Genomic DNA, 115,343 nt, shown 5'->3' on the forward strand with positions numbered 1-115,343 from the left:
TTGCAAAGCGTCCAAACTCGACTAGGCGCGTTTTGCTCGGTTCCAGAGTTAAAGCAAATTTCTCCAGCCTTTTCTTCAGTGTTTCATGAAAACGATTAGCATCTGAACGGTATTGAAAGCAGACTATAAAGTCATCAATATACCTAATCAGGTATGCTTCACCTTTTAGTCTTGGCTTCACTACCTTTTCAAACCACAGGTCAAGTACATAATGTAGGTAAACATTGCTCAGCAAGACGCTAATTGAGCCACCTTGAGGAGTTCCGACTTCGCTCGTCTGTATTTTTCCGTTTTCCATAACTCCGGCTTTCAGCCATCTGTTTATCATTGAAATAATTCTCGGGTCTCCCACCCTATGCTGGTCAAAATCCAACATCCATTGGTGGTCCAGACTACCGAAGAATCCTCGGAGGTCTGCTTCCAGTACCCAACTGACTTTTTCTCCGGCAATTATTTCATTTAGGGTTGCAAGGGCATTATGCGCACCTCGCCCTGGCCTTCCTCCGAATGAACAGTTAAGGAAATCTTGCTCATATATTGCGGATAATACTTCGGCAGTACTGCGTTGCAGGGCTCTATCCACAACTGTGGGGACGGTCACAACAGACTGCACATGGTCACAATAAGGATTTGGGATTACTAACTATTACTCATCCGTTTCATCCATTGAAGGGAGAAACTTTTAAGATTCTACAAATCCGTAAGGTTAACGGGATCCGCTTATATTCTCTAGCCACAGAAAGCGGATCGCTTAGTGTGCCCGAATCTTGGACCGATCATGACCCCCTTTCCGTAAACCCTTCAGATAAGAACTTTCCTTTGGATGCTTTTGTCCTTAGAGATTTACTCAATTTAATTTCTAAACTAAAAGATAAAACTCTTTCTCCGTCGAAATAGATAGACTATTGACATATTTAGGAGCAGGAGGTAAAATCTTATTAGCATGGATACTGTTAAGAAACCTTTAAAATCCATTTCTACCGTTCTACTAGCTGCACGGCGCCGAGAGTTAACCGATTCCTTACCACCCCTTGATCAAGTCATTCGTGGTTCTTTAATTACCCGTTATGTCAAGTGTGGTAAATCGAACTGCCGCTGTGCATCTGGTCAGGGCCATCCCAGTCTCTATTTATCCAGTTTGCACGAAGGAAAAACTCGACTGATCTATGTGCCGACTAGTTGGGAGCCCTGGGTTCAACAACGCCTAGATAATTTCCACCGTACCCAAGACATCTTAGTGGAACTAGCAGAAATTAATCTGGAACTCTTACAACGACGTGTTCAGGACTAGCTATGCGACATAGAGAGGAGTGAATAAGTATGTCTCAAGCCGCCATCTCTTCATCTTGGTCGGCTTAAGAATCAGTTCTGGCTAGCTTAGTAGGTGATCGTGTCGAAGAAATGGTTTGCGTTTTTTCATCAATTCTTCGCTCCTTTCTGGTGGCAATGCATGAGGAGGGAGATCTAGACAATGTCATCAGTGTCGATCGTGAAATCGATTCATCTGAACCGGACAGCCATTGTGTACATCCGTCAGTCGACGCTTGCTCAAGTCCGGTTTCACAAGGAGAGTACCGAGCGCCAGTATGCGCTACGGGAGAAAGCATTGAATCTGGGCTGGAGCGAGAATTTGGTTCAAGTCATCGACGAGGACTTAGGCATCTCTGGTGCCCACAAGTCCAACCGCCAGGGGTTTCAGCGTTTGGTTGGTCAGGTTTCTTTGGGACAGGTGGGAGCAATCTTCGGCTTGGAGGTCTCCCGCTTGGCCCGTTCTTCGGCAGATTTACTTCAACTGCTCGAGATCTGTGCGCTTTACGATACCATCGTCATCGACGAAGATGGCTTCTATGACTTGAATGAATTTAATGACCGCCTCATTTTAGGCTTTAAGGGAACCATGAGTGAAGCTGAACTGCACTTTTTGCGCGCCCGTCTGATGGGCGGTAAGAAGAATAAAGCGCATAAGGGGGAGTTGCATTTTCCTTTGCCGGTTGGCTATTGTTTCGATTTTGATGGTAGTACGTCTTTGGACCCTGATGAAGCTGTTCAAACTGCTGTTCGGCATGTTTTTACCTCGTTCCAAGCTTCCGGTTGTGCCTATGGTGTGGTTAAATTCTTTGCTACCAACGGGTTGCAGTTTCCCAAACGAGCCTATGGCGGTGTTTGGGCCGGCAAACTGATTTGGGGCACTTTAACTCATTCCCGGGTGCTCGGTGTTCTGTCTAACCCCGCGTATACCGGGGCTTATTGTTTTGGCCGCTATAAATACCGCAAGAGGCTGGATAACCAAGGTTCCTTTAAAACCCATATGGTGCGTCTACCAAGGGATCAATGGGAAGTGCTCATTCACGATCACCATCCGGGCTATATTTCCTGGACCCAGTATGAGGAGAATTTACTTCAACTACAACGAAACCGCACAAATTCAGAGGTAAGTGGCGCGGCTCGGGAAGGCAGCGCCCTATTACAAGGTCTACTTATTTGTGCTAAATGCGGAAGGCACATGACCGTTCGCTATACTGGCAATGGTGGTATTGAACCTCGTTACGAATGCAAACAGCGTTGGGAACTCGGTAAAGCCTGCACCTGTTCGTCGATTAGAGCTGAACCCCTTGATCAGGCTGTTGCCAAAAGGATCATGGAAATTCTTCAACCTGCGGAACTAGAACTAGCTCTGCTTTCTCTGGATAAGCTCATTAGCGAAGATAATACTGCCAACAAGAGTTGGCAACTGGCTTTGGAACAATCCCAATTTGAAGTAGAGCGAGCTTACCGCCAATATGATTTATCTGAGCCAGAAAACCGTCTAGTGGTACGCACGTTAGAAGCTAAATGGAACGAAAAGCTACTGGCTTTGGGCCAGTTAAAGGAGGAATACGAAAACTATAAAACAAAGCGAGCATGGTCCCCAACGAACGAAGATCGTCACATGATCCTGCGCTTAGCCGAGGATATTCCTTGCATTTGGAACGCTCCGACGACCACTATGAAGGATAGAAAACGGCTCGTCCGACTCTTAATTGAAGATGTTACAGTCACTTGCCAACCTCTTGACCCAGATGTACATTTAGGCATACGTTGGCGCAGCCGACACAGCGAACTAATTCACACAAAGAAATCCTTACCTCCATCAATCACCCGCAAGCACGTTCCCGATACGGTAAAACTTGTCAGAGAACTATCTAAAACGATGTCGAGTGTCGAAATTGCGGACCATTTCAACAAGAAAGGATACCGTACTCCGGAAGGACGCACATTTACAGAAAGTTCTATTGCCTGGCTAAGGTATCGTTACAAAATTCCTGGGTTTGTTAAACAGAGTAATGAACTTACTGTTAAAGATGTAGCCTCCAAATTCAACGTTAGCCCTGGAGTTGTCTACTACTGGCTTGAAACCGACAAAATTCAGGGTAAACGAAAAGGACCAGGGTGTCCATACCGGATAATAATTGACGAAACTACCGAAAAAGAATTAAGGACATACGCTGATACTTCGACCAAAATCATCAATATTAGAGGCCAAAAAGTCAGGAACTAGACTAGACGTTTGGCCTCTTTCCAAAACATTATTGAGGAGGGTGCATTATGAACTTACCGTCGGTATTCCTAAAGGCCTCTTCTCATTCGGCTTATTACGTTTGGGGATATAGACTCGCCGAACGGGCATAGGCTTGTAGGTATCGTTCTTTAATTCGTTATGTAGCTTTAGGAGTTCCTCATCAGCTACCTTATCAAAGTCGATTATTCCGACGTTGTCTATTCCGCCACTACCTTTATTCGCTTTAACCATGTCCCATGCCATTCTTAAGTTTGTCGGTTGATACACCTTATCAATCAGTGAATGAACCTTTTTGGCTGTACCATCTTCCTTCATGGCTTTCGTCTCCTCCGCCTGCAAGTTCGGGGTCTTTCACATAGGGAACTTTCCGTTCCTTGCCGCTTACTCACGAATTTCCGCTTCGGCTTCTGGTTCCATAAAGCGAGCCGCCTTCCCCTTCGTCTTAGCCTTTTGAGCTAAAACGAAGCCACCTGTACACGACAAGTGATCCTAACGTTTCTGTTGTTCGTTAGTTAAAGTACTACTCGGCTCTCCGACTCCTCGCACCACGTTGACTTTCACTTCGGGGTTGCCTTATAGAAAGCCTTACTGAGTTGCTGTGCTTGTCTGACTGAGGTGAACACGCACAACGATCTCCACCTTGGCTACTTTATACACCGGCCCATGACGGTGTTCACACTCAGATAATACGAGGTCTCCGTGGGTCGCTACGCCATCTTCCATACCATGCCGCCCGCACACACCTTGGTTCGATGGGTGGACTGAAATGCCTTCGCCTCCATAGTGCAGGCTCGACCTTGTGATGCTAGAATAGAAATAGGACAACTGAAATAGAGATTTTCCCTGGTTTATTATAAAATTAAAATAACTGAACTAGGGGGTACTGTTTAATGGGAAAACATAAAAAACAATATAGTGCTGAATTCAAGCAGGATGCTGTAGAGTATTATCATTCATCTGGCAAAAGCCTAGAACAAGTAGCAGGAGATCTTAAAGTTAGCAAGTCAGCCTTAAGTAAGTGGGTGTCAAGTGCTCAAACAAATCATGGTACTGTTAATCACAGAGGATCGGGCAATCATAGCTCAGACGCCGAAAAAGAGATTACTCGCTTAAAGAAGGAATTAAAAGATTCAAAGGATGCGCTGGACATCTTAAAAAAGGCTATAAGCATACTGAACAACTAACAGAATCAATTTATTTAGCAACAAGACTAGCATCGAAGGAGCGCAAGATTTCTGTTAACAGTGTGCTCAAATTATTGGGCGTTTCTTCATCGGGATATTATAGTTGGGTCAAACGAACTCCATCCGATCAGGAAATAAGGAAGCAAAAAATCAAAGCTGAAATTGTAGAGATTTATAATGAATCTCATCAAATATATGGAGCCCCAAAAATAACATCAATCCTTCAATCAAGGGGGCATGTAATCGCAGAGAAGACCGTCGGTAACTACATGAGAGAAGAAGGAATAAAAGCCATCTGGGTACGTCCCTACACTAGAACAACCATAGATCCCGAGTTCGATAACAAGCTTAAAAACATTCTTAATAGAGACTTTAATCCGAAGGCAGCCAACACTGTTTGGGTAACGGATATAACCTATGTTTACACCCTATCTGGATTTGCCTATCTGACGAGTGTGATGGATCTGTTTTCCAGGAAAATCATAGGCTGGCAGGTATCGGATAGTTTATCCACAGAACATGTATTAAAGGCCATTGAAAAAGCTAAAATGAATCGAAAGATTAGTCAGCCTATAGTAATCCATAGCGACAGAGGAGTTCAATTTGTATCTAAAAGCTATTTAGAGGCTACTCCAGCAGCCCATTTTATTCACAGTTACTCAAAGAAGGGAACCCCATGGGACAATGCATGTATAGAAGCCTTCCATGCTTTAATTAAGCGAGAATGGCTCAACCGTTATGTGATTAAAAACACTAAACACGCTCAGGAATTAGTCTTTGAGTATATTGAAGCTTTTTATAACACCGTTAGAATTCATGAACATTGTGGCATGATGTCACCCTATAATTTTGAAAATACTTTAGTGTGTTAAATTGATAAACTGGGATTATTTCTACTTTTAACCTGTCCGAAATCTTGACAGAAGACCACTTGCCCCATCTTTGGCCGACCGGTTCGCAATTCGGGTGGCCCCTTTTCACTACGGCCTGGTACTTCTCCTCAAGCCCTTCAGACTCCACTTTCCGGGTAGAAGGACTGCGCAATTCGCAGTCCAGACCCCCACAGAACTTATCCCGCAAAATGCGGCATCCCGACTAATTGTCATAAGCCCTCATATCAAGCCCTTCCTTCACAAAAATGGCGGGATAATATTTCTTTCATTATGCTGTATATTGAATTCACTAAATTCAATAGGAGGCTTACATGGAAGACAATACGATTTTTGGAATCATCCAACAGACATTGGCAATCTTAGAAAAGGAAGTAGGATTAGCAAAATCTACACTTGATGTAGTCGCATCTCGTAGTTTCAAACCGATCTCCGAATTCTTCAAGGAAAAGCAGGAGGTATATTACAGTGCAGATTTGCTGAACGAGCTAGATCAACGCTATCAGGAGAATCTGAAGACAGGGGCGATTTCACGGAATGTATATAACCTCCGCACTCGAGGTACCAGAATACTGCGAGAGGTGTATGAGACAGGCAATTTCGTCTGGAAAGGACCAGTTAGCAAAAGTATCCCCGTTTTACCGGAAAGCTTTGAGCATATTATCAACGGTCTCGCCGATGCAGTCCGCATGGAGATGCGAAGCCGCGATACGCTGTACATAGTTAGGCGTTTTCTGTTGCTGCTTGCCAGTTTTGACATCAACAACATTTCTCAAATTGAGTCAGAGCATGTACAGATGTTTCTGAGCGATGTTTCCCAGTCACGCGCAAAAAGCATGGATGATGTTGTCGGCGCTCTTCGCAAATTAAATCGATATCTTACTGGATCGGGACTATCCGGTCTTCCATACGCAGGCTTACTTATGGCACCGAGAGCAAGAGAAGGAAAAATATATCCGTGTATGCCCCAAGATGATTTGGGATTAGTCATAAAGTCAATTGACCTAAGCACGGCAATCGGCAAACGCGACTATGCCATTTTGCTGTTGGCTGCAAGCAGTGGTATGCGGGCTGGGGATATAGCGAAAATCAAACGTTCAGATATTGACTGGCGAAAAAGCGAGATTCATATAGTTCAGGGGAAAACCCAAGCGCCTGTCAACCTTCCGCTGCAAAGGGGCGTTGGAACCGCCTTGGCCGACTACATTCTTAATAGTCGTCCGGAATCGAAATCCCCGGAGATATTTTTAAGAAGCCTTGCGCCTTTTCAAGGATTTAAGGATGGCGTCTCGGTAGCATGTGTCTTGCGCCGACGGATGAAGGCAGCGGGAGTATCACATACGCTTGGTGATGGAAAAACGATGCATGGCATTCGGAGGATGCTTGGCACCCAAATGACAATGGAAGGCGTGCCCATAACAACGATTGCACAGATACTTGGTCATCAAAACACTCACGCGACTAAACCGTATATTTCTCTGGATATTGAGGGCTTGCGCGAATGCGCATTGGGGTTCGACTCTGTCGGGGAGGGCTCAAACGATGAAGACGTTCAACGAATATATTGAGGCTATGCTCCTCTACAAAGAATCCATAGGATATTCCAGAAAATCTTACGAGTACGACCTGATGCGTTTTTGTAATTATATAGTGACGAAGCAATTAGACGTGTCCGATCTCAAAGAAGAAATAGTCTTAAGTTGGTGTTCACGCTGGGAAAGCGAATCCCAGACCAGCGCGAGAAGAAGGATTCAATCAGTTCGGGAGTTGCTTAAATACCTATCTGCAATCGGTATTGATTGCTATGTGATCCCATCGAGTTTTCTCCCAAGGCCAGAGACACGGACGCCGTATATTTTTACTGACAAGGAATTACAGAGCATTTTCAAGGAGTGCGACGATCTATTGCCTAATAAATGCTCCCCTAACCGGCACCTGATTCTTCCTGTATTATTGCGATTGATTTTTTTTTGCGGCTTGCGTCCGAACGAGGGACGGGAACTGCAAAGCTGCGACATAGATTTCGACAAAGGCATCTTGCTTGTCCGAAAAAACAAATCTCACAAAGAGCGTTATGTCGCCATGTCCGATGATGTGTTGCAGATGTGCAAGGATTATCATACTTCCAATGCCGACATTTTCACTGGTAACACATACTTTTTCCCATCTCCGAACGGCTTGCCATACAATCGGCGCTGGCTTTCCGGACAGTTTCGAATGATTTGGCACAAAGCCCGCGCAACCAGTAATGAGGCTTCCGCCGTTGTTTATGATCTCAGGCATCGGTATGCAACGACGATGATGATGAAATGGTTGGACGAAGGTGCTGATCTTTTCGCAAAACTCCCTTATCTAAGCGCATTTATGGGCCATACTCATTTTTCGGATACGGCATACTACATCCACCTCTTACCGGAAAACCTCATTCGTTCATCGGCTATCGACTGGAGCCATTTCTCGGATTTGATCCCGGAGGTGTTCGAAGATGAATGAGAAAAGCACCCGCTTCTTCAAATTAGTACGGGACTTTCTGACGGTATATCTCCCAGATCAAAGGGCTGTGAGCGTCAATACTATTAAGTCGTACCGTGAATGTCTCAATCAATTGTTGAGCTATATTTGCGACAGAAACGGTTTCGCTCTGGGAAAACTCAGTTTCGAATATCTTTCCAGGGAGACAGTTGAGAGCTATCTGGAGTATCTTGAAAAGGAAAGGCATTGCAGTGTTTCCACACGCAACCATCGCCTTGCATGTATCCGGTCTTTCGTTAAATATGCCGGTGTCAGGGATGTTAGTGTTCAGGCATGCGTTAATGATTTATGCACTATCCCTCAGAAAAAGGTGGCAAAGACCGCCGTCATTAAGTTCTTCAGTGAATCTGCGTTGAAAACTATACTTGAGCAGCCAGATGCTAGAAAGAAGAAGGGGCTACGAAATCTGTTCTTTATGATACTGATGTATGATACCGGAGCCAGAAACCAAGAGTTGCTAGATATCAGGTTAAGTGACATCCACTTCGAAGGTAAATCGCCCTACGTTGTCATTACTGGGAAAGGTGGGAAAACGCGCTTGGTGCCAGTAATGCCCAAAACCGTTGATCATTTCAGAAAGTATGTTGATGTCTTCCACCCTGAAATTTCCTTTAGCAATCATCTTTTCTACATCGAACGAAAAGGGAACCGATCTGCTATGTCGCCAGACTGCTCAGAAAAGTTTGTCAAGAAATACGGTACCGCCGCGCATAACGTCAATCCAAAAGTCCCAGAGTCACTTCATTGCCACATGTTTCGTCACTCTCGTAGCATGCACCTGTATAAAAGTGGGATGCCAATGGTTTTGCTGGCTGAATGGCTCGGGCATGCACAAATTTCATCGACATTGATCTATGCGAATGCTGATACTGAAATGAAAAAAGAGGCTATCATGAAAGCTACTTCAAAATTGAACCCGTTGCTATCCGGCGAAACTGCATATCTTGAGTGGGAAGATGATGAGGCGTTAATCAGGCAGTTATATGGGTTAAGCCAGTAAATATTATCCCGCCATTTTTGTGAAGGAAGGGCTTGATATGAGGGCTTATGACAATTAGTCGGGATGCCGCATTTTGCGGGATAAGTGGTGTTATCCCGATATCGGGATAACAGAACCAGGCGTGCAGATTTCCCGCACCTGGCTCTTCAGAAATTGGTTTACAGCATTGCGTGTTGCTTCATTTTCACTAGTGGAATATGAATTCTTGGACGCAATATCGGAAAACTTTTTAGGATTTCAACATACACATTCCACCTAATATATCCTCTCCAGCTTCGTCCGCATAGCAATCTCCACCAGTACCTCTCAACTACGCGATGAACTCTTTGTAAGGATTTAAGGTTTCCACCCATTCCATAATAGTTGTAGTGTCCACGGAGCATTTCATTAATTTTGTATACTTGTTCCTTAATTGACCAGTGTTGCATCTCTTTCATTTTGTCAGTGATTCTAGCAAGACTTCGCTTTAATCTGCTTTTCTCCGTTTTCCTTCCAACCATGAACTTTCCACTTCTGGTTATCGTACAATAGTGAGTAAAACCGAGAAAGTATATTGTTTCTGGCTTTTCTCCTTTTATATCTCTAGGTGCAAACCTACCAAACCTTACAAGTCTGGTCTTGTTGGGCTCAAGCTGTAATGAAAATTTTGTTAGTCTTTCCTCTAGGACCTGACGAAATCTATCTGCATCTTCTTTATATTGAAAACACAGCATGAAATCATCAATGTAGCGGATTAGATAGCTTTCCCCTTTCATCTTGGGTCTTACTACTTTTTCATACCACAAATCAAGAACGTAATGTAGGTACAAGTTGCTAAGGAGAACACTAATCGAGCCTCCCTGAGGTGTTCCAACTTCGCTTACCTCAAGATTTCCATCTTCTATTACTCCTGCTTTCAGCCATCTTCTAATTAGGTTTATTATCCTCTGATCTCCGACTCTATGTTCCACAAATTTGAGTAACCATCCGTGGTTTAAACTCCCAAAGAAATTCTTCAGATCAGCTTCAAACACCCAGTTTACCTTTTTGCAGCCTATTGTTTCATTTAAGCTTGCAAGTGCGTTATGCGCACTTCTACCAGGCCTGCCTCCAAAAGAGCAGTTGAGAAAATCTTGTTCGTATATCGCATTTAATACTTTGGCTACACTTCTTTGCAAAGCTCTATCTGCAATACACGGTACACCTATCGGTCTTTTCTCGGCTTTTCCTGGTTTCGGTATCCATACTCTGCGTACCGCCGGCGGTTTGTAGCTCTTCCTGTGAATTGACGCTATCATTTCATCAACCCATACTTTGAAGGTTTTCTTTGCAGTTTTTGCGTCAATGCCATCAATACCTGGAGCTGTATCGTTTGAAATATGCCCCATACTTTCCCATATCAGTTCCTTAGTCACATGATGTGCTAATGACGTAAACACTAACTTGGGTTCACTTAGAGCTTTTGCTGCTATTCCTTCAAGTTTCGTTTCCATCATTGCCTTAGACTGTTCATTCAAAAGAAGTCCAATCGGGGTTTCTCTATATACTGGAAAAATATCTTCTTCAATTGATACCTGAATTAATTTATTCATTATCAATATTCCTTTCCAAACAAATCCATGTTCTATGAATTATTTACCATAACCCAATAAGTTTCCAATACCCCAAGCCGATCGTAAGATAGACGACAGCTGATAATGAGGTCACTACAAAACCTATCTTCCACCAAGTTGTTTTTTCCACATAACCTGTTCCCATCAGCAAAGGCCCTAATCCATTCCCATAATGCGTAAGAGTCGAAGAAATCACCATGAGAAAAGCAACCAGGAACACAGCCGGATACTTTGGAGCCCCTGTGACTGCCACGAAGCTGAAGATAACTGGTGCAAAGGTGGCGACATAACCGACGAGAGACGGGAAAACATAGTGTGGAATAATCGCCACCAAGGCAATGATCACAAACGTGGTACCCGTCCCGATACCCTGGGGTAAGGCATCTTGCATCACAATGGTCAACCATTTAAAGAACCCAAGTTTGGCAAGTGCTGACGATAAACCAATAATTCCTCCGAACCAGATCAGAATTCCCCAGGTCTCCTTCGAATCAGCAATATCCTTCCATTGGATCACATCGGTTAGAAGCATGATGGTGACTCCGAGGAACGCAACAATCGTCGTATCAATATTTGTCCTGCTACTGGTTGCCCATAAAACCAGAGACAGTAAAAAGGTTAACCCGACGATAATTTCCCTTATCGTTACTGAACCCAAGGTTTTAAGTTGTTCACGAGCCATTTCCCGAACCGATTCAACAGAAGTTAGTTCAGGGGGATACATTTTATAAACTATATAAGGAAGGAGCATAAATACGAGGAAACCAGGAAGGGCTGCAATTGTCCATAAACCCCAGCTCACTTCAACTCCTAAAATCTGCGCAGCGAGTTTCATGGAAAGGAGGTTCGGACCCATTCCCGTCAGAAACAAACTTCCTGCCACCATATCCATCATATAGAGGAGGACCGTTAGATAAGCGCCTAGCCGGCGGGGATTCTCGTTTAGCTTGGAACCGACGACCTCAAATATTCCTTGGGTCAAGGGATATACCAAACCGCCCCCACGAGCTGGGGCTGCCGGAATCACCGGTGCCAACATGAGATCGGTAACCCCAAGAACATAACCTAGTCCTAGACTGCTTTTACCAAAAGCTTTGATGAGAATGAGTCCAACACGTTTTGCTAAGCCACTTTTTTTGAACCCTAAGCTCATCATAACAGCCGCCACAATCAGCCAGACAGTGGAATCTGTATATCCCACTAAAATATCTTTAATTGGAACGACGATCAGACCAGCAGCCGACACACCGACAAAAATAGCACTCGCTTCTGGAAGTCCTTGCAAAATCAGCATCAAAATTGTACCAGCAAAAATCCCAAATAATTCCCAAGCTTGTACTTCTAATCCCTTTGGAGCAGGTATTAAAAAGAAGAGCGCAGCCAACAAAATTGGAATAAGAATTTTAATCGTCCGCCCACTCAATATGCCTTGAGTTTTCGAAATATTGACGGTCTGGCCCATATATTCCTCCTTCTAAATCATTATCTTTAACTATTCAAGAATTGAAAGGCCAAACTTCTCGCTGAGCTCGTTATGTTCTTGGAGTAGCCCTTCATTAACAGGAATTCCATCCCTCAACCACTCCTCACGCATTGTTCTCCCATTTCTTCGATGCAACATGTGGTATGTGGTATGACCATTAATAAATGCTAATCCTTTTTTTCACTTTTGTCAACAAGCTCTCAAGAAAAAGATTTACTTATTTCAATCCATCCAATAGAAATAAGTAAATCTTTTCCTTGAGTATTTTCTTAACCTAATCCCAGTCCTCAGGAGCATGGGCCACAGATTGAATAGCTTCTTTAACATTCGCTAAATGACTCAGCATTCTTTGATGTGCTAAGTCCGGATCTCTTTGATTAATCGCTTCAACAATTGATTCATGATCCAGAACGGATAAACGCTGCCGCCCTGGAACCATTAGCACTCTGGCTCTATTTTCTCCGAGTAGATCTAATAGGTTTACCATCAGTCTCATCAGGACCCGATTACCTGTAGCCTCCACGATCTTCAAGTGAAATTCCGCATCAAGTAAAGCGAGTTTCGACTCACCCGCATCCCCTAATTCTTTTCCTTTACGAACAATATGCTTTAGTTGCTGAATATCCTGCTCGTTCGCGTTCTGAGTACACCAAATCACTGCTTGACTTTCTACAACCTCCCGTACCTGATATAGCTCTTCAATGGTCCCACTAGAGATATGAAGTAGGGAAGCTAATCGCGAGACATCTTCCGCTCCATCCACTTCGTTAATATAAGCTCCCATACCATGCCGGATCGTTACTACACTTAACCCAACCAGCATTTTTAGAGCATCCCGAATCACTGTCCGACTCACAGCAAACATGGTGCACATTTCACGTTCGGGAGGCAACTTATCACCTGGCTTAAGTTGCCGTTATTAATTACTTGCATAATCTGATTTACAATGCCTTCGGATAGATTACCATAAAATTTAAGGGGTTCAAACATAAACATCCACCGACCTTACTATTAATCCAACGGTATAACAATGGTATTATATCATACCAAGTTAACATATTGTTTGGTACTTAGGTCAAAAATTCAACACTCAACGATTGGGTTACGCAATTATTCCTAGCTAGCAAAACCCCATAAAATACAACACAGTCTAGCAGACTACCCTAAAAAGGTAATCAACTAGACTGTCTTACCTCAAATTAGACGCCTATCGGAGTATTAAAGCAGCCTTTCAGGGCGTTTCCCATCATTCGACTTTATTATTTAGCTACATTCCAAATAAATTTGGCACAAACATGACTACTCCTGGTAGGTAAGTAAGAATCAAAGCAGTAATAACCATAACTATTAACATGGGCATTAATTTTGGGACTAGCTTTTCGATCGGAATATCAGCTATCTTACTGGCTACGAACAGGGATAGCGCAACCGGTGGTGTTACTTGTCCAAGACTTAAAACCATTGTCATAATCGCTCCGTAGAAGATTGGGTCTACGCCAAGTTTTGTGATAATCGGCAATACTATAGGCGCTAAAATCAGGATTGCTGGCCCTTGATTCATAAACATACCTGTCACTAAGAAAACAATGTTTAGCAGTAACAAAATCAAAAATGGATTACTGGAGATGTTAAGAATACCTTTAGTGAGGATGACTGGAATTCCCTCATTTGTCATTAACCAACCAAAAAGAGTGGCTGCGGCTACGACTAACATGATAGTTGCTGTACTTTCCGCGACTGAATATCCAATGGCAGGAAGGTCTTTCAACTTAATTTCCCGATATACCAATCCGCCAATGATAAAAGCGTAAACTGATGCTATTACAGCTGCTTCCGTAGGAGTGAAGAACCCTCCGTAGATACCTCCTAATATAATGACTGGCATTAACAAGGCTAATAGAGACTCTTTGAAGGCACTCCACAGCTCTTTAGCAGATACCCGTCCTTCTCCTTTATAGCCGTTCTTTACCGAAGTATAGTAAGAGTAGCCCATTAGGACAAGACCTAAAATTATTCCAGGCATTATTCCAGCAGCAAAAAGTTTGGCGATTGAAGTATTCGTTGCTACTCCGTAAAGAACCAATGGAATGCTCGGAGGAATAAGTACTCCAAGAATTCCTGCACTTGCCAAAAGGGAAGCAGAAAAACAGGGATCGTAACCTTTCTTATTCATTTCAGGGATTGTAATTCCCCCAACTGCCGCTGTGGTAGCGGGAGCGGAGCCTGTCAAGGCACCAAAGAACATACTCGCAACGACGGAAACCATTGCTAACCCGCCGGGCAAGGTTCCAACCAAAGCTGAAGCTAAACGAACGAGTCTTTGACCCATACCACCCGTTTGCATAAGCGCACCGGCCAATATAAAAAACGGAATTGCAAGCAAAGAGTATGCATCGACTGCAGAGAACATTTTCTGAGGTACTATCATTAGAGGTACTCCGGAAATAGCCAACCCACCCATAGCCCCTAGGATTAATGCCACAGCTACAGGAACGCCAATAGCAAGACCCAATACAAAAATTATTAGTAACGCAGTTAACATACTTGTAAGCCTCCTGTATTTAAGTTGACATCCTTAATTATGCTGTTTGGACACTCGACTCAGCATAATTTCAAAGATAAAAAATGCCATTATAAGCCCACCAATAGGAATTGCCAAATAAGGTAGAGTCATTGGAATTCCCATTGCATCAGATTTTTGTGTCCAGTTTTGGATTGATAGTTTAAGGCCATACACAGTTATGAATATACTTAAACCCAAGAAGGCTGCATCAGCAATTAGTTGAATAATCTTCTTACCAGTTGGAGGCAACTTATCTAACATTAATTCCATGTTAATATGAGCTTTTTTTTTGACAGCAGCGGCACTGCCAAAGAATGTTAACCACACGAATAAATAACGGGTTAATTCTTCCGACCATGGTAGAGGAGTAGATAAAAGATAACGGGTAGCAACCTGTAGAAAGCCAGCGATTGTCATAACCAAGATTATGGCGAAAAGAAGAACTTTTATAGCACTAAATAACTGATCAGAAAACCTGCTTAACACTGTCAAACTTATGCACCTCCAAGTTTTATAAAACGCGACGGGGTTTTTACCCCGTCGCAAGCATATCAAACATAGTTAGAAACTAGAAGTTTATTTCTTTTTGGGGTCAGCATTACGGACAGTATCAATTAAGTCTTTTCCGATTTTCGGCTCCCACTCGGTGTAGACAGAAGCAGTAGCTTTAATGAAGGGTTCGAGGTTAGCAACTTCATTGACTTTTACTCCCTTAGTCTCCATCTCTTCTTGATATTTAATGGACTCTTCACGAGCTAGCTTACGCTGAAATTTAGTTGCTTCGTCGGCTGCTTCTAATACTGCTTTTTGAACATCAGCTGGGAGTTTGTTGTATTTGTCGAGGTTCATAATAAGTGCCATTGGCACATACATGTGCTTAGTCAAAGAGAAATACTTTTGGTTCGCTTCGTAGAACTTGCCAGTCATGAAGTGAGCTTCTGCAGCTTCAGCTCCATCAACACTACCTTGTGAAAGAGCTGTATAGAGTTCACCCCAGTCAGTTGTCATGGGCATTGCTCCGAGTGCCTTAAAAGTACCTACATACACTTGGTTAGGAAATACTCTTAGTTTTAAACCCTTGAGGTCTTCAACAGTGTTAACAGGACGGTATTTATTGAAAACATCACGGAATCCGTTTTCGGCCCAACCAAGAACCTTAAAACCTTGCTTCTCAGCCAATATAGCCATATCTTTTCCAATTTTACCATCAAGCACTGCATCGACATGCTCATAGCTCTTAAACAAGAAGGGCATGTCCATAACGTAATATTGAGGAATAAAGGCTGCCAATTGAGTTGTACCACTTAGTTCCATATCTCCAGTACCAGCTTTAACAGCCTCAACCCTTTCGCGTGTACCGCCTAGAGCACCACTAGCGAAAATCTCAACCTTAACTTGGTTATTTGTTTTCTGAGCAGCAAGTTCAGCAAACTTTTCTAATCCTTTCTGGAAGTGGTGACTGTCAGGCATCACGTGTCCAACTTTTAAGACGATCTGCTTTTTTTCGGTTCCAGGAGAACTAGATTGTGATCCGCACCCTATAAGTCCAAATGACAATAATGAAACGGTTGTTAACAATACTGTAAATTTACGAAGGTGTTTTTTCATTAACTCTTCCCCCTATTTAATTTATTACAGAATCAATTTAGATGCTTAACCCAACTCTGTGTATAGCAAAGCCTGTCGCTTCCTTCAGAATCTCACTTTTTGTAAGTTTGCCTGAGAGCACCTCTACAAGTTCATCATAGATCATGTCCCCGGCCTCTTCCAACGATAGATCCCCTTCTAGAATCCCGGATAGATCGATATCAACGGTGTCCTCCATCAAACCATAAGACGTGGCGTTACCAGTCACTTTGATTGTAGGCATAATGGGATGAGCAATCGTATGCCCGCCACCGGTAGAGAAAACAAGAGCTTGTGCGCCCGCCGCAGCAATTGCAGTAATAGATTCACTGCCATGTCCAGGAGTATACATGAGATAGACTCCTGGAATTTTTCCTGGAGTTTCACCAAGACCAATAACATCTTGAATTAAAGCGAAACCGCTTTTCTTGGCACCTCCAAGCGACTTTTCCTCGATTGTGCTTAATCCACCCAGTATATTATCTGCAGTAGGCTGAGAGCCCCGTATATCTTCCCCTGTAGCTAAAATACGCTCCTCGTAACCACGAATTTGATGCCAAATTTTGTCCGCTACATCTGAATTAACAGCTTTTGAAGCCAACCACTCCTCAGCCCCCATAAGTTCTGGCAGTTCAGCAAGAATAGACCTACCCCCTGCTCGGATGATACGATCCGAGCAAAAACCTAAAGCCGGATTTGACGATAATCCCGATGTTGTATCCGAAGTTCCACAATTTAAGCCGAGGAGGAACTCTGCAATCGAAACTTCTTCTCTTTCGCATGTAGAAATCTGTCGAGTTATTTCCATAGCTTTAAGAGTGCCTTCGGCAACTGCCTTTACTGCTCCGCCGCTGTCCCTTATATTAACTGTGGCTACCAGTTTACCTGTTTTAGAAATTTCATGACCGAGGTCGTCAACATTACAAAGGTCTTCTCTGAAGTGGTCAACTATAACTACTCCGCCAACATTCGGATGTTTACCCATGGAGCACAAAATCTCAAAGGTCTGCTTACTATCTGATTTTGTTTGAGCTCGACCCAAATGGTGAGTAATCGGTACCGCACCTAAAATCGAGTTGGCTATTCTTTCGACGACACTATTGGCATAAATAGTCGCAGAGAGAATTAAAGTATAATTCCGAATACCTACAGAGCCGTCCGGTCGAATGTATCCTCTAAAGTTCGCCATTTTGGACAACTCCTCTCTCCGTAACTAAGTCTCCTCGTCCACGGAAACTATCAATATTGTGGACGTGAACGTGTTCGCCAATTTCGATATTTACCGTAGCTTTTCCAATTACTGTACCATATTTTATGACTGCCTCCCCTGTTTTTATGGGACTGATGGCAAGCTTATGACCGTATGGAATATCAGACCTGACAGCGATTTGAAACTCTTTCTTTCCTACAGAAAACACAATGGCCTCGCCAATTTCAACCCCTTTGCGGAGAATTGTGGCTACATTGTCCCTATCAGGATCAACTACCAAAGCCACTTTGAATGACAATTTACACTCCTCCTTTTTAATTGTTTTATTTATTCAAGGATGGAAGGCCGAATTTTCCAGCGAGTTCATTGAGTTCTTGAAGCAATCCATCATTGACAGGGATTCCATTCTTTTGGCGTTCCTCGGCAATGGACTGACGCCGTTCACCTGGAATCCGGATGGCGTCGACTTCCTCAGCCCTCGGGATTTTTTTAATTTCCCCGATCATGTCACTCATTCTTTGAGTATAGTCCACCACAGGCATGAGTCGAGAGATATCCAGCGCGAAAAAGCTATGTCCAATATTCACCGGATCAAGAGCATCATCATAAATCCATCCCACATGAGTTCCATAAGCCGAACCGCTAATGATCCCTGACATGATTTCGGCTGCCAATGCTAGAGCATAACCTTTCGCCCCACCAACCGGTAAAACTGCACCTTGCAGGGCTGCTTTGGCATCCGTTGTCGGTTTTCCTTCCTTATCAATAGCCCATCCCTCAGGTATAGAACGACCTTCTTTCGCCGCGATAATAATATTTCCACGGGCAACCGTTGAAGAAGACATATCGACGATAACTGGCTCTTCCCCATTAGGGAATCCGTAGGAAATTGGATTAGTTCCAAAATAGGGACTTATCCCTCCCCATGGGGGAATACCACAGGGTGAATTCGTATAGGCTTGTCCAATCATTTGCTGGTTGGCAGCCATTTTGCAATACGTCGAAGCCGCTCCAAAATGATTGCTATTTTTAACCGTGACGAAACCGATCCCGAACTCCTTAGCTAAGTCAATCGCCACTTCCATAGATCGATAAGCAACCAGTTGACCCAGGCCGTTATCTCCATCCACACTGGCGACTGCACCGTTCATTTTCCTTTGAATCAATGGCTTGGGATTAATGCGCCCATTCATCAAGCGAGATAGATAAATGGGCAACCGACTGATTCCATGCGTATCGATCCCATCCAAGCTCGTATCCACGAGAACAGAGGAAACGATCTTTGCTTCATCCTCCGGGACCCTGGTCGCGATCAAAAGAGCTTGACAAAAGTCTTCCAGCGTTTGAGGAGAGTAACGTTGACTCATCCCATCCCTTCCTTTCCCATATGTAGGTTTTATTTACTTGCTTTTCTAAGAATATGACTATCATTGAGAAAAGGGTTTAAGATTTAATAATTACTCCATTAAATCTTAAACCCCCAGAACTTAAACAGTGAGCATTTGATCCACAGCGAATGAAATAAACCTCAGTTTAGAAAAGCATCATTTACGCGCTTGGATAGAGACGAGTTAGAACGAATTCTTTATGGTTCAAGGCTTCTGCATCCGTCAAGCGACCGCGTGCAGTTTTTATGACACACTCCATTACTTTATCAGCTGCTTGTTCCATGTTTATTTCACGAGACAGTACACCACTAATGTTCACATCGATATGCTCAGACATATTGGTGCAAGTATTCGGATTAGCGGACATCTTGATCACGGGCTCGATGGGATTCCCAACGATATTACCTTGTCCTGTGATAAAGATGTGTAAGGTTGCGCCAGCAGCCATCATAACCGTGATGCACTCAGCAGCTGCTGAGGAACTATCCATGAAATAGCGTCCTGGTGCAGTCGGCTCTTCACAGGGAGCAAGTACTCCGATGATCGGAGTCTTTCCTGCTTTTGTGATATTGCCCAGCGCTTTTTCCTCGATAGTCGTTAAACCACCGGCAATATTACCTTGAGTCGGCTGAGTTCCCAAAAGGTCGGCACCTTTGGATTCGATGAGATCCATATAGTCTTTATGAATCTTAAGAAATTGCGCTCCGAGTTCAGGAGTTGCGAAGTGTTTGGCAAGAATGTGCTCAGCACCCGTTGTTTCCGGGGTCTCACCAAAGATTACGGTACCACCCATTTCAACTAAGCGATCTCCGACAACTCCCGCTGTTGGGTTACTAGCCAAGCCAGTAGTCGTATCAGACTCACCGCATTTGAAGCTGACTACGAGATCTTTGAGGTCACACTCTACTTTTTCTAAGGAAGTAGCATATTGAACGAACTCGTGAGCTTTACGGGAAGCTCTTTCGATCGTTTTCAGGTCGCCATAACCTTCGATACCGAAATACGCTACAGGTTTGCCCGTCTCAGCAATTCCATCGGCAATTAGCTTAGCCCAGTTCGGTTCGATTCCGATGATGACGACAGCTGCAACGTTCGGGTTGCGTCCAGCACCAATTAAGGTTTTGAAGTGCAACTCTAGATCAGCACCAAATTGAAGGCGTCCATAAGGATGGGGAATTGCCAAGGTTCCTGCTATATTATGTTCTACTGCCAAACAAGAAGAGTTGGATAAGTCATCCACTGGGATAATTAGCACGTGGTTGCGGATGCCGATACGACCATTATCTCTCTTATATCCTAAAATCTTAGTTTCCATAATCCCACCTCGCAGTTCTTAAGTTATGTGTGTGTACCCAATCGCCAATTTTAACATCTGCGGTTGCGACTCCTATGTTCTCACCATATTTAAGGATAGTTTCACCGCTCTTAATCGCTTGGAGTGCGATTTTGTGACCGAGCGGAATATCGTGGTTTGACTTCACGTGATATTCCTTACCACTATGGAGTTCAACCCCTAGTACTTCTTCGCCAGCTTGAATGTCTTGGATAGCAACGCCTACGTAGTCGCCATCATTGTGAACTAGAAATTTGTGACTGCTCATGATAATCCTCCTTGTTTAAGATTTAACCACTCCTCACGTATTATTCTCCCATTTCTTACTCCGATGCAACACGTGGTATGTGGTATGTGGTATGACCATGGGTAAATACTAACCCCTTATTTCACTTTTGTCAACAGATAATAAAGAAAAAGATTTACTATTTCCAATCCATCCAATAGAAATAAGTAAATCTTTTTCTTGAGTATTTTCTAAACCTAATCCCAGTCCTCATGAGCGTGAGCCACAGATTGAATGGCTTCTCTAACATTCGCTAAGTGACTCAGCATTCTTTGACGCGCTAATTCCGGATTTCTTTGATTAATCGCTTCAACAATTGTTTCATGATCCAGAACGGATAAACGTTGCCGCCCTGGAACCTTTAGCGTTCTGGATCTAATTTCTCCGAGTAGATCTAACAGGTTAATCATCAGTCTCATCTGGACCCGATTACCTGCAGCCTCCGCAATCTTCAGGTGAAATTCAGCATCAAGTAATGCGAGTTTTGACTCACCCGCATCCCCTAATTCTTTTCCTTTACGAACAATATGCTCGAGTTCCCGAAGATCCTGCTCGTTCGCGTTCTGAGTACACCAAATCACGGCTTGGCTTTCTAAAACCTCCCGGACCTGAAATAGCTCTTCAATGGTCCCCTGGGAAATATGAAGAAGAGAAGCTAATCGAGAAACATCTTCCGCTCCATCCACTTCGTTAATATAAGCCCCCATACCATGCCGGATCGTAACTACACCTAACCCAACCAACATTTTTAGAGCGTCCCGAATCACTGTCCTACTCACAGCAAACATGGTGCACATTTCACGTTCAGGAGGCAACTTATCACCTGGCTTTAGTTCGCCGTTGTTAATTCCATGCATAATCTGATGTACAATGCCTTCGGATAGGTTACCATAAAATTTAACGGGTTCAAACATAACGTCCACCGACCTTACTTTTTTTACAATGGTATTATATCATACCGAGTCAAGACGCATGCCACCCTCACTTCAATGCTATCCGTTAAAACCTTATACATAATACATTTCAGTATCTTTTTTCTACTACATTTGTACTGTCAGACATCAGGCAAAGAACTCCGTTGGCGCCAAGTTCTGAAAACTTAGGTAACTGCCATGGATGGCAAAAAAGCCGACTACCTTGAAAGGTAATCAGCTAGACTCTCTTGTCTTACATTAGGCTTCAATTCCCTTGTGGCCTAATTTATTCGGGTAAGTTAGTAGCTCATGAGTGAAAAGTTGTTCCGTAAAAACTTCCATTGCCTTAGACTGTTCGTGGTTCTTTGATTTTATTAACGAAAAAAAACGAGTTAACCGCTTCCCTTTATCCGGATCGCCGTCAGTTCTCCAGTCTTCAATTCTTTGCGGACGATCCAACTAGAGACAAGGGCAATCCCTAGCCCAGCTATGACAGCCTGCTTGACGGCTTGACCACTTCCAATTATATAGGATTTTTTGACCTGAATTCCTCGATCTTTGATCAGCTTGTCGCTGAAGGCTCGGGTTCCAGAGCCGCTTTCTCTCAAGATCCACACTTGATCCTGCAGATGATCTGCGGTAACGATTGGCAATCTAGCCAAGGCATGTTGATTAGGTACCACTAAAATAATCTCATCCTCCATCAAAGGACGGATAACAAAATCTGAATGACTGACTTCTCCTTCCACAAGGGCAAGGTCCAAATGGTTAGCTCGAACTGCTTGACTAATCTCCTCCGTATTAGAGATTGAGGTTTCAATGCCTACCTTCGGAAACTGAGCCGCAAATTCAGTCAATACAATGGGTAAAATATACTCTCCAATCGTATTGCTTGCCCCAACTTTCAATCCCCCTGTGACCACATTCGATAACTGGTCAATTTCCTCTTTGGCCTTATCATATAAAAGCAAGATGTTCTTAGCATATCCATAGAAAATCTCGCCTGATTGAGTAAGTTCCAAATGTTTTGGCGAACGATTTATGAGTTTTGTGCCAAGTTCATTTTCTAAATTCCGAATTTGCAAACTGACACTGGGTTGGGATAAATAAAGTTCTTCAGCAGCACGGGAGAAATTCTTTTGCTCGACTACGGTAATAAAGATTTTTAAGGGATCGGACATCATACTATCCTCCTGCATCACCATAATAAGGGAGCCTTTAACATGTAGTTATTTCATGCTTAATATTATAATTTGTTATTTCATTAACAATTATTACATTCAACAAATACCGTACAAATAATTGTTACGTTATGATCTGACTACTTCGCGATTGATTATGTATTGGCATTTAACTCTTTTTGCACGATCTAACGTGAGACAAGGACAATTCCTAAACCCGCGATAACAGCCTGTTTAAAGGCTTGACCACTACCAAAGATAATACTTCTTTTCCTACAATTCCGCAACGTTTAAATCCTGTGCCTGAATAAGGGACGCTCGGCACCAGTCCCTTCACAATAGCTTCCTCAAGCCCGATCGTGATATCGCTGTCCACAGTTGAAGGGATTTGTACCCGCGAGACTAGTTCCTCCCCGTCCAGGTCGAAGGCTACCACTTTAGTGAACGTGCTGCCAAAATCGATGAAAATCCTAATGTTACTCACTTCACTTCATCATCCTTAATCCTTCATTAAACGTTACTCTTGCATTTAAGCATTTTTGAAAGTAACATTTTTAATCCTCACTTTCTGATAGTACAAAAAAGCCGACTACCATCGAAAGGTAATCAGCTTGACTCTCTTGACTCAAATTAGGCGTCAATTCCTCTTTTGCCTATTTTTTTAAACGAAGAAATTGATTCATGGGTAAATAGTTGCTCCGTGAAAACTTCCAAAGCCTCGGAGGTTTCGTGACTTTTCGACACTATTACGTAAAATGAACGACTAAGACGCTTACCTTTAATTCTGATCGTCTTTAATTCCTTGGCATTTAACTCTTTTCTCACGATCCAACGTGAGACGAGAGCAATTCCTAAACCTGCTGTAACAGCCTGCTTGATGGCTTGACCACTACCAAAGATATAAGATTTTCGGACATTGATTCCCCATTCATGGAAAAGCTTATCACTGAACGCACGAGTTCCGGAACCGCTTTCTCTGAGAATCCAGACTTGGTCTTGGAGAAGCTCTGTCGTAACAATGGGGAGCGTTGCTAAGGGATGTTGGTTTGGTACTAATAAAATAATTTCATCATCCAAAAATGGGCGGACAAAAATGTTTGGATGATCGACTTCTCCTTCTACAAGAGCAATGTCTAAGTACTTAGCTTGAACCGCTTGAATTATCTCTCTCGTGTTGGCGATTGACGTTTCAATCTCTACTCTCGGATATTGAGCCGCAAATTCAGCCACTGCAAAGGGCAAAAGATATTCTCCGATTGTATAGCTTGCTCCCACCTTCAAAGTCCCTGTAACTACATTTGATATCTGCTTGATTTCCTGTTTAGCCTTATCCTGTAAATGCAAAATTTGTTTAGCATAACCATAGTATATCTCGCCCGATTGAGTAAGTTCCAAATGGTTTGACGAACTAATAACCAGCTTTGTATCAAGTTCTTCTTCTAAACTCTGGATTTGCATACTGACATCGGGATGGGATAGATAGAGTTCCTCAGCTGCACGAGAGAAGTTCTTGTGCTCGACTACGGTTACGAAGGTTTTTAAGGGATCGTTTTTCAAAACTTACACCTCTAGTTTCTAGATCTCTGAGTGATATATTTGTATAATGATACTTCTTTTCACACAATTTTACAACATCCTACTCCTTACAATTTTCCCTTTTCTGTTGATAAATATCCGTTCAGGTCAGGGGATTAAATAAGTAACCATTAGAACATGATGCTTGTTACCACTTAGCTCATGTAATATGATAGAAGTGCACTAAATCATTGAGATTTTCAGAAATGAGGTAGACTAATGCCTAACATTTTAGTCATTGCCGTAGGGGGCGCTCTCGGAGCATTGTCCCGCTATGCCCTTGGGATATGGATTTCGAATAAATGGGATCAGGGATTCCCGCTGCACACCTTTCTTATTAATATTACCGGCGCCTTTCTCTTGGGCTTCTTGCATATTTTATTTATTGAGCGCTTAAACGTTAATCCTCTTTGGCGACTAGGAATCGGTGTCGGTTTCTTAGGTGCTTTTACAACCTTCTCCACCTTTGGTTATGAGGTTATTGCTTTGCTTGAAGGCGGGAGCTTCATGACGGCAGGATTATATACCTTACTAAGCATTGTCGTAGGGTTTACAGGCGTGGCTTTAGGGGTAGGTTTGGCGCGCTTAATCTAAGCTCCGAAATCACGTTCATAGCCTTCCCCGCATCATTAAAGCAAAAATCCGCCCCTGTGTACTCTTTATCAAAACCATAATTCTAAGTGATTTTTTAATCCTAAGTAGCTTTTCAACCCCTTAAATTGTATAACACAAATTGGCAATCGCTATCTGTTGACACAGGCGCTGATTTGATTTATAGTATCATTATCCTCAACAACTAAATATTGAATTTCTCTTATCAAGAGTGGCGGAGGGACTGGCCCAATGATGCCCGGCAACCGATAGTGCAAGCTATGAGGTGCTAATTCCAACAGAACCATAGGTTCTGAGAGATGAGAGTAGCGTGTTAAATATCATAACGGCCGCTTCTCTTGAAGTGGGTCGTTTTTTATTTATCAAACACCTCAACAGCCCTCTCTCAATTCAAACGATCCCTATATGCTGCCACAAACCAAAAAATAACGGGAGGAATTATCATGACTGAAAATCGACAACTAGGTATTGAAACAATTTCCTTACACGGAGGGCAAAGCCCAGATTCGGCAACCAATTCGCGTGCCGTTCCTATCTACCAGACATCCTCTTTCGTCTTCAATGACAGTGACCATGCTGCTAATTTATTTGCCTTAAAAGAACCTGGCAATATTTACACTCGAATTATGAATCCTACTCAAGACGTCTTTGAACAACGCATCGCCCTTCTTGAAGGGGGAGTTGGAGCGCTTGCGACTGCGTCCGGCCAAGCAGCTATTACCTACGCACTTTTAAACATCGTACAAGCAGGGGATGAAATTGTCGCTTCCAGTTCCCTTTACGGAGGCACTTACACTTTATTCGCCTACACGTTTGCTAAACTTGGCATCAAAGTTCACTTCGTAGACGTCGACAAACCAGAAGAGTTCCGCGCAAAAATCACGGATAAAACAAAAGCCTTGTATACTGAAACTATCGGAAATCCGCTCATCAATGTTGCCGATCTAGAAACGATTGCTCAAATTGCTCATGAAAACGGCCTTCCCCTGATCGTTGACAATACCTTTGCCTCACCCTACTTGTGCCGTCCAATCGAGCACGGAGCGGACATTGTGGTGCATTCTGCCACCAAATTCATTGGTGGCCATGGTACTTCGATAGGAGGAGTCATTGTCGACTCTGGAAAATTCGACTGGAACAACGGTAAGTTCCTAGGTCTCAGTCAACCAGATCCGAGCTACCACGGCATAATTTTTACAGAAGCCTGTGGTAATGCTGCTTATATCATCAAAGCGAGAGTATCCCTCTTACGCGACACCGGTGCAGCCCTTTCCCCTTTTAACTCCTTTTTGTTCTTACAAGGACTAGAAACACTTCCCTTACGCATGGAACGGCATGTTGCCAATGCTCAAAAAATTGCAGAATTCCTTGACCAGCACGACTTAGTGACTTGGGTTAACTATCCAGGGCTTGCCAAGAGTCCTTATCACACCCTCGCTAAAAAATATTTACCCCTGGGATCTGGAGCAATCTTCACCTTTGGTCTTAAAGGTGGCCTGAACGAAGGCAAAAAATTCATTAACAGTCTCAAACTGTTTTCTCATTTGGCAAACGTGGGGGATGCCAAATCCTTAGTCATTCATCCGGCAAGTACCACCCATCAACAACTCGATGAGGCTTCACAACGTCTTGCAGGGGTATCCCCTGATATGATTCGTCTTTCCATTGGTATAGAAACCATTGATGATCTCCTATATGATCTGGATCAAGCTCTTCAGGCAAGTCAAGGAGCTTAAGAAGCTAAGAAACTTAAACTTAAGTAACCTTGCGCGATATCAGTTCATACAGTCTTCACAACTAAAAAAATGGGCGAATCGATGTGCGCTAGTTGGATCTCGAATATCGGACTTCGTGCATCGAACCTCAACCTCGAAAAGGGGAGTTTAGATACATGCCTATCAAAATACCTGAAAACTTACCTGCTTTAGAGATTTTAAATCAGGAAAACATCTTTGTGATGGGAGAAGAACGCGCCTTTCACCAAGATATCCGTCCCTTAAAAATTGTAATACTCAACCTTATGCCTCGCAAGGAAACAACCGAAATACAACTCTTGAGATTACTTGGAAATTCCCCTTTGCAAGTCGAAATTGTGCTTTTGCATATTGATTCTCACGTTTCTAAGAATACCGCGCAAGAACATTTAGATTCCTTTTACAAAAGCTTTAGTGAAATCAAAGGGCAAAAATTCGATGGTATGATCATCACTGGGGCACCAGTAGAGCATCTGGAATTTGAGGAAGTCTCCTACTGGGAAGAATTCAAAACCATTATGGAGTGGACGAAAACTCATGTAACCTCCACCTTCCACATCTGCTGGGGGGCTCAGGCAGGGCTGTATCACCATTATGGTATTCCAAAATACCCACTCACTGAAAAGATGTTTGGAATCTTTAAGCACAATGTGAACAAGCGTAGCTTAAACGGCATGCAACTGCTGCGCGGTTTTGACGATGAGTTCTTCGTCCCCCACTCTCGCCATACGGAAGTCAAGCGCAGCGACCTTGAAACACACTCCGAATTAGAGATTTTATCGGAGTCAGATGAAGCGGGGCTTTACATTGTGGTTTCTAAAGACGGGCGCCAAGTGTTTGTAACAGGGCACTCGGAGTATGATACGTTAACGCTAAAAGAGGAATACGACCGGGACATCGCTAAAGGGCTTTCCATTGCTCTTCCGATTGGATATTTTCCTAATGATGACCCTACTAAAACGCCAATCCATAATTGGCGCTCACATACAAGCTTGCTATTTCAAAACTGGTTAAATTACTTTGTCTATCAGCAGACTCCCTATGATTTAGGCGCCCGCTAACTTAATTGATTCAAGTAAGCCCTAAAGGAGGCTACCGATACAGCATAATATCGGTAGCCTTCTAATTTTCTATCAGCTTATTTCAATTCAAATTTCATCCCCATGATCCGAGAAACTCACTGTTGAACTCATTGAAAAAACCTGTTCCCCCACATGATTGAACGCTGTTGTCTCAAATATAACATAAGTCATTTTACCAACCTTGCCGGACCGTTCAAAAACATCTTTGATCCGACGAGTATAGACTATATTGTCACCGATTGAAACCGGTTGAAAATAAGTGAATTTTTGTTCACCGTGAATTGTTCCAGGTTGAAATAGATCAACCCCTTCTATACTACCTTTCATAAAGGTTGCAAAGAAAGTTGGAGGCACCCGATTTCCAAAGGGAATACCTACCGTTTCGGCGAACCTGCGGACTGCATCTGCCTCGATCCTTACTCTAACTGGTTCGCTTTCCCGACCAATTAAATCTTTGCCAATTATCTTTATCCCCACATTCCGCGCTCATTCTGAGAAAATAAATAGTTAATTTATTCCATTAAGTCCTTGGGTTCCATACCCATTATCTTTAATAGCGTCATGCCCCTTAGTGTATTTAAGCTATCATCAAGATAAAAAGTGTATTCTTCATGTCCAATCTTTATAAAATGCATCTCCTCTAAAGCATACTGTAAGAAAGCAAAGGTCGGGGCATCCTGAAGCTTTGCCCCGTTATAGCCAATTTTGGGGAGTTCACCTGTCCATTCTTTGCGTCCTTTTCTCAGTTTATATTGAATTAAAGCTCGTATCAGCAAGGATACGTTTAATAGCATCATCAGAGCCCTCACTCGATGAGGATGCTTTAAGAAAATAACCGATGCGAGGCAGGGTTCTTTGTAGTATCTGAAATCTATCTCAACCACCATCTGATCTTTGTAATAGGCAACAATATCCTTATCTGAAGCTTCTTCAACGGGTACATTGGAAACCAGCACGAAAGATTGTTCAGATTCTTTCAGTGTTTTAGCCTTTTCTTCGTCAAGTCCTGCCAGAGTGATATGGATTTTCCAAGTCGATTTGTATTCATTTGGAACCTCCACTTTCAACGAAGGTCTACCCGGTCTGCGTTTCAGGGTCTTTGTCTCTTCAAATACGACCTGACACACATAGGCAAGCTTACTGTGCTTTTTGCTAAACCGATCCCATTCCGCTACGGCATCTGCTTCACAGGCAAAGCTCTTTTTCGAACTATCTTCAATGGCCGTCTCCAGGATGTTGCGCTGTCTCTCCAATTTATTGTTATATCGGGATTCCCCTGCGGAAGTCTGGACCACGATGACACGCAAATCGGTTTCCTCAAATCGCTCGCTAAACCCTTGCACGCAATAGTTGCAAGCCTTTTTGCTTTTGCCCAGGACTCCAATATCCTGCCACTGGTTCTCTGTATAGGCTCGTTCTACCATTCTGCTTTCCAATTTATGATAGAAGTTCGCCGGACACCTTGAAATAAATTGGATTCCCTTGGGCTTTTGGAGCATTTTTCTGACCAGATCCGTTGTCATCAGCTTTGAATCCGCTATATAAATCCCTTGGTTCAAGCCGTTTTCCTGTAAATCATGGACAAGATCAATCGCCATTTTGTTCCATTCAATATCCGAAGTGTTCCCATCCATAACTTTTGCAGCGAGCGGTATGCCATGTTCGTTAACGATCTTGCCCACGACCACTTGGGGGCATTCATGCCGATGGTCCTTGTTATATCCCTGTGTAATGTTTAGAGTGGTGTTCTCTGCCATCTGGCTTTCTTCACGAGGCTCTTGTCCTGACTCAATGTCTAATGCGTTATCAAAAACTTGGGGTTCTTCGTCAGCGTATTCCCCATAAAAGGAGACGGTGGTGGTATCGGCATGTAGCCTCTTAAAGGCAATATCATACGTGGTATGGGCACTTAACACAACGGATTTAAAGAGCGTTTCATCTCCGGCAGCTGCAATTTTATCAAGGCAATCCCCCAACGCGTCATCATTGAGGGATCCGACTTTGGCATTTTTACCAAAGAAGTACTCGACATCCACCTCATTGTGATTAAATCGACGTTCAATTTTGTAAAGAGGGGCTCTCATGCTATAGAATGTCGATAAAATGATGGCTTTGGCTAAGTTTCCGGTGTCCATATTAGAACGACTCTTCGTCCCCTCGTCGGTTTGATTGTTGATAATCCCAGTAAAGCCGATATTCTCAAGAAATTTGTTCGCCATGGCCATTAAAAAACTAATCTTCAGGGTCGGTGTACTCTTCTTTGATTCATTTATTTTCATGATGCCATCCCTCTTTTTACAGACTTTTGATAACATCATAAATTACAGGGCTCAGTTTGTCCAGCTATTATTAAAAACCCCATAAAAACCTACAAACCTAATAAATGAACCATTAATTCACTTGCAAAAGAGGATAACGTACAATCGAATAATCAAGTGATAACGCTCAATGAGCATAATTCAAGCGAAAGATATTCTATTGCACATTCCTCATTATTACATCTATGACAATAAAAAACTATTCATCAACAGGTCACACCCGCGGAATGTGGGTTTATCACCTCCCCCTCCCCTATTTAAGTTAATGAATTGTTCAAGCTCAACGAGCCACTCGTTGAAAATACTGCCATTATCTAGTTTCCATTTGCGGCTCACTAAATCCAAAGCCTGAATGAAATTAGTACCTTCCCAAATAGAGTAAACCTTACTATCCCTGGCCTGACGTGCAACCGGAAGCCCTGGGGGATTATAGCATTACATAGACAATTTAGGCTTTTCCCGAAGAGATACTGTCCATACAGTATCTCTCCTAATACTTATAGAAACCTTCTCCGCTCTTCCGACCATGCTTACCTGCTCTGCACATTTGTTTGATTATCTGCGGTGCAGCGTACTGGTTATCGCTGAATTCATCCGCAAAATATTCCATAACAAAATAGGCAAGATCAATTCCGCCAAAATCAAACAGTTCCATCATTCCCATAGGATAGTTGAGTCCAAGCTTTACAGCCGTATCGATGTCTTCGACAGAAGCAACCCCTTCCTGCAGGAGCCGAGCTGCTTCTACCATCTGGGGCATCAAAATCCGGTTGACTATGAATCCTGGAGAATCCTTTTTAACCTCAACCGTTGTCTTGCCGAAAGCGCGAGCTAAATCAGTTGCATCAGCTATCGTTTCGTCTGAACTTTGCGCACCACGGATAATTTCCACTAAGCGCATAATCTGAGCTGGATTAAAGAAGTGCATGCCGCAGACTTTGTCTGGGCGACCGGAAGCAGTTGCAATTTCCGTGATCGACATGGAAGAAGTATTAGTTGCAAGGATAACCTCAGGTCTGCACACCTTATTAAGGGTCTGAAACACCTCTTTCTTCAGATCCATCTTCTCTAAAACAACCTCGATTATGAAATCAGCAGCAGACATATCCTCCAGCGCAGTAGTCTTTTTAAGCCTACCTAAAGTTGCCTGTCGTACCTCCTCGGTCATCTTCCCTTTTTCTACGGTACGCGCCATAAACTTATCCATATTAGCTACGGCACGATCAATAAACGTCATGTCAATATCCCGCATGATTACATCATATCCTGCCATAGCGGCTATATGAGCAATACCTGTTCCCATAGTTCCAGTGCCAACAATTCCAATTGTGCGGATTTTCATCGTAAATCCTCCTAAAAATGCTTCTTTTCTCCATCACACAATAAACCTCAATTTCTCAGTTTAAGATCCGATTTGGAAGCCACAAAATTATCTCAGGAAATATCACAAATAGTATTAAGCTAGCTATCATAATTAGGACGAAGGGAAAGACCGACCGGTATATATCTCCCATCGTTACACCTTCTGGGACAATTCGTTTCATATAGAATAGACTGAAACCAAAAGGAGGGGTCAAGTAACCAATCTGCATATTGACGATGAAAAGAACACCGAACCAAACCGGGTCAAACCCTAACGTTTTTATAATAGGGACAAAAATCGGAACAGTAAGCATTATGATAGCACCAGGATCCAGAAACATACCCAAGATAAATAAGAGAAACATTATTCCTGCCAAAATAATATACGGTGATAGTGGCAGTACTGCTAACGCCTCTTGTGCGAACTGTACTGCTCCTACAGCAGCATAAAGGGACGTAAAGGCTGCACTCCCAATGATAATCCATACGACCATTCCAGAGAGTTGTAACGTTTGGTAGCAACTATCTTTGAGAACTGACCAAGTGAGTCTATAACGAATCGCAGCGCATAGGAGACTGCCTAAACCACCAATGGCGGCAGCTTCCGTAGGAGTAGCAACACCCAAAAAAATTGAACCTAAAACCCCAAAAATAAGGAGCAAGGGGAGAATCAATCCTCGTAAGGCTAAGAACTTTTCCCTCCAAGTAACTTTCTCATCAGGTGGGATAGCTGGGGCTAGTTGAGGTTGCAAGTAGGCTCTTACAGCTATATAGACTATGAATAGAAAGGCCATCAAGAAACCAGAAAAGATACCTCCGGCGAACAGCCTTCCTATTGACTCCGACCCAAAAACCCCGTAAATAATCATTAATACACTAGGTGGGATAAGTACTCCCAAAGTTCCCCCTGCACAAATACAACCAATAGCCAAATGCTTGTCGTAACCGCGTTTAAGCATAGCTGGAAGGGCAATAATCCCCATTGATACGGTAGCAGCAGCACTTGTTCCAGTCAGAGCTGCAAATATGGTGCAGACTCCTACAGTCCCAATGGCTAAGCCTCCTCTAATGCCACCCAACCATTTATACATCAAATCATAGGCATCTTCGGCTATGCCTGAGCGCTGGAGAATTACTCCCATAAAGATGAACAAAGGGATAGCAATAATAACAAAATTATCCATTACGCCATAGGCGGTACTTGAAATAGTAGCTAAGGCTTTGGGTCCCAACAGTAAATACGAAAATATAGTAGCAAGCCCTCCCATGACGAAAGCTAGAGGCAATCCTGAAATCAGAAGTACAATAAGCAAAGCAAACAAAAGAAGTGAAACCGCACTAACGCTCATTAGCTCGCTCCCCCTTAACTAAAGTGATGACGTCCCGGGCGAATTTAGCAATCCCTTGAAGCAGTAGGAGAAAAGCCCCTATGGGCAGCACCAGTTTTATCGGATAGAGAGGCGGACCCCATATACTTGCAGATTTTTCCATAACTTTTATAGAGTACCAAGCCCTTTCCCATCCTGTCCAGATTAGCGTTACGCAAAAGGCAGCGAAAACCCAAAACGTAATAATGTCTAACAAGGCTTGTTGCCTTATGGAGAGCCGATTGTAAACTAAGTCCATATTAACATGTCCTCCGATAGATAAAACGTAAGCCCCACCAAGTACAATGTAAGTTCCAAACAACATTCCTGAAGCCTCATGGACCCAAATAGTAGGGGCATTCAATAAATACCTTGCTATTACTTCATAACCAATCACTAGGCTCAGCACAATTATCAGAAAAGAAATGAGTTTTCCTGTCCACTCACTAACAAAGTCAAGGTAATGCAAAATTATTCTCACAGTGCACCTCCCGTTATTGACTAATATTTCGAGGGGAGCAGTGGATACTCCCCCCGACTAATCAACTTCTTACCATGACAAATCGCCAAATTTAGGCGAGACGTTTTTCGCATCCAATCTTTCCTTGTGAAATTCCTTAAGCATAGATATTACCTTTGCGTTAATTGGGTCTTTTGCTGCTATTTTATCCCAGACCTTAATCGCAGCTTCCTTCCCTTTTGCTTGCTCTTCTTCTGATAATGTGTTCACTTTAACACCAAAGTCCTCAACCATACTATCAAGAGCTCTATTGTACATAGTCCGAGTTTGCTCTGAACCTGCCCTACTACCATTTAAAACAGCTGCTTCAATGGCCTTTCTTTGTCCAGGAGTGAACTTATTCCACACATCCATGTTAAAATACAAATTGTTCCATGCTCCCTGTACTGGATCAGGTAGCATGTAATTTTTTAAGACCTCCTGAAACTTCATCTCATACATTGGCCCTGCGTCACCCCAACTAGCTCCATCAATAACACCAGTAGCCAAGGCGGTGTATAGCTCAGCCCCTGGTATCATAACAACTGAGCTTCCAGCCTCCGACTCCCACATACTCATTCCGCCACCAGACCTTAACTTCAACCCTTTTAGATCACCAAACCGTTCAATCGGCTTTTTAGTCATCAAGCCAACGTTAAATGCTTCAAAGGGAATTACGTGCACATTTTGCTTAGCATATTCTTGCCGCAGTATATCCAAATATCCTCTTTGCCACATGAAAATCCAGGCTTCATGTAAATTTCTGTAGCCGTACGGTAAACCTTGGCCAATTTCGCTTACAGGTATTACACCAGAAAAATATCCTTCAGCAAACATTGCCATATCAAGAGATCCCGTTGTTAAGGCTCTAAGCATTTCCGGCACCGGCATCAGTACCCCTCCACCGTACGGCGTGATCTTGACTGTCCCATTAGTCTCTTTCTCAATTAGTTTAAGAGTAGGCCCTATCAAACGCTCTAACTGTGCCCCAGAGAGGTGAGCTTGTAATTTCAGGTTAAATACCGGAGCAGAAGCTTCAATTGTTGACGTCGGATTAGAGTTTTGGGATACTGTTGGTTTTTGTGCCATGCAGCCAACCATGCTCATAACTAACAATAATACTAAAGAAATTGAAAATATATTTTTTTTCATTTTAAAATTCTCCTTTTTTAATAGAATTTTAATGTTTCCATTACAGAATCTCTAAACCTGTTACCCCTAAATTTGTTTGGACTATTAAATCCAAAAAATAACCTTTCCTGCAAATTCAGGTATTCTCCATCCTTAGCAATCACCTCCTTAGTTATTCTTTTTATACCCCTTTCAATATTTATGACAGACGCTCCGCCGCCTCTGATTATAAGGAATGTCTAAAAACAGCATTTCAACCTGAGATACATAGTAACTGTCCCCCATCAACAACCAAAGTGTGCCCTGTCATAAAAGATGATGCAGACGATGCCAACAACAGAGCAGCGCCATCGATATCCTCCACCTCACCGACACGGGGTATAGGGTGTCTTTCAAACATCTGCGGCCCCTTCGGACTGTCCCAAATAACTTGGCTGAACTTTGTCTTGATGAGACCGGGAGCGAGGGCATTAACCCTGATACCATCTTGTCCCCATTCTCTTGCCAAACTACGGGTAAGATGTATCAGCCCTGCCTTAGAAACGTTATAAGCATTTATACCCGGGGTGGTTAGAAATCCTCCAACGGAAGCGACGTTAATAATCACGCCCCCATGGGTCTTCATCCAGGCATGGTAAACCAATTGCGAAAGAAAAAGTGACGCCTTTAAATTGACCTCGAAAACTTTATCCCACGCCAGTTCAGTTAAATCAGTTAAAGGTCCTTGACTGGGATTTGCACCAGCGTTGTTAACTAGTATATCTATCCGACCAGCCCAGTCCATGGTCGCCTCAACTAATTTTTTTCTATCTTCCGGTACTAAAACATTAGCCACTATCCCTAAAACATTCTGCTCATTATTAAGGCATGGGGACGCACCCTTTTCGGAGAGTGTCCCGAATAATCTGATCCTTTCCGCAGCCTCTTTTACCCCTTCAGGCTTACGGCTACATATAACCACCTTAGCCCCCGCCATTGAGTAAACACTGGCAATCTCCTCCCCAATCCCCCTGCTTGCGCCAGTAATCAGAGCAACCTTTCCATCTAAAGAAAACATAGAATGGATTGATTTAGCCACTTTCACGATCCCCCTCAGTCAAAATATTTCACATGTTTCCCATAGCTTTTCTGTACCAGGCCATATCCTTCTAGTCGAATGTTAGTAATTTAGAGGCGGTCCTACAGAATATGATTAAGGTTTAAGTACCACCTTTATGGCTCCGTCCAGCCTCTTTTCAAAGAGTTCATACCCTTTCGCGGCCTCCTTCAGGGGAAAACAGTGAGTAATTAAAGGAGTCAGATCAAGTTTGCCAGCCTGAATAAGGCTGATCAATCGTTTGGTATGAATGAAATTGCCAAGTCCAGTCTGCATCGTGATATTCTTTAACAAAAGCTTATGAAACGGCACTTCCACCGGTCGTGAAATAACTCCTATGACGGACACTGTCCCACCGATAGCTACTGTAGCTAAGCAGTTCACTAAGGATTCCGGACTACCGACAGCTTCAACAACCAAGTCTGCACCCCATCCATCAGTGAGGTCCATAATGGCCGCTTTCGTGTCCACCTGCGAAACATTAAACACCTTATCTGCTCCCAAACGAGTTGCCATTGCCAATCGATAGTCCTCTCTATCCAAGGCAATAACTTGAGATGCACCAAAAAGTCGCGCTACCGCTACTGCGCACAGTCCCACAGGTCCAGAGCCAAAAATAGCAACTACACTCCCAGGCTGAATTCCCCTTCCATCCGGGTTTACTCCCACCACACCCGTGTACGCGGTGGCAAGGATATCCCCGACAAAGAGCACCTGTTCATCAGTCAGACCTTCTGGTATCTTTTCCAAGGTTTCATCTGCATACAATACACGGGCATACTCCGCCTGAACCCCCTGGAGGTTACCCATCTTTGGACCACATCCATATGCGCCCCCGTTTTCGCAGGCGAATAGAAGTCTATTACGGCAGGCACGACACCGCCCACAATTAACCGCCGCCATGCTTAATACTCTATCCCCAGGCTTAAACTTGGTTACAGCTGAACCTACTTCTTCTACAATACCTACAAATTCATGACCGATAACCGTTCCAGGTTCCACTCTCAATAAACCGTGCAGGATGTGCAAATCACTACCACAAATACTCGTCGTGGTAACCCGCACAATAGCATCCTCCGGTCCCTGGATTTCTGGTTTTGGCACATTTTCCACACGAATATCACCTAAACCCCGGTAAACCAGAGCTTTCATAGTCTAACCTCCCTTCGTGAAGACTCCAAGCTTCTGCTTTAGCATTTTTCCTCAGCTCAGTCTTTAGAGTCTTACCGCTGACAGTTTTCGGTAACTGATCAAGGATTATAAAACTCTTTGGTATTTTATAGTGAATCATTTCTTGTTTGCAAAAGCCCCGAAGTGCTTCAAGATCAATGTCAGCACCAACCTTTAATGTAATATAAGCCTGTACTTCCTCTCCCATTACCTTGTCTGGGACCCCTATCACGGCCACTTCCAATATCCCTGGATATCGATAAATTATCTCTTCTATTTCTCTCGGGTAAATATTAATACCACCCCGTATGATCATGTCTTTTTTACGGTCAACAATAAATATGTAACCGTCATCATCCTTATAAGCTAAATCCTCGGTATGTAACCACTGGTTGCGTAATGCTTGCTCCGTTGCTTCAGGGTTATTCCAATACCCTTGCATAACATTAGGTCCTCGAACTACTATTTCCCCAACCTGGCCGGAGGGCAATTCACGTTCCTGTTCGTCAAAAATCTTTACCTCCATAGTTGGGTAGGCTACCCCTGCCGACCCAGGTTTTTTTATACCGAAGAGTAGGTTCCTGGTGCATCCCGATGACGTTTCTGATAAACCATAGCCTTCGACTATATCAGCCCCAGTTATTTCTTTCCACTTTTTAAGAATCTCTACGGGCAAGGAGGCCCCACCCGTAAAAGGTACTCTCAAAGATGAAAGGTTGCAGCCCTTTAATTTAGGCGAATCCAACATAAAGGCGTACATAGTGGGGACAGCAAAAAAGTAGGTGATTTTCAAACTCTGTATTGTTTCAAGTATGTCATCTGCGTTCGTCCAACGCTCTTTAAGGTAGCAGGTACCTCCATAAATCAAAGTACAATTCAGAAAAGAGCTTTGAGGAGCAATATGAAACAATGGAGTAACAATCAGGGTTCTCTCCGCTTGAGATAATCGCATGTCCTTGCCAATAATGCTGGCACTTGAGTAGAGGTTTTTATGACTTAACATGGCTCCCTTGGGTCGACCTGTAGTTCCAGAGGTGTAGATAATTTCCGCCAATTCGTTCTCCGTTAATTCTGGAAAGACTGTTTCCGTTGCTAAATACAAATCCTTTAATAGGATACTATCAGGTCCCTCTTCTCCATCCGTCACAATCAAATGGCGAAACTCCGCTAGATTAGCCCTAACTCCCTCGATCGCCGCTACAAAGGCAGGCGCAGTAATCAAAGCCTTAGCTCCTGAATCAGCTATGATATACTCCACCTCCCTTCCTTTATACAGGGGATTTAACGGCACAACGACTCCACCAAATCGCATAATTGCATAGTAGGCAATCACAAATTCCGGTCCATTAAGTAGTTGCAAGGCAACTCGATCCCCTTTAGTCAAGCCAAGATTCTGCAGGCCAGCTGCCAGATAATCCATGGTCTTTGCCAGTTCAGTGTAGGTTAATAACCCTTGTGTCCAAACCAACGCTTCTCTTTCTCCTTGTGATTTGGCTAGGGCCAACAACTTAACCGGTAAATTCATGTCTTATCCCTCCAACTATATTTTTTATCCACTTCCAAGACTCCCCTTTCTATGAGCGAAAGTGGGAATTTTTTAAATATTCTAATACTTTTTTATAAAAAAAATTATGTCCCCTACTCCAAAAGCCAAAATCTCCTCAGACTTGGCAAAAAATCTCCTGTGAAAAATATCTTGTAAGTCAATCTAATACAATCCAATTGATTCACCTTACCCTATCTGTATACAAAAGAGACAGGAGTCCACGTACTACTATTTCCTCAACTATTCCGTGATAGCCCCTGGGTAGGCAAAGTGACACCCAAGGGTTATCCCCTATGATATAGTACAATCTATTTTACTGAATTTTTAAATTTATCTAACATCTTTCTGGGGGTTACAGTCTCTCTCTCAAATATGGGCAGCTCTTTATTAATTCCGGCCAGATACTTGGCGATGTTTTTTAGACTTTCTAGATCGTACCTTGACATCATGGTGATAGTTTCCATTAATGGGGAGCCACCGCCGTGCATTCCGGCTACCATCTGAGCTCCGGAGAAATGCGAGCACAGCTGGTTCTCGACCATCCGGAAGCACCTATGTGTGTCTTCGGAGGAAATATTCGGGTTCCTCTTGATATACTTGTTGACGAGCTGACCAGTTTCCTCAGCAAAGAACTCCGCTTCCATAGGTAGGGTGGCACTCAGCCCACCTGCTAGGTCGGCTAGGATACTATACTCGTTGTAAATCTCTTGACCTGCTAATCGTCTTCCAGCATTGGTAAGAATTTCGTCTGGTACAAAGGAGCCAGACGGGAATTTTACTCCACGGTAGGCACTTGCCTGTCCCGCCGCAAATACAAGCTCTGCTGTACCGATGATGTGAGAAATCTTTTCCTTAACATGTCCAGCCTTTTCAATTCCGTTGTATTCAGCCACGAGTGCCGCTTGGCTAGCCAGAACTTCGGAAACAGCTGTTTTACAGCCTGTATAGGAGTGTCTATGAAAGTGGGCGAACATCAAGGCCAAGTAGCCCGCATATTGTACAACCTCAGGATTCTCTCTGCCGTTCATGAATACTCTTTCGTTAGGTACGAACACATCGTCAAAAATGGTCATCGATTCCACGTCACCCACTTCACCCATTGGCGCCGGCAAGTATTTTCGCTTGCTATGACCACCAGGTAGAGCTATTAGCTTAACACCCTCCCAGTCCGAGGGAATGGCGAAGGAAACGGCATAGTCAGCGTCCTTCACGCCCATCAAACGCGTCGGCAAAACGATGATTTCATCCGCATAAGGGGCTATCGAGTTACAGATCTTAGCCCCTCTGACAATGATGCCATCGGGCAATACCTCGACAATCTTTACATACTGATCGGAGTCGACCTGTTCATGCGGCCTCTTCATCCGGTCACCCTTTGTGTCGGTCTGGGCACAGTTGGCGACAAGGTCGTTGGCCTGGGAGTACTCTAAATATTTCAGGAATCTCTTATTGTATTCAGTGCCACAAGCCTGATCCATATCATAGGTAACAACGGCAAGGGCATTGAGGGCATCATTTCCCATACATCGTTGAATACACCCGCCCACTCTGTGACACAGCAGTCTGGTCATCCGTTGTTTCTTCAGCAAATCATCCATGCTTTGATGAATGTGGGTATAGCGGTTGATTTTTTTGCCGGTAAGGTGGGATGTTGCTGTACATACCTCCTCATAAGCCGGATCGTGGGCACAGTCAAAGGTTTGTTTTATGACATATAGCCCGCCGTTAATCCAATCACCAGTTCTATCGAGCTTCTGACCATTGATATACACGTTTGGTTTCATCTTTTCTAAACGATTGACATAATTCTCATAAGTTCCTACAGGCATTTATTATTCCTCCTCGTATTGTTTAGTTTCCCCCAACGATTTTGACAAGACTGAAATCTGCAGATTTTTCAGATAATTTTATTTAATTCAATCTATTTGCAAAAATCATACCAACCACCACCGAAGTTAAGAAAACTTGGCTGGTGCCGAGCCTTCGGAAGAAAACAAATGCCGTAGTTGCACTGATTCTGCCTGATTGTTATACTATGTAATCGTATAAAAGCCCCCCCGGATAGCCCAAAAAGCGCAGGGGATAAAGTTAATTGTCTATTTAGTAGATAGTTTAACTTAAATTTGTTAATTACACCTGTCTACTATAAAGACACCCTCAGTTTAACCTTGATTTGTTTTCAGCCAATACGTATCATAGTTGTAATCACAGAAGCTCCTAATACAGGCTGGCATTTTTTTAAGACGTCTAAGCAGCCATTTTTTACCTAGGTTGACAATATCTCCGTTTTTAAGCAGGTTCCTAACCTGTTACTCTCATTTTCCTCCTCTTTTCTTGTACATAAATTATTTTAAAAGAAATTTATTAGGCTAGCTGTCATTGCAAGTTGCCTTTGACGCTAGCCCTTATTACCAAGTATCTCTTGTATCACCTCAGATTTAATAATTTATTCTAACGCTGCAAATTATCCCTGAGAGACTGCCTCAGCTAATCGGTGAATTTGTTTTCCGCTTGGCTTGCTATATTATACTTGTACAGTTTTTCATAGAAGGCGCGGCGCGAAATACCTAATTCTCTTATAGCTTCACTCCGGTTGTTGTTACTCTTCGCCAAAACCGCAAGCATTAAGTCTCGTTCAACTTTAGCTACAGTTTCTTTTAAATCATAAGGCCTGTCTTGGATCTGTTCCCATTCAGTATTAATTGGGCGCAAATAACCCGGTAAATGCTTGATTTCAATTTGCGTACCACTTCGAACAATGCTGGCGTGCTCCAAGACATTTTGCAATTCTCTAATATTGCCTGGCCAGTCATGAGCCTGCAGAATCCTTATCACTTGTGGAGAAAGGGTTAACTCTTGATTAGCTTCCTCCGAGTATTGAGTAAGAAACTTTTGGGCAAGAGTGAAGAGGTCATCCATACGTTCGCGCAACGGCAATAAGTATAGCGGCACAATATTGAGTCGATAATACAAATCACGGCGGAAAGTCCCTTCCTTCATCATCTCTTCCAAATTACGATTTGTAGCCGTAATCACTCTTATATTCAAGCTTATGGTCTTAGTGCTTCCAACCCGTTCTAATTCTCTTTCCTGTAATACCCTCAACAGCTTAGCCTGCATATTAATGCTCATATCACCGATTTCATCCAAAAAAATGGTCCCACCGTGAGCCAGTTCAAATTTCCCTAGCTTGCCACCCTTTTTTGCCCCTGTAAAAGCCCCATCCTCAAACCCGAACAACTCGCTTTCCAGCAAAGCCTCCGGTATAGCCGCACAGTTAACTTTAATCAAAGGTTTATCCTTCCGCCGGCTGGAATTATGAATGGCCCTGGCTAAAACTTCCTTACCAACTCCGCTTTCACCCAAGATTAGTACTGTACTATCAGTTCGAGCCACTTTTGCCGCTAACCTCAAGGTTTCCCTCAAACGACTGTTCTGCCCTACATATTCTTTAAAGGACAAAGGCAACTGCGTCCGCTGATTTAACTGATCCTGCAAATAGTCAGCTACTCCCTTAGTCCGTTGTAATTCCCTGCTCAACTCAACAACTTTAGTTATGTTATTGAAAATTGAAACACAGCCTACGACCTGGTCCCCTTCAAAAAGCGGAAACGCACGTCCAATTACATCAATACCAACTGTAGAAAGATTGTCCCGCTCGTTACTAACTTTTCCTGAGCGCAAAACTTTGATAGCCAGACATTCGGGCTCGATCAAATCTAGCCTGCGCCCCAAGACCTTTTGAACCGGTACTCCCAAAATCTTGGCGTAAGACTCATTGGCATAAACAATCGTGGTATCTGAATCAAGAACCATTACAACGTCTTCAATGTTATCGAGGATCTTAAATAAAAGCCCTTGATCCCATTGCTTGATAACATCTGTAGTTATAGCGTAAGATCCAATGCTCATCCTTTTTCCCCCAATTAATATGATGTATATTTTGTATACATCATATCAGAATAAAGCAGCCAAACCTCCATATAATCTCCGAAAGGGATCAATTGATCACTGAAAGGTAGTAACAAAACCTTTAACAGAATACTGTGCAATTTCTTGGCCTTAATTAATAAGACAATGCAGATCCCTAATCCCAAAAAACATCTCGCAAAGGGATGTTTTCCATTGCAATAGCCCCGTTTAGCATGGCTTGGGAATAAAGCCCTACGGAAGCAGCGGCGAGTAACAGTAACATTCATATATATTCAAGCTTCATTATCTATTCTTCAATAAACTATTAATTTCATTTCAAGTTTTCTAGACTGAAGCCGTCGCTCAATTAGAGCCCACTGAAAAAGGGGTAGAATCCCACCTGGATTCTACCCCTTTTTTTCATAGACCCTTCACTACCCTCTTCACCAGCGTCTTGGCGACCTCAAGCTTATAGGCATTTTTGGCAAGGGGCTTGGCTCCGACCAGAGCGAGCCTCGCTGCTTCCGCTACAATCTCTTCGGACAATTCTTTCCCTCTTAAAAATTCCTCGGCCTCAATGACCCGAATAGGTTTGGGAGCTACCGCCCCTAGTATAATCCGGGCATCTATACAGATCCCCTTATCTATTGTGATGAGAGATGCAGCACTAACAATGGCGAAGTCAATGGGTTTCCTAAGGGTGAACTTAAGAAAATTTTGTCTGGCAACGGGGGAAGGCTTTGGAATATTAATCATCGTTATCATCTCATCAGGTGCAAGTACATTCCCCATGGGAGTAAAGAACTCCTCCAATGAGATATTTCGGGTTCCTCCTCCACCTACTATAGTAAGCGATGCATCAAGAACGGTTAGTGCCACAGCCGTATCGGAGGGACAGACCGCATAGCATTTCTTTGCCCCCATAATCGCATGGTAGCGGTTCTCACCTGCGACGGCTGGACAAGTCTTTCCCCCTTTCCTGAAGCACTTGATCATACCTCCAATCTCGTCGGGATAGCGATAGTACCAGCAACGGGTATCCTGACAAAGATTACCGCCGATCGTCGCCATATTCCGAATCTGAGGAGAGGCGACGGTTATGACTGCCTCTCTAAGAAGGGAATATGTCTTTTCGATAAAGGGAGAGCTAATTATGTCTATGAGAGGGGTTAAGGCACCTATACATATCCCCGCTTCGTCTTCCACGAGAAAATTGAGGTCAGGGATCGTTTTGAGGTTGATAATCACTTGAGGATAGTCAGGGAGAATACGGTCCTTTAAGACACCGAGGAGATCTGTTCCCCCAGCATTAAGCTTGGCCCTTCCTTGGTATTTGACAAGCAGTTGTATCGCTTCATTCACCGAAGTAGCATTCACATGAGTAAAAGTTTTCATCCTCTCCCCCCCTTTTTCAGAGTATCTATCTTCCCTAAAGCACTTAAGATCTTATCAGGGGTTAGTGGATAATCATGGATCCTCACACCTATGGCATTGGTTACGGCCATGAGAACGGCAGAGGGCCCAGGAGACGGGGCAATCTCACCTACGCCAATGGCATGGAAGCGATGGGTGGGAAAGGGTGTTTCGAGGATTGCATGTTCCATCTCGGGAAGTTCTGCAAAGGTACGCCACTTGTAGTCGATCATGTTGGGGTTCATGATACGTCCGAGCCGTGTATCTAAAACCGTCTCTTCGAAGAGAGCGCTATCGATACCAGCAGAACCCAGGCAGCCATTGAGCTGATTTGTAATGCCAAGAGGATCAATGATCTGTCCAACGTCGGTAGCAGCTACTACTCTAATCAGATCAACTTTGCCCGTTTCAGTATCAACTTCCACTTCGGTAAAGATCATCATGAAGTTGGGTTGAGTGAAATCAGGCTCGAAACGGCCGCGACCCAGACAGGTGCCATGATAGCGCAGCCCTTTGATCCACGGGAGCCTTACTTCGGGTTTCCCTTTCACGTAGACCATCCCGTCTTCCGTTTCCAAGTCTTCCGACGTCACATTATACTTAGGAGCCATTATTTCATTAAACTTTGGGGCCATTATTTCAAAAAGCTGTTTTTTAGCATCTTCTGCGGCAGCTATTACAGCACTGCCTATGGCGTAAGTTCCCCTCGAACCTACAGGTCCAAACTCAAAGGGGTTGATGCTTGAATCCGACGCTGTAACAGAAATCCGGTCAAGAGGAAGCTGTAGAATCTCAGCCACGTACTTACAGATGTTGCTGCGCTGACCTGTACCATGTTCCGCCAAGCCTGAGTAGATTGTAGCCTTACCATCGGGATCAAGACGCACAAAGGCCTCGGATACATCCTCCCCAACATCAGCATTCCCGTGTACTCCAACTCCCACGCCTCTCCGCTTTGTACCCATGACAGATGTAGGTTTTAACCAACCTTGCCATTTTTCTTGCCAACCGAAGGCTTTAGCGCCTTCTTCGATCGCCTTGGTGAAGTCGATTCCCTTAGAAACCCACCATTTTCCATCCCGCCAGTAATAGCCTTCCCCTGGTTTCACATAATTCCTCTTGAAGAAATCGACTGGATCAATGTTAGCCTTTTCCATTCCCAGAGTAAGGATGGGAACCAAGGCGCATTTCAGTTCTTGACCGCCGTACCCTCGCACCTGCCCTGAAGCTGTTCTGTTGGTGCATACCACTTGGGGTTTAAGATTCCAATTGGCACACTTCAGCATGAGTTGCACTTCACCGCACCCCACTGCTACCATACCCTGAGTCCCTTCTGAAAAGGCGCCGGTGTTAACTAACCAATCGCCCTCAAAGAACGTTACGGTGCCGTCCATCTTCATGCCTACCTTACCATGAATGCGGGATCCGATGCGGACTGAAAAGGCAGCCAAATGTTCTGCCTTCCCGTAACAAATCTTGACAGGCCTCCCTGTCGCTTTGGCGAGCGCAGCGGCCGGAAAAACATACTGCCAAGACATATACTTTGAACCATAACTTCCTCCAACGGGACTCCCGATCGACTTTACCTTAGTGGACCTCCCCATAAAATTCTGAAGAGCAACTTTGAGCATATGGGGACCCTGGGATGCCGACCAAACTGTTAAGGTATCCGTCCCTTCCCAAACCGCGATTGCTCCAGGAGATTCCGGAGGCAGCGGATTGGGTATATTCTCATAGGCATAGGTTCCCTCAACAATGAAATCGGCCTCTGCGATTCCCTGGTCGATATCCCCAATGACAAGCTCCTGAAGGGGGTTGGGTCCAAACACCCGGATTCCCCGCGGCAAGACATTACCCGGGAACTGCTCATACAACTGCGGTGCCTTGGGTTGTATAGCTTCATCTACATCATAGACTGCGGGAAGGGGTTCGTACTCGACCACAATCAGGCGGAGTGCCTCTTCTCCAATCTCCTCCGTCTCAGCCGCTACCAAGGCAACTGCGTCACCAACATAACGGACTTTACTGTCGAGGACTCGAACGTGTTGGGGTAATCCCCCCATCCAGTCGGGAATATCTTGGTAGGTGAGGACGACCTTCACACCAGGGAGATTCATCGCCTTGGTAGTATCGATACTCTTGATGAGGGCATGAGGAAGAGGACTTCTGAGGATCTTAGCGTAGAGCATATTGGGGACGCTAAAATCATTAATGAACTTGGTCTTGCCCGTAACGATGTCGAGTGCATCCTTGCGGGGAGTGGATTTGCCAATAAAGCGGTAGTCTTTCATTTCTTAACCGTCCTTTCGGGCAACTGCCATCACCGCATCCAGGACATGATAATGACTGTTACACCGACAGAAATTCCCGGAGAGGGCTTCTTGGACCTGCCCTCTTGTGGGAAAGGGGTTCTCGATAAGGAGGGCCTTGGTGCTCATGATAATTCCCGGGGTACAGAACCCGCACTGGAAGGCCGTATGGTCGATAAAGGATTGCTGGATAGGATCAATGGATCCTGTCATAGGATCTCCTAGACCTTCAATTGTAGAAATCACCGTTCCTTCACACTCTACAGTCAAGAGCATACAGGAGAGGACCGCTTTCCCGTCCATCATCACAGTACAGCAGCCACAAGCACCACGATCACAGGAAATTTTAGTACCCGTAAGCCCTAACCTCTCTCTGAGGGTAAAAGCTAAGGTGTGAGACGGAGAGACCTCGTGACAGCCCTCTCCCAAGGCGAATAAGTGGGTATCACCATTGATACTGAGAGTAAGAGTGGAATGGGATTTTTCTTTGGATGTTTGTTCCATTAATAACTTCCTCCCCCATAGTAATCACTTCGACCTTTCGGTTCTCCCTTAAAACTCCACTTATGATCGATCAGCGATACTGTGCACCGGACACTATCGTCATCGAAGTCTCGATGTTCAACCTTAGTTAACGACTTCACACGCAATATACCCTAAGCTCTTAGAAATTAGTTCACTTGCTTCCTTGGTTAGTGCTGCAATTTCCTCTATTTTCGTTCGCATTCGCCTACTAGGCCCTAATACAGCTATTGAAGCGCTTATCTTCTGGTCGTAAGAAAAAATTGGAGCTGCACAAGCCACAATATCTATGGCATATTCTTCAAAATCGAACGCCAGCTGCTTGTGCCTGACCTTAAGCACCGCTTCTCTGAGGGCTTCCTTGTCTATGATTGTGTTTGGAGTAAACGTCTTCAACTCATGTTCTGACAAGTACCTATCGAATTCCTTATCTGGTAGTTCAGATAAAAATATTTTACCGGTTGCTGTGCAATGAGCGGAAAATTTCTTGCCTAGAGGTACGGAAACCTTGATGTCCGAAGGACTTTCCCATTGATCAATAAGCATTGCTTTATCCTTATACCAAATTGTTAAGTGCACACTCTCCCCAGTTTTCTGGGTTAACCCTTGAAGCACAGGTCCAGCCAACGTGCGTATGTCCATACTATTAAAGAGCGCTAAGCTTAATCCAATTAGAGTGGAACCAAGTCTGAAACCACCGGATTTCAGGTTTGATTGCACAAATCCGCCTGATGCCAAAGTGGTCAGGATTCGGTAAACCGTCGTGCGGTTCATATTCAGCTTATTGCTTAGTTCATTGACCGTCCACTCAGACTGTTGAGGGGAAAAACACTTGAGCAGTTCCATCGTTTTTAAAATTACTTTTATCGAGTATTTCTCCTCAGTTTCCAACTCGGCTCACTCCTTGTACGAGGTCCACTTATGTTCGTAATGATAACACAGTGTTCACAATGCAATACTAACATGATATGGTTTTTTCTGTCAATTGTTTTGTGGATTAGGGATGTTGCCAGTTATAATGGGCATAAGCAAGCCTGCACAACAATAAAAATCCTCGACATCGTTTCACTACGAGTCGAGGATTTCTTATACTTTCAATTTCAAACTAAGTATCTGCAAAGAACACGGTGGATCTATTCAGCTTAAAGCTATTGGAGTTTATGAAGCAATTCTACGAAGGTTTAGCTCAATCCTAAGCCCTTCCGCTTGGCCATAATGTGAGCTTCGATGTTGTTGGCCACTTCGACAGGATCATCTCCGAGGGCGACCTTCCCTCCGGTTAGCCCTTCCACATCTTGGGTCAATAATTTGACGAGTTGGGGTGCGCCCGTCACAAAGGGGGTCGGGGATAGATGAGTGTACGCCCCATATGCAACAGCAAATACTCCATCAATCGTCGCCTTTTGCTCCATCCATTCGGGCGCAGACACTGCAATGGGTAATTGCGGTACATCAACATCCAAATGATCTGCCAGCGCTGTGACGAGCATCGAGATTCTTCCTGTATCCGTACAGGTTCCGAAACTCAAGACGGGTGGGATTTTTAAGGCACCGCATATTTCTCCTAGGCCATTACCCGCCATTTTAACGGCATCCATATTACATAGACCCGCCACTTCTAAGGCGTGATTTCCACACCCACCGGAAACAACCAAAATATCCTTTTTGATTAGTTCTTTTGCCAGATTTACAGTGTTCCAATCCTGTGGGCCATTCCTAATGGTCGAGCAGCTCACTAGGGCGACAACACCTTTAATTTTTCCCGCTGCGATGACATCAACGAGCGGATCTAGTTTGTTGCCAAGAGCCTCTAAGACAGCTTCAGTGGAGAATCCCGCAATCGCCTTCTGCGTGATTTTGGGAACCTTCGGGGTAATTGTTCCTTTTCGCTTATTGAAGTTTTCAATACTCAAATTAATGAGCTGATCAGCTATTGCATCAACTTCAGCCGGATGATACGCATACTTATGTTGGAGTCCCGGTACACCGATGATCGTACTGACACTCACCAGGGTTATTTGATATTTTTCTGCATACATATCAATGGCTGGTGGGGAACAGTTCTCATCCATGGCTAGGACATCCACCGTCCCGGTAGCTAAAAGGGGCTCTATGGTCAACCAATTCCCCATTAAACCCACAAAAACATCATCTACAGGAAATCTCTGGACCAATTCTTGTCCGGTTTCGATAGAACCGACGATTCTAAGTCCTTTCGCCCCAGCCGCTTTGGCCCGATCTTGGACTTCCTTCGTTTTGGCCTTTTGAATGGTTGCAACTCCAGGCCATGGTTGGTGACCATTGAACACGATATTAACGTAATCAGGGTCCATAATCCCTAAATCAACATTGACTTCGTGGGGTTTAGGCGTACCAAACAAAATATCTTGGGTCATTTCCAGCCCAATTTGAGCATTATAGATTGTGGCAAGTCCCAAGCGCAAGGCTTTGAGTGCCAATGATACGTAATCTCCATCGACATTAGTTAAGCAACTAGCGACACAATTTTGCTCTTCATGAACGGCACCGGCAGGGTAAATATTTAAGTCCTTCCAGACTTGTTTCCGTTTCTTCGGAGCAAATGCTTCGACCATAAGGTTAGGCTCTTCAGATCCAATATTCATCTGTGCATTAAGGAGATCGGCTAATTGTATGGCCATCTGGTTAGTATCCTGATTCGAATTGAGTCCAAGCTTTTCACACATCCATTTAAGTTTATTAACATCTGTAATATTAAATGGAGTTTTCCCTTCTCCAGTCGCCTTTAAGGTTCTGAAAGCCTCATAGGCATGATGGCTATAGGTCCCCGCTCCCATAATATTTTGCAGAAGCAACTTTCTCATAGCCATGGCATCGGGGCCGATTCCACAGACGCCTTTATCCTGTCCACCCTTTTCACTGATTCGGCAGGGTCCTTGAGCACATTGTTGACAAGTTAAGCCTTGAAGACAAAATTTGCAGCGAATCTTCTCTTGTTGGGTCCAGCGATCGAAAGAATTGGACATACCATCTTCCCGGATACGTACTAGCATCTCTTCAACAGAGTCATGATAACTTACCCGGCCTTCTGTTTTCTCCAGTATGGTTTCAGTCATTACCGATCCCCCTTTTAAGTTACTATAGAAAGTTTGCTCATCAGCAATGGTAAATATGTACATACTATGTAGAAACACACATTTATCTCATTATCTAACTAACTCCCTATAATAGTTGATAACTAATTTCCAAATTAGCCATTCTATTTGTTATAGTTACTATGAAATATGGAAAGATAATAATGTAACTTTACAAGGAGGGATAATAAGTGAACGAAGGTACCGTTATTAACACTGAGCCAAGAAATCGTCAAGCAATAAGAATTGTTTATTATATCTTAGGAGTTTTAGAAGTTTTATTAGCCTTTCGCTTAATCTTCAAGCTATTAGGGGCCAATCCTCAAAGCCTTTTTGTAGCGTTCATCTATTCTGTATCACAAGCCTTCTTAGTCCCCTTCAATGGTATTTTCCGACCAGCTGTCACTAAAGGAATTGAGGCACAGTCAGTCTTAGAGCCAACGACCATTATCGCAATGATTGTTTATGCGATCATTGCTTGGGGAATCGTTAAGTTAATTGAAATCCGCAGGCCTGCGCATAGCAACGAAATCCGGTAAAGGAATGCTTACCTCAGGTGAAGTTTTACTCCATCCGAAAGTTTAGTTGAACTTATCCATGTGCAAGTCATGCAAGCCAAGAACCGTCCCCAACTTGCACACCAACTTGCATACAACTGCATATTACGACTAGTGCAAAGAAACCCCCGTAACGGTAAATCTATACCGTTACGGGGGTTTGGCCATTTTCTTTCATAAAGTCATGCAACAATAAAATTCCATTCCGGATCTCATCCGGTTCCAGATGCCCATATCCTATCAACAACTTGTCTAAATGCTTACCTTTGCGGATACTGTGATATTCCACCGGAGTAACACGAATCCCATAGTTTCGACCCCGCTGTGCAAACTCATTATCAAAACGCATACCTGGAAACTCTAGGGCAAGATGTAACCCTGCAGCATCTCCCCACGGGTGCCATGCTTTCCTGAATGTTTCATCCAGCGTCTGTAAAAGGACATGTCGCCTCTGTCCATATACCCTCCGCATCTGCTGTACATGCCTATCTAGTTTTCGAGTATGCAAGTATTCAGCCAAGGCCGCCTGTTCAAAAGGGGGATTCTGGACATCTGCATGAATACGTAGATACCGCCACTGTGAGTGTAGTTGTTGCGGCAACACCACATAACCGATCCTTAACGCTGGGAATAAAACTTTGCTGAATGTCCCAACATAAATCACCCGTTGCGGATCCATCGAATAGAGAGGAGATACCGGGGCCCCGCAATATCTGAATTCACTATCATAATCATCCTCAACAATATACAAGTTATTTTCCCTAGCAAATCGTATCAACGCGGCTCGACGTTTAGCTGGAAGAATGCCTCCCAGAGGAAACTGATGAGAAGGTGTTACATATACTGCACATGCTCCTCTACCATCAAGATACTCGGTCTGAAGTCCTAGTGCATCCACCGGCACTGGACGCATTGAATATCCTTTACCTTGGAGTGCTCGCAGCATACCGATATGGCATGGGTCCTCTATCAGCATCTCCCGTCCCTCAGTAGACAGTAAATCGGCAATCAAATGTAAGGCTTGCGTTGCTCCAGCAGTAATGAAGATATCTTGTGAACTAACTGCAAGCCCCTTGCTTCGAAATAGCCATGCAGCAATTTCTTCACGTAACGACAGAAGCCCTTCCGGTCCGGAATAACCTAGTTGATTTAATGGCATTTTTTCAAATGCTTTAACGAATAGTTGCTGCCATTGATATCGCGGAAAATATCGTAGATCTGGCTGACCTGTCTTAAAATCAGCCCTGAACGATTGAGCCTGTGGCATTGTTTCTTTCAACTGTTCTATTCCCCACATACTCCCTCCAACTGGACTATTAATATTCTCCTTCAACTGGTTCTGTTGCTAGACCAGTTTATTTTGTATGATTATAACATACCTGATTATTCATCACTACAAAATAAAATTATATGGAGGATGAAAATGGAACGGTTTAAAGGAATGATTTATTTAATGGGTGCTTTTACGCTGGCAGGAACTTCAGTTATTGCAGCACGCTTCGTTTCCGGTCATTTAGGAACATTTACCATTACTGCTACCAGCTTGCTGCTTGCAATTCTTGCTTTGCTGCCGCTTTGCAGAAGCAATCTCAGAAAGACGCTTCAACAGATGTCGGCACGCGACTGGGTTACACTACTTCTCCAGGCAACATTTGGTATTTTTCTATTCCGTATGTTTCTTTTACAGGGTTTATTGTACACAAGTTCAGGTGAAGCCGGAGTCCTAACCGGAGCGACACCAGCAGCAACAGCACTTTTTGCAAGGTTTCTGTTAAAGGAACCCTTATATAAAAAAAGCCTTTTCGGTATTTTCAGTACTATTATAGGTATTCTGTTGTTACAGGGAATATTGTTACCTGGAAATGCATTGACTATGAATCATGTAATCGGGAATATATTGGTTCTCTGTGCTGCAGTATGTGAATCTCTGTTCAATATTCTATCCCGGATCAGTAGTCTTAGAATAGTTGCAGCTCGTTCTCTTCCCATAAATCCCATTGTCCAAACGATCCTTGTATCAGGAATTGCTTTGCTTCTTTGCCTAATACCATCACTATTCGAGCATCCAGTTTTATCGCTTATGTCACTTGGTATTAAAGAATGGTTGGCATTGGGGTGGTACGGTTTGTTCGTAACTGCACTGGCTTTCATTTTTTGGTACGCTGGTATAAAACGCTGCACCGCATATACAGCTGCTGCCTTTTCCGGTATGATGCCACTCACTTCGTTGGTCCTGTCTGTTTTGATATTAGGGGAGCGCGTTGCATTGCACCAATGGTCTGGGGGACTCTTGGTTGTGCTGGGTATGCTTCTGATTGGAGGGTGCCAAGTCAATCTACAACAAACAAGGTTACTGAGTATATCAGCATCTAAATGATACGAACTGTATGAGTGCGGAGCAAGTTGTGTCCCAACTTTTCATACCCTCGCCAACAGTGGGTTCACAGAGTTCGAGTCGATTTAATTTACATAAATTGGGCTGGTAATAAGCATTGAATTAAGTCTATAATCAATTAATGATATACTCATTTTTCAGTCGTATATCATTTGTTATTTGGATACCAATCAATCATCTGGTTGCAAGTTAACTCTAGAAAATGAGTTTAGACATCGTACAGGAGAGGATTGTATGGATCATAAACCAAAGAGCCTATTTCAACTCATTGAAGAGGACAAGCTAGTACGAATCATTGAAACCTTCACTAAGGCCACTGACATCACGATTGATATTAATGATGCCCTGGGTTTTCCTGTGGTTCAGCATGATTACTTTTATGGATTTTGCCGTAGCATCCGCTCCAAAGAGGCTGGTCTAAAGCGATGTATTAATTCCAATGCTCAGCTAGGTTATAATACCGTAGAGCAGGGCAACTCCTGTATGGGCAAATGCCATGCTGGTGTTATGCTAATGTCAGTACCCATCATAGTAGATGATCAGTTCTATGGATCGATTACCTGCGGTCAGATGCTCCTCGAAAAACCACAAACTCAAGAGATTGAAGATATGCTTCACGCTACTTCTGACTTGGGTCTTGATCCCGAACACTTAATCCAATCTTTCCAGGAAATCCAGGTTATAAGCATGGAAAAATGCCAAGCTGCCGGAGGACTTATACAATTTGTGGTAAGTTATATTGTCGAACTGATCTATCGGGCTAAGATGCAAGAAGCGTTAAGCAAAGAGAAATTAAAAGCAGCTGAGGACGCGCGAATCATCGTAGAGCTTGAGCACACGTTGCATAAGGCAGAGTTAAAAAACCTACAGGCTCAAATTAAACCCCACTTTTTATTCAACACTCTAAACACTATCATCAGTTTGGTAACTCTCGGTGAAACTACAAAAGGATTAAACACTCTTTTCGCCCTGTCTAATTTACTAAGGCATAATTTAGATCAGCCAGAAGAACTGGTTTCCTTGTGTGAAGAACTACATTATGTGGAAAGCTATCTTCTTATTCAAAAAACCCGATTTGGAAGTCGACTAGAAGTATCTATAGACGTTCCGGAAAACCTCCAAAATTTACAGATTCCTTTTTTAAGTTTGCAACCTTTAGCGGAGAATGCCTGTATCCACGGATTGGAACCAAAAGAGAGTATTGGCCACCTCTGGATTAAGGCTAGAAAAGTAAACAACCATGTTGTGGAGATCTCTGTGATAGATGATGGAGTCGGCATGCCTTATGATTATGCTGCGATCGATTTGGGCAGGGATCATCAAATTATTGCGGGGATTGGTCTGCGCAATGTTCATAAACGCCTGCAACTTCAATTTGGCAAGGAATTCGGGGTCAAGCTGTTACCTGAACATGGGCTTACTACAGTTAGTCTCTTAATGCCAAGTCAGAAAGTGTAAGTTTCGGGTGGGTCCCTTCTCTCCATCACGACACCTTGCCATCCATGGCGGGTGTTCTAACCTCGAACATCCTTGTTCGAGTCATGGCCAGCGCACTGCAACTGAAGCGACGACACAGGACATGTCTAGTGTCGAATGCACCATGGATGGTGTAGCATTCATTGAAAATGGAAAAAGGACAAGCTTTTGTGCCTGTCCTTTCCTATCTGAGAAAACTTCGGTTAGCTTAAATCGTTCTTAGTATCTTAATCCGGCTTAAAAACTTGAGGGAACTTCCGTCACGTCACTTAATGGCGTGTACTCCAGATTAAGCGCTTCTGCAACTGCTTTATAGGTGAGTTTACCATGGATTACGTTTACACCGCGGGCCAGGGCCAGGTCAGTTCTGATTGCATCAGCATAGCCCAGGTTAGCAAGCTTAAGTGCATAGGGTAACGTAGCATTGGTCAAGGCGAAAGTCGAAGTACGGGCTACTGCTCCAGGCATGTTGGCGACACTATAGTGTATAACTCCAAACTTTTCATAGGTTGGTTCTGCATGAGTGGTCACATGATCAATCGTTTCTACACTACCACCTTGGTCAATAGCAACGTCAACAATCACCGAACCCGGTTTCATAGCTTTCACCATTTCCTCAGTAACCAGCTTAGGAGCTTTCGCACCGGGGATCAAAACTGCTCCAACCAGCAAATCAGCTTGCGCTACAGCCTGCGAAATATTATAACTGTTGGACATTAGAGTTTTGATCCGTGAACCAAAGATATCATCCAGATAGCGGAGACGGGCATTACTTACATCCAGAATAGTAACCTCTGCTCCCATTCCAATCGCCATTTTAGCGGCATTAATACCAACGATACCACCACCAACAATCGTAACTTTAGCAGGGGAAACTCCAGGAACCCCACCTAAGAGAATACCTTTTCCACCATATTGCTTTTCCAGAAACTGAGCACCAATTTGAGTTGCCATACGCCCGGCTACTTCACTCATCGGGATGAGTAAAGGCAAGCTGCCGTCAGCAGGCTGAACAGTTTCGTAAGCAATACCTACGACATTTTTCTTGAGTAACGCTGCTGTCAAGGCAGGCTCTGGAGCCAAGTGAAGATAGGTAAACAGTAGTTGACCGTCTTTGAACAGATCATATTCAACAGCCAAGGGCTCTTTAACTTTCATGATCATTTCCGCACGGGTATAAACATCTGCCGGAGTCGCCAAGACTTCGGCGCCAGCGGTAATGTATTCCTCGTTACTTATTCCACTGCCAAGACCAGCATTATTTTCAACGACAACTTGGTGGCCGGCTTTGTAGAATGCCACTACGCCAGCGGGAGTAAGAGCAACACGGTTTTCATTATTCTTAATTTCTTTAGGTACTCCGATAATCATTTTAATAATCTCCTTTCAATATGGGAACGTTTAGTACCTTTATCATCTCACAATTATGTTCTAAAGCCAGACAAAACAATGTGCAATGTTCTTAGGATGTTGTCAGATTATTTGAATAACTTATTAAAATTTTTACCTAGAGTATTAAGATTTTGTAATGCATGCATGTTAAAAGAAAGTATAATTAATGTAGCATCATATCATAAGCAACAGATCTTAAGGGTGGTAGTAGGATGTATAGAGTATTACTAGTGGATGATGAGGAATTAGAACGCAAGATTATATGCTTTATCTTACAAAGTTCCGGCCTCCCTATCACAATAGTTGGAGAAGCTACCAATGGGCGTGAATCATTAGAAAAGGTTCATCTCACACGCCCTGATTTGATTATCATGGATATCAAAATGCCCGGAATTGACGGAATTGAAGCAACCAGACAAATTAAGGCACTTTACCCTGCCACAGAAGTCATTATTTTAACTGCCTATGGTAAATTTTCTTATTCTCAGCAGGCTATAAAAGCTCAAGCCACAGATTACTTACTCAAACCAATTCAGCCACAACAACTGATCGAGGCTGTAAAACAGGCTATGGATAGATTTTCCCTTAGAAAGTTTCAACCTGGTCCTACTCTGGATTTGACAGGACTTGAGGAGCAAGTAAGAGCAGGAAATCTTAAGGAGGGCAAACGTCAATTAGCGCTTATCCTTGAACTTCTTGAGCAGCTCGCTGCTTCAAACCAGATTCCACAAACAATTCTTCTAAATTCTTTTGCTGTACGACTCATGATAATTGTCATACAAGTTACCCTTTCTGCAGGTGCTGATCCCGCCGAAGTTACTTCAATTGAAAATGAGCTTGCCCAAGATTTATCCCATGTATCCTCCCTCGATGATATAAGATATTGGGGGGAGATAATGCTGGAAAAATGTATTGGTTTATTAGGTTTAAATCAGCCGTTTAATCAATCCCAAGTCTTAGTAAGTAAGGCCAAGGACTATATCGAATCTAACTATACCCATAATATTTCACTTAATATAGTGGCAACTCATGTCCACCTCAGTCCCGCTTATCTCAGCCGGATCTTTAATAAGCATACAGGTATCAGTTTAACAGACTATCTGGCCCAAGTACGGCTCAAGAATGCCAAACAACAATTGCGTAGATCAACTGCCACAATAGACCAAATAGCTGCTGCTACCGGGTTTAATTCCAGTAGCTATTTTTCAGCCATTTTCAAAAAGCACGAAGGTATTACCCCCTCTGAGTATCGAGCAAATCATACCTTTTAACCAGGATCAGAGTCATTTTAGTCACCGGAAGGGATGCAGAAATTGAGTCAATTCGACTGCATAATTAAGAGGAATTGAGCGTTTTAGCGCGAAATGTTACGTAATAGTTTATTTTTTTCTGTTTGGGCCTTCGTTCTCTGTTAGCTACCAGAGACTTACTATGCCCTCTGTTGACTTCTGCCAACTCAGCCAAACTTCACAGTCTGGGTTCCGAAGTTACTCCGGTGGTTGGCAGACCTCCCCGGGTAAGAACGCTGTCTTTCTCTCCATCTACCCGCCTCATTTACTCCCTGAAAGCTTCGGCAGTAAGGATTTCGTCTTGGTCGTAGACTCATCCACTTTTAAAGAGCCTTATATGAGATTCGTGTTCCTCAGGCCGGAGATTTGCCGCCGGCTTTTCTTCAGATTCCACCTGGCAGTGGACACCCTTGCCTTAAGCATGGTTACTACTGCCTTCACCATTCGGGACTTTCACCTTAGAGAGACAGCGCCCATGCCGGGCGCACTATTCGAAGAACCGAGGCTAAGCCTCGGTTCTGTATTGTTTGCCTGGTCCTTACTTATTCCTGCGGTACTGATACCGTCATAACTGCCACAGTCTTATCGCTACTATCCTTAAAGGGAATATAGACCTTCAGATATCCGCCGCTTAGAGTACTAGTAGTCGTTCCACTTTTCATAACCACTCCAACAGTTTCTGGGGTGGCATACCCTTTTAGAACCCTTGCGGTTCCTTGTAAGATACTGGAAGACATTCTTTCTTCGCCTACGAAAATAGATACCCCCATGGTATCCGGGAACAAGGCTGCAACGTCATCCACTATTTTGTGATTACCATTTTCAGTGTAGGCACCTTTACTTAAAGTGGTTCCGGTTACTTTCCAGTCCCCGGGATAGTTTTTACTAAGCAGGTCATTTATTTTGGTTTCCACATCAGCCCCGCTTACTTTGCCCCCAGGTTGAACTGGGGTTTCAGCGGGATGCCCTTCCGGTGTTAGTGTCGCATTGTTGGGTTGGGGTGCGGGTGCTGGAGTTACAGGTTTTTTTGCACAACCAACAAAAGAAACCATTAATATCAGGATAGTTACAACCAGGAAAAGTTTCTTAACCATTGTTCCTCCTTATTTGTTGTAAATGAGCGGTTTAGATAAATCAGACTGTATACCACTCTCTGTTAACAGCATTGACCATTTTTCAGAAAGCCATTCATCCAATCGCGAGACTCCCTCGATATTCAAGCTTAGTTGAAACGAGTTCACTCTTATGCAATTTGACCCTAGTATAAAAAGGCGTCTTTAAAGTTTTTCGATCCCCTAGAAGCTGACCTTAAGAAAATTGCTTGGGATATCTTATCTCCCGGCCTGTAGAAAACCTCTATCGCGCTCCACGAGAACCCTCTCCGCCGCCTCCATAATATCGCCCAAAACAGCCCCTCCTGTGGCCAACCCACCCGCTCCCGGGCCGCTCCAGAAAAGCTCGCCAGCTAAAAGTGTCCGCAAAGAGAGAGCATTTTGCACCCCAGAGACTCGACTTAACAAATCGGTATCCGGTAACCATTCGACTCCAACTCTAATCTCTTGCTTTTGTGGTTTAGCACGAGCAATCAATTTGGGAATGCGTCCTTGTCCCTTCTCCAAAGCAATTTGCCCTTTATCCAACTGTTCAATTCCAGACATCGTCACATCTTTAAGCTGAATATCCAAATCAAAACACTCTCGACAGAGAATTACTAATTTACAGGCAGCATCTAAGCCACTAACATCCATTGAAGGTTCAGCTTCGGCATACCCTGCTTTCTGAGCAAGACGAAGTGCTGTGGAATAATCTTCGCCTAAATCATACATCCTGGTCAAAACAAAGTTCGTTGTGCCATTAAATATCCCTTGGACTTCTTCCACTCGATCTCCACAAAGGCCCCGTTGAATTGTGCGTAGAATTGGGATTCCGCCTAAAACACTTCCTTCATAGAGCAGGCCAGTCCCATTTCGGAGGGCAAGAGCCTTGAGTTCTGGGCCGTGTAAAGCAAGCAACAACTTATTGGCAGTTACAACCTGTTTTCTTTGCTCCAAGGCTTGCTTAATGTAGGCATAAGCTGGTTGTTCTCCTCCCATTACTTCTACCACGATATCAATTTCCGGATCCTCCAAAATATCTCGGGCATTCGTTGTAAATTCAGGTAAGCCAACTAGTCTTTTCTTTTTAGTATCTTGAACCAAAGCTCTTTGAATTTTCAGTGGAACGCCAAGTCGACGACTAATATTATTAATCTGCAAATTAATTCCTTGGACAAGACCCTGCCCTACTATTCCAAACCCCAGTAACCCCACTCGTACATCCTCTTTATCATTTCTCAATAGTCTATCCCCTTTTCTTCTGAGTTTGTCTGAGGATAATAAAAAAACTCTTCTATTCAAAGAAGAGTTTGCAGATAGCCTTCAGCTCAACTCATCTTTCAGGAAAATCCTGCAGGAATTAGCACCACTGCCTCAAAGGCCGGTTGCTGGGTTTCATCGGGCCAGTCCCTCCACCACTCTTAATGAGAACTTTATATTTAATTATCTTCTTATGATATACCACTTAACTAACATTTGTCAATAAATTTAGATCAAATTGACCGTAATCAACCATTAGAACCTTGATTGCCCCCTCCCTCTTTTTCCAAAAGATTCCTACCTGAAAGATGTATGTTCTAATTTTGTCTAACCATACTAAATCTATGAGAACACTTAAGCGCTTCTTAATTTACGGAATCATTGGTCTTGTCCTTGAGGTCATCTATACGGGTTTTGCCTCCCTCTTCAGAGGGGATTTCAGCATGCAAGGGTTTACCTTTTTAGTGATGATGCCCATTTATGGGCTGGCAGTCTTTCTCGAACCCATGCATACCCACATACGGTCTTTTCCTTGGTGGATCCGCGGACTGGGATATTTAGCTATGATCTGGATGATAGAATATTCTAGTGGTCTTATTTTGGCAGGAGTCTTAGGTGATTGTCCCTGGCACTATAGTGACAAATTAAACGTCAATGGATACATTACCCTTCGTATGGCCCCCGAATGGTTCCTTGCTGGATTGGGATTTGAAATCCTTCATGATTTTTTAGACGAGTTGCCTTTCGAAATCTAATGGGGCTACTCTGGCACCGCTTTGAAGTCTATAGAAGAGAGGATTGTGGCACCACAATCCTCTCTTCAACATTCTCTCTCCCCCTCTTGTTTAACACCCGAACACTCTAATTGCATCCTTTTCTATAAGTAGTTTCAACGGTTAAAGTGAGAATCCCTTTAAAGAATAGTATTTTTTTTACAATACTATTCTGCCAACTCATCAAATTTTTTATCAACGCCAAGACCATTTTTATGACCCGTATCTCTATGGCAATTGTTGCACCCTACACCGTTTTTAATAAGCTTGGCATGGTTTTTAGGCATAAGTGGTGCATTTGTTTCAGATTTAAAATTACCTGTATGACAGTTGATGCAATTAGTATCATAATAAACCGCCCTAAAGGAAAAGTATTCACCTTTAATATGCAGACTTAAATTCTTTATGCCGCGAAACGTTGTATCTAGTCTGTGAAACGGTCCTCTGGTTTTATGACAGTCCATACAATCGATATTTTTATGAGGCGATTCTTGCCAAGATGCATGGTATGGCTCAACTTCGTGGCATTTCTTACACGATGAAGGATCCATATACCAGGCATAGGTAAACCTAAAAGAGATATATACTACTAAAAAAATTAATCCAAAAACGATTAACCCCTTTTTGTAAAATTGCATACTTTTGTTCCACCTTCTCCCTTTATCTCTTAATAGAGTTCTCATTTCTCATTTATTAATTCATAGATGAAGGGCTTGACCAAATTAATCAGCCAAGCCCTAATGTATTTCATACCACCCATTATCTGAGTAGAACTCATGCTCTCTCCTAAGAATAACGCAGCCATTATCACTGCAGAAATCACTTCTTCTATCCCTGACTAGTTGAAGAGACCACACCATAGTTTAGGTGTATGGGTACTCCCGGCGGAACTATCAGAAAATCTTCATCCCATTCTTCCAAGAATGCCTTAGTGATCAATTTTAAAGTACCTGGAACAATTCCCTGTTTAAGATTTAACTTTGTAGCGAACTCAGCTGTCCTGTTCATTACAAACTCTAAATTATAAGTCCCCGTGTCAATGAAATTGAGGTTGGAATAATGCGCAAACATAGCCCGAAAAATCCGCAGGGCTCTGTCCTCACCATATTTCTCTAAGCACTTTTCATACTCCCAGTAGATATTTTTTTCATACCGTAACCAACCATCTGTCAAATAAAAGGCTGGGGTCTCCGCACTTAGGGCTAGACGATTCTTATTTCCACCGAGCAACAAGGATATACAATCTTCAACCTTGGGAACCACTAATCGGGCCTGTGCAGAAACAAGACCCTCGATGCTATTGCCACAATATCCAAACAACAGAAGAATATTCTCCGCGCCACTAATCTTGTCGATTTCTACTTGGATCCTTCCCTTCAGCTGCGCAGGATAATTGTGTAGACCTGATTCAACCCACACGATCGGGAAAGGGACTGGCAAGGTCATATAGACAGCCTTAAGTTCGTCCTCAATTGTTTGACAGGCTATGCCCACTGTTTTCAAGACTACCACCTCGCTTCTATTTCCCATGAAATTCACTTTGTGAGCTTATAAACTATTGAACAATATTAAGGCTACATAGGAAACAGTATTTTTCCCATTGTTATAGGGTATTCCGGAGGCTTTCACCAAGTCCATTACGTCAATTCCATTGGCCTCAACGGATGACACTGCCTTATCTGGAAATTTACATTTCTCTCCTACTAAATAGGCACACTTTGTACAATAGGTACACGGCCCCGCATTCAGTGGAAGTATTTCTTTAAAGTTATAGTTATTCTCCATACACTCTAGTATCTTTCTGAATATCTTCGTATGATTAACCCCTCCCTCTAGCATGCCTTTCCAGTCAAGAGAACTTGCTATCGGATGGACCGTCTGGAACAAAAGACCCTGCTTAAAACTCAAGGCCCTCTCTTTCAATTCTTGGAAAGGACCTACAGCGGGAGGGCACATCCAGTTTTTATTGTAAGAACCACATGAATTCTGTTCACATAGCTTTCTGAAATCCTCATTAAACTTGATCTCAGTCACTTCGGCAATTGAAGCATGGGTTGCATTTAATGCTAAGGCGTCTTCGACTAGATTTCTTATAATAGTTTCCATAACAATTGCCCCACCTTTTTACTTCGTTACGCTAATACTAGCATTTTGTGGCAATGCCAAACCGGCTGCCACTTCCACCGTTTTCAGTATTCCAGAGACTCCAGGACAGCTAGGATGCGGGCTATATTTCGCAAAAATTTCATAAACCTTCCCAGTATGAAGTTTATTCAGAATTTCTTTGTAGGCATCAACTTCCGTTAACTCGTTGGCGATCTTTTGGTAATTAGGACAATCGCTTGTTATCTCTAATTTTATCATCTTGCTTCTTCGAGAATTTGATTGACTTTCATCGCTCACTGCCTTGACATTAATGGTAAAACCGCAGGCCCCACAGTGAATAATTCCTGTCGCCATCTTAGTCCCTCCAATACTTGCAATTAAAAGTAGGTCCCGAATGTTTAATTGACTATTTTCCTTACAAGTGCATTATCGCATTATTTATTCAAGAAGTCCCGTACAATGCTGATTTCAGCCGTCGGGACTTCTTGATTCGATGCGAACTTATCATATCGCAACATGTCCAAGGGTTAGAAGGTACCTTTTAATGCAGAAACCAATTTATTTTGGCAGTAATACATTACTACTATTATCCGCAAGTTTCGTACTGACTCCCATGATCATAATACAGCTGATTCCCATTAAAACGCCATCTAAAATTAAGGGCGTTCCCCAGCTTCCTGTACTATCTCGAATGGCACCCGAAATCACCGGCGATAATACTGCACCAATTTCAGATACAAGATTCAACATTCCAAACGCTGCTCCGCGCAAATGAACGGGTGCAATTTCTGAAGTAAGGGCATGGGCAACCGCTTGCAACGCGAAAAAAATTAAACCAGAAACAAAGAGAATAACCGATTGTACAACCATATCATTTCTTCCGGACATGACATAAGCTGCAAAGACAAAGATAAACACCGTCAAAAGTGCTTCCATCGCGATTAAGACATTGCGACGACCATTCGGTTTATGGGCTACCATATCGGAGATTTTTCCACCTAAAGGAAAACCGATTACCCCAGCAATAGCATTGAAAGAAATAACCAATAAGGCCGAAGTTAGAGTACCGCCACCAAACTCTTTGATTACGGCGCCTCCCCAAAAACCATAGAACCAGAGGTGCCATAATATCGCAATATACGATATATAGATGAGAACAAGATTTTTGTCCCTTAATATCGGGTTAACTTCATTACCTTTCTTGATAAAGATAAAGGCAATTAGTACAAACGCTAGACACGTTAAGAGAATGGCAATGATCACATCATTTAAGTGTAGAGCATTCGTTATAAAATAGACAGCCATAATGGCCACAAAGAATACGCTAGAATACTTCAGCAAATTGAAGAAAGCCTTGCCAAAATTCTCAGAACCAATTTTCCCTTGAGGTCTCAGTGCCTTCCGAATAATGAAGGCGACGATAATTGTGACTGTCCCCAAGATAAGAAAGGGCGCTTTCCAAGCATTGACACCCATGGCAGGTTGAGCCCATTCTATTAAGTATACTGTTCCTACCAGAGCGGCAGACAAACCTACTGTAAGTCCGCCCATGACTACTCCCATGCCTAAACCAAGCTTATTGGGAGGAGTGACTTCTGCAACTAGGGAGCGGTCATTTGAATAGAGTACTCCCTCACCTAATCCGGTGAGGACCCGCAAGGCAATAAAAGCCACTAAGCCACCAGTCAATCCCGTTAATAGAGTGGTAATTCCCGCCCAAAAAATACTGATGACCACAATCGTCCTATAACCAAACTTGTCCCCAAAGTAACCTCCGGGAAATTGGGTCAGCATATATCCAGCGAAAAATAAGCTTCCTAGCAAACCACCAAGGGCATGAGGGTTACTGGCAGCCTCTAAAAAACCAACCTTGTTAGCAATCATCCAAGTAACGACTGGCCCCGTCAGAGTCCTGTCAGCATAGGAAACTATCCATCCAATAAAGAGCATTAGCCAGATTGTATGATACCTTTGCCATCCTTTTTCTTTCTGCGCTGTCATGTAACCATCTCCTCCTATGATGCCTATTTGATAGGCAAGAAGTAGTTATACCTTCTTCTGACTGATTATTTCATCTACCGTTTGAACCTTTGCTAAATCAGATAGTTGCTTTGCGATAGAGACAATTTCATCGGTCGTAGCAGCCATTTCCTCAGTTGCTGCAGCTTGGTTTTCCGATGAAAGGCTTGTTTTATTGATTCCTCCACTGATAAACTCAATAGCCTCTTTTATTTCTAAAAGCGACCCTGCCACCTTTTCTGCTGACTCCTTACTTAAGCTTGAGAGTTTGCCCATTTCTTTAGCTACGACACTAAATCCTCTGCCTGCCTCTCCCGCCCTCGCTGCTTCTATAGATGCATTTAAGGCTAGGAGGTTTGAATGTTTGGATATACTTTTAATATCCTCTATTATGCCATCGATGGCCTTTATCTTTTTTTCAGTTTGCGAGCTGAATTCATCCATTTCTCTGATAAACGTTGATAGTTGTTGTGAACTTGAAGCAATTTCCTCAATACCAGCGTTCAATTGTTCCATAGAGGAAAAGAGCTTAGAAGTACCTTCTTCGATTTTTGCTTCTTTTTCTATGCTTTTGGAAACCGATACTATGGCAACAACCTCTCTATTTTCATCAAAGACTGGTGTAAGAAGACCTTTGGCAGGAACTCCGAAGAATCTTGTAGGAACTATTGACGATAATTGTTCTTTGGATTTCTTTACCAAATTAAAATTTTCCATATTCTTAATTGGATCCCCAGCTTTGGAGGGCATTTTAAGTTGACCTGGTGCATAGGCCGCGATAATCTCTTTTCTAAGATCAAACACAATAACGGTAATATCGTCCTGCATAACCCCATTTAAGCTTGGCATTATCTCAATAAATTTTTGGAGGTCTCTTTCTTCCATATACCTAACCCCTTTATGAACGAATGATTTAGCGCTGGATTTGAATCCATTCATTCAAGCTTTAATTACAATAAGAGAGATGGGCTTAATCATCTCTCTTATTTGGAATTCTTCAAAAAGAAACTATCTTAGCCGTTAATCTAGGCTTTTCTAGCAGCAATTTCTTCTTGCATTTTAGCCAGACTTTGAGGTGTAATTTTATAAAGGAAGATAATGAACATCAAACCTGCAAGCATTATAATCGCTGGAACTAGAGTCAACCCGTTTTTGATAGATTCTACTAGTACTGGTGTAGCCTTCATATTTGCAACATATCCTGCTCCGGCCAGCACAGCCGTGATCACAACACTTCTTACAAGAATAGCCGTCTTGATTGGGAAACTAATTAGAGACATGATAAATCCTCTGGCATTCTTGCCGGTTTTCCATTCACCATAATCAACCGTCGATGAATACATAACAACACCTAAAGCATCAGGCATGCCATATCCTAAATAGGCGATGAACATGATGATCATGAAGGAAACATAATTCATAGGTAAGGCCCATACCGCCAAAAGCCCGACTATAAAGATTGAAAGTGACAAAATATAGACATTTCTTTCACCAAACTTCTTAGCAAGTGGATTTGCAATCAAAGCTCCAACGAACGTAACAACGTTAAGCCCCGTCATGAAAATCGCAATTACAGCCAGATTATTGACAACATATTTAAAATAATAGAACGCTAGTCCAAAGATAACAAACCTACCTAAATATCTTCCAAGTTCACCCAACATCAAGCCGATAAGTGGCGGGTTGACTACGATCTGTTTCAGCATCTCGCCAATAGGCATTTTTTCGGCAGGTTTTCCTGTTTGAGCAGAGGTTCCGTGGAAAGCATAGTCTTTGGTCATAAAGAACAAGGAAAAATAACAAGCAATCATGACAATTCCAGTAATTATAACGGTTAGCGTATATCCCGTCGCAGGGTCTCTTCCTTCGCCAAGGGCCAAAATCATCTTCATACCGATTAAGGAAAACACGATAGCACCTAAGGAATTAAACATCCCCCTGTTTGTAGACATCGCAATTCTTTCTTCTCTGACCGTTGTCATCGAGGAATTCAAAGCAACATGTCCAGCATAAAAAATATTCCAAATTAAATGACTGACAACAAATCCGATGGTGATGATAACAGCATTCATTGTTGGGGAGCCGATTTTAGAAAACTGCAAAATAAAGAACAATGCCGCAAAAGGTGGTCCTACAAGTAGCCATGAACGGTATTTACCCCACCTCATATTACTCTTTTCCAATATAACTCCCGCAGTAGGAACCCATAGGATATCAAAGATGCTTGTAACCATCAATACAGTTCCGACAAGTGCCATAGGAAGCTTGGCAAAATCTGTTAGAAAGGCTGCAAAAAAGAATACCTCCATATTGACAAATAACTGGAATCCAAATGAGGGTAATCCGTAAAGATTAATAATCGATTTCTTTAATCCCTTTTCCATAATAATCTCCTCTCAAAAATAAATTTCTTTACTTTTACTTTGTTGCTAGAGTTAATAAACACAAGGTGATCAAACAAATACTTCCCCTCTTGCACCTCCATTCTACTAAAATAAATACTGAGTTTTAACCGGTGCAGCTGGGCTATCAAAAGAATATTCTGAAACATCTCAGAGTAAATGTGGGCAGCCCCTCCCCCATAAAGCCTTCCGTTTTGCAGTACGTGCATAGTGGTTCCTAACGAGGTCTGGTGTTGCCCTATGATTCAGCGCCTGAAAACTAGCTTGACTTACAATAATAAATCCATGATAAAGGTAAACATTGCATCTTCATACTTTTCGATTTTTGGGGCGATTGCATGTGTAGGCTTTCCCTCTAATTCCGGGTGCTCTGCTAAATATTCTTCCCAAGTCTCATAATATTTCGAATCCATTTTATCCTCTCCCCCCAGTATTAGTAGGTTCCGTTTTCATGAACATACTCCAAGACAGCTCTAAGATTTTCTACAACTGGACCATTGGCTTCCAAATGTATAATGCTCTTATCCGCTTGCCACCAATACCTTCCTCCTGGGGCAAGAATGTCCAATAATTCTTTGGCCTTATCTACACACTGTTGCTTAGTTCCCGTTTGTAACATAGTCACAGGATAGAATCCAGAAATAATGTGTTTTTTGCCCAGTTTTTCCTTAACAAGTTTGGCATCTCCATATTCAAACCTCATAATTGTGTTTTCCGGTAATTCATACAGATAGTCGAGGTATCTCATCCAGTCGTGTTCCACAAACAGTTGGACATTTTGGCCCATTCCAGCCAATGTCTCGACTAACTTTTTAAAGGTTGGCCAGTATAAGGTTGCAAAATCTTTATCCCGCAAATAGGGAGCCATGTGCAGCGGAATAAATGTATAGCCTAACATCGAAGGATTCGGGAGAGTCCCTTTCTTAATCATCAGTGGTAATACCGCTTCGCAGGCTGCCACTATCTTATCCGGATATCGCCTGACATCACCCGAAATTCCTTTAAAACTTCTAAGGAAGTCTGCCATAAAATCAAATGGAGCTTCAGTTAAGGCACCGATCATGGTTGCATAGCCATATTTTGCATTCAGTTTTGCTCTAATCGATCCGAGGTATGCCAAGTCATCAGATTGAGCCCGCATCGCTTTAGCTAATGTCATTGCCACTTTACCGGGCTCCCCGTTAAAGCCAGTGTATAAACGTGGCAAAACTGTTTCAACAATACAATCATAAGGGGATGCGATAAACTGGTCATATTCCTCAGCCAACAAGCCCACGACTTCAGGATGCTGCATGAATCCGCTAGAACTCATGACAATAGGGGTTGACCCAAGAATTTGATAGTGTGAGGGAATTCGGATAGAACCACCAGGATAAGTGTCGGTATAGAAATCTTGACAGAACTTATCATAAACGGGCTCTAACTTTGTTAAATCCCATTGACATTCAGCTAGGTCCAAACCAGCGTATTGAATAGCAAAATCTTGAGTTGCTGGGTTGCTGATCGGTACTCTTTTGGGAGTTTTTCCGCTAAATAGATCGCGGAAGATCTGATTCCGTTCATTCGTCATAGCTACGCCATCTGCCATATTATTCCACCCACCCTTGACAAGTTTTCAGCCCTTCAGCTGCGTTTGTCGTGAAAGCATCCGCACCGATTTGCTTACAAGCGTCTTCATTAACAGGATTCCCACCAATAATTATTTTTACACTGTCTCTTAGACCTGCTTCGTTTAGGGCATTAACTATCTTTTTCATGGAATCAATAGCAAGGGTCAGAACGCCACTCATCCCAATGATTTGTGGTTTAACTTCTTTCACCTTCTCGACAAACGCGCTGGGCGATACGTCAATTCCTAAGTCGTACACCTCAAAGCCTGCGGCTTCTGCCATACTACCGAAAATATTCTTCCCAATATCGTGCAAGTCTCCCTCAACAGTACCAATAACAATAGAACCAACTTTTTGCGAGGCAACACCAGTTAACACAGGTTTTAGTAATTCAATGGTCTTGGATAGTAATTCTCCGGCAAAAATCAAGTCTCCAACGTAGTATTCGTTCTTTTCAAACAGCTCTCCGACGATCGCCATACCTTGCTGGCAGGCAAAAACAATCTTTTGGGCATCTTCACCACTAGGGTTTGTAGCTACAAAATCATTGATCATAGTTAAAATAGCTTTTTCATCGAGATCTCCTACCGCTTGAGTTAATACCTGTAAATCGAGCATAATTAAACCTCCTCAAATCTTAATAAATTATTGAATATTATTTGACTTGATAACCTGTTTTATCCGACTAGTCAGGGCAATCTAACAAATTACGCGCATTACGCCTCAACCTTTAGAGGGCCGACCTTATTTTTGCGGTAAGCATTCAAGTAATTTCTACAAAAGCGATCTTTTCCCAGTAACGCATCTGTAACATACAGTGTCGTCACCATATCCCGACTACAGGGATCCAAGATGGCAGAATCCATACCCGCATTGATTGCAAGGGTTAAGAAGTGTTGATTAACCACTTTTCTTAAAGGCATTCCGAAAGATATATTGCTTAGCCCAGAAGTTACTTTAATAGTAGGATATAAGGTTTTCACTTCTTTTAAGGTCTCGACAAAGTTTAATAGAGATTGATTATCTGCAGATAGCGCCATCACAAGAGGGTCAATGTGGATCCTATCAGGGGTAATATCATAAGTTAGAGCCTTTTCAACCATAACTTTTGTAATGTCTACCCTTGTCTGAATGTCTTTCGGAATACCCCTACTATCACACGTCAGTGCAATAACTTCCCATTTTGTCCCTTTAATGATCGGGTAGATTATTTCGCATTTTCCACCTTCTTCAGAAACGGAGTTAATCAACCCAGGGCGTTTAGCATACGGGAAAACCTTTTCAATAACATGTGGATTTGGACTATCGATACACAACGGTGTATCCACTGCGTTCTGAACGATGTCCATAAGCCATATTAGAGTTTCTACTTCGACATCTGGTGCAGTACTTGCACATATGTCAAGATAATCAGCGCCTGCCTCAGCCTGCATTAAGGCAAGATTTCTAATGAATTCTTCGTCCTTTTGCTCTATGGCCTTTTTGACACTTGGTATGGTTCCATTTATTTTTTCGCCAATGATAATCATTTAAGTTTCCTCCTTTGATGTCATAGCTATTCCTGTATATACATGTCTTATGGCATTATATTATCAATATTCAATTATTTTGTCAAATATTCTTTTTCACAATCCCTTTCTTTAGAAATCTGTCATCATTTAGGAAATTTCCTGAAAACTATTTGCTTGGCATCGTAGCTTAAGTGTCCCAATAATCAAGACTCGAATAGAGCTATCGAGATCAGACACAGCCAGGAATAAAAAAGAAGCACTGAACATTTTAATCAGTCCAGTGCTTTCTTTACTTATACGCATCCATTTTTTCTGGCTATTCAATGTTAAAATATGTGCATTCACCGAAAATACTATTGAATCTAGGGTAACTGCCCAATTCGACAAATTTGACAAGGTTAGCGATATCCCTCGCTCTACAGAATTCATCTGAAGAAAGCAATGCTAATTTAGCTCCAGTACCAGCTGCATTACCGATCATTTTAATTTTACTTTCCAGTTCAAGGGGAATCAATCCTATGACACAGGCGCTATGCGGGGTCAAATAGTTTCCAAAGGCCCCAGCTAAGAGAACCTCTTTAATATCTTGGGCTTGGATACCATAGGTCTCCATTAGAACTCTAACCCCTGCCGCCATAGCTCCTTTGGCCATCTGAAGTTCCCTGATATCACTTTGGGTAATCATAATAGGTCTGCCGTGACCGGTTGAATCTGCTTCAGCAAGCAAAAATGCTCCTTGCCCCTCATACTGTATGAGATTTTCCTTAAACCTTTGGGCCGCAGGATTAGTCAGTTGCTCGAATTCCAAGAATTTCCCTCTCTTATTAAGAATACCGAGTTCCACCAACCCTGCGACCGTATCAAGTAAAGCAGAACCGCACACTCCTAAGGGTTTTTCTCCCCCAATTACGGAATACTCAAGCTTGTCCCGATAATACACATGGTCTATTGCCCCAACGGCGCCCCTCATCCCACTACTGATCTGAGCCCCTTCAAAGGCCGGGCCTGCAGCAGCCGAACAAGCAACCATCTTTTCTTTTGAGCCAAGCGCAATCTCACCATTAGTACCAATATCTATTACGAGCTTAATATCTTCACTGCGGTCTAACTCGGTGGCCAACAACACCGCTACTGTGTCGGCCCCCAGAAAACCGGCAATATTAGGTAGCATGAACACTTTCCCAGCCTGATTGATGCTAATCTTGAGTTCCGAAGCATCTAATACCAAAGGCTCACTGAGGGCTGGTACATAAGGGGATACCGCAATACTCTGAGGATTTATGCCCAGAAAGATATGATGCATACACGTGTTCCCTGCGATAGAAATCCCATAGATTTGGTTACTGAAAACAGAAGCCTTTTGTGCCACTTCGACAACTAGCTTATTAATGGCCTCAACTACAGCACTCTGGAGTTTTATTAGACCGTTTTCTTCATGGTTCGCAAAGGTGAGCCGAGAAATAACATCTGCCCCAAACGCAGTCTGGGGATTAAGGGTAGAAACCACACTTAACTCTTTTCCAGAATAAAGATCGAGTAAATAACCCACAATAGTAGTCGTTCCGATATCGAAAGCCATTCCAAGCATCATTTTCGTGGAATCCTGTGGTTCGATTCCAGCTACTGTACTTTCATACATAACAGCAGTAATACGGTTATTGGCCCCTCTAAGGATATCTGGCATCTGTCTTAAAACAGAGACCACTGACTCTAATTCACGATCCTGATACCCTTGTTTAACTAAACTTTCCTTTAGGCGACGCCAATCAGAACTCTGATTCTCACGCGAAGGCTTATCAACTTCAATAAATACTTTGCGGAGTTGAGGCGCTATTTGGAACGCCCTTTCCTCAGACGCTATTAAGATGTTGTGAGCAAGTTTTTTTTGGTTTGGCAGCTCTACTATTAAGTCACGATGTACAGTAGTCAAGCACGCTAAACGAATACCTTCGTCTAACTCTTTACCCTGAAGCATTTCTTGTTCTCTGGTAACCGATGTCGTCAATCCCTGAGAAATCTTGACCCGACATTTTCCGCATGTTCCTCTACCACCGCAGAGGAAATCAAACTCTAAGCCCACATCATTCATGGCTTCCTTTAGGGTGCTACCCTCCGCCACTTCTGCTAATACGTCACCAGGTTGAAAAACCACTTTATGATAGTCCAAAAAGATCCCTCCCCTTGTGTCATTAAAACGCTCTGCTTCGGACTTAGGCTGAACTTGTCAGTTAAAGCAGAAATAGCTTAATTACTTCTACCCTGCAATTTTATATAGTCTCCCCTATAACTAGTCACACCTATGCCAATTGGCTTGTTTTCATTGTTGTAGAGTTTCTGCTCAACAACCAATAAGGCAAGTTCATCGTAAATATTAAGATACCGCTTAATATCTGGGCTAGGTATCTGAGCACTAATACTGATTTTTTTCTTTAATGCAAAAATGGGCATACTACTGGATACCATTTCTTGGAATGTAGCCTGTTCAATTTCCTTTTCAACAATAGGCATACCTTTGCTATAAAGCAAATATTTAACATCATAAGCTATAGGGCTTCCATCTGTATAGAATAACCTGCGAATCATAATAACATGCTTATTTCTAGTAATTTGCAACTCATCTGCTAACTTTTCGTCAGGCATGATAATCGTTACTTCCAATAATCTTGCTTTATCAACACTGTTAATAGGGTTATTCATCTCATCATAATGTAACGTATATTTGTTAACTTCCGGTTTTTGGACGTAGCTTCCTTTACCAGGAACTGAAAAGATATATCCTTCACTTGCCAAAATAGCCAGACCTTTTCTGACCGTCATTCGGCTAACACCATATTCTTTACAAAGTGCGGCTTCTGGGGGAACGGTATCACCTGGTTTTAATACTGCGCTGTTTACCTTTTTCTTAATATCTTCAACAATTCTGATATAAACCGGATCAGCCATTCCCTTCTACTCCTTGCTCATTACCAGCATTTACCCATTCCCTACACAATTTAGCCCCAACCGATGCATCCGTAGCAAAGCCATCCGCTCCAATGAACCTAAAGGCATCTTGTGTGAGATGATTGGCACCAATAATGATCTTAACTTTATCCCTTAGATGTGCTTCAAACATAGAATTTACGACTTCTTTCATTTCATCTACGGTGCTGGTTAATACACCACTTAGCGCCAAAATGTCAGGATTATGTTTTTCTACATTTTTCACAAAGATTTCTCTCGATACATCAACTCCAAGATCAATCACATCAAAGCCATATGCTTCTAGCATATATCTAAAAATGTCTTTCCCAATGTCATGTATATCTCCTTTGACAGTTCCAATCACGATTTTCCCCGACTTCTTATCATAGGTTCTATGAAAAAAATCAGTCATTTCCTCTAGTTCCAAAACTTGTCTAAAAATCAGTCCCGCCATGATCAAGTCGGCAATAAAATAGTCTCTACAATCATAAAGTTTACCTACCCTCTTCATTCCTTCATTCATTAAATCGAGCAGATATATAGGGTCAATCCCTTCATTTAAGGCTTCCTTGGCCAGTCTTATTGAATTTTCTTCGTCTAACTGCTCCACGCAGCTAACCAATGATTCTTTGTAGTTGCTTAAGTCACTCATTCTCTTTCCTCCACCAAACCATATTAGGTTTTTGCTGACTTAATAATGCCTCTTAATTAAAATCATCGTTATATATACAGGTATACAAGAGTATTATATTAAATAGTATAATCTAAAATTTGTTTTGTCAAACGTTAAGTAAGGTCTATAGTATTTTTTGCCTCGTTCATCAGATGTGAGTCGCATTATTACTATGCCCTTTGTTATTAACCACTTCTTTTGCCTATTTCATTTGAACTATAAACATAAGTACCCGCCCTTTCCTCTAAGGCCGTTTTGACATAGCATAAGCGACATCTCTCCCCTGGATGGGTTCATACCTTTTGAGTGGCCCTGAAAATGAAAAGTCAATCCACGCCCCATTAGCTCATCAGAAGAAATATTGAGTTCATAGGCCGAGATATTTTTTATGATGAGCGTTACCCCGGTGCCTAAATCTATAATGTCAATATAGACTCTTGAACCTGCAAGCGCATATTTAAAGATATTGGATAACAGATTCTCGACAGCTCTCCACAACAATTTTCCGTCAGCTTTGATGAAAACTTTATCGGTAGGATGACTAAGCTTAAATTCTAACTTACTCTCTTGTAGTTTATCATCAAGTTCACCTAAGCCTTGGGTTATTAAAGATACAATATCGATTTTTTCAAAGTTTACCGGTATAGTTTCACTGGAGGCCTTAGCTGCTTCAAACAAATCATCAGTTAATACTTTTAACCGTTGCGACTTCTGGTCAAGTACTTCTAGGTATTCTTTTGCCTTTACCTGATCCGTTTCATTCTTCAATAAATCAACATAGGTAATAATAGAGGGTACACCAATGTCCTAGTCTTTATTCACTTCGAAGAAAAAAACCACGATCCCTGTATAAGGATTGTGGTTTCAAAGTGCTAAGTATTATTGCCTCAGTTTTACTCTAAAAAGTCCTCCATACTTTCACGCGAAAGAGTCCACCTTAGTTTAATGGCTTGCAAAGCTACGCTGTAACTGATTTGGTCCCAGCTTTCCAAAGCATGATCCAAGTCAAAACTAGTACTGGCCATGAACAGATGTTGAGCAAGCAAAATAAGCGCTTTATGATTTCTCGCAAAACCCTGTTCTAAGATTTTATCAAAATTGATTTTTTCTAAAGTGGTATGTCTTTTTGTTGCGGACCAGATTTCCTTGGTTGAAGTCAGTATGTAATAAGCTGAATAATAGCCAGACTCATTTGATTTTTTTTGTGTTAAAAGCTCCAAGAAATGCTCCTTGTGTTGGCTATTAGCATAGTAAATTTGTTCGAAATTCATGTCACAATCAGTCTCCCTTTAATTTAATTATAACCCTAAACTGTTCCACACCTCAGCAGTAATTAAGTATAGTATATACTTATTGGCTAGTGACTACTACAATTTGCCTGACTACCAGCTCAAAATGCATAAATTCACCATTCAAACTCCTCTTATTTTTCATTCCATTCATATTTGTCAGATAAAAATTAAGGGTAAAGCAGGAATATTTGCCAGAATGCAGAATCTATATAATGTTATCAAAATATTCAATATTTTTACGGCTTCCTGTCGGTCTATAGCTAAGTTTTTTGTATTGTACTCTGTATTGTTACACTGCATTGGTGGTATTCAACTGTTAACGTTGCAAAGAGCTTTTAAATATCTGGTTTAGGTAGAGGAGAGATGGATGTAGTGAAATTGGAACATGCAATTGCATTAGCCCCTGAACTGCAAGAGTGGTATGAACAACCCGTCTCAGTGTTCGTAATAGACAAGGAGAAAGTATTGGTTACCTCCTTTCATCCTGATCTGGACATTGGAGTCCGTCAAGGCGATTTAATGGAAAAATATCAACAATCAGGCGCTTATAAAGCTCTCCATTCTGGGGAACGCGTGGTTGTCAAGGTTAATGATCTGACTCGATTCAAAATTCCTTATGTGTCAATCGCTGCACCGATTAGAGATGAGGGTCTGATCAAAGGCGCGATGTCAGTAGTGATTTCCACCGAGCAGTTTGATTCACTCTTAGCTATGGGTGAGCAACTTCTAGAGGCAACGGAAACCGCATATGCTTACGCGCAGAACCTTTCAGCCGAAAGTGAAGAAGTTGCAGCAAATGCTAAGAGCATGGACAATGCTACAGAGCAAGTACGTCATAAAATTGAGCACATGGCCGGAGTTTTAAAAAGTATTACGCACATTTCTGCTAAAAGTAAGATTCTAGGTATCAATGCATCGATTGAGGCGGCGCGGGCAGCAGAACATGGGCTAGGCTTCAGAATTGTAGCGAATGAGGTTCGCCAATTGGCGGATACTACTAATACGGCATCGACGGCAATCGAAAAAGATATTCAAAGGGTTAGGGAATCGATAGATCTTTTTGTTGACTCCATAAAGCAACAGAGTATAGTCAGCGAACAGCAAGTCATCGAAATAGCTGAACTTACTGCGTCACTCAACAATATTACCAACTTAGCCCAAAATCTGGTTTCCATCGGAAGGAAAACCTGAGCCTATTGAGTATTGAAAGAATAATAGTCGTTACCTTCTATCTGCCTATTAAAGGAGGCGCTTAATTTTGGAGACGACAGCTTTAATTCTAACGATCATCCTCTTTGTTGCAGGTCTATTGGGAACTATACTGCCGGTACTACCTGGTGCCATCCTCATTTACGGTGGCATGCTTCTCTATGGTTTCATGACGAAGTTCGCAACACTAGATGCAAATTTCTATCTCTTACAAGCATTAGTACTAGTTTTAGTTTTTTCCGTGGATTTTCTTGCTTCTGCTGCAGGAACACGGCGCTTTAATGGCAGTAAACAAGCAGCCTGGGGTGCAATCATCGGCACAATCCTTGGCTTGATTTTCTTCGGACCATTGGGTATCATAATTGGTCCCTTCCTAGGTGCTGTTGTGGCTGAATTGGTGCGTGGTATAGAAATAAATCAAGCAATTCGGGTCGGATTTGGCACTCTCGTCGGTATCCTCGGTGGAACAATTTTAAAATTAAGCGCTGAAATCTTAATGATTGTCTATTTCTTTATGCGTATTTGAACACTTTCACCGGCTAGCTTCTCGGGGGAGTAGATTTATGTATAGAAATATCCTAAAAATATAGACTCCTGTCGTTGATTACAAATATGATCTACAACAGGAGTTTATTTCATATCATCTTATTTTAAAAAAATCGGACAAGATTATATTCAGTTAGAAGGTTGCCATTTGCATCGCACAGGAGAAATAATTGTATTTTCCTTTTTCAATTCTTTAAAGGCATTATCAATTTCCTTACGGTCCAGTCCGGTTAATTTCTCAATTTCTCCCGCACTCACAGGTTTTCCTGCATCTCTCATTGCTTTCAGTACATCTTCTTTAATACTCATATTTAATCATCCCTTTCAAAACCTTGATTATTATTTACCTTCTCATTGTAATTTAAGTTGCATAGAATTGCATCCCCAATTCATAACTAACAAAATGCAATCGCTCATTTGTATTATTCACTTTTTGAAAGCATATATCCTAGGGGACAAGCTGAAAAAAAAGGATGTAACTCGTAGTATAAAAGTTAAATGACTTTTCAACGGTAAGTGGCAAGCTAATCAAATCACTTCCCACAATAACTATTACTTATTTTCAACCAATGGCCTAGTGCACCTTCTTGTAGTATCAATCTATCCCACACCTTGTGCACTTTATAGACATCTTATAGCCTACCTGAACAGAGACATTGGGAAGAGACGAATAACCCACTCACTTTAGCCGAGATGGTTAGGGGGCTTATGGAGGATTCCTTTATGTTGGATAAACCAATCTATTAATTGCCGGGCTATACTTCCTGTGCTAGGTATCAGCGGGAGTTGATCGGCAGTATACCATCCTGCATCCAAGATTTCTCTTTGATCAATATTTAAATCCCCACTATCGTACTCAGCAGTAAAACCTACCATCAGAGAATCGGGGAATGGCCACGGCTGGCTCCTAAAGTATTTTATGTTTTTGACTTTTAGGCCCACTTCCTCTCCGACTTCTCTTTGCACGCACTCCTCAAATGTTTCTCCTGGATCCACAAAACCAGCCAAAACGCTATAAAAAGCAGTTTGGAAACGAATTCCCCTAGCCAACAAAATTTCGTCTCCCCTAGTAATAGCCACGATAATGGCTGGAGAAATCCGTGGATAATTGACAAATCCACACGAAGGACAAAGCTTTGCCCTTTCATCCTTTTTATTTTCTGTCTGTGTTCCGCACCGGCTACAGTACTGATGGGTACGATCCCAGTGCATAATTTGATTAGCCCTGCCCACCAAGGAAAACAAATCGGCCGGAATCTGATCAAGTAACCGCCTCAAGTCGCAAAATGACATACCTTCTGGTATAACCGTATCCGGGGAAAGTTCAGCAGCATAACAAGAGCGCCCGTCCACCTGACCAATATATTGTCTCCGGACAGTATTTAACTCTAACTTATAGAGATCAATGTCAGGCAAAGCAAACTTACCTTCATTTTCTAAGACAAGAAACTTATTCTTTTTGAACAACAACCAATATACCTTTGCATCCTCTTTTTCTTGTCCATCGAATCCTGGTTCAAAAAACACGAGGCATCCTCTTTTCTCCGTTTGAAATCTGGCAATTCATATCCAATAGCTTTTTCAACTGCTTAGTTTTCAGCAAGCAATCAGTCGCTAATTAAGTATTGGTACTTGAGCCTTCACTTGATTATTATAATTGAAACTGGAATAAATAAACAACTAATAGAATTACTATTCTTAGATATGTAAACACCAGGTGTTACTGTAGCCGAAGCTGATAAGATCTGTAAAAGAATTCTTGAGTCGATTCGGCAAGTTGGAGCGACTGAAGTTAGTATAACTGGGAGCATTGGGTTAATAGCATTAACTGAAAATAATTACAACACCTTTATTGAAAGCGCAGATATGAAAATGTATACAGCCAAAAATACAGGTAAAGCTCGAATCGTAATTTAGCAAAGAGTTAGACAACCCCACCTCAATTAAGAAGTGGGGTTGTTTTTATTACCTAAAAGTCCTTTTCTAGCTCTTGTACTTTTTGATAGAGCCATTCATTGATCGGTGTTGGCACATGATATTGTTTTCCCAAGGAGATGACTGTTCCTGAAAAAAGACCTACCTCTGTATTTCTGTTTGCTGCCATATCTTGACGCATAGAAGGCATACCCAACGGATTTAACTTGGCTAGGACATTTAACCAATAGACTAAATCTGATTCGCCTAAATTTATACCCACCTTTTGCGAGAGGGCGATAACTTCCCTCATCGCAGCGATCATAACATTTCTAGGCTCACCTTCTACTTGTATACCACCATAATTCGTAGAAAATACTGCTACTGTCTGATTTACTCCTGTATTTAACATGAATTTCCCCCACAACCGATGATCCATATCTTTCGGAACTTCATAGGGAAAATCAAGGTTATTTAAAAAGTCTGCCACAGAAGTTACTTTCTCAGACCATACCGTATTCTCTTTCTCACCAAAGCATATCATTCCCATGTTCTTGTAGGTCAACTTGTTTTCAATCTTAACTGCATCCATCCCTTGTGCTACGCAATAAAGCATTTTCTCCATTCCAAAGGTTTTGCCAATAATTTCTTCACTGGAAATTCCATTAAGTGCCGAAAGAATAATTGTATGATCTCCAACTTGATGCCTTGCGTCTTCAATCGCCTGCTGTAATTGATTAAATTTAACACAGAAAAACAATAAATCTACAGGTTTTTGCTCGCTTTCAGGTAAAACATAATTAAAATCGAAAGGCTCACCATTACAATAGATACCATTCTTCTCATATCTTTGCTTACGGCTTGCATTTACAATAACACAAACATCATCTTTGGGTAACTTCTCAGAAAAATGCTTTGCAAACAATATTCCTAAAGCACCTAAGCCTATAATTGAAACAGTTTTAATCGTCATTTTCCAAGTTCTCCCCTTGCCTCTTTTGAATGTAAAACCTAAGTTTAATTGTACCACTTCATTTGATAAAAAGTGAAAGAACCTCGCCTTTTATAAATCCAATAGCTCAAAACCAGTGACAGGGTCTATTTTCTTCGTGCTGTTGAATTTTTTAGTTCAAAAATTACTACTTCACCAATATGCCAGATTAGGACACCTTCCCCTGTACACCCTGTAACCGTGTCTCTATTCCGCCCAAAAGCGGAGTGTAGGTGTAGTTTTGGAACCTTGTCTTCGTTAATAAACAAAGTTCCAATACCTACAGCCTCGCTTGTTCCCAACAATTCTTCAATCATCTTGCGTGGCTTCTCGGCAGTACCATCCTCAGGCCCTACCACAACTTTGCTGCATGTGTCAGCACCGCCTAGAAAGTGTAAAATTGCAGAGTCAATTTGGTGTGTCTTTGCAAATTCTTCAATAATGTCTGGTATTTTATCCCCATGTTCTAGTCTTAAGATGAAAATTCTACCCAAGTTTGCCTCTGAATACTTCATTGTCCTCTCCCCTTCTCGTCATCATCAAGGTTTAGCTCCGGATATTTGCATTGAATGGATTAGGAAATCTCCTATTTCTAAATTTACTTTTGCTTTTCCATTTGAATATTGTAAAAAATATCCACAGACTGAAGCAAATGCCTATACTATACAAGGACACAAATATGTCTTGGGTCTGAAAAGCTCCTTGGGTTATGGCTTTAACTATTCCATAGAATACCGGCACAACTTGGGCCATAGCAAGTACTAACAAGAGCAGATTTACAGTCTTATTTTCCAATTCTTCCGTTCTTGATTTATGAATACTGATAAGTTGCTCAAGAATTTCTTTATAACGATTATGTTGGACCAGTAATTTCCTCATCCCAAAACAGTTTGCTATATTCTCTGCAGCTACCCTGACAGTCGGAAAAAGAAACTGATTATAATCGAAAAATAGCACTGCTTGTGATGTCTCGCATGCTAACAAATCAAGAATTTGAGAAGAATCGTTCTTTCCCGGATTATTAGACTCATTATCAAGCTCTTGCTTGATTCTTGAGCTTATTCTGCTAATGGCTGCATCTTGCAGTAAGATTAGCTCGATAAAAAAAATTTCTATCGCTTGACTGGAAATTCTCTCTAAATGATTTTCTTCCATTGTATTATTTAACTCAATCAGACAAACCTCAGAAGCGTGAACCCTCGCAGTATCATACTGTGCAAGGTTCGTGTTTAGTATTGATGTAAACTCGCTTCCAATTATTTTTCCCATCGGAGTTGCTTCAGTAACTAAAGCTTTAAGGATTTCCTCATCCGGGATTTCGGATGAGGAAAAGACAACACTTCTCGGAGTACCAAATATCCGTATCCCCAGCGTTTCTAGCCATTCACGTATTCCATGCGAACCTCCATCATGTTGTATTCTCAATGTATTTGCGCGCAAATTAAATAAAACATGATGACCAGGGACTGTTACTGATGGAATCATAATAATTAAGATACCCAGACAAGTTAGAGTGTGCTTTGTTAATGTGACTATTGCCGGCTGTGTGTAAACCTTTTCGTTGACGTTAACAAGAAGATTAACTATCCCCCATACTTCTCGAGATAAGCCCTTGATAAAGTCATCCGAAAACTCTTTATCATTTGATTCCTTAACACTGGTAATAAAATGATAGGCCATACTGTTTTGGTCAATAGTCATTGTTCGATCTTGTTGATATCCTTGACTATACTCTTTTAGTGAACAAGGAATCATTAGATAGATATCACTTAATCCTAATTTATTCATTTCCGTTTTTTCCATAAATTCTTCTAAGGCTGAATTGAGGTCAGCATCAACAAGAATGTTTTCCATAGGAGAAAGATGATCATGGTTATAAGTTATTGTTGAGTAATAGTAAACTTCAACAGATTCACCCTCCAACTCAACTGTGCCCTTTAGACGCTCTAGTTGAGGAACGTCTTTCCATTGATCGACTTTCCATAGCTGTTCAGCAGTAAGCTTTAATACATGACCTGAAACAAAGGATATATTATCTGGAAGTATGAGTGATTTATGGTACTCATTTAAATACGCTTTCCCATTTCTCATGATTGCAGATCCATGATTAACGACAACCCCAAACATCATCATTTGTGTATATTCAGTTACTAATTCTCCACAGTCGAAGAGCAAATATTCATTCCCATGTTGCGGCATTTTTGCACCTCATTATTTTAATTTTCTAACCATATTCGCTATAAGTAGTAATGCCTATTGTGATATGTCATAGATTCCTCAGATTTTTTTACATATTCCCTAAACCCAAGTGTTCTGCAAAAGTTGCTAAATACCTCCAAACCGGCACATTAAAAAAGACACTAACTTCAGCGTCATAACGGCGGGGAAATCTTCCAAACTCGCCCCTTAGGGATGCCGAGAACCAATGTGCCCATTTCCCACATGGTCCCATTTGCTCAGAGCAAGCTGGCAGCTCCAGCTCTACAAATAAGCCACAACTCGTACCTCTTCGGAATGATTAAATTGATAATAGATTAGGACCTGGTCTAGTTACCTATGCCAAGTCCTAATCTATTATCCAATCCTATTAAATGCGTTAAGCATCCTCAGATAGTGGTTTGCCTCTCTGAGTATATGATCAGCAAGCAATGGCAACGCTGTAATTTTAATTTTACAGCCTAGTATACCTTCAACGCCAGATTGTTTGAAATTCCTAATGGCATTTGTGGTCCTCAAACTGTTTTTTGTCACTTCGGGTAATCTAGTCATGTTTTCATTGAGAGTAATAGCATCAGCCGTTAGTCGGTCAAATTCCTTTCCGAAGCGATGCGCTTTATCAAACAACAGCTCTTCAGTAGGATCTAGAAGACCACGTACAAATTTAGCATGTTCACCCATTATACGATTCCAAAAGGTTTCTTGCTCGACTGCCTCTCGGACTAAATTGAAAGGCACTCTGTTTTGGATCTTCTTAAGCGCTTTAAGGTAGAAAAGCGCTTCTCTATTTACATGATCAATTAAAAGAGGGTAACTGTGCGTAAAGGTTTGGCAAGTTAATACGTCTTTGAGAAGGCTTTGTTTAAAATCCGAAATAGCCTGGGTTACCGTTATCGCACTATTGTTCAATGCGACAACTTGATCTACTAAAGCTGGATTAATGTTCGAAGTAGCAACACCACCGATAGCCAGTTCAGCAGTTGTTACATCCTTATCAATTATAATTCCTGTGAAAAACTCAGTTGCCTTTTCAGCATTTAAAGTATAGTTAGTAATAAATTCACTAGAACTGGCGGCGCGGAGACCAACCTGACCATTTGCTAAGGCAACAGTAGCTTTAAGCAGGTTAGTGGCTTCATTTCTAAGTGTAGAGATTATATGGCTTAGATGAATATCTCTCTGGGAGAGGTCTGCTTCAATAAATATTAGATGCTCTTTCATAATTCTTAGGAAAAAAAGATTAAGTTCAATTGATGAACGAACAAATTCGTAATTCACCACGTAGCACCCCCTTATTACAAAAATCAAATAAATTATGTATTTATCTTATTCTGCAGTTTAGGGTTTGAGCCTGCCAGTAACCTTCAATTACATCTAATGTTTACCGCTCAATTTGTTTTTCGCTGGATTCCTTCAAATCTGATGTAAAATCTTCAATAGCGTTGATGTATTGCTTTGGCTCAAATGCATGAATTACATGGTTCGTAGGTATTTTTATATATTTTGAATTTGGTACTAGCTCCATTATTCGCTCTGCATCTTTATCATCCATAGCTCCCACAAGACCATATTCAGGATATCTGTGCCAATTGGCATGTAGTACTAGCATTGGGCTTTGGCAGCAATAATAGTTACCATTATGTTGGCATCACTGACATAATTCCGACGAGTCGGTGGGATTGTGCCTTCGGGTATTCATACCTCGGAAGTGCCAAGCATACCTATCTACATGTATTAATCTGGAGGTGGATAATTTGGAGGCATATTTTCATAACGATCCCCAAATTCGAGAATGGACTAATCAAATAATGGAAACTATTCTTGCTGCCTGCCTATTAACGGGGGTTGATTCAGATGCCGAGTTTCAAAAGGGTTGTCAATCCGTCATAAAACTTACATCCTCATTGCAAAAGATCCCGGAACTCCCATCAGAATTCTTAGAGGATATAGTTAAACAACTCATTGAGCAACAGCTTCCTGATGCACGTGTTATTGATAGCTTACCAACATTTCAACCAACAATGGACAGAATGTTACGCGAGAGCATATTGAAGGTCACCTGTACCCCTAAAAAAGAGGCTTTCAAGAAAAACATAGCACCTCACGATAACTATACAGAAAAGCCTATATCCCCCTTCCAATTCGTCACTGTTAATCCAATCCCTGCTCTTGCCACTGTTAACATACCTTACCCTAACATTAAGCAAATGAAAGCTGAAACCCAAGCCAAAGCTGAAGCTCAGGCGCTTGCTGAGGCTCTTGCCAAGGCTGAGACCAAAGCCAAAGCGGATGCTCAAGCCCTCGCTGAGGCTCTTGCCCGGATTGACGCGCTTACCCAAGCTGAAACACGAGCGAAAGCTGATACTCTGTCGCTTGCTGATGCTTTTGCCCAGGCTGATAAACAAGCTAAAGCTGATGCTCAAGCCCTTGCTGAGGCTCTTGCCCAGGCTGAGACCCAAGCCAAAGCTGATGCTGAAGCCCTTGCTGAGGCTCTTGCCCAAGTTGATGCGCTTACCCGGGCCGAAACCCAGGCCAAAGCTGATGCTCAAGCCCTTGCTGAGGCTCTTGCCCAAGTTGATGCGCTTACCCGGGCCGAAACCCAGGCCAAAGCTGATGCTCAAGCCCTTGCTGAGGCTCTTACACAGGCTGAAACCCAAGCCAAAGCTGATGCTCAAGCCCTTGCTGAGGCTCTTGCCCAGGCTGAAACCCAAGCCAAAGCTGATGCTCAAGCCCTGGCTGAGGCTCTTGCACAGGCTGAAACCCAAGCCAAAGCGGATGCTCAAGCCCTTGCTGAGGCTCTTGCACAGGCTGAAACCCAAGCCAAAACTGATGCTCAAGCCCTTGCTGAGGCTCTTGCCCAGGCTGAGACTCAAGCCAAAGCTGATGCTCAAGCGCTTGCCGAGGCTGAAACGAAGTTTGAGGCTGTCACTGAGCTTGAACAGGATGTACTTATAAAAGCTCCTGCTTTAGGTACATCCATCCACTCTAAAACTTCTCCAGCATTTAGTCCCTTGCAAGTTCCTAAGCAAGCTAATCTTCTTAAACACGTTCTAAGCAACAACTTTCCAAAAGGCACTATCTATTGGAACAAGAGCTTAATGGGGCAGACATTTCTAGCCCAAGTGGAAAATATCCTGATTTGTATTCATGACCCCAAGCATCCTTGTGATCTGAAAAAGTATAATAAGGATGGCTGGAAGGTCTTAGTATGTAGTACTGAAGATCTAACCTTTCCACGCAGACTAGAAAGAGCAATTAGACAGATTCAGCGTTTATATTCCGAGGGGCAAAACCTGAATAGGAATTGCTAAGGCCCGAAGCTCTAATTTACCATTTATATCAACATTAGTACTGGCAAAGACAATCCCTACCGCCTTAGCCTGATTATCTATGACCGGACTACCGCTATTACCGGGGTTAATAGGTACATTGATACGTACTCATAGTCAGTGGCGGTACGGTATCTACTAATAGTTTGCCGATAATAAAATTAGTCGACCAAAGAAAAGGTACAAGCATTAGATATAGGTATGGAGACCGCCAATTAATATTGCGTATGTTAATTCACCCTTCAACTTTTGATTGTGTATTACTGAAATTGTGTTTTTCGATACTTTTAAAATCCTTGGACACAAGAGATAGTAAATTCTATCATCTTATACATGTCGAATACGTAAGAATTTAGTGATTTACCCACTACAAAAATGTTACAGTCAATTAATAGCCAATTAAGTTAGTTTCTCTAAATTTCATTGAATTTAGAAATTGTTACAAAAGAAGGGCAAAAATCTTAAGCGATTTTGCCCTTCTTTATTTCTTATAAGGATAATGTTGACCTTGGTGATGCCTTCAGAAGGTTGTTCCTTAAGCCGCCGGAGTTCAAGAGCAACCTGTTTTCAGTGGATAGGATAGTGAGAAAATGATAGTGAATTACAACCAGACATTGGACCAAATAAAGAGATTATCTTGGATAAGACTGCGGGAGCCATACGTAAAATACGGTTCCTTCCTCTGCCAAACTTTCTACTCGAATTGTCCCACCATGAAGCTCCACGAGCGATTTTGTGATGGCAAGTCCTAGTCCAGCCCCTCCATATTTGCGAGTTCTAGAAGAATCACTTCGGTAAAAACGGTCAAATAGCTTAGGTAAATGCTCCGGTGTAATGCCAGAACCATTATCTCTTACACTTAGTACCACACCATCTGAAGCAGTTTCCAAAGAAATTTGGATATCCCCCTTTTCAGGATCGGTATGCTGTACCGCGTTATGAAAGAGATTTAAAATAACTTGTTTCATCTTATCTTCGTCAAATCGACATTTCAAATCTCCAGTAAGCCTTAAACTCACTTTACGGTTTCCTGCTAAAAACCTCAACTGCGGTGCCATTTCCTTAATGATCTCGTCCAAAGCTCCCTCATTGAGCTGAACATTAGGGGATCGATCCAGCTTTGCTAGTAGAAGCAGATCTTGAACTAACTTTTTCATGCGTTCAGACTCTGCGTACATGCTCGTCAAGGATTTGTGCAACTTATCTGGTTGATTCATCGCACCACGAAGCAGCACCTCTAAGAACCCATGAATCGAGGTCAAAGGCGTGCGAAGCTCATGAGAGGCATCTGCTACAAAACGCCGCATCTGTTCTTTGGCCTCTTTTTCCGCTTCAAAGGAGGTTTCTAGCCTTTCGAGCATTCCATTAAAGGAGTCTGCCAATCGGTCGATTTCTACCTGCCCTTGTTCAATCGGCAAGCGTTCGGCAAGATTTCCAGCGTCGATTTGTTCTACTGTATCCACCATCTTCGACAAAGGGACCAACGTTTTCCTCAGTACGGGAATAAAGGCCAACACTCCTCCTATCAAAGCAAGCAATGAGATCAACAAAAACGTCAGTAGTTGCCGAGTTAAAATATCCCTCAAAGAACTTGTACTCAAACTTACTTGTACTACTCCGAGCACTTGATCTCTCGTCTTAATGGGCTGAAGAACGATCAACTGCTCACTACCTGACCCTTGTTTGGAGACTTTATACGTGAGCTTGGACTTGGAACGCATGGCTTCTTGATAATCTCGTTCAGCTAGTTTAGGAGGAGCTTCAGCATTTATAGAAGTATTCGAAAGAACTGAAAAGGTTCCATTCATATCATAGAAGATAATCGTGGAGTCCTGCAAGGCGAAAAAGGGAACACGACTTGAACCCTTACCCGATGGTTTTTCCTCTGAATGGCTTGGCATTTCACCTTGGTTTTCCCACAATAATTTTTCCCAGGCATCTGGAGGAATTGATAGAATCTGGCTTTGCACACTCGAGGCTTTATTTTGATAGATAAACCCCCGCATGAAAACATATTGAACCAAGCCAATGATCACCAGTAAGAGTGCCATAAGCAATAATGTACGAGATAAGAGCTGAAAGCGCAGTGAGTTTGTTTTCATTACACGTCTACTCGATATCCCGCTCCACGCAAGGTGCGAATCAGACGGTGTTCTTTATCATTTAATTTTTCTCTAAGCGCCCGAATATACACTTCAACGATATTTTCATCCCCGCCAAAGTCATAACTCCATACCTTATCTAATATTTTCGCTTTGCTTAAGACCAAGCCATGATTAAGCACCAAGAATTTAAGCAGCTCATACTCGGTTGTTGAGAGTTCTAGAACCCTTTGCTCGTAAAGAATTTCTTTGCGCCGATCGTCAATTCGAAAGGCTCCTATCTCAACCTCCCCTAATAGATTAGGGAATTGATTCCGTATTCTAGCCTGAATACGGGCTAGCAATTCCTCAAAGCTAAATGGTTTCATCATGTAATCATCCGCTCCGAGCATAAGTCCTTTCACTCGGTCATCGACTTCATCCTTTGCCGTCAGCATAATGATCGCGACATTCTCGGTCTTTTTGAGCATTCGACACACTTCAAACCCATCCATACCAGGCATCATGACATCAAGAATAATGATATGGGGCTGGAATTGCTTAGCAAGGGTTACCGCCATCATCCCGTCTTGAGCAGTTTGTACTTCATACCCTTCCTCTTGAAGACCCATCTCTAAAAATTGCAAAATATTCGGTTCATCATCGACCAATAGTACTTTAATGCCCTTTAATTTTTGCATATCACTTATCCCCTACCTATCTCCAACCTATAAGAAAAAACTGGCTTACTATAAAAACCCAGCCCATTTGAACCTTATATAATTATGCAATAATAGGTTGAATACAAACTGAACGGAAGCTGAAAGTTTCCTGAATCATATCCTGAGTGCCAATCTAAGTCAATAAAACTGCCGACCCTAGACGTATTTTTCAGCAAACATTCAGGCAATCTTCAATTGGAATTCAGCAAGCTTGATTATACTGCCAATATACCACTTAAACATTGTCACGTGGAGAAATGAGGTGTGTCCCCTGAACCAAGCGATCCAATATCGTCACGAGTTAAAATTCTTTGTCAATTATCATCAATATTACACGCTCCGGCAGCGTCTAAAACACCTAATGCAACGCGATGAGCACGTCGGACCTACAGGAGAGTACCACATTCGCAGCTTATACTTTGATGACATCAATAACAAGGCGCTCGCTGAAAAATTAGGAGGGATACGTCAACGAAAGAAATATCGAATCCGCATCTACAATTTAGAAGACAAGGTGATTCACTTTGAAAAAAAGATTAAGAACGGGGACTATATTGCCAAAGTCAAAGAGTCATTCACCAGAGAGATGGCAGACAACATCCTCGCTGGTGACTATCAGGAACTGAATAACCCGAGCAAGCCGTTTTTGATGGAATTACACAACGAGATGACCCATCAATTGTTACGTCCCAAGGTGATTGTAGACTATGTTAGAGAGCCCTACATTCATACTCACGGCAATGTTCGCATTACCTTCGATAAAGACCTGAAAAGTGGTTTGCATCGCACGGATCTTTTCAGTCCGGATTTGAGTATGGTTCGAGCCTTGTCAGAAAACCAAATTATCCTAGAGGTTAAATACGATGAGTATTTACCCAGCTCTATTCGCAATGTCTTGCAATTAGAGGGCTTACATCGTCAGTCCGCCTCCAAATATGTTCTATGTAGGAAATTTATTAAATTGAATTCGTGGGAGGACCAATAACGTATGAATACAGATCAAGCGCTTAATTTTATCGATATCATTAAAAAATCAGTCCTGAGTAATTTCGGTGCCGATATCTCTATCGTAAACACGCTTATCACGATGTCGGTTGCCTTCCTGATAGGCTTCTTCATCTATATACTCTACAAGCAGATTTTTAGCGGTGTTTTATATTCAAAGAGCTTTAATGTGACCTTAATGGGTATTACGATGGTTACCGCCATGATTATCATTGCCATCAATTCAAATCTTATCCTCTCTCTCGGTATGGTCGGAGCGCTCAGTATTGTACGTTTCAGAACCCCCATCAAAGACCCTACTGATTTGATTTTCATATTCTGGGGTGCCGCTGCTGGCATCGTGGTCGGCGCTGGTTTCTATTCCCTAGCTATTACTGCCTCGATTATGATTGGTATCGTGATGTTTATCTTTATCAAAAAGACCTCCTTTGAAACGCCCTATCTGCTCGTGGTAAATTGCGACGGCGACGATAGTGAAAAAAACGTTCTCAGCCTGATACACAGTCATACCAAACGATATAATCTCAAACAAAAAAACGTATCGCAAGACAATATCGAATTAACGCTAGAAGTTCGGGTTAAAGACAAAGAAAGTAGCTTTGTCAACAACATCTCGGCAATTGTTGGCGTGAAAAATGCTGTGCTTATCAGCTACAGCGGTGATTTCGTATCATAATCGCTGGTGTTTAATCAATCGTTAAAATCTACCTTAAAGGAGAAACATTCATGAAAAAACCACTTGGGATTATTTTATCCCTGACGCTTTTAATCTCCGGCACTATAGGGTGTGCTGCTACGAAAGAAGGCTCTAACCTGGAAAGCGCAAGTACTAGCACTACCAGCGATATCAAGGCGATTTCTGTAAACTATGATAGCGATGATTATTATTTCAACTGGAAAAACAGCAGTTATAAGACGATTGGCTTAACTGGAGGCTCGGCGACGGTAAAAGGCGGCGGTCTAGCCGTACAAGACTCGGTTGTTACGATCTCCGCATCGGGCGTTTATGAAGTTACTGGCACGTTGACGGACGGAAGTATTATTGTTGATGTGGATAAGGATATCGATAAAAAAACGGTATTTCTCGTGTTAAATGGAGCAACGATCACAAGCCAAACAAGCGCTCCTATCTATATTAAAGGCGCTAAAAAGACGGTCATACTCCTTGAAAATGGCACTGAAAATTCAGTGACTGGAGGAAGTGACACCCTTGTTAATGCTGATGGTGAACCGTCCGCTGCTATTTTCAGTAAGTCTGACCTTACCCTAACCGGTAGCGGCACATTAACGGTAACAGCTAATAATAACGATGGAATTACCAGCAAGGATGACTTGAAAATCACGGACGGCACGTTGATTGTCAACACAAAGGCTGACGGAATGGTTGGTAAGGACATGGTTAGTGTTAAAAACGGAAGCATTACCATAAGCGCCGGCAAAGACGGCATACGCTCTACCAATGAAACAGATGAGGGCAAGGGAAATGTCATTATCCAAAACGGAAAGTTCACGATTACTGCTGCAAACGATGCAATACAGGCCATGAAGCAAGTACAAATTGAGGATGGTAACTTCGCTCTAAACTCCGGCGGTGGCTACCCCGGCAAGAGTATCAGTAGTGGCAACAATAACCTAGGTGGTCGTCCCGGTCAAAATGCCACCACTACCACTACCACTCCAACGAGTACAGAGGACGAAGAAAGCAAAAAAGGCTTAAAAGCGGGGCAGAGTATTCTCATTAATGGTGGTAATATCAATGTTTCATCCTATGAGGATGCCGTCCACAGCAACAATGATGTCGCCATAAACGGTGGCACCCTGACCTTGCAAAGTGGTGATGATGGGGTACACGCGGACAATAATGTCCACATAGACAATGGCGAAATAACCATTAAGAACTCCTATGAGGCTTTGGAGGGTACCAATATTACTGTCAATGGTGGGAAAATCAGCGCTACCTCTACTGATGACGGAATTAATATTAATAGCAAGGAGGGTGTTTTGACTATAACAGGTGGCGAAGTTGCTTTAAACGCCAATGGTGACGGACTGGACTCCAACGGGAGTGTAAACATGACAGGTGGTACTGTCTATGTTGATGGCCCAACGGCAAATAATAATGGTGCGCTTGATTACGACGGTGGCTTTACAATAAGCGGAGGAACTCTCGTAGCATCCGGCAGTTCTGGAATGGCTCAAGCTCCCAGCACTAATTCACAACTGTCTATCCTGATGACTTACACATCCTCACAAGCTGCTGGAAGTACGATAATCCTGAAAGATAAGGATGGAACTATTATTGCAAGCTATACACCCTCAAAACAATATAGTACGGTTGCAATTTCGTCTCCTAAATTATTGGTGGGCTCTACCTATACCTTATATAGCGGAAACACCAAACTAGTTGATGTAACACTTTCGGACTCGCTTACCTTTCTTTCGGAATCGGGTGTAACCACTAAACCGCAAAATACCGGCCCCGGTGGTGGTGGCGGCTTTGGCAAGCGACCGGACGGGGGTGGCGATATGCCTCCCAGGGAGGGCATGATGCCGCCTGTTGACGGTATGATGCCACCCGGCGATGACCAACGCCCACAAGCAATGCAGTGAGCAACTGTTAGTTAAATGGTCATGACTCATGACTATTATTAATCATACGACTTTCTAAGCTATTCACTGCCTGATCCCCTTTTTATTATTGATTTATATATCCGCTCATCCTTGATGGGTGGCTACAAGTTTCAGCAAACTCTCAGCTACGATTCAGGATCAACTCAGTTAGTCACGTTATAATCATTAAGTTGGATGTATCTGCAAACAAGATTCTATAGTTTAAACACCAACTTTAGTGCTAATTATCCTAAACAATCTTAAATGGGAGGCTGAAATTGTGAAAAACAAAAATTACCTTAAATTATTAATCGACATTGTTATGTCTCTTACTTTCGTATTACTCTTTAATAAGATGGTCCTTGGCGGATTGCACTTCCACGAAATTGCAGGAATTGGAATTGGCCTTGGTGTCTTAGTTCATATCGCATTAAATTTCCAATGGGTAAAGAAAGTAAGTTTAAGACTCTTTGACCGAAAACTCCCAAGGAAAATTCGCTTGGGTTATCTACTCAATATACTCCTCTTAATTTCGATGCTCTTCATCATAGTAAGTGGCCTATTCATTTCAAAAATTGTCTTTCCCAATCTACGCATTGGTAATGAAATGTGGTTTAAGGTATCACACATTAGCATATCCTATTTAACCGTCATTCTGATTGGTATTCACATCGGACTTCATTGGAAGTGGGTTATTTGTAACTTCAAAAAGTTATTTAATATCAAATCTTCCAAGGTAACAGGTATTATCGCCAAACTCGCCATGGCTATCCTTCTATTATTTGGCAGCTATCAGATGGTTACCACGAATTTCGCTGCAAGAATCGAAAGTATTGGTGCAGTGTTTAATATTACTACCTCACAAACCCCTCCTGCTGGTTTTGAACAACGACCTGAACGAAAGTCGCAGACCCCACCTGTTGGTCTAAAACAACGACCTGAAGGCAATGGACCAGATAACCATACTCCTCTAGACGGTAACCTTGGTCCTGATCGCTCAGATGAAGGAGAACCGAAGGGTGAATTCCAAAGTCCTAATCCACTAGGAGTAATCACGACATACTTTGGAATAATGAGCGTCTTCGTTATCCTAACGTATTACATTGAAAAAATATGGACCAGAAGGAAAGGCTGTTTAAACTATTTTACGAAACCGTAGTGAACCCAAACCCATTATTATGCCTCAGCACTATTCTGGCGGTTGAAAACACAGCTGGTTCCGTCCCGACGACCAAAGCACTTACTACAAGAAATGCATTTTGCGTGGTCCAGATTGCCATCATGCCAACGGTTAATGAGATTGCTCTCCCTTATTAGCGGTCGAGAAAGGGCAAAGTATTCAATTGGAGTTTGATTCAAAATCTCCGTCAGTGATCCAAATTCACGATTACCACCTACTAAGATGACCGGAACATTAATTTCTTGCGCTATTTCAGCGGCATAAGACTTGAAATATGATTCCTGTTCCAGCGTTATTTTTCTGGATGGCCCCTCGTTACGCCGCGACGAAAAACTACCCCCGCTCACTTCAATTGCATCTACTCCTATTTTTACCAATTCTTTGCATACGTATTTGCATTCTTCGAAAGTCATCCCTTGATCCATATAATCTTCGCTATTGATTTTAATCAGAACCGGATAGTCTGGACCAACCTTTTCCTGGATTGCTTTATACGTTTCCATCACCATTCTTGCTCTATTCTCAATGCTGCCACCATAGCCGTCAGTTCTGCGGTTATAATTAGGCGTCAAAAATTTACTTAATAGATATCCATGCGCAACATGCATCTGAACTCCATCAAACCCCGCCTTCTTTGCTCGAAGCGCCGCATCGGCAAAAGCTGTTTGAACGAGAAGAATCTCTTGGGGTGTCATTTCATCCGGGACCCACATCACCTTGCCGCTTGAAGTTTGGGATCCGAGGCAAACGAGTTGCAGGATAATATTAGTATGGTAACGATGACTCATCTCGGTTAACTTCTTATAGCCGTCAATAAATGAATCATCGTAGATAGCCATTTGGCATGGAATGGGCTGCTCTATATCAGTTACAGTCGTAAGACCTGTGATAATAGTCCCGACACCCCCCTTTGCTAAATTCTCATAGACCTCAAATAACGCTTCTGTCATGTGCCCGCGTTCATTGGCTAAACCATCATAAGTAGCTGAACGGAAAAACCGGTTTTTTAGCTTAATTCCGGAAAACTGTGTTTGGTCGAATAAAGATTTCATTCTTATTCCACTCCCTTATTTACTTTGATCAATTGGTTCTGACGCAACTCTCAAGCTTGTTGCTGCAAGGCTTTTCCCAGCTTGGTAACGGATTCTCTAGCTCTAACATCCGGCAGAGAAAAGGCAAGTATTATGCCTAGGACGGGAAGCAGGCTGATCAGGTTCATGGTTATGGGCAAGCCAATGTGGTCAGCGATTACTCCAAGTAATGTTACCCCGATAGAGCCCATACCGATAGCAAAACCGAGCATCAGCCCCGAAGCCAGCCCGATGTTATGAGGTAAAAGCCTTTGCCCGAAAACCACGGTAATGGAAAAAGTTGAGATTAGTGACGTGCCAACAATAAAAGCCAAAACGGGTAAATAATGGATCTAGGACGCACTTACAATAACTTCTGTTGGAATCATACCGGCAGAATAATCGTTATAACATACAACTTCAGGAACAAGTTCAAAATAAACAAAAGGCTTCATCATGCCTTTTTCAACCATTTCTTTGAATTCAGAATGTCTCATGATTTTTTTACTCGCAACCCATTAAGCCTTGTTATGAATAATAAAATAACTTGGGCAAATAGTGTCAATGAAACTGCATAAAATAACAATGGGTATAAAATCTTCAAGATATGATACTATTCCCAGCCCTGTCGCTGCTATCAGCATACCTGTCAGCATTAATCCGCTTTAGTCTATCAAGTTCATTCTTGTTTTCATTAGAAAAACCAGTATTTTTACCCACTTGGTTCAGGTTCTGCAATCGGCTCTCTTGCTCAAGGACTTGTTGGTTAAGACGTTCACGTTCGTCTTCGAGTTTCTTGATCTCCCGCAAACGAAGTTGCCTCCGAGCTTCTTTCCCTATATATAAGGCGGATTCCGCCTGAGGAGCATGTCCCTTGATTGCGCCAATCCGGTAGGAACCGTTGGTGAATAAACTGGTGTTACTATCTAGCTGATCTTCTTCAACTAGGATGGTCCTGAGAATGTTATCAATGTCCTCCGACTGTACGTTACTTCCCTCTACAGGAGTTGGGTAAAGGTAATCTGCTAAGGTATGAGCAAGAATTTCGGGGGCTGGTTTAAGGATGCGGTCGTGTAGCGGGACGTTTGGCCAGGTCTGTTCTGGCCCGGATGTTTTAACAGCAACGTGTTCTCTGACAATTAAAGCATCTAGGATACCCATCTCCTTCAAGGCACTTTCTAGTCGTTCTCTAGTCACCTGTGGAACATGATCGTGAAATTCCACGGCACTATAGAAGGAGACAAACGGAACCTTGGCATCTTTCAAGATTTGACGGGCCTGATTTGTCAGGTCATGCCTCGAGGGTTCAGGGTCCTTGCGTTGACGCCATACTTCTAACTCTTCGGTATTAAGTTTAATGTCTTTCATGATCTGGTCTCTCAGGTGATTAACGCTAAGAATCTCTTCTCGAAGCTTATCGCGGGCTCTATTCGTTGCTTGGGAGAGAGGTTCGCGCAGCACGATCGAATTGATGCTTTCTGGAAACGCTCTGGCTCGTTGGGCCAGGGTTTGCAGCTCGATATCCTCGAAGTGTAATTCTTGATTGGTTGGCTGCCATTCAAACAAATCAGCAACCCATCTGGACTGTTCTTCCTGAAGTACCTCAGTCCATTTCTTTTCCTGATATTGCGCCTCATCCCATGCTTTTTTAGCCTCACCAAGAATCAGTTCTGCTTCTTGATACTTCTCTCTGGCCCCAAATTCTTGGCGTAGGACTTTAAGAACGTTCTCCACTAAGTTTTGATAGTCTCGAACTTCTTTTTTCCAAAGGGCAAAGGAAAACGTCTGATCGAATTCCCGGTTAAATTCGTCGGCTGCCACCTCATGATTTAAAAAAGCCGTTTCCTCCGCCAAACTGTCCAGTTCCTCGAGTTCCTCATGGATCTTGTCCAAAGCTTTATGTTCCATGAGCTCTAGCTCACCCATCTTTTGCTTTAGGTTAGCCTCTTGAGCCACATTGCTGGTTAGTTGGGACGTTTTGTTCGAGAGAAGCTCGGCATTTTTCTGTTGCTTAATCAGAAGGTCTGCTTTCTCTTTTTCAGCTTTGAAGACATCATGCTGCTCTAGGCCTTCTCGGTCTACATTTAAAACCTGCTGCTCCCGTCTAAGGTTCGTTTCGTCTTCTTCTATTTTTGCAAGCGAGATCTTGGCGTTGTCACGTTCGAGGTGTAGGCTTTTGAGCGCCTGAGCAGCCGCGAGAAGACGTTGGTGAGTGGTTAAAAATCCTTCAGCCTTTTCGACCCGTACTTTTTGGTTGTACTGGTCATAATACCGAATGAGCCGTTTCAGAGCCTGTTCTTCCTTCTGAAGCTGATCTAATTGGCTCTTAATCTGGTCCATGTTCTCGATGGTATCCGAAAGGGGACGTAATTCATCATCCGATAAGGAAGGCAGTGCTTCGTTTAAGATCTCGTAAACTACGGTGGGCCGAAAATCCTTGGAAAGTTTGGGACTCCGCAATTGGATCAAAAGCTTGATTAGATCGTCGTAATCATCCACGGTCTTAAACCCAAAAAGGTAGCGGTTCACCCGTTCCATGTACTCCTTTTGAGTTTTGACAACCTCGCCACCCTCAGCAATCCGATTTTCTAGTTCGCGCCGAGTGAGAGGAATCTTTTCAAGCTTACCATCGAGCGCTCGTTCAGTTTTGTAGAGTTGGAAATCCTGTCCGACTCGGCGGTTATCTAGGAGGATGAATCCCCAAAACTCCAGAGTACCCTGACGTTTAGCCTTTAAACCAATACCCGTGGTGATATATTCTTGCGTACCAGGCCGATGATATTCCAGATAGAGATAGCCTGTCCGTTCATCAAGCTCAGAAACACCCTTTTCGCCGAGCAGGTAATCTTCCATGCGACGAGCACGAGAGCCAAACGGATCAAGCCGATCGGGTGTCTTGCGAAGCTAAATAATCGGCAGCATTATCGGTGAGACGATGGAAATTCTCATACAAGTCCTGCCAGAGTAGATAAATCTCTTCATTTGTTTTACTAAAGATAGAGTCTGTTTCCACCCAAGCGATGGTTAGATCCATTAAATTTCCGAGTAAGCGGTCAAAAAGAGTTCGTTCTAATGAACCGCCAAAGCCTTCTCCCAGATGTTCAAGCCCCAAAACCATACGTTCAATTTCAATCGTGTAGGGGGTCAACTGATAACGAAATTTTCGTTTCTTAAATTCTTCAATACTAGAGACGCGTCCTGTGTCTTGACGAGGTATAAGATTCTTCCAGCTGACCAGTTGGTCTAGATCCTGCTGTAACTGTTCTTCAGTGAACCCTTGAAAGTGAGGCTCCTGCTTCAAATACTGCAAAATTTCTTCGGGAACTATGTAGTAACGTAGTCGTTCGTGCTGCTGATAAATGTAACGCAAGACAGAACGATAACGCCAGGCATTCGAAACCGTCAAATAGGTTGCTTCTTGGATAGGTTTGAGAAGTTGTTCATTCATTTCATTTACCTCTAACGTTGAATTAGTAATCACAGTTTCAATATAATTCGCTCTATTTTAACAAAAAACCTACTCTGATGCATAATTAATTTCCTCACTTAGAAATTAGTCAGCGTAATCATTGCTGCCCTCCTTATATGCCCATGTTCGGAGAATTTGCTAACGTTCTAATCCAAATCATATCATTTGAATTAGACATTTTTCTGTATTCTGTGAAACGGGTATCCACATCATTCAGCTCATCATGCTCCCTGCTTAGCTTGACCTTCTTGTCTATAAACGTTTGCCTTCTTGCATTTTCAAGATTATATCGCTTTGCTATCGAAATTGCTCTAAGCATACTGTCATATTTTATCATTGGCGTCGCGTAATGCTTTGTACAAAGGATATATCAAGGAATATATTATGAAATGGAGTAACCAGAAATCAATTGGTTCCGATAACAGTTGTTATGGAGTTCAATTTTTAAACTTATTACAACCAAAAGTCGGAAAAAAGAGGTCGAAGCACGTGCTCCAACCTCTTTTTATTACTTTCTATTACTTCGTAACCAACTCTAACGCAACTGGGATACTCGCGTCAACTTTTTCCCCTTTAGCTACTTTAAGGGCGATTTCTAACGAAGTTTTACCAATCAAATCGGGTTTCTGAGCAACTGTTGCTGCCATTTTTCCCTCTTTAACGGATTTCACAGCATCATCTGTCGCGTCAAAACCGACCACCATGATTTTCTTGCCTGCAGCTTCAATGGCACTGAGAGCCCCTAAGGCCATTTCATCATTATGTGCGAACACAGCTTGAATGTCTTTATTGCCTTGAAGGATATTCTCCATTACTTTTAAGCCTTTAGCACGATCAAAATCAGCAGGTTGAGAAGCTACGACTTTCACGCCATCTTTGCCATCCACAATATTATGGAAACCTTGGCCACGATCACGTGCTGCCGATGTTCCCGCAATCCCTTGTAATTCTACTAAGTTTCCTTTGTTGTTCAGGGTTTTCATAATATATTCGGCAGCCATGCTACCACCCTTGACGTTATCGGATGCGATATGAGAAACGACTTTTCCGCCATTAGAAGCTCGGTCAACCGTGATCACAGGAATGTTGGCTTTGTTAGCCGATTCGACGGCTGAAACAACCGCTGCACTGTCAGTTGGGTTAATCAGAATCACACTGACTTTTTTCTGGATCAAGTCTTCAATATCGCTGATTTGCTTAGCGGTATTATCACGAGCATCTACAACTAACAGGTCTGCACCAGCGTCTTTAGCTGCTTTTTCAGCACCTTCTTTGAGGGTTACAAAGAATGGGTTGTTTAATGTGGAGATCGAAAAACCAATGGTCACTTTACTGGCTGGTTTAGGTGCTTCTTTCGTTTCTAATTTGGATTCAGTCGTTCCACAACCAATGAGGCTTATTGACATGAGAACTACGAGGATCATCATCCATATACTATTTTTTCGTTTCATTTTTTACTCTTCCTTTCTATTAGGGTGGCTTAACCACCATGTTTCCATAAGATGTGTACTAGTAATGATAAACTATAACTTCAAGGACGTTTCTAAGCCTTAGCATCCTCCCCTTCTAAGAGAACCTATATATCCACAACTGACGAAACCGTTGTTCCATTCAGTGGAGATCAGAAAATTTACCCCTTCTACTCAAGGATTGACTATTTCCCTTTTGACCGATCTAGTAAGACCGCCAGCAAAATGACCCCGCCCTTAACAACCTGTTGGTAAAACGATGAAACATTCATAAGATTTAAGCCGTTATCGAGAATCCCAATAATCATGGCTCCAATTAAGGTTCCCGCGATCCACCCTTTCCCCCCCGAGAGACTCGTGCCTCCTAAGACCACGGCGGCAATTGCATCAAGCTCATACGACGTCCCGGCAGTTGGTTGAGCAGAATTCAAGCGCGAAGTTAGGATAATCCCACTCAAAGATGCCATCAACCCGCTAATACTATAAACAAGGATTTTGACTCGATTTGTATTGATACCAGAAAGGCGAGTTGCTTCTTCGTTTCCTCCCAAGGCAAAAACGTGGCGTCCAAAGGATGTGAATTTCAAGATGACATAGAGTGCCACAAAGGCTACCAGCATCCAAATTACGGGCATTGGGATTTGGAAGAGATACCCTCGTCCAATCAAGCCAAACGCGTCTGGAAATCCAGTGATCGGTTTCGCTTCTGTATAAACCAAGGTTAAGCCACGGAAAATCGTCATGGTCGCCAGCGTGGCAATAAACGGGGCGACTTTTCCTCGAGCAATGACGACCCCATTTATGGTTCCCATCAAAGTCCCAGACAGCACGGCTACACCGATTGCTAACCAGGAATTTCCGCCTGTGGCCATCATCCCTGCAGCAAAGGCACTGGAAAGAGCAATAATCGAACCGACAGAGAGGTCGATCCCTCCGGTCAGAATGACAAACGTCATCCCATAGGCTATCAAGGCATTAATCGAAACCTGTCGGAGCACGTTAAAAATATTGCTCACGGTCAAAAAATCCGAATTGATAATCGATAAGATAAAGACGATGAGAATCAAACCCACCAGAGGTCCCATGCGCTGCAGAATCCCACTTTTCCCTCGGACTTTACCCATGACTTTTCCCTCCTGTTGCAGCAACCATAATCGTTTCTTGTGTTGCGTTTTCGCGCGAGAATTCTCCAGTGATTCGTCCTTCGTGCATGACCAGTACTCGATCGCTCATTCCGAGGACTTCCGGAAGTTCAGAGGAAATCATGACGATGGCGACCCCTTTTTGAACGAGCTGATTCATCAAGTCATAGATTTCCCGTTTCGCCCCGATATCCACACCCCGAGTCGGTTCATCTAAGATTAAAACTTTAGGTTGCGTCGCCAGCCACTTCCCAATCACGACTTTTTGCTGATTTCCTCCACTTAAAGAACTTACCAATTGCCCGGAATGATGAACTTTAACGTTCAGCTTCTTAATACTATCTCCCACAAAATCCTGTTCCATCCGATGGCCGATAAACCCCAAGCGCGATAGTGAGCGCAAATTAGGCAAGGCTAAATTTTCCCGAACTGAGAGATCGGAGACAAGACCCTCTCCTTTCCTATCTTCTGTAATCAACGCCATACCGGCCTTAATCGCATCGGCAGGACTATTAATCCTCACCAGTTTGTCATTCACGAAGATCTTCCCTTGATATTTCCCTACACCAAACAGAGCTTTGGCCAATTCTGATCGACCGGATCCCATTAAACCCGCAATTCCAAGGATTTCTCCAGCCCGCACACTCAAGTTGATATCATAGAGTTTTCCTGCTTGAGCTAAAGCCTCCACACGAAGACGCTCTTCCCCAATGTTCGTTTCTACCTTAGGGAAACGCTCTTTGATCTCCCGACCAACCATCATCTGCACTAACTCGTCCATCGTGGTGACATTCGTATCCCGGGTACCTATATAACGCCCATCCCGCAACACAGTGATCCGATCACTGATTTGGAAGATTTCCTCCATACGATGGGAAATGTAGATCATTCCTACTCCTTGGGTCTTCAGAGTCGCTATCAGCTGGAAGAGTTTCTCGATTTCTCGTTTGGTCAAAGCCGCCGTCGGCTCGTCGAGAACCAGAATTTTGGCGTGCATCGAAAGCGCTTTAGCAATTTCCACCATTTGCTGCTGTCCAACCGATAGTTCACCCACTAGACTATCTGGATTCAAGGCCATCCCCAGTTGCTGTAAATAATTCTTCGCTTCTGAACGCATTCTGGGCCAGTTTACAAATCCCGTCCGACCCCATTTAAACTCGCGTCCTAAAAACATATTTTCTAAGATGGATAGATCGGGGATCATGTTAAGTTCCTGATGGATGATCGCCACTCCCAAACCTTGCGCGGTTTTAGGCGAAGATGCCACGGACTCGGTTCCTTGAATCTGAACAGAGCCAGCATCCTTACTATAAATTCCAGAAAGGATTTTCATCAGGGTTGACTTACCCGCACCATTCTCACCCATCAAGGCATGGACTTCCCCTTGGCGGAGCGAAAACTGAACATCTTCTAACACCTTAACTCCACTGAAGCTCTTGTTAATGCCCTCCATTGTCAAAAGATCCGCCATACCTAATCCCTCCTTTGAATTTTCAGAAGATTACGCCCGCCTCAAGGACGACATTGGCATAAGGAGTAAACTCCCCCGTACGAATCACGGCCTTGGCCTGATGAGTTAAAGCTTTCAATTCTTCATGCGTGATGACCTTGATCTGAACACCGGGTAACAACCCGACTAGCTCTTCATTTTTGGAAGCGCTGGTTAATCTCATTTCTTGCGCCACATAGGCCTTTTCCACACACATTTCCAGAAGAATGGTCTCAACCGTCTCAATAAACGATGGAACTCCTTCTTTCAGAGCCAAGTCAATCCGTTTGACATGAGGAGGAATGGGTAACCCTGCATCCGCTATAACGATCTTATCCATATGCCCGAGCTCACTAATCACTCGGGAAATATCACTGTTTAAGATACCGATCTTCTTCATTGTCGTCCCTCCTGATACGCTTCTACCTCGGCAAAGGTCGGCATCCCGCCCTGAGCCCCAAATCTAGTCACGGCAAGAGCCGAAACCTGCACTGCAAATTCCGCGGCTTCTCGTATCGATTTCTTCTGGGCTAGAGCATACGCCAAGCCCGCATTAAAGGCATCTCCCGCTCCCGTAGTATCCACCACAGGGACCTTATGACCTGAAACGACAACCAAGCTGCCGCCTTTTTCCATGAGAGCAACTCCCTCAGCTCCCAAAGTCGTGACACAACACAAAACTCCAACTTCCAATAAACTCTCAATTCCTTGAGCAATCGTAGACTCTTCGGACATGCTTGTCAGCAAGGCGAGTTCGGAACGATTAGGGGTTAAATAATCCACCTTGCTGAGAAGATCCCGAGAAAGGCTTAGGGCTGGGGCTGGATTGAGCATCACGGGCTTCCCGTGCTTTCGTGCCAATTTAATCGCATGCTCCACGGTCACTAGCGGAATCTCTAATTGTAGGAGCACAAGATCTGCTTCGGTAATTATTTCCTCATACCGATCTAAATCCTCAGGTAAACACTGGGCATTCGCTCCTGGAACCACCACAATACTGTTATCCCCCTCAGCTAGGAGGATCGAGGCAATGCCTGTCGCTTCTGAATCGAGTACCTTAATGCTCGAGGTATTTACGCCATCCATCTGCAAGGCCTTCATGAGTTCCACTCCAAAAGCATCGGACCCAACCGCACCGATCATGGTGGTCTGAGCACCTAATCGAGCTAAGCCCACCGCCTGGTTGGCCCCTTTGCCACCGGGAACGAAATGAATTTCTTCTCCGTGAACCGTTTCCCCGCGTTTAGGAGCACGCACGGCTTTGACGACCAAATCCATATTCAGACTACCTATGACGACAATCTTAGGTCGTAAGTCCATATAAGTCTCCTCCTATTGGGTCGATTTTCTGGGAATTAATGTGACGTCCAGCTCAATGAGCTTATTCTTACGGACCCCGCTCTCGATCTCGTCCAATAAAATCCGAGCAGCTAATCTACCCATTTCATAGACCGGTTGGGCCACTGTCGTTAATTCCGGTTCGGTGATCTCTGTTAAACCAATTCCATCGAACCCGCAGACTTTGACTTGTTCTGGGACTTGGATTCCTCGTTCATGCAGAGCTTTGAGAGCCCCTACCGCCATAAGATCATTTCCGGCAAAAATTCCATCCAGATCAGGATGACGGGCAAGAAGCTGTTCCACAGCTTTTCTGCCACTATCGATATCAAAGTTTCCTGAGACCATTAAACTGGGCGAATACCCATTTAATCTTCCAGCGACTTCCTCATATCCAAGCATGCGCTCTCGAGCCGTGATAAATTCCTGTGGCCCGTAAATATGAGCGATCCTCTGACAGCCCTGCTCTATTAGATGCTGAACGGCAATTTTAGCCCCTTGTCGGTTATTGGAGCGTATCACTGCACAGGATGCAGTATTCAGGCCTCTATCTAACAAAACAATCGGGATACGTTCGTTTCTTAGCGCTTCGACATCCTCTTCACGAATCGTATTCGAAGCGAAGATGAAGCCATCCACATACTTTTTTTTAAGGACTTTGATATAAGAACTTTCTTTTAAGCCTAGATCGTCTGAGTTGCCTAAGATAACCGTCAAGCCTTTCTTATGGGCTACATCTTCGACACCGCGGGCCAAAGCAGGAAAAAACGGATTCAAAATATCCGGCAGGATTAAGGCAATGATCCCCATCTTCTTGCCCGCTAGGCCCCGAGCTACAGCATTTGGCTCGTATTGAAGCTGCTCAATCGCCTTCAGTACTTGTCCTGCGGTCTCAGGATTCACAGAGTCCGTTTTGTTAATCACTCGTGAGACTGTAGCCACAGACAATCCCGCCAAACGAGCAACATCTCTAATTGTCGCCAATCGTTGCACCCTCTATCATTAATTGTAATCGGTTACATTCTTATAATTTTTGTAAGTTCTATTATCTGCTTATATAACGATAATGCTCTATGGTTTAGTTATAGACCTCTGTGAACAAATGCTTATATAGGCTACTTTCGCTGAATTAATAAAGTTTTGACTCCTGATATATTGGGACATGAATTTTCATGTAAACGGTTACATTTCTAATATAATAATAGCTTTTTCAGAATGCACTGTCAATCCTTATTTTCTGAATTATGCTTGCCCTAAATAATGAATTTATGTACTTATTGTTATTAATATCCTCTTGATAAAAAAGCGTGCCCCCCATGCTTCCCCACGGTTTGAAGCCCTATGAATATATTGTCCATATATTTAGAGACAATTCCCCAACATTATATGGGAACGAGTAAGGATTTTCTGCAAGATCTATTACCATGGTCTGATAAACTACCAGAAAGCTGTAGGTCTCAGAAAAAGAATACTTAACCAGAAAGAGTCTCACTAAAAATTGGAGGCTCTTTTATGTTGTGTTTTTTAGCACATCATCAAATTATTATCTCAAATATATTGGTTCACTGCTAGATACGGTGGGTTTGAGGCTTACGATTATAACCCGAAGTAGTAATGATTATTCATATAATGCGAGTACTTGCTAACTTGAATTCGGGCAACTGAATCTAACCATCGTTCATGTAGTGGTGAGCAACAGGTCATAATTGCTCTTCTAGTCTTGGTTTTATCTTTAGCCCTTTGTTGTGTTAGCCTTAAATTCGTTTGAATCACGTCTCTTAGTTCTTATATTTTCCAATTATAAGAGGTACAATCCTATCCCACTTAGATTCGTTCCCAGAAGTTTTAAGTATAAAAATCCTTAACTCCCTCACCTATGGTTTTATGAGGCATGGTAAATTATCCTTAAAGAACATTTGGAAAAGTTTAGTCAACTATAGTGGCTCGGATGTAAAGACAAAAATAATCAAAAAGATAATGTACCAGATATTGTATAGTAGTAGTCTTCATTTTGTTAGAGCGCATCATTGAATTTTGTGCTATGTAGTGGCCTACCGAGTGTAGGACTACGCACTCATTTGTAGTAAAGCAGGGTAATATATATCTGCCGGAGTTTCGTAATTCAATGCTGAGTGCAATTTCACAAAGTTATATTTGTGAATAAATCCTCCAATTTGTTTCCTAGCATCCTTGATATGTTCATAATCCTTAAGGTAGACTTCATCATATTTAAGTGTCCTAAACCATCGCTCTATGGGTATGTTGTCAGCCCATCTACCCTTACCATCCATGCTGATTTTACTCTTGTTATTGATAACAAATTCAATATATTCATGGCTTGTAAATTGGCTGCCCTGATCGGAATTTAATATCTCTGGTGTGGCAACAGCATAGGCCATCTTTAGGGCATGGATCACCATTCGTGTGGATAGAGTGTCATCCAGCTCCCAGCCAACGATGCACTTGCTGTGCCAATCAATGATGGCAGTTAAGTAAATGAATCCACGTCTTAACTTGATGTAGGTAATGTCGATTGACCAGGCCTGATTTGCTCGGGTGATGACGGCATTACGTAGTAGATATGGGTAGATCTTATGTCCCTTTGTAGGCTTGGATAGGTTGGGTTTCGGATAAATTGCAGAAATGCTCATCTCTTGCATAAACTTCCTTGTTTTGAGCCTACCAATTTCAATGCCTTGTTTTTGTAATGTTTTGGATATTTGCCTTGAGCCCCAAGATGGGCTTTCGGTATGGATTGCATCAATTTTATGCTTAACCATTATTTCAAAGTCGGAAGGCTCTTTTGGTGCGTAGTACACGCTTGTTCGGTTGACGTCTAAAAGCCCTGCAACAGTGGACAAGGGTAGCGGTTTATCGCCATTTTCACTGTTCTTATGATCCTTGATTTCAGCCTTTTGGGCGTGGAGTAAACCGACTCTCCCAGTCAGGTCCAAGAATTTCTTCAGATTTTTTTTTGAGCCAATCGACTTGTGTAGTCAATTGACCGACCTTTTTATATAAGCTATCGTTTTCCCGCTCCTGATCCTTAACTTTCTCCTGTAACACCTTGTCCTTTTTGTTATCAAATACATTGGCTGCATTAGCCAAAAATTCATTCTTCCAGTTCCGCAGCTGGTTAGGCGCTATCTCATGGGTGCTGGCGATTTCGTTTAGTTCTTTTTCGCCTCGCAAAACCTCCAAAACTCTCTCCGCCTTAAATTCTGCGCTAAATACTCTTTTCTTCATCAATAATAAACCTGCTTTCTTTAGTGGTTTTATTATATCAGGTTCATTATCTTTTCAGAAAATCTTGTCGAGTTTTCCTAGACCATTATAATACTCAGATTACGTTTCTTTTAAACACATGGTAATAATTGGAACACACTCCACTCAGGTAGCGGTGGCAGAGTCAATTATTTTTTCTTAGGTCACATAACATATTTCTTAAAGCTAAACAGATTAACGTGGTATCTTGTTTTCGGTCTACCAAAAGCTATCATAACCTAAGCTCAATCCCGTGTTGTTTCAGCCACCGTTTCCTATCCTTGTAATCAGGAATGATGCTTTCAACCAATTGCCAGAACTCTTCAGAGTGGTTCATAATTTTTAGATGACATAGTTCATGAACAACTACATAATCCACAATAAACGTCGGGGCCATCACAAGTCTCCAATTCAAATTTAAGTTACCTTTTCTTGAGCAACTTCCCCACCTAGTTTTCTGGTTCTTAAGTCTCACTTGATTAAAATCCAAACCTAATCTATCTTTATAAACCGTAAGTCTACTATGAAAAAATTCCTTAGCCTGAACTACATACCAACGTTCTAACGCTTTGTGGATTTCTCCCTGGCGTTTGTCTAATGGCAGGTTTTTGTTAATGTAGACCACAAACCGTTCACCCTCAAAAGTTACCCGTGTGTAGCGGCCATCGTACTCTAACACCCTAAGGGTGAAATCCTTTCCTCTGAACGGTAGCTTTACCCCGCTAACTAGCTCCCGTTTCGCTTGTATGTGCTCATTTTTAAGTTTAAGGCCCTCTACCTTATTGAAAATCCATTCCCGCTTTTCTTCAACCACTGGAATAATTCTGTCATCACCAACACCTACAGGAGCAACAACCTTTACCCCATCAATACCGACAGTTATACTAACGTGTTTGGCTCTGGTACTTTTTCTAATTGAATAGGGAATTATCGTTGAACCAATTTCTAGATTTAGCATGCTGTCATCCTTTGTAGTAATTTACTTTTGAGTATTCAATGACTTTTTGAGCAAATTGGTCGCGGTCCTGCACTAAACCAATGACTGAGCGCTTAACTAACTTAGTCAGCTCCCTGATAGAGCCTTCTTTTTTCTGCCACTCAAAACAGGCGTTCTCATTAGTTTCAAAAATCTCGTGAATCTCCTCAGCCTTTTCCTTTAAATCAGCCTTATTGACTTGGCTGTCTTTCGGAACATATAACTTTAAAAGCTTGAGGAACGAATTGATGTTCTTTCCGAAGGAATCTTTTTCCTCGTCATTTTGTTGGTCATTAATTTTCCTTGCCAATTCATCATACTTTTTGAGTACCTCCGCAGTCTGGATGCGTCCCGCGTTATAGTCTTCAATGAGCTTCTCCAGCATCTCGCTGAATTGATGATAGGCTATAGGATTTTCCTTCAATTTAATGCGGAGAGTTTTTCGGATACTCTCGGCCTTCTTTAGTGCCGCGGAATCACCGTAAGGTGCAATTTCCTCTTTGAAAAAGTCAGGGTCAGACAGGTTCTTTAGCTTAACCAGGTTTACAATACCCTTAGCCACTAGATGCTCATTGACTAGATTTCGAACCTTCTCCCCATACTCCTTGAAATCGAAGTGTTCCTTGGATTCAAATTTAAGCATACCGTAGGAAAGAATCACAGCAGCCCACTTTAAATCCTCGCTAAAATTCAAGACATATGGGTCGGGTGATATGGAATTGTAGAGGGTGGAGAAGGTTTTGAGCCTTTTCTTAAAGATATACCATTTATCCTCGGTGTCAATAACCGTCATGGCACTAGTAATATCCTCTTTCGGGTCACTATGCCGCTTAACGCTCCTAAACATGGCCATAAGTTCAGCATTGGCATGTTTGAGAAGTTGCTTTAATTCTTTGATATCCCTCATTGCATTCTGAACATCTTTTTTGCGATACGATGCTAAAGCTTCAGATAAATGTTCCGATATCCCAAAGTAGTCAACAATTAGACCATTGACCTTGTTTTCATAAGCCCTGTTAGTACGGGCTATAGCCTGAAGCAAATTGTGTTCCTTTAGGGGTGAATCAAGATACATGGCTTGTTCAATTGGCGCGTCAAAACCTGTAAGCAGTTTGTCGCAGACTATTACTATTTTCACCACACCGTCTTTGCGTTTGAAGTGGTTCTTAATATCCTTTTCTTTCTTCTCGTCCGCATAATAAATAACTAAATCGCCCTCATCATGTTGACTTGCGGAATAGACACATTCGACCTCATCTAGCCCATTTGCAACCTTTGCCTTGAAATACTTGTCCAATTCCCTTTTGTAAAGAACTATTGTTTCACGGTCGAAGGCTACCAGCTGTGCCTTGTAACCATCGGGCTCAACATGGGTCTTAAAATGGGTTGCAATATCATAAGCTAATAGCTCGATTCTCGATTTTGCCTTGACCAAAGTACCTACATTACACTGCTTTTGCTTGAGTTGTTCTCGTTTGTCATCGGGCAGGTCCTTGAACCATTGGTCAAAAAGGATGTCTAACTTCGCGCCTTCCATGTGCCACTTGACCATCTTGCTCTCGTAGAAAATTGGAACGGTTACACCATCTGCTTCGGCATCCTCCATGGCGTAGCGGTCTAAGTAGTCCTCTCCCGCAACTCCAAAGTTTATGTAGGTATTTCTATCAGTCTTTTTTATCGGAGTTCCTGTAAAGCCAAAATAGAAAGCATCTGGCAAAGCCCTACGAAACTTAGCCCCTAAGTCGCCTTCTTGTGTGCGGTGAGCCTCGTCCACAAAGATAATAAAGTTTTGGCTGTTGTCTACAACCTCAGAGTCATCGAACTCCTGGAATTTATGTATAGTGGACATCAGTGTCTGCCCGTGAGAGTTTAGGTTTAACTCCTGTTTTAGCTCCCTAATTGAATTAACCTGTTTAGGGTTTCGGAATCCTGTAGCAAGGAAGGTTCCAGAAATTTGGTCGTCAAGGTCAGTCCTGTCTGTAAGCAGCAGAATGTTTGGATTATTTAGCGATTTAGTTAGTTTAAGCTTCATGGCAGTAAATACCATAGTTAAGGATTTTCCTGAACCTTGCGTATGCCATATTAGTCCACGCTTTAACTTGCTCTCAACAACCCTCTGCACGATTTTATTGGTTGCTCTATACTGCTGATAGCGGCAAATCTTCTTCGTCTTAACATTGTCCCGCACCTCAAAGATAATAAAATGCCGTAGAATATCCAGTAGACGTTTAGGTTGCAACAAGGAAAATATCCCTAGAGAAACTCTATCGGCAAACTCAGAAACCTTGTGTGGCCAAGGGTCTTTCCACTCTAGGTAGTATTTAGCAGGGGTCCCAGTAGCTCCATATAACAACTCTTTGCCGTCAGTGGAAATGTTGAAAATGTTTGGCACAAATAGTTTCGGGATTTGCTTTTCGTATGTATGAATCTGATGGATGCCGCTGTAGATATCTTGATTAGCAATTGGGCTTTTGCACTCGATGACTACGAGAGGAATCCCGTTTACGAAGATAACTATGTCTGGCTTGCGATTAGTAAGACCTTTTACTTTGAACTGGTTTAGGACTGTGAACTCGTTATTGTTAGGGTTATCAAAGTCAAAAAACTTTATGGTTTGCCTATGCTTCTTTCCGCCTACTGTCATGGAATAGTTGCCCCTGAGCTTGTTGATACACTCCTCGTTGTCAGTGAGTCGAAGTAAATCCATGTGCATTTTCGAGGCGTTGGCATCGTTGAGGGAGTTAAGCTCCTTGACTTTACGGATAAAGATTTCCTTCAGAACAACGGCAAATTCATCCTCTCGATAAAGTTGGTGTTCATTAACGGGCAAATAGCTATAGCCAAGTGATAACAGATATTCAATCACTGGACGCTCAACTAAAGATTCCTCGTTATATTTTGATGCTGGAGCCATGAAACCATCACCTAAACCTTTACTCTCACTCTGCCTGTAAGGAGGTCTTGCATTAGACCTCGTTTGGTTTGTTCTAACTGGGATTTGCGTTTACCAAGCACTTCTAATTTCCTATCGACTGCTGTGAGTACCTCAACAATATGTATCTGTTCTTTAAGAGGTGGTAAAGGGAGTCCATAGCTTCTTAGAAATTCCATGTCGATACCTGTCTGCCCAGATGTTCTTTGAGAAAGATGCTCTATAAGTCTAAATAAATTTTCCTGCTTTAAGAAGTAATATAAATATTTTTTAATCATTAACTCAGTTGGAATTGCCTTAATTAAAGCTACATTATATGCGCCCTCTAAACCAGTTAATATTTGAAATATGGGTGGCCCATAGCGACCAATCATTACATCGTCCTTTTTACAGAATTTTCTGGCTAAACCATTCGGGATATATGTTACATGTTTATCATCCTTGAAATCTCGTATCTGAATTAATCTTATGTACCCATCCATTGGTTCAAATACAAATGTCTTCAGCGGTGGCTGAGACCCGCCTTCAAATTTAACGACATCATCGAGTTTCTTGACATCCCATCCGACAGGAATTTCTCCCAACTCAGTCTTCTTAAACTCCGTATGACCTATGCCCTTCGTCAGTAACTCTAGCATCAAGCCCTTTTTTACTTTCTTGGTCTGCTCAATAATTTCGTCGGTTTTGGAAATGCCTTCGTCAACGATAGTGAGGATTGTGGCGATTTGTCTTTGTTCGGAAAGAGGAGGAAGAAATATCTCTAAGCCTTTTAGTTCACCCAATCGAATACCTTTTACTGTTGAGCCACTTCCCATAGATATAATTTGACTACCTTTCGATAGGTACCAATAAAGTAAATATTTCGTATCTAAATAACTTTTCGGGAATAAAGCCTTAAGGTCCTGGTTAATAGCCATTGGTACAGTGTTAATAAACGCCCTTCCTAGACCCATCCTAGTTGCTATAATAACCGTAAAGGGATTTATCAAGTTTGTTGAGCTGTTCTTACGACCATCTTCTGTTATATATTCTAAGGTATCACCCTTGAATAATTCTTTACCCATATCTTTGACGCTAGCCCAAGGTATTTCTCCACCCCAAAAGGACTGTATCTCTTTGGAAGGAGTACCCCCTCCAGCAATTCTAACTAGCGCCTCTCCTAATTTCTCAACTTTCCAGTCCTTGGGCAATATATCAACAGATTGTATTATTGCTTTTTTATCAACTGTAATCATTTAAAAGTCTACTCCTCATACCCTAGTTGCTTCATAAACTCCGTAACCCTAGCTTCGATATACGCGTAATCCTGCTCCAATACCCGAAGTTTCTGAATCTCCGACGCAACATCAATAATTTCTTCCTCTGTTCCCGAGTCCACGTAGCGTTTAATGTTAAGGTTATAGTCGTTTTTCTTTACTTCTTCCAAGCTAACAAAATTATTATATCCATCAACATTATCGTCACTTGCGAAGGCGGCAATAATCTTCTCGATATCCTCATCACGCAGGAAATTTTGGTTTTTGGACTGAAGGTAGTCTTTGCTTCCATCAATAAATAGGATTTTGCTTTGTCTTTCCCTGGACTTGTCTTTGTTAATTACCATGATACAGGCGGGAATACCCGTACCGTAGAACAAGTTTGATGGCAACCCTACAACTGCCTCAATAATATCGTCTTCAACCATTCCTTGGCGAATTTTGCCTTCGGCACCGTCTCTAAAAAGAACGCCGTGAGGAAGAACTACTCCCATTTTCCCTTTGTCATTTAGTGATGCTATCATGTGCTGTACAAAAGCTAAATCGCCGTAGGATTTCGGTGGAACGCCATAAACATCCCTGTTATACTTATCGCCGTCTTTCCACAGCTCGTGACCCCATTCTTTTAATGAGAAGGGTGGATTTGCAATCACCCTGTCAAAAGTTCTAAGGGTTTCCGCACTGCTTCTACCCAAACTAATCAGATGTTTAGGGTCAATCAGAGTGTCGCCACGTTCAATAAAGGCATCCTCAATATCATGCAGAAACAGGTTCATCTTACAAATGGACCATGTGTTTAGGTTTTTCTCTTGTCCATATAGGGTTACATTTTTAGGGTTTTTACCATGTTCTGCTAAGTATTTGTAGCTCTCTAATAGCATACCGCCCGAACCGCAGGCAGGGTCATAGACCGAATTCTGTTCCTCGGGTTGAATTAGCTCTACAATAAGTCTAACGACCATTTTAGGTGTAAAAAATTCTCCGCCTTTTTTACCCGCGTCATCTGCAAACTGAGCAATTAAATACTCATAAGCCTGCCCCAGTACATCGGACGCAACTTCAGAGTTTCTTAAATTGAGTTTATCGAAATGGACAAGTAGCCTCTCTAAAATGGCATCGGAGAATCGTTCCTTTTGGTTAAAATCAATGCTATTAAAAATCCCCGCTAGCTTTGTGTTATTATCCTCAATAGCCATGAACGCCTTGTTTAAGTATTCACCGATGTCAGATGAGACCTTGCGGACATCTCTCCAGAAATATCCTTTCGGGATATGAAATCTGTGCTCACTTGGGTCAGATGCAACCTCTTCCCCGTATTTAGCTTTAACAGCTTCGTATTCTTCTTCCCATACGTCACTTAGCCGTTTATAGAAAAGCAGGCCGAATATGTAATGTTTGAAATCAGATGAGTCAATTGAGCCACGTAAAATATTTGCTGCCCCCCACAAGTGGGCTTCTAATTCTCTAAGTCGTTCAATGTCAACCATGTTTGTCCCCCTAATTTATGTTAAACAGTTATATTCTTCAAAGTTACAGTCTTTTCCTCTATCTTCGCCAAATTTGAAGGAAAAGCTTCCTATTTATTAAAAAGCCCTCTTTCAAAGAATTTTAACAATGCTACTTTAATGTTGTTATAGGTCCACTAATAAACCATGCTTAATTAAGCATGGTGGGCGAGGCAACCCATAGGTAGCTGTAATCTATAAAGGATTGTGGGATTAGAAGCGAATTATTACGATGACGAGAGGCTCATCCAACTCTAGCTCTATTTGTGTTATAGTATAGTATAAATATTTACAAGAAAGGAAATGGTTATGGTTTTTCAAACATCGGTAGCAATAATTTTATTAACTTCATTCCTTATACTTTTCTTTGTAATTAGAATTTTCTTAGAGAGTAAAAAAGAAGCAGTAATATCGAGCATCTTGTTTACAGCAGGTTTAGAGTTGACAATCAGTTCTTTTGGCACGATGCAAGATAAGATACTACCCGCAATAGCTCTTATAAGTAAAAACATGACCAGTCAGGATACTACCACGATAATCTCTGAAGCAACTCAAACCAATTATAATCAACTCATTACTGGTTTGATATTATTGGGATTAGGGATTGCCTTAACCTATTATTCTAGAAAAAAACTATACATATTAAATATTATGGGTTATGAAGAAAAGAGAATAGAAAATTATAGTAAAGATTTAGGGCTAAGTGCCTTTGACTTTAAAGAAAGAGACATTGACTTTATAAGAATGTTTAAGACTGGTATTACTGCTATATCTTCAAAAGATATTATAGAGGACATAAAACAAAAGGTAGAGGGCCTTAAACATAGTAAAATATTTCAAAGAGGCTATACGGGTATTGCCCCAATCCCATTTATTGTTATTGCTGGAACATTTCTTGGGAAGGAGAAAATAGATGAATATTTTGAATATGACAAAATAGATACTGAAACTTACTATAAGTTAACCGAAAACAAAAGGAAAAAGTACCCCATTTTAAGATTCCAATCGATTCCTAATAATATTGATTTGTTAGCAACTGAAGCGGTCTTAGCTATAGAAATTACGACGGAAATACCTGAAAGCGATTTGGTTCAATTTAATAATCTAGGGATATTCAGACTATCAATAGACCACCCGAAAGATAATACCATAAGATTTAAGAACCAACTAAATCACTATACGAATACGATATTTAACACTCTTGAAAAACAGATAAAACAGACTCTTCCAAAGTTAAAGAGGATACATTTAGTTTATTCGGGACAAAGTTGCTTGGCTTTAGAAATTGGAAAAAGATTAGACAATACCAGAATTTGTGAAATTATTAGTTATCACTATACTACTCATACCGATGTCAGGTATCCTTGGGGGATAGTATTAAACGGAGACAATAAGGGGAAATTTATTGATGTATGATTTAAGTTCAAATTTTAATACTTTTTATAAAGACCATGTTGTTCTTCCAAGTAAAGAACAAACTCGATTAAGAGAGCTTAAAAACATAAACATTCAGAGGTTAAAGGAAGGATTGGCAGAATACAATGAAGAAAAAGGAACAAGTTATAAAATTGTAGAGACATTGGAGCAGGGAAGTTTCGCAATGTCTACGGTGACGCAAAGTGATAGTAAAAACTATGATATTGATGTTGCAATAGTCTTAGATAAAGATAATCTTCCAGAAGGAACAACTGCTGTTAAAAATATTATTGTTAATGCATTGAAAAAAAAGAGTGCTCAGTTTAAAACTGAGCCTGAGTTTAAAACCAATTGCATTAGAGTTATTTATCAAGCAGGGTACCATATTGATTTTGCCATATATCGAAGATTTATGAACTCTAACGACGATTATGAATATGAGCATTGCGGTAGTGAATGGAGGACAAGAGACCCAAAGGCTATAACAAAGTGGTTTTTAAGCAAAATAAAAGCCAATGGACAGAGTTTAAGGAAAACTGTTCGGTTACTTAAAATGTTTTGTAAATCTAGAAATTTATGGGTAATGCCTGGAGGTTTAATGTTATCCGTATTGGTTGAAGAAGCTTTTACACATGACAGTCGGTTAGATATTTCGTTTTATGAAACGATAAAAGGTACAAAGGAAAGATTACTCTACGATGAAACAATTGATAATCCTGTTTGTCGCTTCTCAGCTCACATGACGGCGTACATCTCACTGCCAATGGCAGAAGAAATGTGCCGACAATACGCCAATACCAGTAGAATTCTACCGCCAATACTTTCCTCTGCAATGACAGTCAATGTGGATAAGAAAAATCCCCAATATACACATGCCAATCCATGTGTATATTGGGGATAATGTGGATACTATCTAAATAGCACTACCACGTTGCCGTTCAGCATCCGCTAAAATTCGCCCAATTTGAGCATCCTCCACAACCTCGCTCCCGTTTCGATCTGCCTCATAGAGGGCATGAGTACAAAGAGTGTTAATTAGCCGAGGTATGCCCTTCGTCTCGGAGTGGATTAGAGCTAAAGCACTATCGGAAAAGACAGGGGTGGAACGATTGGCATGTTTCATTTGATGTCGAATATAGGCTGCAGTTTCTTGGGCGTTAAGGCCATTCAGGTGGTACTGAAGGTGAATGCGCTGGGCAATGGCCTCATACTTATTCATTCGTAAGGTTCGTCTCAACTCGGGCTGACCTACCAGGATGATGGAAAACAAGGACGCAGAATCCATCTGGTGATTTAAAGCAAACCGGAGCTCTAGGAGCATGGACGGGCTAATATCCTGAGCTTCATCGATCACCAAGACTAAGAATTTCTTTCCTTGAATCAACCGATCGGTTAAAACATGTTCAAGTAAACGTTTGGCCCTAAATAGAGAGAATAGTGGCTCCTCCCCAAGCTCACGTAATAATTCCGAGTAAAAATCCCGAGGTTTCATCCCCGCACGGCTGAGATAGATCACTTGGTAACGAACAGGGTCTAAGGTCAGACCCAGACGGCGGACAAGGGTCGATTTGCCACTGCCAACCTCTCCTGTAAGCACTCCTAAACCAGAATTGGAAACCATCAACTGTAAGCGAGCTAAAGCTTCAGCATAGGCACCGACCTCAAAGAACATATCGTTCATTGGAGAACGAGAAAACGGAATTAGATGGGTGGCATTTGGCAGATCAGTCATGGGTAGCCTCCTGCTTTGGCCCGAAATTTAAGGCTTCTTGGGCCCATGTCTTACGGCGTTTTTCCTCCGCCATTTTGAAAAAATTCAACCCAGTCGCTGGAGCTTCCTCCTGTTTTTCGACCTTGGATCTCGATTTGACCCGTTCA

At 42.4% G+C, this 115,343-nt stretch carries 107 protein-coding genes, 3 pseudogenes and 2 riboswitches (1 of these 112 running past the window's edge); of the genes and pseudogenes, 26 read left to right on the forward strand and 84 right to left on the reverse strand.

Going from position 1 to position 115,343, the window contains the following annotated elements; all coding sequences use genetic code 11:
- The coding region (locus ACYQ3Q_RS07365) for a reverse transcriptase domain-containing protein (protein ID WP_459927965.1) at positions 1-613 on the reverse strand (613 nt) is incomplete at its 3' end.
- A gap of 17 nt (positions 614-630) precedes the next feature.
- On the opposite strand from ACYQ3Q_RS07365, the gene ACYQ3Q_RS07370 reads away from it, so the two are divergent.
- From ACYQ3Q_RS07370 to ACYQ3Q_RS07380, 3 genes are all read left to right on the forward strand, one after another.
- Entirely contained in the window at positions 631-897 is a 267-nt protein-coding gene (locus ACYQ3Q_RS07370) for a DUF5372 family protein (protein ID WP_459927966.1), read from the forward strand.
- A 46-nt stretch (positions 898-943) separates the two neighbouring features.
- Positions 944-1,291 carry a DUF6788 family protein gene (locus ACYQ3Q_RS07375; protein ID WP_459927967.1) on the forward strand — a complete coding sequence of 116 codons (348 nt, stop codon included), beginning with the start codon at positions 944-946 and terminating at the stop codon, positions 1,289-1,291.
- A gap of 180 nt (positions 1,292-1,471) precedes the next feature.
- Positions 1,472-3,538 (forward strand): recombinase family protein, encoded by a 2,067-nt coding sequence (locus tag ACYQ3Q_RS07380; RefSeq protein ID WP_459927968.1) that lies wholly within the window; start codon positions 1,472-1,474, stop codon positions 3,536-3,538.
- A 45-nt stretch (positions 3,539-3,583) separates the two neighbouring features.
- Here ACYQ3Q_RS07380 and ACYQ3Q_RS07385 read toward each other — a convergent pair whose 3' ends face one another.
- Positions 3,584-3,874 carry a hypothetical protein gene (locus ACYQ3Q_RS07385; protein WP_459927969.1) on the reverse strand — a complete coding sequence of 97 codons (291 nt, stop codon included), beginning with the start codon at positions 3,872-3,874 and terminating at the stop codon, positions 3,584-3,586.
- A 270-nt stretch (positions 3,875-4,144) separates the two neighbouring features.
- The gene (locus tag ACYQ3Q_RS07390) at positions 4,145-4,300 is read right to left on the reverse strand and encodes a hypothetical protein (RefSeq protein ID WP_459927970.1); all 156 of its coding nucleotides are present in this window, start codon (positions 4,298-4,300) and stop codon (positions 4,145-4,147) included.
- A 149-nt stretch (positions 4,301-4,449) separates the two neighbouring features.
- Here ACYQ3Q_RS07390 and ACYQ3Q_RS07395 point away from each other — a divergent pair, with 149 nt between their 5' ends.
- From ACYQ3Q_RS07395 to ACYQ3Q_RS07415, 5 genes are all read left to right on the forward strand, one after another.
- On the forward strand, positions 4,450-4,743 hold the full coding sequence (locus ACYQ3Q_RS07395; protein ID WP_459927971.1) for a transposase: 294 nt from the start codon (positions 4,450-4,452) through the stop codon (positions 4,741-4,743).
- Positions 4,680-5,615, forward strand: a complete 936-nt coding sequence (locus ACYQ3Q_RS07400; protein WP_459928312.1) for an IS3 family transposase — start codon at positions 4,680-4,682, stop codon at positions 5,613-5,615. The genes ACYQ3Q_RS07395 and ACYQ3Q_RS07400 overlap by 64 nt, the downstream gene beginning before the upstream one ends.
- Positions 5,616-5,947: 332 nt before the next feature.
- Positions 5,948-7,201, forward strand: a complete 1,254-nt coding sequence (locus ACYQ3Q_RS07405; RefSeq protein WP_459927972.1) for a tyrosine-type recombinase/integrase — start codon at positions 5,948-5,950, stop codon at positions 7,199-7,201.
- Positions 7,176-8,126, forward strand: coding sequence for a tyrosine-type recombinase/integrase (locus ACYQ3Q_RS07410; RefSeq protein ID WP_459927308.1), 951 nt, complete (start codon positions 7,176-7,178; stop codon positions 8,124-8,126). The genes ACYQ3Q_RS07405 and ACYQ3Q_RS07410 overlap by 26 nt, the downstream gene beginning before the upstream one ends.
- On the forward strand, positions 8,119-9,165 hold the full coding sequence (locus ACYQ3Q_RS07415) for a tyrosine-type recombinase/integrase (protein WP_459927307.1): 1,047 nt from the start codon (positions 8,119-8,121) through the stop codon (positions 9,163-9,165). The genes ACYQ3Q_RS07410 and ACYQ3Q_RS07415 overlap by 8 nt, the downstream gene beginning before the upstream one ends.
- 158 nt (positions 9,166-9,323) lie before the next feature.
- On the opposite strand, the gene ltrA is transcribed toward ACYQ3Q_RS07415, so the two are convergent.
- From ltrA to ACYQ3Q_RS07490, 15 genes and pseudogenes are all read right to left on the reverse strand, one after another.
- Positions 9,324-10,736 (reverse strand): group II intron reverse transcriptase/maturase, encoded by a 1,413-nt coding sequence (gene ltrA, locus ACYQ3Q_RS07420; RefSeq protein WP_459927973.1) that lies wholly within the window; start codon positions 10,734-10,736, stop codon positions 9,324-9,326.
- Positions 10,737-10,779: 43 nt separating this feature from the next.
- Positions 10,780-12,219 carry a DASS family sodium-coupled anion symporter gene (locus ACYQ3Q_RS07425; RefSeq protein ID WP_459927974.1) on the reverse strand — a complete coding sequence of 480 codons (1,440 nt, stop codon included), beginning with the start codon at positions 12,217-12,219 and terminating at the stop codon, positions 10,780-10,782.
- A 295-nt stretch (positions 12,220-12,514) separates the two neighbouring features.
- Positions 12,515-13,096, reverse strand: a complete 582-nt coding sequence (locus ACYQ3Q_RS07430; protein ID WP_459927975.1) for a FadR/GntR family transcriptional regulator — start codon at positions 13,094-13,096, stop codon at positions 12,515-12,517.
- A 411-nt stretch (positions 13,097-13,507) separates the two neighbouring features.
- Positions 13,508-14,782 (reverse strand): TRAP transporter large permease, encoded by a 1,275-nt coding sequence (locus tag ACYQ3Q_RS07435; protein WP_459927976.1) that lies wholly within the window; start codon positions 14,780-14,782, stop codon positions 13,508-13,510.
- A gap of 33 nt (positions 14,783-14,815) precedes the next feature.
- Positions 14,816-15,289 (reverse strand): TRAP transporter small permease, encoded by a 474-nt coding sequence (locus ACYQ3Q_RS07440; protein ID WP_459928313.1) that lies wholly within the window; start codon positions 15,287-15,289, stop codon positions 14,816-14,818.
- A gap of 90 nt (positions 15,290-15,379) precedes the next feature.
- Positions 15,380-16,411 (reverse strand): TRAP transporter substrate-binding protein, encoded by a 1,032-nt coding sequence (locus tag ACYQ3Q_RS07445; RefSeq protein WP_459927977.1) that lies wholly within the window; start codon positions 16,409-16,411, stop codon positions 15,380-15,382.
- A 37-nt stretch (positions 16,412-16,448) separates the two neighbouring features.
- A complete protein-coding gene (locus tag ACYQ3Q_RS07450) occupies positions 16,449-17,618 on the reverse strand; it encodes a UxaA family hydrolase (RefSeq protein WP_459927978.1) in 1,170 nt (389 codons plus the stop codon).
- Positions 17,605-17,937 (reverse strand): UxaA family hydrolase, encoded by a 333-nt coding sequence (locus ACYQ3Q_RS07455; protein ID WP_459927979.1) that lies wholly within the window; start codon positions 17,935-17,937, stop codon positions 17,605-17,607. Before ACYQ3Q_RS07455 ends, ACYQ3Q_RS07450 begins: the two co-directional genes overlap by 14 nt.
- Positions 17,938-17,962: 25 nt before the next feature.
- On the reverse strand, positions 17,963-19,006 hold the full coding sequence (locus ACYQ3Q_RS07460; protein WP_459927980.1) for an Ldh family oxidoreductase: 1,044 nt from the start codon (positions 19,004-19,006) through the stop codon (positions 17,963-17,965).
- Between the two features lie 181 nt (positions 19,007-19,187).
- The gene (locus ACYQ3Q_RS07465; protein WP_459927981.1) at positions 19,188-20,342 is read right to left on the reverse strand and encodes a UxaA family hydrolase; all 1,155 of its coding nucleotides are present in this window, start codon (positions 20,340-20,342) and stop codon (positions 19,188-19,190) included.
- Entirely contained in the window at positions 20,332-20,628 is a 297-nt protein-coding gene (locus ACYQ3Q_RS07470) for a UxaA family hydrolase (RefSeq protein ID WP_459927982.1), read from the reverse strand. The genes ACYQ3Q_RS07465 and ACYQ3Q_RS07470 overlap by 11 nt, the downstream gene beginning before the upstream one ends.
- A 215-nt stretch (positions 20,629-20,843) precedes the next feature.
- The gene (locus ACYQ3Q_RS07475; RefSeq protein WP_459927983.1) at positions 20,844-21,560 is read right to left on the reverse strand and encodes a FadR/GntR family transcriptional regulator; all 717 of its coding nucleotides are present in this window, start codon (positions 21,558-21,560) and stop codon (positions 20,844-20,846) included.
- Between the two features lie 258 nt (positions 21,561-21,818).
- Positions 21,819-22,744, reverse strand: a pseudogene (locus tag ACYQ3Q_RS07480) (LysR family transcriptional regulator).
- A 208-nt stretch (positions 22,745-22,952) separates the two neighbouring features.
- On the reverse strand, positions 22,953-23,225 hold the full coding sequence (locus tag ACYQ3Q_RS07485; protein WP_459927984.1) for a glutamate mutase L: 273 nt from the start codon (positions 23,223-23,225) through the stop codon (positions 22,953-22,955).
- Between the two features lie 146 nt (positions 23,226-23,371).
- Positions 23,372-24,298 (reverse strand): LysR family transcriptional regulator, encoded by a 927-nt coding sequence (locus ACYQ3Q_RS07490; protein ID WP_459927985.1) that lies wholly within the window; start codon positions 24,296-24,298, stop codon positions 23,372-23,374.
- A 237-nt stretch (positions 24,299-24,535) separates the two neighbouring features.
- On the opposite strand from ACYQ3Q_RS07490, the gene crcB reads away from it, so the two are divergent.
- The 3 genes from crcB (at position 24,536) to metA (ending at position 27,743) form a co-directional block, all read left to right on the forward strand.
- Complete coding sequence (gene crcB / locus ACYQ3Q_RS07495) at positions 24,536-24,910, forward strand: fluoride efflux transporter CrcB (RefSeq protein ID WP_459927986.1); 375 nt, start codon at positions 24,536-24,538, stop codon at positions 24,908-24,910.
- 217 nt (positions 24,911-25,127) lie between these two features.
- Positions 25,128-25,234: riboswitch (SAM riboswitch) on the forward strand.
- A gap of 137 nt (positions 25,235-25,371) precedes the next feature.
- Positions 25,372-26,664, forward strand: a complete 1,293-nt coding sequence (locus tag ACYQ3Q_RS07500) for a homocysteine synthase (RefSeq protein ID WP_459927987.1) — start codon at positions 25,372-25,374, stop codon at positions 26,662-26,664.
- Between the two features lie 155 nt (positions 26,665-26,819).
- On the forward strand, positions 26,820-27,743 hold the full coding sequence (metA, locus tag ACYQ3Q_RS07505; RefSeq protein ID WP_459927988.1) for a homoserine O-acetyltransferase MetA: 924 nt from the start codon (positions 26,820-26,822) through the stop codon (positions 27,741-27,743).
- 87 nt (positions 27,744-27,830) lie between these two features.
- On the opposite strand, the gene ACYQ3Q_RS07510 is transcribed toward metA, so the two are convergent.
- The 16 genes from ACYQ3Q_RS07510 to cooS all read right to left on the reverse strand — a co-directional run bounded on the left by ACYQ3Q_RS07510 (position 27,831) and on the right by cooS (position 49,504).
- A complete protein-coding gene (locus ACYQ3Q_RS07510) occupies positions 27,831-28,241 on the reverse strand; it encodes an FAS1-like dehydratase domain-containing protein (RefSeq protein WP_459927989.1) in 411 nt (136 codons plus the stop codon).
- A gap of 35 nt (positions 28,242-28,276) precedes the next feature.
- Positions 28,277-30,043: an IS1634 family transposase gene (locus ACYQ3Q_RS07515; protein WP_459927321.1), complete on the reverse strand. Its 1,767-nt coding sequence runs from the start codon at positions 30,041-30,043 to the stop codon at positions 28,277-28,279.
- A 529-nt stretch (positions 30,044-30,572) separates the two neighbouring features.
- Complete coding sequence (locus ACYQ3Q_RS07520) at positions 30,573-31,424, reverse strand: 3-hydroxyacyl-CoA dehydrogenase family protein (protein ID WP_459927990.1); 852 nt, start codon at positions 31,422-31,424, stop codon at positions 30,573-30,575.
- A gap of 55 nt (positions 31,425-31,479) precedes the next feature.
- Entirely contained in the window at positions 31,480-32,793 is a 1,314-nt protein-coding gene (locus ACYQ3Q_RS07525) for a TRAP transporter large permease (RefSeq protein ID WP_459927991.1), read from the reverse strand.
- Positions 32,783-33,292: a TRAP transporter small permease subunit gene (locus ACYQ3Q_RS07530; RefSeq protein ID WP_459927992.1), complete on the reverse strand. Its 510-nt coding sequence runs from the start codon at positions 33,290-33,292 to the stop codon at positions 32,783-32,785. The genes ACYQ3Q_RS07525 and ACYQ3Q_RS07530 overlap by 11 nt, the downstream gene beginning before the upstream one ends.
- A gap of 69 nt (positions 33,293-33,361) precedes the next feature.
- Complete coding sequence (gene dctP, locus ACYQ3Q_RS07535; RefSeq protein WP_459927993.1) at positions 33,362-34,462, reverse strand: TRAP transporter substrate-binding protein DctP; 1,101 nt, start codon at positions 34,460-34,462, stop codon at positions 33,362-33,364.
- 232 nt (positions 34,463-34,694) lie between these two features.
- A complete protein-coding gene (locus tag ACYQ3Q_RS07540) occupies positions 34,695-35,519 on the reverse strand; it encodes an SDR family oxidoreductase (RefSeq protein WP_459927994.1) in 825 nt (274 codons plus the stop codon).
- A gap of 114 nt (positions 35,520-35,633) precedes the next feature.
- Complete coding sequence (locus ACYQ3Q_RS07545) at positions 35,634-36,689, reverse strand: zinc-dependent alcohol dehydrogenase (RefSeq protein ID WP_459927995.1); 1,056 nt, start codon at positions 36,687-36,689, stop codon at positions 35,634-35,636.
- Positions 36,658-38,232 carry a class I adenylate-forming enzyme family protein gene (locus ACYQ3Q_RS07550; RefSeq protein ID WP_459927996.1) on the reverse strand — a complete coding sequence of 525 codons (1,575 nt, stop codon included), beginning with the start codon at positions 38,230-38,232 and terminating at the stop codon, positions 36,658-36,660. Before ACYQ3Q_RS07550 ends, ACYQ3Q_RS07545 begins: the two co-directional genes overlap by 32 nt.
- A 329-nt stretch (positions 38,233-38,561) precedes the next feature.
- The gene (locus ACYQ3Q_RS07555) at positions 38,562-40,082 is read right to left on the reverse strand and encodes a 4-hydroxyphenylacetate 3-hydroxylase family protein (protein ID WP_459927997.1); all 1,521 of its coding nucleotides are present in this window, start codon (positions 40,080-40,082) and stop codon (positions 38,562-38,564) included.
- Between the two features lie 658 nt (positions 40,083-40,740).
- A complete protein-coding gene (locus ACYQ3Q_RS07560) occupies positions 40,741-42,165 on the reverse strand; it encodes a sigma-54 interaction domain-containing protein (protein ID WP_459927998.1) in 1,425 nt (474 codons plus the stop codon).
- 420 nt (positions 42,166-42,585) lie between these two features.
- Positions 42,586-43,560 carry an FAD binding domain-containing protein gene (locus ACYQ3Q_RS07565; protein WP_459927999.1) on the reverse strand — a complete coding sequence of 325 codons (975 nt, stop codon included), beginning with the start codon at positions 43,558-43,560 and terminating at the stop codon, positions 42,586-42,588.
- On the reverse strand, positions 43,557-45,869 hold the full coding sequence (locus ACYQ3Q_RS07570) for a xanthine dehydrogenase family protein molybdopterin-binding subunit (RefSeq protein ID WP_459928000.1): 2,313 nt from the start codon (positions 45,867-45,869) through the stop codon (positions 43,557-43,559). Before ACYQ3Q_RS07570 ends, ACYQ3Q_RS07565 begins: the two co-directional genes overlap by 4 nt.
- Before the next feature lie 3 nt (positions 45,870-45,872).
- On the reverse strand, positions 45,873-46,391 hold the full coding sequence (locus tag ACYQ3Q_RS07575; protein ID WP_459928001.1) for a (2Fe-2S)-binding protein: 519 nt from the start codon (positions 46,389-46,391) through the stop codon (positions 45,873-45,875).
- A gap of 123 nt (positions 46,392-46,514) precedes the next feature.
- Positions 46,515-47,300: an IclR family transcriptional regulator gene (locus ACYQ3Q_RS07580; protein ID WP_459928002.1), complete on the reverse strand. Its 786-nt coding sequence runs from the start codon at positions 47,298-47,300 to the stop codon at positions 46,515-46,517.
- Positions 47,301-47,590: 290 nt separating this feature from the next.
- Complete coding sequence (cooS, locus tag ACYQ3Q_RS07585; protein WP_459928003.1) at positions 47,591-49,504, reverse strand: anaerobic carbon-monoxide dehydrogenase catalytic subunit; 1,914 nt, start codon at positions 49,502-49,504, stop codon at positions 47,591-47,593.
- Positions 49,505-49,713: 209 nt separating this feature from the next.
- On the opposite strand from cooS, the gene ACYQ3Q_RS07590 reads away from it, so the two are divergent.
- The gene (locus ACYQ3Q_RS07590) at positions 49,714-50,061 is read left to right on the forward strand and encodes a YggT family protein (protein ID WP_459928004.1); all 348 of its coding nucleotides are present in this window, start codon (positions 49,714-49,716) and stop codon (positions 50,059-50,061) included.
- A 160-nt stretch (positions 50,062-50,221) separates the two neighbouring features.
- Here ACYQ3Q_RS07590 and pdxR read toward each other — a convergent pair whose 3' ends face one another.
- Positions 50,222-51,376 carry a MocR-like pyridoxine biosynthesis transcription factor PdxR gene (gene pdxR / locus ACYQ3Q_RS07595; RefSeq protein ID WP_459928005.1) on the reverse strand — a complete coding sequence of 385 codons (1,155 nt, stop codon included), beginning with the start codon at positions 51,374-51,376 and terminating at the stop codon, positions 50,222-50,224.
- Positions 51,377-51,502: 126 nt separating this feature from the next.
- Here pdxR and ACYQ3Q_RS07600 point away from each other — a divergent pair, with 126 nt between their 5' ends.
- Entirely contained in the window at positions 51,503-52,456 is a 954-nt protein-coding gene (locus ACYQ3Q_RS07600; RefSeq protein ID WP_459928006.1) for a DMT family transporter, read from the forward strand.
- Positions 52,457-52,708: 252 nt separating this feature from the next.
- Entirely contained in the window at positions 52,709-53,932 is a 1,224-nt protein-coding gene (locus ACYQ3Q_RS07605; protein WP_459928007.1) for a sensor histidine kinase, read from the forward strand.
- A 255-nt stretch (positions 53,933-54,187) separates the two neighbouring features.
- Here the strand turns inward: ACYQ3Q_RS07605 and ald are convergent, their stop codons facing one another.
- A complete protein-coding gene (ald, locus tag ACYQ3Q_RS07610) occupies positions 54,188-55,321 on the reverse strand; it encodes an alanine dehydrogenase (protein WP_459928008.1) in 1,134 nt (377 codons plus the stop codon).
- A gap of 233 nt (positions 55,322-55,554) precedes the next feature.
- On the opposite strand from ald, the gene ACYQ3Q_RS07615 reads away from it, so the two are divergent.
- Positions 55,555-56,613: a response regulator transcription factor gene (locus ACYQ3Q_RS07615; protein ID WP_459928009.1), complete on the forward strand. Its 1,059-nt coding sequence runs from the start codon at positions 55,555-55,557 to the stop codon at positions 56,611-56,613.
- 560 nt (positions 56,614-57,173) lie between these two features.
- Here ACYQ3Q_RS07615 and ACYQ3Q_RS07620 read toward each other — a convergent pair.
- Together ACYQ3Q_RS07620 and ACYQ3Q_RS07625 are read right to left on the reverse strand one after the other, a co-directional pair.
- Positions 57,174-57,725 (reverse strand): cache domain-containing protein, encoded by a 552-nt coding sequence (locus ACYQ3Q_RS07620; protein WP_459928010.1) that lies wholly within the window; start codon positions 57,723-57,725, stop codon positions 57,174-57,176.
- Positions 57,726-57,962: 237 nt separating this feature from the next.
- Positions 57,963-58,967: a homoserine dehydrogenase gene (locus ACYQ3Q_RS07625; RefSeq protein WP_459928011.1), complete on the reverse strand. Its 1,005-nt coding sequence runs from the start codon at positions 58,965-58,967 to the stop codon at positions 57,963-57,965.
- Between the two features lie 88 nt (positions 58,968-59,055).
- Positions 59,056-59,156: riboswitch (SAM riboswitch) on the reverse strand.
- Between the two features lie 173 nt (positions 59,157-59,329).
- Here ACYQ3Q_RS07625 and ACYQ3Q_RS07630 point away from each other — a divergent pair.
- Positions 59,330-59,740 (forward strand): putative ABC transporter permease, encoded by a 411-nt coding sequence (locus ACYQ3Q_RS07630; protein WP_459928012.1) that lies wholly within the window; start codon positions 59,330-59,332, stop codon positions 59,738-59,740.
- A gap of 185 nt (positions 59,741-59,925) precedes the next feature.
- Here ACYQ3Q_RS07630 and ACYQ3Q_RS07635 read toward each other — a convergent pair whose 3' ends face one another.
- The 16 genes and pseudogenes from ACYQ3Q_RS07635 to ACYQ3Q_RS07710 form a co-directional block, all read right to left on the reverse strand.
- Positions 59,926-60,396 carry a NapC/NirT family cytochrome c gene (locus ACYQ3Q_RS07635; protein ID WP_459928013.1) on the reverse strand — a complete coding sequence of 157 codons (471 nt, stop codon included), beginning with the start codon at positions 60,394-60,396 and terminating at the stop codon, positions 59,926-59,928.
- A gap of 190 nt (positions 60,397-60,586) precedes the next feature.
- Positions 60,587-61,252, reverse strand: a complete 666-nt coding sequence (locus tag ACYQ3Q_RS07640; protein ID WP_459928314.1) for a DUF1638 domain-containing protein — start codon at positions 61,250-61,252, stop codon at positions 60,587-60,589.
- Between the two features lie 54 nt (positions 61,253-61,306).
- The gene (locus ACYQ3Q_RS07645) at positions 61,307-61,864 is read right to left on the reverse strand and encodes a DUF2284 domain-containing protein (RefSeq protein ID WP_459928014.1); all 558 of its coding nucleotides are present in this window, start codon (positions 61,862-61,864) and stop codon (positions 61,307-61,309) included.
- 18 nt (positions 61,865-61,882) lie between these two features.
- Positions 61,883-62,218, reverse strand: coding sequence for a DUF6951 family protein (locus ACYQ3Q_RS07650; RefSeq protein ID WP_459928015.1), 336 nt, complete (start codon positions 62,216-62,218; stop codon positions 61,883-61,885).
- Positions 62,219-62,422: 204 nt separating this feature from the next.
- On the reverse strand, positions 62,423-63,865 hold the full coding sequence (locus tag ACYQ3Q_RS07655; protein WP_459928016.1) for an MFS transporter: 1,443 nt from the start codon (positions 63,863-63,865) through the stop codon (positions 62,423-62,425).
- Between the two features lie 45 nt (positions 63,866-63,910).
- The gene (locus tag ACYQ3Q_RS07660) at positions 63,911-64,768 is read right to left on the reverse strand and encodes a methyl-accepting chemotaxis protein (protein ID WP_459928017.1); all 858 of its coding nucleotides are present in this window, start codon (positions 64,766-64,768) and stop codon (positions 63,911-63,913) included.
- A gap of 140 nt (positions 64,769-64,908) precedes the next feature.
- Positions 64,909-66,267, reverse strand: a complete 1,359-nt coding sequence (locus tag ACYQ3Q_RS07665) for an MFS transporter (RefSeq protein ID WP_459928018.1) — start codon at positions 66,265-66,267, stop codon at positions 64,909-64,911.
- 287 nt (positions 66,268-66,554) lie between these two features.
- Positions 66,555-66,698 (reverse strand): hypothetical protein, encoded by a 144-nt coding sequence (locus ACYQ3Q_RS07670; protein ID WP_459928019.1) that lies wholly within the window; start codon positions 66,696-66,698, stop codon positions 66,555-66,557.
- A 20-nt stretch (positions 66,699-66,718) separates the two neighbouring features.
- Complete coding sequence (locus ACYQ3Q_RS07675) at positions 66,719-67,873, reverse strand: uroporphyrinogen decarboxylase/cobalamine-independent methonine synthase family protein (RefSeq protein WP_459928020.1); 1,155 nt, start codon at positions 67,871-67,873, stop codon at positions 66,719-66,721.
- A gap of 1 nt (position 67,874) precedes the next feature.
- The gene (locus ACYQ3Q_RS07680; RefSeq protein ID WP_459928021.1) at positions 67,875-68,513 is read right to left on the reverse strand and encodes a cobalamin B12-binding domain-containing protein; all 639 of its coding nucleotides are present in this window, start codon (positions 68,511-68,513) and stop codon (positions 67,875-67,877) included.
- 98 nt (positions 68,514-68,611) lie between these two features.
- Positions 68,612-69,424: a methyltetrahydrofolate cobalamin methyltransferase gene (locus tag ACYQ3Q_RS07685; RefSeq protein ID WP_459928022.1), complete on the reverse strand. Its 813-nt coding sequence runs from the start codon at positions 69,422-69,424 to the stop codon at positions 68,612-68,614.
- A 298-nt stretch (positions 69,425-69,722) separates the two neighbouring features.
- Positions 69,723-71,573 carry an ASKHA domain-containing protein gene (locus ACYQ3Q_RS07690; protein WP_459928023.1) on the reverse strand — a complete coding sequence of 617 codons (1,851 nt, stop codon included), beginning with the start codon at positions 71,571-71,573 and terminating at the stop codon, positions 69,723-69,725.
- A gap of 77 nt (positions 71,574-71,650) precedes the next feature.
- Entirely contained in the window at positions 71,651-72,349 is a 699-nt protein-coding gene (locus ACYQ3Q_RS07695) for a GntR family transcriptional regulator (RefSeq protein ID WP_459928024.1), read from the reverse strand.
- Entirely contained in the window at positions 72,342-73,022 is a 681-nt protein-coding gene (locus ACYQ3Q_RS07700; RefSeq protein ID WP_459928025.1) for a cobalamin B12-binding domain-containing protein, read from the reverse strand. The genes ACYQ3Q_RS07695 and ACYQ3Q_RS07700 overlap by 8 nt, the downstream gene beginning before the upstream one ends.
- A gap of 354 nt (positions 73,023-73,376) precedes the next feature.
- Positions 73,377-73,850, reverse strand: a pseudogene (locus ACYQ3Q_RS07705) (sensor histidine kinase); the annotation flags it as partial.
- Positions 73,851-73,936: 86 nt separating this feature from the next.
- Entirely contained in the window at positions 73,937-74,314 is a 378-nt protein-coding gene (locus tag ACYQ3Q_RS07710) for a hypothetical protein (protein WP_459928026.1), read from the reverse strand.
- A gap of 393 nt (positions 74,315-74,707) precedes the next feature.
- Between ACYQ3Q_RS07710 and ACYQ3Q_RS07715 the strand changes: the two genes are divergently transcribed.
- Both ACYQ3Q_RS07715 and ACYQ3Q_RS07720 read left to right on the forward strand, forming a co-directional pair.
- Positions 74,708-75,526, forward strand: a complete 819-nt coding sequence (locus ACYQ3Q_RS07715; RefSeq protein WP_459928027.1) for a methyl-accepting chemotaxis protein — start codon at positions 74,708-74,710, stop codon at positions 75,524-75,526.
- 67 nt (positions 75,527-75,593) lie between these two features.
- A complete protein-coding gene (locus tag ACYQ3Q_RS07720; RefSeq protein WP_459928028.1) occupies positions 75,594-76,070 on the forward strand; it encodes a DUF456 domain-containing protein in 477 nt (158 codons plus the stop codon).
- Positions 76,071-76,219: 149 nt separating this feature from the next.
- Here the strand turns inward: ACYQ3Q_RS07720 and ACYQ3Q_RS07725 are convergent, their stop codons facing one another.
- Complete coding sequence (locus ACYQ3Q_RS07725) at positions 76,220-76,399, reverse strand: transcriptional regulator (protein WP_034144444.1); 180 nt, start codon at positions 76,397-76,399, stop codon at positions 76,220-76,222.
- 375 nt (positions 76,400-76,774) lie between these two features.
- Positions 76,775-77,617 (reverse strand): NAD(+) diphosphatase, encoded by an 843-nt coding sequence (nudC, locus tag ACYQ3Q_RS07730; protein ID WP_459928029.1) that lies wholly within the window; start codon positions 77,615-77,617, stop codon positions 76,775-76,777.
- 213 nt (positions 77,618-77,830) lie between these two features.
- On the opposite strand from nudC, the pseudogene ACYQ3Q_RS07735 reads away from it, so the two are divergent.
- Positions 77,831-78,007 (forward strand): annotated as a pseudogene (locus tag ACYQ3Q_RS07735) (GGDEF domain-containing protein); the annotation flags it as partial.
- 52 nt (positions 78,008-78,059) lie between these two features.
- Here ACYQ3Q_RS07735 and ACYQ3Q_RS07740 read toward each other — a convergent pair.
- The 5 genes from ACYQ3Q_RS07740 to ACYQ3Q_RS07760 form a co-directional block, all read right to left on the reverse strand.
- Positions 78,060-78,977 carry a ketopantoate reductase family protein gene (locus ACYQ3Q_RS07740; protein ID WP_459928030.1) on the reverse strand — a complete coding sequence of 306 codons (918 nt, stop codon included), beginning with the start codon at positions 78,975-78,977 and terminating at the stop codon, positions 78,060-78,062.
- Positions 78,978-79,102: 125 nt separating this feature from the next.
- Complete coding sequence (locus ACYQ3Q_RS07745; RefSeq protein ID WP_459928031.1) at positions 79,103-79,510, reverse strand: PPC domain-containing DNA-binding protein; 408 nt, start codon at positions 79,508-79,510, stop codon at positions 79,103-79,105.
- Between the two features lie 31 nt (positions 79,511-79,541).
- Positions 79,542-81,086, reverse strand: coding sequence for a hypothetical protein (locus ACYQ3Q_RS07750; RefSeq protein ID WP_459928032.1), 1,545 nt, complete (start codon positions 81,084-81,086; stop codon positions 79,542-79,544).
- 483 nt (positions 81,087-81,569) lie between these two features.
- On the reverse strand, positions 81,570-82,493 hold the full coding sequence (locus ACYQ3Q_RS07755; RefSeq protein WP_459928033.1) for a DUF2935 domain-containing protein: 924 nt from the start codon (positions 82,491-82,493) through the stop codon (positions 81,570-81,572).
- Between the two features lie 100 nt (positions 82,494-82,593).
- Positions 82,594-82,821: a hypothetical protein gene (locus ACYQ3Q_RS07760; protein ID WP_459928034.1), complete on the reverse strand. Its 228-nt coding sequence runs from the start codon at positions 82,819-82,821 to the stop codon at positions 82,594-82,596.
- Between the two features lie 145 nt (positions 82,822-82,966).
- Between ACYQ3Q_RS07760 and ACYQ3Q_RS07765 the strand changes: the two genes are divergently transcribed.
- Positions 82,967-84,523: a hypothetical protein gene (locus ACYQ3Q_RS07765; protein ID WP_459928035.1), complete on the forward strand. Its 1,557-nt coding sequence runs from the start codon at positions 82,967-82,969 to the stop codon at positions 84,521-84,523.
- Here the strand turns inward: ACYQ3Q_RS07765 and ACYQ3Q_RS07770 are convergent.
- From ACYQ3Q_RS07770 to ACYQ3Q_RS07780, 3 genes are all read right to left on the reverse strand, one after another.
- Positions 84,485-84,646 (reverse strand): trypsin-like serine protease, encoded by a 162-nt coding sequence (locus tag ACYQ3Q_RS07770; protein ID WP_459928315.1) that lies wholly within the window; start codon positions 84,644-84,646, stop codon positions 84,485-84,487. The genes ACYQ3Q_RS07765 and ACYQ3Q_RS07770 overlap by 39 nt on opposite strands.
- Before the next feature lie 527 nt (positions 84,647-85,173).
- The gene (locus ACYQ3Q_RS07775; protein ID WP_459928036.1) at positions 85,174-86,643 is read right to left on the reverse strand and encodes a sensor histidine kinase; all 1,470 of its coding nucleotides are present in this window, start codon (positions 86,641-86,643) and stop codon (positions 85,174-85,176) included.
- A complete protein-coding gene (locus tag ACYQ3Q_RS07780) occupies positions 86,643-87,323 on the reverse strand; it encodes a response regulator transcription factor (protein WP_034142663.1) in 681 nt (226 codons plus the stop codon). Before ACYQ3Q_RS07780 ends, ACYQ3Q_RS07775 begins: the two co-directional genes overlap by 1 nt.
- 283 nt (positions 87,324-87,606) lie before the next feature.
- On the opposite strand from ACYQ3Q_RS07780, the gene ACYQ3Q_RS07785 reads away from it, so the two are divergent.
- From ACYQ3Q_RS07785 to ACYQ3Q_RS07800, 4 genes are all read left to right on the forward strand, one after another.
- Entirely contained in the window at positions 87,607-88,329 is a 723-nt protein-coding gene (locus tag ACYQ3Q_RS07785; RefSeq protein ID WP_459928037.1) for a polyphosphate polymerase domain-containing protein, read from the forward strand.
- A gap of 3 nt (positions 88,330-88,332) precedes the next feature.
- Positions 88,333-89,025 carry a DUF4956 domain-containing protein gene (locus tag ACYQ3Q_RS07790; protein ID WP_459928038.1) on the forward strand — a complete coding sequence of 231 codons (693 nt, stop codon included), beginning with the start codon at positions 88,333-88,335 and terminating at the stop codon, positions 89,023-89,025.
- 50 nt (positions 89,026-89,075) lie between these two features.
- Positions 89,076-90,959, forward strand: a complete 1,884-nt coding sequence (locus tag ACYQ3Q_RS07795) for a carbohydrate-binding domain-containing protein (RefSeq protein ID WP_459928039.1) — start codon at positions 89,076-89,078, stop codon at positions 90,957-90,959.
- 280 nt (positions 90,960-91,239) lie between these two features.
- Complete coding sequence (locus tag ACYQ3Q_RS07800) at positions 91,240-92,118, forward strand: DUF4405 domain-containing protein (protein WP_459928040.1); 879 nt, start codon at positions 91,240-91,242, stop codon at positions 92,116-92,118.
- 17 nt (positions 92,119-92,135) lie between these two features.
- Here ACYQ3Q_RS07800 and ACYQ3Q_RS07805 read toward each other — a convergent pair whose 3' ends face one another.
- The 18 genes from ACYQ3Q_RS07805 to ACYQ3Q_RS07890 all read right to left on the reverse strand — a co-directional run bounded on the left by ACYQ3Q_RS07805 (position 92,136) and on the right by ACYQ3Q_RS07890 (position 112,031).
- The gene (locus tag ACYQ3Q_RS07805) at positions 92,136-93,191 is read right to left on the reverse strand and encodes an NADH:flavin oxidoreductase (RefSeq protein ID WP_459928041.1); all 1,056 of its coding nucleotides are present in this window, start codon (positions 93,189-93,191) and stop codon (positions 92,136-92,138) included.
- A 50-nt stretch (positions 93,192-93,241) separates the two neighbouring features.
- The gene (locus ACYQ3Q_RS07810; protein ID WP_459928042.1) at positions 93,242-93,544 is read right to left on the reverse strand and encodes an MFS transporter; all 303 of its coding nucleotides are present in this window, start codon (positions 93,542-93,544) and stop codon (positions 93,242-93,244) included.
- 18 nt (positions 93,545-93,562) lie between these two features.
- Positions 93,563-93,706: a hypothetical protein gene (locus ACYQ3Q_RS07815; RefSeq protein WP_459928043.1), complete on the reverse strand. Its 144-nt coding sequence runs from the start codon at positions 93,704-93,706 to the stop codon at positions 93,563-93,565.
- A 103-nt stretch (positions 93,707-93,809) separates the two neighbouring features.
- Positions 93,810-96,062, reverse strand: a complete 2,253-nt coding sequence (locus ACYQ3Q_RS07820) for a coiled-coil domain-containing protein (RefSeq protein WP_459928044.1) — start codon at positions 96,060-96,062, stop codon at positions 93,810-93,812.
- A gap of 25 nt (positions 96,063-96,087) precedes the next feature.
- Entirely contained in the window at positions 96,088-96,657 is a 570-nt protein-coding gene (locus ACYQ3Q_RS07825; RefSeq protein WP_459928045.1) for a DUF2397 domain-containing protein, read from the reverse strand.
- 133 nt (positions 96,658-96,790) lie between these two features.
- The gene (locus ACYQ3Q_RS07830; RefSeq protein WP_459928046.1) at positions 96,791-97,015 is read right to left on the reverse strand and encodes a hypothetical protein; all 225 of its coding nucleotides are present in this window, start codon (positions 97,013-97,015) and stop codon (positions 96,791-96,793) included.
- A 181-nt stretch (positions 97,016-97,196) separates the two neighbouring features.
- A complete protein-coding gene (gene rbsB / locus ACYQ3Q_RS07835) occupies positions 97,197-98,129 on the reverse strand; it encodes a ribose ABC transporter substrate-binding protein RbsB (RefSeq protein ID WP_459928047.1) in 933 nt (310 codons plus the stop codon).
- 203 nt (positions 98,130-98,332) lie between these two features.
- On the reverse strand, positions 98,333-99,271 hold the full coding sequence (locus ACYQ3Q_RS07840; RefSeq protein ID WP_459928048.1) for an ABC transporter permease subunit: 939 nt from the start codon (positions 99,269-99,271) through the stop codon (positions 98,333-98,335).
- The gene (locus ACYQ3Q_RS07845; protein ID WP_459928049.1) at positions 99,264-100,760 is read right to left on the reverse strand and encodes a sugar ABC transporter ATP-binding protein; all 1,497 of its coding nucleotides are present in this window, start codon (positions 100,758-100,760) and stop codon (positions 99,264-99,266) included. The genes ACYQ3Q_RS07840 and ACYQ3Q_RS07845 overlap by 8 nt, the downstream gene beginning before the upstream one ends.
- A 22-nt stretch (positions 100,761-100,782) precedes the next feature.
- A complete protein-coding gene (gene rbsD, locus ACYQ3Q_RS07850) occupies positions 100,783-101,178 on the reverse strand; it encodes a D-ribose pyranase (protein WP_459928050.1) in 396 nt (131 codons plus the stop codon).
- The gene (rbsK, locus tag ACYQ3Q_RS07855) at positions 101,175-102,098 is read right to left on the reverse strand and encodes a ribokinase (RefSeq protein WP_459928051.1); all 924 of its coding nucleotides are present in this window, start codon (positions 102,096-102,098) and stop codon (positions 101,175-101,177) included. Before rbsK ends, rbsD begins: the two co-directional genes overlap by 4 nt.
- A gap of 12 nt (positions 102,099-102,110) precedes the next feature.
- Positions 102,111-103,109, reverse strand: coding sequence for a LacI family DNA-binding transcriptional regulator (locus ACYQ3Q_RS07860; protein WP_459928052.1), 999 nt, complete (start codon positions 103,107-103,109; stop codon positions 102,111-102,113).
- A gap of 1,073 nt (positions 103,110-104,182) precedes the next feature.
- On the reverse strand, positions 104,183-105,070 hold the full coding sequence (locus tag ACYQ3Q_RS07865; RefSeq protein ID WP_459927319.1) for an IS3 family transposase: 888 nt from the start codon (positions 105,068-105,070) through the stop codon (positions 104,183-104,185).
- The gene (locus tag ACYQ3Q_RS07870; RefSeq protein WP_459927575.1) at positions 105,024-105,362 is read right to left on the reverse strand and encodes a transposase; all 339 of its coding nucleotides are present in this window, start codon (positions 105,360-105,362) and stop codon (positions 105,024-105,026) included. The genes ACYQ3Q_RS07865 and ACYQ3Q_RS07870 overlap by 47 nt, the downstream gene beginning before the upstream one ends.
- A 250-nt stretch (positions 105,363-105,612) precedes the next feature.
- Positions 105,613-106,338: a M48 family metallopeptidase gene (locus ACYQ3Q_RS07875; RefSeq protein ID WP_459928053.1), complete on the reverse strand. Its 726-nt coding sequence runs from the start codon at positions 106,336-106,338 to the stop codon at positions 105,613-105,615.
- A 4-nt stretch (positions 106,339-106,342) separates the two neighbouring features.
- A complete protein-coding gene (locus ACYQ3Q_RS07880) occupies positions 106,343-109,270 on the reverse strand; it encodes a type I restriction endonuclease subunit R (protein WP_459928054.1) in 2,928 nt (975 codons plus the stop codon).
- Between the two features lie 11 nt (positions 109,271-109,281).
- Complete coding sequence (locus tag ACYQ3Q_RS07885; protein ID WP_459928055.1) at positions 109,282-110,523, reverse strand: restriction endonuclease subunit S; 1,242 nt, start codon at positions 110,521-110,523, stop codon at positions 109,282-109,284.
- 8 nt (positions 110,524-110,531) lie between these two features.
- On the reverse strand, positions 110,532-112,031 hold the full coding sequence (locus tag ACYQ3Q_RS07890) for a type I restriction-modification system subunit M (protein WP_459928056.1): 1,500 nt from the start codon (positions 112,029-112,031) through the stop codon (positions 110,532-110,534).
- Between the two features lie 327 nt (positions 112,032-112,358).
- On the opposite strand from ACYQ3Q_RS07890, the gene ACYQ3Q_RS07895 reads away from it, so the two are divergent.
- Together ACYQ3Q_RS07895 and ACYQ3Q_RS07900 are read left to right on the forward strand one after the other, a co-directional pair.
- A complete protein-coding gene (locus ACYQ3Q_RS07895) occupies positions 112,359-113,465 on the forward strand; it encodes an SAVED domain-containing protein (protein ID WP_459928057.1) in 1,107 nt (368 codons plus the stop codon).
- Complete coding sequence (locus ACYQ3Q_RS07900; RefSeq protein WP_459928058.1) at positions 113,458-114,366, forward strand: cyclic GMP-AMP synthase DncV-like nucleotidyltransferase; 909 nt, start codon at positions 113,458-113,460, stop codon at positions 114,364-114,366. Before ACYQ3Q_RS07895 ends, ACYQ3Q_RS07900 begins: the two co-directional genes overlap by 8 nt.
- Positions 114,367-114,378: 12 nt before the next feature.
- Here the strand turns inward: ACYQ3Q_RS07900 and ACYQ3Q_RS07905 are convergent, their stop codons facing one another.
- Both ACYQ3Q_RS07905 and ACYQ3Q_RS07910 read right to left on the reverse strand, forming a co-directional pair.
- Entirely contained in the window at positions 114,379-115,197 is an 819-nt protein-coding gene (locus tag ACYQ3Q_RS07905) for an ExeA family protein (protein WP_459928059.1), read from the reverse strand.
- Positions 115,190-115,343 carry the final stretch of a DDE-type integrase/transposase/recombinase gene (locus ACYQ3Q_RS07910; protein ID WP_459928060.1) on the reverse strand. 1,238 nt of this gene lie beyond the right edge of the window, so 154 of the gene's 1,392 nt are visible here — the last part of the coding sequence; its start codon lies off the right edge, out of view; it ends in the stop codon at positions 115,190-115,192. The genes ACYQ3Q_RS07905 and ACYQ3Q_RS07910 overlap by 8 nt, the downstream gene beginning before the upstream one ends.

This window comes from Desulfosporosinus burensis (genome assembly GCF_054657535.1).

Bases quoted from the DNA above. Each gene is read 5' to 3' on its own strand.
- ACYQ3Q_RS07375 (WP_459927967.1), top strand. From the start codon at position 944: ATGGATACTGTTAAGAAACCTTTAAAATCCATTTCTACCGTTCTACTA.
- ACYQ3Q_RS07380 (WP_459927968.1), top strand. From the start codon at position 1,472: ATGTCATCAGTGTCGATCGTGAAATCGATTCATCTGAACCGGACAGCC.
- ACYQ3Q_RS07385 (WP_459927969.1), bottom strand. From the start codon at position 3,874: ATGAAGGAAGATGGTACAGCCAAAAAGGTTCATTCACTGATTGATAAG.
- ACYQ3Q_RS07395 (WP_459927971.1), top strand. From the start codon at position 4,450: ATGGGAAAACATAAAAAACAATATAGTGCTGAATTCAAGCAGGATGCT.
- ACYQ3Q_RS07405 (WP_459927972.1), top strand. From the start codon at position 5,948: ATGGAAGACAATACGATTTTTGGAATCATCCAACAGACATTGGCAATC.
- ACYQ3Q_RS07410 (WP_459927308.1), top strand. From the start codon at position 7,176: ATGAAGACGTTCAACGAATATATTGAGGCTATGCTCCTCTACAAAGAA.
- ACYQ3Q_RS07415 (WP_459927307.1), top strand. From the start codon at position 8,119: ATGAATGAGAAAAGCACCCGCTTCTTCAAATTAGTACGGGACTTTCTG.
- ltrA (WP_459927973.1), bottom strand. From the start codon at position 10,736: ATGAATAAATTAATTCAGGTATCAATTGAAGAAGATATTTTTCCAGTA.
- ACYQ3Q_RS07425 (WP_459927974.1), bottom strand. From the start codon at position 12,219: ATGGGCCAGACCGTCAATATTTCGAAAACTCAAGGCATATTGAGTGGG.
- ACYQ3Q_RS07435 (WP_459927976.1), bottom strand. From the start codon at position 14,782: ATGTTAACTGCGTTACTAATAATTTTTGTATTGGGTCTTGCTATTGGC.
- ACYQ3Q_RS07445 (WP_459927977.1), bottom strand. From the start codon at position 16,411: ATGAAAAAACACCTTCGTAAATTTACAGTATTGTTAACAACCGTTTCA.
- ACYQ3Q_RS07450 (WP_459927978.1), bottom strand. From the start codon at position 17,618: ATGGCGAACTTTAGAGGATACATTCGACCGGACGGCTCTGTAGGTATT.
- ACYQ3Q_RS07460 (WP_459927980.1), bottom strand. From the start codon at position 19,006: ATGAGTCAACGTTACTCTCCTCAAACGCTGGAAGACTTTTGTCAAGCT.
- ACYQ3Q_RS07465 (WP_459927981.1), bottom strand. From the start codon at position 20,342: ATGGAAACTAAGATTTTAGGATATAAGAGAGATAATGGTCGTATCGGC.
- ACYQ3Q_RS07470 (WP_459927982.1), bottom strand. From the start codon at position 20,628: ATGAGCAGTCACAAATTTCTAGTTCACAATGATGGCGACTACGTAGGC.
- ACYQ3Q_RS07475 (WP_459927983.1), bottom strand. From the start codon at position 21,560: ATGTTTGAACCCGTTAAATTTTATGGTAACCTATCCGAAGGCATTGTA.
- crcB (WP_459927986.1), top strand. From the start codon at position 24,536: ATGCCTAACATTTTAGTCATTGCCGTAGGGGGCGCTCTCGGAGCATTG.
- ACYQ3Q_RS07500 (WP_459927987.1), top strand. From the start codon at position 25,372: ATGACTGAAAATCGACAACTAGGTATTGAAACAATTTCCTTACACGGA.
- metA (WP_459927988.1), top strand. From the start codon at position 26,820: ATGCCTATCAAAATACCTGAAAACTTACCTGCTTTAGAGATTTTAAAT.
- ACYQ3Q_RS07515 (WP_459927321.1), bottom strand. From the start codon at position 30,043: ATGAAAATAAATGAATCAAAGAAGAGTACACCGACCCTGAAGATTAGT.
- ACYQ3Q_RS07520 (WP_459927990.1), bottom strand. From the start codon at position 31,424: ATGAAAATCCGCACAATTGGAATTGTTGGCACTGGAACTATGGGAACA.
- ACYQ3Q_RS07525 (WP_459927991.1), bottom strand. From the start codon at position 32,793: ATGAGCGTTAGTGCGGTTTCACTTCTTTTGTTTGCTTTGCTTATTGTA.
- dctP (WP_459927993.1), bottom strand. From the start codon at position 34,462: ATGAAAAAAAATATATTTTCAATTTCTTTAGTATTATTGTTAGTTATG.
- ACYQ3Q_RS07545 (WP_459927995.1), bottom strand. From the start codon at position 36,689: ATGAAAGCTCTGGTTTACCGGGGTTTAGGTGATATTCGTGTGGAAAAT.
- ACYQ3Q_RS07550 (WP_459927996.1), bottom strand. From the start codon at position 38,232: ATGAATTTACCGGTTAAGTTGTTGGCCCTAGCCAAATCACAAGGAGAA.
- ACYQ3Q_RS07555 (WP_459927997.1), bottom strand. From the start codon at position 40,082: ATGCCTGTAGGAACTTATGAGAATTATGTCAATCGTTTAGAAAAGATG.
- ACYQ3Q_RS07560 (WP_459927998.1), bottom strand. From the start codon at position 42,165: ATGAGCATTGGATCTTACGCTATAACTACAGATGTTATCAAGCAATGG.
- ACYQ3Q_RS07565 (WP_459927999.1), bottom strand. From the start codon at position 43,560: ATGAAAACTTTTACTCATGTGAATGCTACTTCGGTGAATGAAGCGATA.
- ACYQ3Q_RS07570 (WP_459928000.1), bottom strand. From the start codon at position 45,869: ATGAAAGACTACCGCTTTATTGGCAAATCCACTCCCCGCAAGGATGCA.
- ACYQ3Q_RS07575 (WP_459928001.1), bottom strand. From the start codon at position 46,391: ATGGAACAAACATCCAAAGAAAAATCCCATTCCACTCTTACTCTCAGT.
- cooS (WP_459928003.1), bottom strand. From the start codon at position 49,504: ATGACTGAAACCATACTGGAGAAAACAGAAGGCCGGGTAAGTTATCAT.
- pdxR (WP_459928005.1), bottom strand. From the start codon at position 51,376: ATGTGGGGAATAGAACAGTTGAAAGAAACAATGCCACAGGCTCAATCG.
- ACYQ3Q_RS07600 (WP_459928006.1), top strand. From the start codon at position 51,503: ATGGAACGGTTTAAAGGAATGATTTATTTAATGGGTGCTTTTACGCTG.
- ACYQ3Q_RS07605 (WP_459928007.1), top strand. From the start codon at position 52,709: ATGGATCATAAACCAAAGAGCCTATTTCAACTCATTGAAGAGGACAAG.
- ald (WP_459928008.1), bottom strand. From the start codon at position 55,321: ATGATTATCGGAGTACCTAAAGAAATTAAGAATAATGAAAACCGTGTT.
- ACYQ3Q_RS07615 (WP_459928009.1), top strand. From the start codon at position 55,555: ATGTATAGAGTATTACTAGTGGATGATGAGGAATTAGAACGCAAGATT.
- ACYQ3Q_RS07620 (WP_459928010.1), bottom strand. From the start codon at position 57,725: ATGGTTAAGAAACTTTTCCTGGTTGTAACTATCCTGATATTAATGGTT.
- ACYQ3Q_RS07630 (WP_459928012.1), top strand. From the start codon at position 59,330: ATGAGAACACTTAAGCGCTTCTTAATTTACGGAATCATTGGTCTTGTC.
- ACYQ3Q_RS07635 (WP_459928013.1), bottom strand. From the start codon at position 60,396: ATGCAATTTTACAAAAAGGGGTTAATCGTTTTTGGATTAATTTTTTTA.
- ACYQ3Q_RS07645 (WP_459928014.1), bottom strand. From the start codon at position 61,864: ATGGAAACTATTATAAGAAATCTAGTCGAAGACGCCTTAGCATTAAAT.
- ACYQ3Q_RS07650 (WP_459928015.1), bottom strand. From the start codon at position 62,218: ATGGCGACAGGAATTATTCACTGTGGGGCCTGCGGTTTTACCATTAAT.
- ACYQ3Q_RS07655 (WP_459928016.1), bottom strand. From the start codon at position 63,865: ATGACAGCGCAGAAAGAAAAAGGATGGCAAAGGTATCATACAATCTGG.
- ACYQ3Q_RS07660 (WP_459928017.1), bottom strand. From the start codon at position 64,768: ATGGAAGAAAGAGACCTCCAAAAATTTATTGAGATAATGCCAAGCTTA.
- ACYQ3Q_RS07665 (WP_459928018.1), bottom strand. From the start codon at position 66,267: ATGGAAAAGGGATTAAAGAAATCGATTATTAATCTTTACGGATTACCC.
- ACYQ3Q_RS07670 (WP_459928019.1), bottom strand. From the start codon at position 66,698: ATGGATTCGAAATATTATGAGACTTGGGAAGAATATTTAGCAGAGCAC.
- ACYQ3Q_RS07675 (WP_459928020.1), bottom strand. From the start codon at position 67,873: ATGGCAGATGGCGTAGCTATGACGAATGAACGGAATCAGATCTTCCGC.
- ACYQ3Q_RS07680 (WP_459928021.1), bottom strand. From the start codon at position 68,513: ATGCTCGATTTACAGGTATTAACTCAAGCGGTAGGAGATCTCGATGAA.
- ACYQ3Q_RS07685 (WP_459928022.1), bottom strand. From the start codon at position 69,424: ATGATTATCATTGGCGAAAAAATAAATGGAACCATACCAAGTGTCAAA.
- ACYQ3Q_RS07695 (WP_459928024.1), bottom strand. From the start codon at position 72,349: ATGGCTGATCCGGTTTATATCAGAATTGTTGAAGATATTAAGAAAAAG.
- ACYQ3Q_RS07700 (WP_459928025.1), bottom strand. From the start codon at position 73,022: ATGAGTGACTTAAGCAACTACAAAGAATCATTGGTTAGCTGCGTGGAG.
- ACYQ3Q_RS07710 (WP_459928026.1), bottom strand. From the start codon at position 74,314: ATGAATTTCGAACAAATTTACTATGCTAATAGCCAACACAAGGAGCAT.
- ACYQ3Q_RS07725 (WP_034144444.1), bottom strand. From the start codon at position 76,399: ATGAGTATTAAAGAAGATGTACTGAAAGCAATGAGAGATGCAGGAAAA.
- ACYQ3Q_RS07740 (WP_459928030.1), bottom strand. From the start codon at position 78,977: ATGACGATTAAAACTGTTTCAATTATAGGCTTAGGTGCTTTAGGAATA.
- ACYQ3Q_RS07745 (WP_459928031.1), bottom strand. From the start codon at position 79,510: ATGAAGTATTCAGAGGCAAACTTGGGTAGAATTTTCATCTTAAGACTA.
- ACYQ3Q_RS07750 (WP_459928032.1), bottom strand. From the start codon at position 81,086: ATGAGAAATGGGAAAGCGTATTTAAATGAGTACCATAAATCACTCATA.
- ACYQ3Q_RS07760 (WP_459928034.1), bottom strand. From the start codon at position 82,821: ATGCTAGTACTACATGCCAATTGGCACAGATATCCTGAATATGGTCTT.
- ACYQ3Q_RS07775 (WP_459928036.1), bottom strand. From the start codon at position 86,643: ATGAAAACAAACTCACTGCGCTTTCAGCTCTTATCTCGTACATTATTG.
- ACYQ3Q_RS07780 (WP_034142663.1), bottom strand. From the start codon at position 87,323: ATGCAAAAATTAAAGGGCATTAAAGTACTATTGGTCGATGATGAACCG.
- ACYQ3Q_RS07790 (WP_459928038.1), top strand. From the start codon at position 88,333: ATGAATACAGATCAAGCGCTTAATTTTATCGATATCATTAAAAAATCA.
- ACYQ3Q_RS07795 (WP_459928039.1), top strand. From the start codon at position 89,076: ATGAAAAAACCACTTGGGATTATTTTATCCCTGACGCTTTTAATCTCC.
- ACYQ3Q_RS07805 (WP_459928041.1), bottom strand. From the start codon at position 93,191: ATGAAATCTTTATTCGACCAAACACAGTTTTCCGGAATTAAGCTAAAA.
- ACYQ3Q_RS07815 (WP_459928043.1), bottom strand. From the start codon at position 93,706: ATGAGACATTCTGAATTCAAAGAAATGGTTGAAAAAGGCATGATGAAG.
- ACYQ3Q_RS07820 (WP_459928044.1), bottom strand. From the start codon at position 96,062: ATGGAAGATTACCTGCTCGGCGAAAAGGGTGTTTCTGAGCTTGATGAA.
- ACYQ3Q_RS07825 (WP_459928045.1), bottom strand. From the start codon at position 96,657: ATGAATGAACAACTTCTCAAACCTATCCAAGAAGCAACCTATTTGACG.
- ACYQ3Q_RS07830 (WP_459928046.1), bottom strand. From the start codon at position 97,015: ATGATAAAATATGACAGTATGCTTAGAGCAATTTCGATAGCAAAGCGA.
- rbsB (WP_459928047.1), bottom strand. From the start codon at position 98,129: ATGAAACGAAAAAATAGTATATGGATGATGATCCTCGTAGTTCTCATG.
- ACYQ3Q_RS07840 (WP_459928048.1), bottom strand. From the start codon at position 99,271: ATGGGTAAAGTCCGAGGGAAAAGTGGGATTCTGCAGCGCATGGGACCT.
- ACYQ3Q_RS07845 (WP_459928049.1), bottom strand. From the start codon at position 100,760: ATGGCGGATCTTTTGACAATGGAGGGCATTAACAAGAGCTTCAGTGGA.
- rbsD (WP_459928050.1), bottom strand. From the start codon at position 101,178: ATGAAGAAGATCGGTATCTTAAACAGTGATATTTCCCGAGTGATTAGT.
- rbsK (WP_459928051.1), bottom strand. From the start codon at position 102,098: ATGGACTTACGACCTAAGATTGTCGTCATAGGTAGTCTGAATATGGAT.
- ACYQ3Q_RS07870 (WP_459927575.1), bottom strand. From the start codon at position 105,362: ATGAAGAAAAGAGTATTTAGCGCAGAATTTAAGGCGGAGAGAGTTTTG.
- ACYQ3Q_RS07875 (WP_459928053.1), bottom strand. From the start codon at position 106,338: ATGCTAAATCTAGAAATTGGTTCAACGATAATTCCCTATTCAATTAGA.
- ACYQ3Q_RS07880 (WP_459928054.1), bottom strand. From the start codon at position 109,270: ATGGCTCCAGCATCAAAATATAACGAGGAATCTTTAGTTGAGCGTCCA.
- ACYQ3Q_RS07885 (WP_459928055.1), bottom strand. From the start codon at position 110,523: ATGATTACAGTTGATAAAAAAGCAATAATACAATCTGTTGATATATTG.
- ACYQ3Q_RS07890 (WP_459928056.1), bottom strand. From the start codon at position 112,031: ATGGTTGACATTGAACGACTTAGAGAATTAGAAGCCCACTTGTGGGGG.
- ACYQ3Q_RS07895 (WP_459928057.1), top strand. From the start codon at position 112,359: ATGGTTTTTCAAACATCGGTAGCAATAATTTTATTAACTTCATTCCTT.
- ACYQ3Q_RS07900 (WP_459928058.1), top strand. From the start codon at position 113,458: ATGTATGATTTAAGTTCAAATTTTAATACTTTTTATAAAGACCATGTT.
- ACYQ3Q_RS07905 (WP_459928059.1), bottom strand. From the start codon at position 115,197: ATGACTGATCTGCCAAATGCCACCCATCTAATTCCGTTTTCTCGTTCT.